The 111,176-nt window shown below is 62.8% G+C and carries 110 protein-coding genes, 3 tRNA genes and 4 pseudogenes (1 of these 117 running past the window's edge); 28 read left to right on the plus strand and 89 right to left on the minus strand.

Annotation, left to right across the window (positions count from 1 at the left end; all coding sequences use genetic code 11):
* Positions 1 to 617 precede the first annotated feature (617 nt).
* The gene (locus ACZIRK_RS29895; RefSeq protein ID WP_028164026.1) at positions 618 to 1,061 is read right to left on the minus strand and encodes a hypothetical protein; all 444 of its coding nucleotides are present in this window, start codon (positions 1,059 to 1,061) and stop codon (positions 618 to 620) included.
* A 223-nt stretch (positions 1,062 to 1,284) separates the two neighbouring features.
* On the opposite strand from ACZIRK_RS29895, the gene ACZIRK_RS29900 reads away from it, so the two are divergent.
* Positions 1,285 to 1,554 (plus strand): hypothetical protein, encoded by a 270-nt coding sequence (locus ACZIRK_RS29900; RefSeq protein WP_130230579.1) that lies wholly within the window; start codon positions 1,285 to 1,287, stop codon positions 1,552 to 1,554.
* A gap of 95 nt (positions 1,555 to 1,649) precedes the next feature.
* Positions 1,650 to 1,726: transfer RNA gene (locus ACZIRK_RS29905), tRNA-Arg, on the plus strand.
* Positions 1,727 to 2,996: 1,270 nt separating this feature from the next.
* Here the strand turns inward: ACZIRK_RS29905 and ACZIRK_RS29910 are convergent.
* From ACZIRK_RS29910 to ACZIRK_RS29920, 3 genes are all read right to left on the minus strand, one after another.
* Positions 2,997 to 3,839: a hypothetical protein gene (locus tag ACZIRK_RS29910; RefSeq protein ID WP_474418708.1), complete on the minus strand. Its 843-nt coding sequence runs from the start codon at positions 3,837 to 3,839 to the stop codon at positions 2,997 to 2,999.
* Between the two features lie 252 nt (positions 3,840 to 4,091).
* Complete coding sequence (locus ACZIRK_RS29915) at positions 4,092 to 4,319, minus strand: hypothetical protein (protein WP_130230575.1); 228 nt, start codon at positions 4,317 to 4,319, stop codon at positions 4,092 to 4,094.
* Positions 4,320 to 4,767: 448 nt separating this feature from the next.
* Positions 4,768 to 5,019 carry a hypothetical protein gene (locus ACZIRK_RS29920; RefSeq protein WP_130230573.1) on the minus strand — a complete coding sequence of 84 codons (252 nt, stop codon included), beginning with the start codon at positions 5,017 to 5,019 and terminating at the stop codon, positions 4,768 to 4,770.
* Positions 5,020 to 5,334: 315 nt separating this feature from the next.
* Here ACZIRK_RS29920 and ACZIRK_RS29925 point away from each other — a divergent pair, with 315 nt between their 5' ends.
* Together ACZIRK_RS29925 and ACZIRK_RS29930 are read left to right on the plus strand one after the other, a co-directional pair.
* Positions 5,335 to 5,895: a hypothetical protein gene (locus ACZIRK_RS29925; protein WP_130230571.1), complete on the plus strand. Its 561-nt coding sequence runs from the start codon at positions 5,335 to 5,337 to the stop codon at positions 5,893 to 5,895.
* A 655-nt stretch (positions 5,896 to 6,550) separates the two neighbouring features.
* Complete coding sequence (locus ACZIRK_RS29930; RefSeq protein ID WP_474418709.1) at positions 6,551 to 6,829, plus strand: hypothetical protein; 279 nt, start codon at positions 6,551 to 6,553, stop codon at positions 6,827 to 6,829.
* A 413-nt stretch (positions 6,830 to 7,242) separates the two neighbouring features.
* Here ACZIRK_RS29930 and ACZIRK_RS29935 read toward each other — a convergent pair whose 3' ends face one another.
* Positions 7,243 to 7,455 (minus strand): hypothetical protein, encoded by a 213-nt coding sequence (locus ACZIRK_RS29935; RefSeq protein ID WP_130230569.1) that lies wholly within the window; start codon positions 7,453 to 7,455, stop codon positions 7,243 to 7,245.
* A gap of 690 nt (positions 7,456 to 8,145) precedes the next feature.
* Between ACZIRK_RS29935 and ACZIRK_RS29940 the strand changes: the two genes are divergently transcribed.
* A complete protein-coding gene (locus ACZIRK_RS29940; protein ID WP_130230565.1) occupies positions 8,146 to 8,379 on the plus strand; it encodes a hypothetical protein in 234 nt (77 codons plus the stop codon).
* A gap of 237 nt (positions 8,380 to 8,616) precedes the next feature.
* Here the strand turns inward: ACZIRK_RS29940 and ACZIRK_RS29945 are convergent, their stop codons facing one another.
* The 3 genes from ACZIRK_RS29945 to ACZIRK_RS29955 form a co-directional block, all read right to left on the minus strand.
* Positions 8,617 to 9,435, minus strand: coding sequence for a pentapeptide repeat-containing protein (locus ACZIRK_RS29945; RefSeq protein ID WP_130230563.1), 819 nt, complete (start codon positions 9,433 to 9,435; stop codon positions 8,617 to 8,619).
* A gap of 163 nt (positions 9,436 to 9,598) precedes the next feature.
* A complete protein-coding gene (locus tag ACZIRK_RS29950; RefSeq protein ID WP_130230561.1) occupies positions 9,599 to 10,069 on the minus strand; it encodes a PaaI family thioesterase in 471 nt (156 codons plus the stop codon).
* A gap of 18 nt (positions 10,070 to 10,087) precedes the next feature.
* On the minus strand, positions 10,088 to 10,312 hold the full coding sequence (locus ACZIRK_RS29955) for a helix-turn-helix domain-containing protein (RefSeq protein WP_474418724.1): 225 nt from the start codon (positions 10,310 to 10,312) through the stop codon (positions 10,088 to 10,090).
* Between ACZIRK_RS29955 and ACZIRK_RS29960 the strand changes: the two genes are divergently transcribed.
* Positions 10,253 to 10,402, plus strand: coding sequence for a hypothetical protein (locus ACZIRK_RS29960; protein ID WP_474418726.1), 150 nt, complete (start codon positions 10,253 to 10,255; stop codon positions 10,400 to 10,402). The genes ACZIRK_RS29955 and ACZIRK_RS29960 overlap by 60 nt on opposite strands.
* A 66-nt stretch (positions 10,403 to 10,468) precedes the next feature.
* On the opposite strand, the pseudogene ACZIRK_RS29965 reads toward ACZIRK_RS29960, so the two are convergent.
* Positions 10,469 to 10,666 (minus strand): annotated as a pseudogene (locus tag ACZIRK_RS29965) (Ada metal-binding domain-containing protein); the annotation flags it as partial.
* An 81-nt stretch (positions 10,667 to 10,747) separates the two neighbouring features.
* Here ACZIRK_RS29965 and ACZIRK_RS29970 point away from each other — a divergent pair.
* A tRNA-Arg gene (locus ACZIRK_RS29970) sits at positions 10,748 to 10,819 on the plus strand.
* A gap of 68 nt (positions 10,820 to 10,887) precedes the next feature.
* On the opposite strand, the gene ACZIRK_RS29975 is transcribed toward ACZIRK_RS29970, so the two are convergent.
* Positions 10,888 to 11,277: a DUF1330 domain-containing protein gene (locus ACZIRK_RS29975; protein ID WP_130228670.1), complete on the minus strand. Its 390-nt coding sequence runs from the start codon at positions 11,275 to 11,277 to the stop codon at positions 10,888 to 10,890.
* A gap of 351 nt (positions 11,278 to 11,628) precedes the next feature.
* Between ACZIRK_RS29975 and ACZIRK_RS29980 the strand changes: the two genes are divergently transcribed.
* The 3 genes from ACZIRK_RS29980 to ACZIRK_RS29990 all read left to right on the plus strand — a co-directional run bounded on the left by ACZIRK_RS29980 (position 11,629) and on the right by ACZIRK_RS29990 (position 15,477).
* Positions 11,629 to 11,769 (plus strand): hypothetical protein, encoded by a 141-nt coding sequence (locus ACZIRK_RS29980; protein ID WP_474418710.1) that lies wholly within the window; start codon positions 11,629 to 11,631, stop codon positions 11,767 to 11,769.
* A gap of 166 nt (positions 11,770 to 11,935) precedes the next feature.
* A complete protein-coding gene (locus tag ACZIRK_RS29985) occupies positions 11,936 to 13,663 on the plus strand; it encodes a sugar nucleotide-binding protein (protein WP_474418711.1) in 1,728 nt (575 codons plus the stop codon).
* Positions 13,660 to 15,477: a glycosyltransferase family 2 protein gene (locus tag ACZIRK_RS29990; protein ID WP_130228668.1), complete on the plus strand. Its 1,818-nt coding sequence runs from the start codon at positions 13,660 to 13,662 to the stop codon at positions 15,475 to 15,477. The genes ACZIRK_RS29985 and ACZIRK_RS29990 overlap by 4 nt, the downstream gene beginning before the upstream one ends.
* Positions 15,478 to 15,486: 9 nt before the next feature.
* Here the strand turns inward: ACZIRK_RS29990 and ACZIRK_RS29995 are convergent, their stop codons facing one another.
* Both ACZIRK_RS29995 and ACZIRK_RS30000 read right to left on the minus strand, forming a co-directional pair.
* A complete protein-coding gene (locus tag ACZIRK_RS29995; protein WP_165435447.1) occupies positions 15,487 to 16,476 on the minus strand; it encodes an alpha/beta hydrolase in 990 nt (329 codons plus the stop codon).
* Positions 16,477 to 17,514: 1,038 nt separating this feature from the next.
* Positions 17,515 to 18,378, minus strand: a complete 864-nt coding sequence (locus tag ACZIRK_RS30000) for a cupin domain-containing protein (protein ID WP_474418725.1) — start codon at positions 18,376 to 18,378, stop codon at positions 17,515 to 17,517.
* Positions 18,379 to 19,102: 724 nt separating this feature from the next.
* Between ACZIRK_RS30000 and ACZIRK_RS30005 the strand changes: the two genes are divergently transcribed.
* The 4 genes from ACZIRK_RS30005 to ACZIRK_RS30020 all read left to right on the plus strand — a co-directional run bounded on the left by ACZIRK_RS30005 (position 19,103) and on the right by ACZIRK_RS30020 (position 23,604).
* Positions 19,103 to 19,618 carry a (2Fe-2S)-binding protein gene (locus tag ACZIRK_RS30005; RefSeq protein WP_474418712.1) on the plus strand — a complete coding sequence of 172 codons (516 nt, stop codon included), beginning with the start codon at positions 19,103 to 19,105 and terminating at the stop codon, positions 19,616 to 19,618.
* Entirely contained in the window at positions 19,615 to 20,631 is a 1,017-nt protein-coding gene (locus tag ACZIRK_RS30010; protein ID WP_130228666.1) for an FAD binding domain-containing protein, read from the plus strand. The genes ACZIRK_RS30005 and ACZIRK_RS30010 overlap by 4 nt, the downstream gene beginning before the upstream one ends.
* Positions 20,628 to 22,868, plus strand: coding sequence for a xanthine dehydrogenase family protein molybdopterin-binding subunit (locus tag ACZIRK_RS30015; RefSeq protein WP_245474952.1), 2,241 nt, complete (start codon positions 20,628 to 20,630; stop codon positions 22,866 to 22,868). The genes ACZIRK_RS30010 and ACZIRK_RS30015 overlap by 4 nt, the downstream gene beginning before the upstream one ends.
* Before the next feature lie 355 nt (positions 22,869 to 23,223).
* On the plus strand, positions 23,224 to 23,604 hold the full coding sequence (locus ACZIRK_RS30020) for a hypothetical protein (protein ID WP_028164047.1): 381 nt from the start codon (positions 23,224 to 23,226) through the stop codon (positions 23,602 to 23,604).
* 16 nt (positions 23,605 to 23,620) lie between these two features.
* Here ACZIRK_RS30020 and ACZIRK_RS30025 read toward each other — a convergent pair whose 3' ends face one another.
* A complete protein-coding gene (locus ACZIRK_RS30025; RefSeq protein ID WP_028164048.1) occupies positions 23,621 to 24,118 on the minus strand; it encodes a hypothetical protein in 498 nt (165 codons plus the stop codon).
* Between the two features lie 244 nt (positions 24,119 to 24,362).
* The gene (locus tag ACZIRK_RS30030; protein ID WP_245474951.1) at positions 24,363 to 24,959 is read right to left on the minus strand and encodes a hypothetical protein; all 597 of its coding nucleotides are present in this window, start codon (positions 24,957 to 24,959) and stop codon (positions 24,363 to 24,365) included.
* 339 nt (positions 24,960 to 25,298) lie between these two features.
* Here ACZIRK_RS30030 and ACZIRK_RS30035 point away from each other — a divergent pair, with 339 nt between their 5' ends.
* Positions 25,299 to 25,685 (plus strand): VOC family protein, encoded by a 387-nt coding sequence (locus ACZIRK_RS30035; RefSeq protein ID WP_130228665.1) that lies wholly within the window; start codon positions 25,299 to 25,301, stop codon positions 25,683 to 25,685.
* 150 nt (positions 25,686 to 25,835) lie between these two features.
* Here the strand turns inward: ACZIRK_RS30035 and ACZIRK_RS30040 are convergent, their stop codons facing one another.
* Positions 25,836 to 26,174, minus strand: a complete 339-nt coding sequence (locus tag ACZIRK_RS30040) for a hypothetical protein (protein WP_245474950.1) — start codon at positions 26,172 to 26,174, stop codon at positions 25,836 to 25,838.
* 365 nt (positions 26,175 to 26,539) lie between these two features.
* Between ACZIRK_RS30040 and ACZIRK_RS30045 the strand changes: the two genes are divergently transcribed.
* Complete coding sequence (locus tag ACZIRK_RS30045; RefSeq protein WP_028164051.1) at positions 26,540 to 26,890, plus strand: GrlR family regulatory protein; 351 nt, start codon at positions 26,540 to 26,542, stop codon at positions 26,888 to 26,890.
* 203 nt (positions 26,891 to 27,093) lie between these two features.
* On the opposite strand, the gene ACZIRK_RS30050 is transcribed toward ACZIRK_RS30045, so the two are convergent.
* Entirely contained in the window at positions 27,094 to 29,775 is a 2,682-nt protein-coding gene (locus tag ACZIRK_RS30050) for a PAS domain S-box protein (protein ID WP_474418713.1), read from the minus strand.
* 381 nt (positions 29,776 to 30,156) lie between these two features.
* Here ACZIRK_RS30050 and ACZIRK_RS30055 point away from each other — a divergent pair, with 381 nt between their 5' ends.
* Entirely contained in the window at positions 30,157 to 31,710 is a 1,554-nt protein-coding gene (locus ACZIRK_RS30055) for a hypothetical protein (RefSeq protein WP_474418714.1), read from the plus strand.
* A gap of 134 nt (positions 31,711 to 31,844) precedes the next feature.
* Here ACZIRK_RS30055 and ACZIRK_RS30060 read toward each other — a convergent pair whose 3' ends face one another.
* The 8 genes from ACZIRK_RS30060 to ACZIRK_RS30095 all read right to left on the minus strand — a co-directional run bounded on the left by ACZIRK_RS30060 (position 31,845) and on the right by ACZIRK_RS30095 (position 42,182).
* Complete coding sequence (locus tag ACZIRK_RS30060; RefSeq protein ID WP_130228662.1) at positions 31,845 to 32,645, minus strand: NUDIX hydrolase; 801 nt, start codon at positions 32,643 to 32,645, stop codon at positions 31,845 to 31,847.
* Between the two features lie 36 nt (positions 32,646 to 32,681).
* Positions 32,682 to 33,515 (minus strand): IS5 family transposase, encoded by an 834-nt coding sequence (locus ACZIRK_RS30065; protein ID WP_474418715.1) that lies wholly within the window; start codon positions 33,513 to 33,515, stop codon positions 32,682 to 32,684.
* A gap of 197 nt (positions 33,516 to 33,712) precedes the next feature.
* A complete protein-coding gene (locus tag ACZIRK_RS30070) occupies positions 33,713 to 34,669 on the minus strand; it encodes a dihydrodipicolinate synthase family protein (RefSeq protein WP_130228661.1) in 957 nt (318 codons plus the stop codon).
* 106 nt (positions 34,670 to 34,775) lie between these two features.
* Positions 34,776 to 35,654: an SDR family oxidoreductase gene (locus ACZIRK_RS30075; protein ID WP_130228660.1), complete on the minus strand. Its 879-nt coding sequence runs from the start codon at positions 35,652 to 35,654 to the stop codon at positions 34,776 to 34,778.
* A gap of 183 nt (positions 35,655 to 35,837) precedes the next feature.
* Entirely contained in the window at positions 35,838 to 36,698 is an 861-nt protein-coding gene (locus tag ACZIRK_RS30080; protein WP_130228659.1) for a MaoC family dehydratase, read from the minus strand.
* 200 nt (positions 36,699 to 36,898) lie between these two features.
* Positions 36,899 to 37,288, minus strand: a complete 390-nt coding sequence (locus ACZIRK_RS30085) for a Zn-ribbon domain-containing OB-fold protein (protein WP_130230348.1) — start codon at positions 37,286 to 37,288, stop codon at positions 36,899 to 36,901.
* Positions 37,288 to 38,445, minus strand: a complete 1,158-nt coding sequence (locus ACZIRK_RS30090; protein ID WP_130230346.1) for a thiolase domain-containing protein — start codon at positions 38,443 to 38,445, stop codon at positions 37,288 to 37,290. The genes ACZIRK_RS30085 and ACZIRK_RS30090 overlap by 1 nt, the downstream gene beginning before the upstream one ends.
* 245 nt (positions 38,446 to 38,690) lie before the next feature.
* Positions 38,691 to 42,182 carry an indolepyruvate ferredoxin oxidoreductase family protein gene (locus tag ACZIRK_RS30095; protein ID WP_130230344.1) on the minus strand — a complete coding sequence of 1,164 codons (3,492 nt, stop codon included), beginning with the start codon at positions 42,180 to 42,182 and terminating at the stop codon, positions 38,691 to 38,693.
* A gap of 387 nt (positions 42,183 to 42,569) precedes the next feature.
* Between ACZIRK_RS30095 and ACZIRK_RS30100 the strand changes: the two genes are divergently transcribed.
* A complete protein-coding gene (locus ACZIRK_RS30100; protein ID WP_130230342.1) occupies positions 42,570 to 42,977 on the plus strand; it encodes a hypothetical protein in 408 nt (135 codons plus the stop codon).
* A gap of 65 nt (positions 42,978 to 43,042) precedes the next feature.
* On the opposite strand, the gene ACZIRK_RS30105 is transcribed toward ACZIRK_RS30100, so the two are convergent.
* The 3 genes from ACZIRK_RS30105 to ACZIRK_RS30115 are packed head-to-tail and all read right to left on the minus strand — an operon-like array spanning position 43,043 to position 44,582.
* Positions 43,043 to 43,858 (minus strand): isocitrate lyase/PEP mutase family protein, encoded by an 816-nt coding sequence (locus ACZIRK_RS30105; protein ID WP_130230340.1) that lies wholly within the window; start codon positions 43,856 to 43,858, stop codon positions 43,043 to 43,045.
* A gap of 33 nt (positions 43,859 to 43,891) precedes the next feature.
* On the minus strand, positions 43,892 to 44,242 hold the full coding sequence (locus ACZIRK_RS30110; RefSeq protein WP_130230338.1) for an antibiotic biosynthesis monooxygenase family protein: 351 nt from the start codon (positions 44,240 to 44,242) through the stop codon (positions 43,892 to 43,894).
* Between the two features lie 31 nt (positions 44,243 to 44,273).
* Positions 44,274 to 44,582 carry an NIPSNAP family protein gene (locus ACZIRK_RS30115; RefSeq protein WP_130230336.1) on the minus strand — a complete coding sequence of 103 codons (309 nt, stop codon included), beginning with the start codon at positions 44,580 to 44,582 and terminating at the stop codon, positions 44,274 to 44,276.
* A gap of 179 nt (positions 44,583 to 44,761) precedes the next feature.
* On the opposite strand from ACZIRK_RS30115, the gene ACZIRK_RS30120 reads away from it, so the two are divergent.
* Entirely contained in the window at positions 44,762 to 45,457 is a 696-nt protein-coding gene (locus tag ACZIRK_RS30120) for an ArsR/SmtB family transcription factor (RefSeq protein ID WP_028164064.1), read from the plus strand.
* A gap of 244 nt (positions 45,458 to 45,701) precedes the next feature.
* The gene (locus tag ACZIRK_RS30125; protein ID WP_080663701.1) at positions 45,702 to 45,926 is read left to right on the plus strand and encodes a GCG_CRPN prefix-to-repeats domain-containing protein; all 225 of its coding nucleotides are present in this window, start codon (positions 45,702 to 45,704) and stop codon (positions 45,924 to 45,926) included.
* A 275-nt stretch (positions 45,927 to 46,201) separates the two neighbouring features.
* Here ACZIRK_RS30125 and ACZIRK_RS30130 read toward each other — a convergent pair whose 3' ends face one another.
* Positions 46,202 to 46,372 carry a hypothetical protein gene (locus tag ACZIRK_RS30130; RefSeq protein ID WP_474418716.1) on the minus strand — a complete coding sequence of 57 codons (171 nt, stop codon included), beginning with the start codon at positions 46,370 to 46,372 and terminating at the stop codon, positions 46,202 to 46,204.
* A gap of 421 nt (positions 46,373 to 46,793) precedes the next feature.
* On the opposite strand from ACZIRK_RS30130, the gene ACZIRK_RS30135 reads away from it, so the two are divergent.
* Positions 46,794 to 47,255: a VOC family protein gene (locus ACZIRK_RS30135; protein WP_474418717.1), complete on the plus strand. Its 462-nt coding sequence runs from the start codon at positions 46,794 to 46,796 to the stop codon at positions 47,253 to 47,255.
* Between the two features lie 14 nt (positions 47,256 to 47,269).
* Here the strand turns inward: ACZIRK_RS30135 and ACZIRK_RS30140 are convergent, their stop codons facing one another.
* Both ACZIRK_RS30140 and ACZIRK_RS30145 read right to left on the minus strand, forming a co-directional pair.
* Positions 47,270 to 47,584: a DUF4286 family protein gene (locus tag ACZIRK_RS30140; protein ID WP_130230332.1), complete on the minus strand. Its 315-nt coding sequence runs from the start codon at positions 47,582 to 47,584 to the stop codon at positions 47,270 to 47,272.
* Positions 47,585 to 47,659: 75 nt separating this feature from the next.
* Complete coding sequence (locus ACZIRK_RS30145; protein ID WP_130230330.1) at positions 47,660 to 48,007, minus strand: hypothetical protein; 348 nt, start codon at positions 48,005 to 48,007, stop codon at positions 47,660 to 47,662.
* 305 nt (positions 48,008 to 48,312) lie between these two features.
* Here ACZIRK_RS30145 and ACZIRK_RS30150 point away from each other — a divergent pair, with 305 nt between their 5' ends.
* A complete protein-coding gene (locus ACZIRK_RS30150) occupies positions 48,313 to 49,746 on the plus strand; it encodes an SIR2 family protein (protein ID WP_130231870.1) in 1,434 nt (477 codons plus the stop codon).
* Between the two features lie 4 nt (positions 49,747 to 49,750).
* Here ACZIRK_RS30150 and ACZIRK_RS30155 read toward each other — a convergent pair whose 3' ends face one another.
* Entirely contained in the window at positions 49,751 to 51,283 is a 1,533-nt protein-coding gene (locus tag ACZIRK_RS30155) for an acyl-CoA carboxylase subunit beta (RefSeq protein WP_474418718.1), read from the minus strand.
* A 146-nt stretch (positions 51,284 to 51,429) separates the two neighbouring features.
* Here ACZIRK_RS30155 and ACZIRK_RS30160 point away from each other — a divergent pair, with 146 nt between their 5' ends.
* On the plus strand, positions 51,430 to 51,840 hold the full coding sequence (locus ACZIRK_RS30160; protein ID WP_130225549.1) for a DUF4260 domain-containing protein: 411 nt from the start codon (positions 51,430 to 51,432) through the stop codon (positions 51,838 to 51,840).
* Positions 51,841 to 51,897: 57 nt separating this feature from the next.
* Here ACZIRK_RS30160 and ACZIRK_RS30165 read toward each other — a convergent pair whose 3' ends face one another.
* The 6 genes from ACZIRK_RS30165 to ACZIRK_RS30190 form a co-directional block, all read right to left on the minus strand.
* Entirely contained in the window at positions 51,898 to 52,551 is a 654-nt protein-coding gene (locus ACZIRK_RS30165; protein WP_130225550.1) for a carboxymuconolactone decarboxylase family protein, read from the minus strand.
* An 86-nt stretch (positions 52,552 to 52,637) separates the two neighbouring features.
* A complete protein-coding gene (gene blaOXA / locus ACZIRK_RS30170; RefSeq protein WP_130225574.1) occupies positions 52,638 to 53,456 on the minus strand; it encodes a class D beta-lactamase in 819 nt (272 codons plus the stop codon).
* Between the two features lie 68 nt (positions 53,457 to 53,524).
* Complete coding sequence (locus ACZIRK_RS30175; RefSeq protein ID WP_130225551.1) at positions 53,525 to 53,791, minus strand: EscU/YscU/HrcU family type III secretion system export apparatus switch protein; 267 nt, start codon at positions 53,789 to 53,791, stop codon at positions 53,525 to 53,527.
* On the minus strand, positions 53,788 to 55,326 hold the full coding sequence (gene fliK / locus ACZIRK_RS30180; protein ID WP_474418719.1) for a flagellar hook-length control protein FliK: 1,539 nt from the start codon (positions 55,324 to 55,326) through the stop codon (positions 53,788 to 53,790). Before fliK ends, ACZIRK_RS30175 begins: the two co-directional genes overlap by 4 nt.
* A gap of 90 nt (positions 55,327 to 55,416) precedes the next feature.
* Positions 55,417 to 56,190, minus strand: coding sequence for an ATP12 family chaperone protein (locus tag ACZIRK_RS30185; protein ID WP_474418720.1), 774 nt, complete (start codon positions 56,188 to 56,190; stop codon positions 55,417 to 55,419).
* Between the two features lie 440 nt (positions 56,191 to 56,630).
* A complete protein-coding gene (locus ACZIRK_RS30190) occupies positions 56,631 to 57,836 on the minus strand; it encodes an RluA family pseudouridine synthase (protein WP_028168135.1) in 1,206 nt (401 codons plus the stop codon).
* Positions 57,837 to 58,152: 316 nt separating this feature from the next.
* Here ACZIRK_RS30190 and ACZIRK_RS30195 point away from each other — a divergent pair, with 316 nt between their 5' ends.
* Positions 58,153 to 58,953 (plus strand): LON peptidase substrate-binding domain-containing protein, encoded by an 801-nt coding sequence (locus tag ACZIRK_RS30195; RefSeq protein WP_130225553.1) that lies wholly within the window; start codon positions 58,153 to 58,155, stop codon positions 58,951 to 58,953.
* Between the two features lie 22 nt (positions 58,954 to 58,975).
* On the opposite strand, the gene ACZIRK_RS30200 is transcribed toward ACZIRK_RS30195, so the two are convergent.
* The 3 genes from ACZIRK_RS30200 to ACZIRK_RS30210 all read right to left on the minus strand — a co-directional run bounded on the left by ACZIRK_RS30200 (position 58,976) and on the right by ACZIRK_RS30210 (position 62,148).
* Positions 58,976 to 60,313 carry a replication-associated recombination protein A gene (locus ACZIRK_RS30200; protein ID WP_474418721.1) on the minus strand — a complete coding sequence of 446 codons (1,338 nt, stop codon included), beginning with the start codon at positions 60,311 to 60,313 and terminating at the stop codon, positions 58,976 to 58,978.
* Positions 60,310 to 61,701 (minus strand): DegQ family serine endoprotease, encoded by a 1,392-nt coding sequence (locus ACZIRK_RS30205; RefSeq protein ID WP_130225554.1) that lies wholly within the window; start codon positions 61,699 to 61,701, stop codon positions 60,310 to 60,312. The genes ACZIRK_RS30200 and ACZIRK_RS30205 overlap by 4 nt, the downstream gene beginning before the upstream one ends.
* A 69-nt stretch (positions 61,702 to 61,770) precedes the next feature.
* On the minus strand, positions 61,771 to 62,148 hold the full coding sequence (locus ACZIRK_RS30210; protein WP_130225555.1) for a winged helix-turn-helix transcriptional regulator: 378 nt from the start codon (positions 62,146 to 62,148) through the stop codon (positions 61,771 to 61,773).
* A 110-nt stretch (positions 62,149 to 62,258) separates the two neighbouring features.
* On the opposite strand from ACZIRK_RS30210, the gene ACZIRK_RS30215 reads away from it, so the two are divergent.
* Positions 62,259 to 63,272, plus strand: coding sequence for a zinc-binding alcohol dehydrogenase family protein (locus ACZIRK_RS30215; RefSeq protein WP_130225556.1), 1,014 nt, complete (start codon positions 62,259 to 62,261; stop codon positions 63,270 to 63,272).
* A 25-nt stretch (positions 63,273 to 63,297) separates the two neighbouring features.
* On the opposite strand, the gene ACZIRK_RS30220 is transcribed toward ACZIRK_RS30215, so the two are convergent.
* From ACZIRK_RS30220 to ACZIRK_RS30385, 34 genes are all read right to left on the minus strand, one after another.
* Positions 63,298 to 64,626, minus strand: a complete 1,329-nt coding sequence (locus ACZIRK_RS30220) for a chloride channel protein (RefSeq protein ID WP_130225557.1) — start codon at positions 64,624 to 64,626, stop codon at positions 63,298 to 63,300.
* Between the two features lie 236 nt (positions 64,627 to 64,862).
* Positions 64,863 to 65,654, minus strand: coding sequence for an SDR family NAD(P)-dependent oxidoreductase (locus ACZIRK_RS30225; protein WP_130225558.1), 792 nt, complete (start codon positions 65,652 to 65,654; stop codon positions 64,863 to 64,865).
* Between the two features lie 285 nt (positions 65,655 to 65,939).
* The gene (gene rplQ / locus ACZIRK_RS30230; RefSeq protein WP_028168141.1) at positions 65,940 to 66,356 is read right to left on the minus strand and encodes a 50S ribosomal protein L17; all 417 of its coding nucleotides are present in this window, start codon (positions 66,354 to 66,356) and stop codon (positions 65,940 to 65,942) included.
* A 178-nt stretch (positions 66,357 to 66,534) separates the two neighbouring features.
* The gene (locus tag ACZIRK_RS30235; protein ID WP_035692244.1) at positions 66,535 to 67,566 is read right to left on the minus strand and encodes a DNA-directed RNA polymerase subunit alpha; all 1,032 of its coding nucleotides are present in this window, start codon (positions 67,564 to 67,566) and stop codon (positions 66,535 to 66,537) included.
* Positions 67,567 to 67,677: 111 nt separating this feature from the next.
* Positions 67,678 to 68,067, minus strand: coding sequence for a 30S ribosomal protein S11 (rpsK, locus tag ACZIRK_RS30240; protein WP_006021048.1), 390 nt, complete (start codon positions 68,065 to 68,067; stop codon positions 67,678 to 67,680).
* A gap of 114 nt (positions 68,068 to 68,181) precedes the next feature.
* Entirely contained in the window at positions 68,182 to 68,550 is a 369-nt protein-coding gene (rpsM, locus tag ACZIRK_RS30245) for a 30S ribosomal protein S13 (RefSeq protein ID WP_028168143.1), read from the minus strand.
* Positions 68,551 to 68,737: 187 nt separating this feature from the next.
* On the minus strand, positions 68,738 to 69,619 hold the full coding sequence (locus tag ACZIRK_RS30250) for an adenylate kinase (protein WP_130225559.1): 882 nt from the start codon (positions 69,617 to 69,619) through the stop codon (positions 68,738 to 68,740).
* A 79-nt stretch (positions 69,620 to 69,698) separates the two neighbouring features.
* On the minus strand, positions 69,699 to 71,030 hold the full coding sequence (gene secY, locus ACZIRK_RS30255; protein WP_028168145.1) for a preprotein translocase subunit SecY: 1,332 nt from the start codon (positions 71,028 to 71,030) through the stop codon (positions 69,699 to 69,701).
* A gap of 140 nt (positions 71,031 to 71,170) precedes the next feature.
* Complete coding sequence (rplO, locus tag ACZIRK_RS30260; RefSeq protein WP_130225560.1) at positions 71,171 to 71,659, minus strand: 50S ribosomal protein L15; 489 nt, start codon at positions 71,657 to 71,659, stop codon at positions 71,171 to 71,173.
* Positions 71,660 to 71,679: 20 nt separating this feature from the next.
* Positions 71,680 to 71,874 carry a 50S ribosomal protein L30 gene (rpmD, locus tag ACZIRK_RS30265; RefSeq protein ID WP_028168147.1) on the minus strand — a complete coding sequence of 65 codons (195 nt, stop codon included), beginning with the start codon at positions 71,872 to 71,874 and terminating at the stop codon, positions 71,680 to 71,682.
* Between the two features lie 38 nt (positions 71,875 to 71,912).
* A complete protein-coding gene (gene rpsE / locus ACZIRK_RS30270) occupies positions 71,913 to 72,485 on the minus strand; it encodes a 30S ribosomal protein S5 (RefSeq protein WP_027583269.1) in 573 nt (190 codons plus the stop codon).
* Positions 72,486 to 72,545: 60 nt separating this feature from the next.
* Positions 72,546 to 72,905: a 50S ribosomal protein L18 gene (gene rplR / locus ACZIRK_RS30275; RefSeq protein WP_028168149.1), complete on the minus strand. Its 360-nt coding sequence runs from the start codon at positions 72,903 to 72,905 to the stop codon at positions 72,546 to 72,548.
* An 11-nt stretch (positions 72,906 to 72,916) separates the two neighbouring features.
* Entirely contained in the window at positions 72,917 to 73,450 is a 534-nt protein-coding gene (gene rplF / locus ACZIRK_RS30280) for a 50S ribosomal protein L6 (RefSeq protein WP_130225561.1), read from the minus strand.
* A gap of 14 nt (positions 73,451 to 73,464) precedes the next feature.
* The gene (rpsH, locus tag ACZIRK_RS30285; RefSeq protein WP_028168151.1) at positions 73,465 to 73,863 is read right to left on the minus strand and encodes a 30S ribosomal protein S8; all 399 of its coding nucleotides are present in this window, start codon (positions 73,861 to 73,863) and stop codon (positions 73,465 to 73,467) included.
* A 13-nt stretch (positions 73,864 to 73,876) separates the two neighbouring features.
* Entirely contained in the window at positions 73,877 to 74,182 is a 306-nt protein-coding gene (rpsN, locus tag ACZIRK_RS30290) for a 30S ribosomal protein S14 (protein ID WP_028168152.1), read from the minus strand.
* 47 nt (positions 74,183 to 74,229) lie between these two features.
* Positions 74,230 to 74,787 carry a 50S ribosomal protein L5 gene (rplE, locus tag ACZIRK_RS30295; protein ID WP_028168153.1) on the minus strand — a complete coding sequence of 186 codons (558 nt, stop codon included), beginning with the start codon at positions 74,785 to 74,787 and terminating at the stop codon, positions 74,230 to 74,232.
* On the minus strand, positions 74,780 to 75,094 hold the full coding sequence (gene rplX / locus ACZIRK_RS30300) for a 50S ribosomal protein L24 (RefSeq protein WP_028168154.1): 315 nt from the start codon (positions 75,092 to 75,094) through the stop codon (positions 74,780 to 74,782). The genes rplE and rplX overlap by 8 nt, the downstream gene beginning before the upstream one ends.
* A complete protein-coding gene (gene rplN, locus ACZIRK_RS30305; protein WP_028168155.1) occupies positions 75,094 to 75,462 on the minus strand; it encodes a 50S ribosomal protein L14 in 369 nt (122 codons plus the stop codon). Before rplN ends, rplX begins: the two co-directional genes overlap by 1 nt.
* A gap of 81 nt (positions 75,463 to 75,543) precedes the next feature.
* A complete protein-coding gene (gene rpsQ, locus ACZIRK_RS30310; RefSeq protein ID WP_027583261.1) occupies positions 75,544 to 75,792 on the minus strand; it encodes a 30S ribosomal protein S17 in 249 nt (82 codons plus the stop codon).
* Between the two features lie 10 nt (positions 75,793 to 75,802).
* Positions 75,803 to 76,009, minus strand: coding sequence for a 50S ribosomal protein L29 (gene rpmC / locus ACZIRK_RS30315; RefSeq protein ID WP_028168156.1), 207 nt, complete (start codon positions 76,007 to 76,009; stop codon positions 75,803 to 75,805).
* A gap of 5 nt (positions 76,010 to 76,014) precedes the next feature.
* Positions 76,015 to 76,428 carry a 50S ribosomal protein L16 gene (gene rplP, locus ACZIRK_RS30320; protein ID WP_028168157.1) on the minus strand — a complete coding sequence of 138 codons (414 nt, stop codon included), beginning with the start codon at positions 76,426 to 76,428 and terminating at the stop codon, positions 76,015 to 76,017.
* Between the two features lie 30 nt (positions 76,429 to 76,458).
* Positions 76,459 to 77,160, minus strand: coding sequence for a 30S ribosomal protein S3 (gene rpsC / locus ACZIRK_RS30325; protein ID WP_028168158.1), 702 nt, complete (start codon positions 77,158 to 77,160; stop codon positions 76,459 to 76,461).
* Positions 77,161 to 77,180: 20 nt separating this feature from the next.
* A complete protein-coding gene (rplV, locus tag ACZIRK_RS30330) occupies positions 77,181 to 77,567 on the minus strand; it encodes a 50S ribosomal protein L22 (RefSeq protein WP_028168159.1) in 387 nt (128 codons plus the stop codon).
* 10 nt (positions 77,568 to 77,577) lie between these two features.
* Entirely contained in the window at positions 77,578 to 77,856 is a 279-nt protein-coding gene (rpsS, locus tag ACZIRK_RS30335; RefSeq protein WP_027583256.1) for a 30S ribosomal protein S19, read from the minus strand.
* Between the two features lie 12 nt (positions 77,857 to 77,868).
* Positions 77,869 to 78,702 (minus strand): 50S ribosomal protein L2, encoded by an 834-nt coding sequence (rplB, locus tag ACZIRK_RS30340; protein ID WP_028168160.1) that lies wholly within the window; start codon positions 78,700 to 78,702, stop codon positions 77,869 to 77,871.
* Between the two features lie 13 nt (positions 78,703 to 78,715).
* Positions 78,716 to 79,015, minus strand: a complete 300-nt coding sequence (locus ACZIRK_RS30345; RefSeq protein ID WP_028168161.1) for a 50S ribosomal protein L23 — start codon at positions 79,013 to 79,015, stop codon at positions 78,716 to 78,718.
* On the minus strand, positions 79,012 to 79,632 hold the full coding sequence (gene rplD / locus ACZIRK_RS30350; RefSeq protein ID WP_028168162.1) for a 50S ribosomal protein L4: 621 nt from the start codon (positions 79,630 to 79,632) through the stop codon (positions 79,012 to 79,014). Before rplD ends, ACZIRK_RS30345 begins: the two co-directional genes overlap by 4 nt.
* A 1-nt stretch (position 79,633) precedes the next feature.
* Positions 79,634 to 80,353: a 50S ribosomal protein L3 gene (rplC, locus tag ACZIRK_RS30355; protein ID WP_130225562.1), complete on the minus strand. Its 720-nt coding sequence runs from the start codon at positions 80,351 to 80,353 to the stop codon at positions 79,634 to 79,636.
* 54 nt (positions 80,354 to 80,407) lie between these two features.
* Positions 80,408 to 80,716: a 30S ribosomal protein S10 gene (gene rpsJ / locus ACZIRK_RS30360; protein ID WP_002712302.1), complete on the minus strand. Its 309-nt coding sequence runs from the start codon at positions 80,714 to 80,716 to the stop codon at positions 80,408 to 80,410.
* 83 nt (positions 80,717 to 80,799) lie between these two features.
* Positions 80,800 to 81,990 (minus strand): elongation factor Tu, encoded by a 1,191-nt coding sequence (gene tuf / locus ACZIRK_RS30365; RefSeq protein ID WP_027583251.1) that lies wholly within the window; start codon positions 81,988 to 81,990, stop codon positions 80,800 to 80,802.
* Positions 81,991 to 82,030: 40 nt separating this feature from the next.
* Positions 82,031 to 84,103, minus strand: coding sequence for an elongation factor G (gene fusA, locus ACZIRK_RS30370; protein ID WP_130225563.1), 2,073 nt, complete (start codon positions 84,101 to 84,103; stop codon positions 82,031 to 82,033).
* Positions 84,104 to 84,133: 30 nt separating this feature from the next.
* Positions 84,134 to 84,604 (minus strand): 30S ribosomal protein S7, encoded by a 471-nt coding sequence (rpsG, locus tag ACZIRK_RS30375; RefSeq protein WP_028168166.1) that lies wholly within the window; start codon positions 84,602 to 84,604, stop codon positions 84,134 to 84,136.
* A gap of 15 nt (positions 84,605 to 84,619) precedes the next feature.
* Complete coding sequence (gene rpsL / locus ACZIRK_RS30380; RefSeq protein WP_028168167.1) at positions 84,620 to 84,991, minus strand: 30S ribosomal protein S12; 372 nt, start codon at positions 84,989 to 84,991, stop codon at positions 84,620 to 84,622.
* A 935-nt stretch (positions 84,992 to 85,926) separates the two neighbouring features.
* Positions 85,927 to 86,550 carry a TetR/AcrR family transcriptional regulator gene (locus ACZIRK_RS30385; RefSeq protein WP_245474679.1) on the minus strand — a complete coding sequence of 208 codons (624 nt, stop codon included), beginning with the start codon at positions 86,548 to 86,550 and terminating at the stop codon, positions 85,927 to 85,929.
* A 96-nt stretch (positions 86,551 to 86,646) separates the two neighbouring features.
* Here ACZIRK_RS30385 and ACZIRK_RS30390 point away from each other — a divergent pair, with 96 nt between their 5' ends.
* The gene (locus tag ACZIRK_RS30390) at positions 86,647 to 87,654 is read left to right on the plus strand and encodes an NAD(P)-dependent oxidoreductase (RefSeq protein ID WP_474418722.1); all 1,008 of its coding nucleotides are present in this window, start codon (positions 86,647 to 86,649) and stop codon (positions 87,652 to 87,654) included.
* A gap of 43 nt (positions 87,655 to 87,697) precedes the next feature.
* Here ACZIRK_RS30390 and ACZIRK_RS30395 read toward each other — a convergent pair whose 3' ends face one another.
* Positions 87,698 to 88,921 carry a GNAT family N-acetyltransferase gene (locus ACZIRK_RS30395; protein ID WP_130225564.1) on the minus strand — a complete coding sequence of 408 codons (1,224 nt, stop codon included), beginning with the start codon at positions 88,919 to 88,921 and terminating at the stop codon, positions 87,698 to 87,700.
* A gap of 154 nt (positions 88,922 to 89,075) precedes the next feature.
* On the opposite strand from ACZIRK_RS30395, the pseudogene ACZIRK_RS30400 reads away from it, so the two are divergent.
* A pseudogene (locus ACZIRK_RS30400) lies at positions 89,076 to 90,337 on the plus strand (FAD-dependent oxidoreductase).
* Here the strand turns inward: ACZIRK_RS30400 and ACZIRK_RS30405 are convergent.
* From ACZIRK_RS30405 to ACZIRK_RS30460, 12 genes and pseudogenes are all read right to left on the minus strand, one after another.
* Positions 90,259 to 92,292, minus strand: a complete 2,034-nt coding sequence (locus ACZIRK_RS30405) for an ABC transporter ATP-binding protein (protein ID WP_130225566.1) — start codon at positions 92,290 to 92,292, stop codon at positions 90,259 to 90,261. The pseudogene ACZIRK_RS30400 and the gene ACZIRK_RS30405 sit on opposite strands and share 79 nt — an antisense overlap.
* A gap of 152 nt (positions 92,293 to 92,444) precedes the next feature.
* Complete coding sequence (locus ACZIRK_RS30410) at positions 92,445 to 94,499, minus strand: FAD-dependent oxidoreductase (RefSeq protein ID WP_130225567.1); 2,055 nt, start codon at positions 94,497 to 94,499, stop codon at positions 92,445 to 92,447.
* A 179-nt stretch (positions 94,500 to 94,678) separates the two neighbouring features.
* On the minus strand, positions 94,679 to 98,878 hold the full coding sequence (gene rpoC / locus ACZIRK_RS30415) for a DNA-directed RNA polymerase subunit beta' (RefSeq protein ID WP_028168544.1): 4,200 nt from the start codon (positions 98,876 to 98,878) through the stop codon (positions 94,679 to 94,681).
* 199 nt (positions 98,879 to 99,077) lie between these two features.
* A complete protein-coding gene (gene rpoB / locus ACZIRK_RS30420; RefSeq protein ID WP_130225568.1) occupies positions 99,078 to 103,196 on the minus strand; it encodes a DNA-directed RNA polymerase subunit beta in 4,119 nt (1,372 codons plus the stop codon).
* A 456-nt stretch (positions 103,197 to 103,652) separates the two neighbouring features.
* Positions 103,653 to 104,030, minus strand: a complete 378-nt coding sequence (gene rplL, locus ACZIRK_RS30425; RefSeq protein ID WP_027520973.1) for a 50S ribosomal protein L7/L12 — start codon at positions 104,028 to 104,030, stop codon at positions 103,653 to 103,655.
* Between the two features lie 54 nt (positions 104,031 to 104,084).
* Entirely contained in the window at positions 104,085 to 104,603 is a 519-nt protein-coding gene (gene rplJ, locus ACZIRK_RS30430) for a 50S ribosomal protein L10 (protein WP_028168542.1), read from the minus strand.
* Positions 104,604 to 105,140: 537 nt separating this feature from the next.
* A pseudogene (locus ACZIRK_RS30435) lies at positions 105,141 to 106,096 on the minus strand (2-hydroxyacid dehydrogenase).
* Positions 106,097 to 106,195: 99 nt separating this feature from the next.
* A complete protein-coding gene (gene rplA / locus ACZIRK_RS30440; RefSeq protein WP_028168540.1) occupies positions 106,196 to 106,888 on the minus strand; it encodes a 50S ribosomal protein L1 in 693 nt (230 codons plus the stop codon).
* A 6-nt stretch (positions 106,889 to 106,894) separates the two neighbouring features.
* A complete protein-coding gene (gene rplK / locus ACZIRK_RS30445; RefSeq protein WP_130225570.1) occupies positions 106,895 to 107,323 on the minus strand; it encodes a 50S ribosomal protein L11 in 429 nt (142 codons plus the stop codon).
* 223 nt (positions 107,324 to 107,546) lie between these two features.
* The gene (gene nusG / locus ACZIRK_RS30450; RefSeq protein WP_028168538.1) at positions 107,547 to 108,077 is read right to left on the minus strand and encodes a transcription termination/antitermination protein NusG; all 531 of its coding nucleotides are present in this window, start codon (positions 108,075 to 108,077) and stop codon (positions 107,547 to 107,549) included.
* A 20-nt stretch (positions 108,078 to 108,097) separates the two neighbouring features.
* On the minus strand, positions 108,098 to 108,289 hold the full coding sequence (gene secE, locus ACZIRK_RS30455) for a preprotein translocase subunit SecE (RefSeq protein WP_016840554.1): 192 nt from the start codon (positions 108,287 to 108,289) through the stop codon (positions 108,098 to 108,100).
* Positions 108,290 to 108,507: 218 nt separating this feature from the next.
* Positions 108,508 to 108,583 (minus strand) — tRNA-Trp (locus ACZIRK_RS30460).
* 153 nt (positions 108,584 to 108,736) lie between these two features.
* On the opposite strand from ACZIRK_RS30460, the pseudogene ACZIRK_RS30465 reads away from it, so the two are divergent.
* Positions 108,737 to 109,956: pseudogene (locus tag ACZIRK_RS30465) on the plus strand (serine hydrolase domain-containing protein).
* 107 nt (positions 109,957 to 110,063) lie between these two features.
* Here ACZIRK_RS30465 and ACZIRK_RS30470 read toward each other — a convergent pair.
* Both ACZIRK_RS30470 and ACZIRK_RS30475 read right to left on the minus strand, forming a co-directional pair.
* A complete protein-coding gene (locus ACZIRK_RS30470; RefSeq protein ID WP_474418723.1) occupies positions 110,064 to 110,831 on the minus strand; it encodes an SDR family NAD(P)-dependent oxidoreductase in 768 nt (255 codons plus the stop codon).
* A gap of 74 nt (positions 110,832 to 110,905) precedes the next feature.
* A protein-coding gene (locus tag ACZIRK_RS30475) for a histidine phosphatase family protein (RefSeq protein ID WP_130225572.1) crosses the window boundary here: on the minus strand, positions 110,906 to 111,176 show its final stretch. The gene runs 437 nt beyond the window's last position; 271 of the gene's 708 nt are visible here — the last part of the coding sequence; the start codon falls outside the window, past its right edge; it ends in the stop codon at positions 110,906 to 110,908.

Here is a 111,176-nt window from a genome sequence, read left to right on the forward strand (position 1 = left end):
GCACCCGTGGGTCCCGTGCAACAAAAAGCACGGGGGTAGGACCACAGGTTCAACCGAAGCATTCCGGCTTTCCCTGCGCGATGGTGTTACGGTTTCCTTCGCGCTCTCCCCGGTGACCGGGCTTTCTGCCACCGTCGCCCTTAGGGATGTTTCCATCCCCCAGGACTTAGCGCCAGCGTCGGGGCGCCAGGACCACACGACTTCGCCGTCCGTGATGCGCGTGCTCGTCAGTCACACGCTTCACGTCCACCGCATCTCACCGCAACGTTCGTGACGATCGCGAGCCGCCCCTCATCCGCCGTGAGACGCGCGGAGTTAAATCACTGATTTGCCCGACGGCGAAAGCGGAATGTTTTTTGTGTGGGGGCTGGACGGGGCAAATCATGTTGAAATCGCTTGCGAATTTTTCTCCGCTGTCATTCCGGGGCGCGCCTCTTGGCGCGAGCTATGATGTGCAATTGCACATCAGAGAATCCATTGCGCCACATGCGCGAGCGGACAGATGGATTCCGGGCTCGATGCTTCGCATCGCCCCGGAATGACGGAGGGCGTGGGAATTGGCCCCCCGGAATGACGACGGAAATTGCGGTGAGGCGAATGACTGAAACCGGCCCGCCCTACCACTCTTCCGGGCAGGGATCGACGATCTTCCAGAGCTCAACGCCGTTCTTGATCTTCTTCATTTCGGTGGTCAGCCCACCGTTGCGGCGGATCCAGTCCTTCACCGTCTGCGGGTAATAGGACATCAGGTCGGAGGTGCCATCGAGGCTCGTGACCTTGATGCCGAAGGTGAAGGCCTTGTCGTAATAGGCCTGGTGGAAACCGACGCTCGCCCTGGGCGTGACGCAGATCTTGTTCATCGGCACGATGCCGAACACCAGCGTGCAGGCGGAATTGCAGATGCCGTCGATGATGACGCGATCGCCGCGATCGCGGATGCGCTTGTACTTGGCCTTGTACTCATCGACGTAGCCGCCGTGGTCGCGCGTGATGTGCAGCACGGCACGCGCCGGCGCCATCGCGAGAGCAAGGAACAACAGGGCGAGAAGCGTGATGCGCATGAACAATGTGACAGTCGCCTTGGTCGCCTCAAACAAAGCCGGCTGCGGGCCCCGGACCAGACCCCAAAACTCTGGCCGGACTGTGTTGGGAAACCGTTAAGCATCCAGAATGGGCCAAAAATTGACGTGATGTGGCCGATTTCCCGCAGTTTTTCCCTCCAAACCGCGCTAAATGAAAGGCCGGATCGGCCAGAATCGCCCCGGCTGGCCCTGGAGACGCACAATGCCCAGACTGAAGTTTTTCGCCGCCGCAGCGGTTCTCGCCGCCATGGCTGCCGCCCCAAGCGTGGCCGACGCCCGCCATTACCGCCATCACCACCACCACCGGCACTACGCCGGGCACCTGCCCTATCAGATCAGCTACCTCCACAATTACGGCCCGGGGCCGACGCCCGGTACGTTCGCCTATTACGACGGCCCGGCGACGGTAAAATGCCGCCAGAGCGCCTCCGCCTATATCGGCCAAGATGGCCGCCGGCATCCCTGTTTCTGAAGCCCACCGGGCGGGACGATGTGCGCAGAGCACCCTTCCCGCTCTCCCCCCGCTGGCCGTTCCGGCCCAACTCTGATAATCGACGCAAACGGCACGCGCTCGTAGCTCAGCTGGATAGAGCATCGGATTTCGATTCCGAGGGTCGGGAGTTCGAATCTCTCCGAGCGCGCCAATTCCACACTGTCCAGCCCGGACACATAGGTAACAGAACGTACCTGAGAGATGGGTGACAACCTCGTGCCGAACGGGTTGTCGAGGGGTTTGAGGGTCGTTTACTCCAAAGTCTATCCAGGTTGACGTCGATCGGATGCGATCTTTTGCGTTCCAGCGTGACGCATGTCCGCGTGATCCACCCCATTTTCTATCCCGTTGAGCAGCATGATCGCGCCGTCCATCGGCGCAACCAAGCCAAGATGACGGAAGTCGCGCGCAAGGCATGGCACGCGTTCGTCAAGCTGCGATTTTGGTCTTCGCTCTGACGACGGTCACCCTGCCCGCGCAGGCCTGCAATGGCGGGGGAAATTGCACGGAGGCCCACGAGAACGCTCCCGGTCAGAACAAACACGTCGGCGGAGCGCCCGGGCCGATCGCTGGCGCAGGCCTTCCGATCCTTGCGGTTGGCTACGGCGTCTATTGGCTGATCAGGCGCCGCCGTAGGTAGGCCAACGGGCATCTGGCGACGATTGAAGCGCTCGCTTCTTCAAGCTCGCGATCGTGCGCGGCCGGCGGTGGATGCACGAGAGCGGAACCTATGTAAAGATCACGCCGGCTGGGGCTGAACTGTTCGCCTAAGCGTTAATTATGGACCGCAACTGCCGTGGCGGACTGATGAAGATGCCTTTAGCGGCGCTTCTACTTCAGCGGCCTTAATTGTGACGACTCCCTTTAGCCCCCGCAATGCGCGGCCGGGCTTTTTTGGCTGCGCCCCCGCCGTTCGGTGCAAAAGTGCACAGACTTCCCTGCCCAAGGGCGCTTGGATCGGCCACGTAACCTCCCGGTCGATCCGTGTCGACTCCTCGGCCCGACGGTTCGCCGAGAGGAAGCGCAGCCCCGGCGTGCTCCCCTACGCCGGTCGCGTCGGGGCAGCGTTCCAGCCTGCCATTTGCAATCCAACAGCTCCGGAACGATCGATGACGCCACGCGAGAAGCGCGACATGCCTTACATCGTCGGGCTCGCCTGTTTGGCGGCGGCCCTGATGGTCGCACTCGCTGCGTTCTGGCGATAGATCGTGGAACGGTGCTAGGCGTTGTGTGTTCGAGGGGGGATGAACGATGCAGCCCGCCGCTGACCCTGATCTCCTGCATCATACGCAAAAAACGATGCGGCCTGAGGGAAGTCACCCGGACGGCGACCACAAGGACATCATTTCAATATCGCTGGGATCCATGCGGGCGCATTGAGCGGGTCCGCCTGCTGCGAAGGAGCTGTCCGGACGAGTCTGTCAGCCGGTCAGTCGTTTGATAAGCCGCTCGTTGAGTTGGCCGTCCGCGAACAGCACGCCCCAATAGCTGACCCTCGACAGCTCGACGGCCAGCAGCTCGGCCTCGATCGGCACCCCAAAGTATTCGGCTTTGGTGACGTTTTGCCATGTCGTCTCGATCACGCGGCCATGACGATCGATGCACCACGCGTGATGGATAGGGCTGCCGCCGCTCTCGTGGTCTACGGCGTAACCCTCGACGTAGGTCAAGTTGTCGTCGATGAGCGCGAGGCCGGCCGCATTTCGGAAGCACCAGCCGAGCGCACCGCGCGCCGCACCGTACTTCTTCGGCAGCGCACGCCCTTTATAGACGGTGCCGTGTTCGAGCAGAAAGCGCTCGAACCGGCCGCCGTTCGCGGCGCCGGTTTGGAGGAAGTGCTTTAACGGCACTATTATTGGACGTCGATCGTTGTAGGCGGGGCCGTGTTCTAGCAGAAAGCGCTCCAACTGGCTGCCCTTCGCAACGCAGGTGCGAAAGAAGTGCTTCAACGGCACTATTATTGGACGTCGATCGTTGTAGGCGGGGCCGTGTTCTAGCAGAAAGCGCTCCAACTGGCCGCCCTTCGCAACGCAGGTGCGAAAGAAGTGCTTTAACGGCACTATTATTGGACGTCGATCGTTGTAAGCGGGGCCGTGTTCTAGCAGAAAGCGCTCCAACTGGCTGCCCTTCGCAACGCAGGTGCGAAAGAAGTGCTTCAACGGCACTATTATTGGACGTCGATCGTTGTAGGCGGCGCCGTGTTCTAGCAGAAAGCGCTCCAACTGGCTGCCCTTCGCAACGCAGGTGCGAAAGAAGTGCTTCAACGGCACTATCGGGCGTCGATTGAGCATCGCTATCAACGCACATGAGGGACTCTGGTTGCGGCGGTCGGTGCCACCTCATGAAGGGCCAGTACCGCAACCCTATCCGGATCGTTAGCTTCAATATCGGTGAGGGTTGATCCCGCGAGGCATTCGCAATCTCTCCCCTGATGCCTATCTCCGGTGCGGCCCCGACAAGGAAGATAAGCTCGCAAGCATGAAATACAGCGATCGGGCAAGCCAAGCGCCGATGATTCATTTCCCGGCGATGGCTTTGGACAGAACATCGCACTGCTCGTCGAAGTCCAAATGCGGGTTTTGCCTTTTCACGACCTGTTCCAGCTCAAGCGCCGCGATAGCAAGCTCAACACCTAAACGCTTAAACAGCTCGCGTTGACGTGGATCCGTCGCCGACGTGCCGAGGTCGGCAAAGTGCTTCGCGTCAGCTCGAAGTTGGTGCCACTTCCCGGTGAGGTCCTTCATGGCTCATGTCCTCGGTTTGGCGTCGTTCTTGGCGGTCGAGTGCGACGCGCACTGCAGAGCTTTCGCCCAGCGGCCGCATCCGACACCTTCTTTCGAAGGGCAAGCAGCTGAGCCCTTTCCTGTTCCAGCCTGTCCATAACGATAATCACGATTTGAAAGTCCTCTTTAGAACCACCTTCGATTGGAAAATCCATTTACGCCTCCCTCGGGAAAAAATAGCATCGCCTCACCCGAGCGGCGGTCCACTTACCTGTGTTAAGCCGAAGCGAGATTTATTCTGCTCTTGAACATAGACAGCGTATCTGAGCGAATCCGACGAGTCAGATTCCCGACAGATCAGAATGAACTTACCTGCGCTGATCTCCGCTTGAATGCTCGCAAATCGAGCCGGCGAGATTGACTAGATCGTCTTACCAGCGAAAAACTCCGGCGCTAGCGCGTGCGTTCCTCAGCCAGACAACCGGGAAAACGCGGCAACTTGCGGGGGAACGATGCCGCTCACCACGGCTTTAAGGTAGATAATGTGCCCCCGGAGGTATTTGCCGATGACGAAAGGAAATGACGCCATGGATGCCGTTGAGCGTGGTTTCCTCGCTTGCGCGCTGGTCGGATTTTTAGCCTTGGCGACAGCCATTTGGCTGATGTAGGCTCCGGCGCCCAAACAGCCGTTGCGGCCCGAAGCAAGCGCCGTCGGCTCCATCAGCGATGCGATCAGTCTGCCGCTATGCGAAAGCGTTCTTCGCCTCGTACGCGGTGACCAGCGTCCGCATGCATCGGTTCGGAAGTAGACCTGCCATACTCCAATATTCGGTCGTTCGACCTGTAGGGCACAGACGACACCTCGACTTCGCCGATCTCTGCTGGGCCGAAGTGGAAATGATCCCTCTTCTCGCTGAGGTGCTACAATTCTCGCACAAGATACTGCCCTTCTGCGGCACCTCTGAGGTTGAGAGCAACACTAAGCCGCAACGAGCGTAGTTTTCGTTAGCGCCCCCTAACGCAACCGGTAAGAATTTTGGCCGTGCCGGTAAGCGGGCCGAAAGTACCGTATCGTATCAATCAGGCATCGAACGCCGAGTTCAGGATGCGCAGGGAACGCCAGAAGCCGCCCAAAGTTCGTCCGAGCCTTATCGACAGGATACAGCTGGCGGCGTCCTATGGTCGGCAGGTTGATGGGATTTGGATCGGAAGTTACTTTGCGCCGGAGCACTTGCCGCGCGTCGAACGTGCGCTGCTTCTCGTAAAGCAGCACAGTCCCTTGCAGTATTCCCGCATTATCAGGGACCTTGAGCGTATTTGGATTTTCCTGCTGCCGGGCGGCCTTGCCGAATACAAGCATTCACTCAAGGCGTGCGTGCTCGACAAGCGATCCGTGGCCGATTCGGCTGTGAATATAGAACAGATCGCCTCAGCTATCGTGCACGAAGCCACGCACGCAAAGCTGGAGCGGTTCGGAATCGAATACGACGAAGATCAGCGCGCGAGAATCGAGGCGATCTGTTTTCGTCGAGAGTTGGCCTTTGCCGTTCGATTGCCTGACGGCGCCCAGCTCTGGGAAGACCGGCATGAGATCTAAATTGGTACCAAGCCAACCCAGACTATTTTCGTGATGCTCAATTCATCGAGCGCCACGCCGATGGTCAAGTTGAGATGCTTCGAGACATCGGGACTCCGGAGTGGCTCATCCGAGCTATGCCCGCCCTGCAGTCAATAGCCGGCTGGGCAAGGAGATTGTTCCGCGTCGCCTCGCGTCCGGGCTGAAAGTTCACAGCTACCGCAAGATCGCAGTCCATCGCAGGTTATCCGGCCAGAGCGCCCCACGGGCTGCAACACACGAAATCGCACGGTGTCGGATCACTACCGGTTGTAGCGCGCGGCAGGCAACGGCGTCATAAAGGAACTGCGAAGCAATAGTGCCTATCTTCATCGGCCGCGGCACGCCACTTCCGCACGACGTAACGCACTGGTTTATTTGCGTTTTTTCGTTTTTTCCGTTTTGACACCTCCGTGCAATCGACTGCGAGAAACGCGTAACTCAGCTCCCCGCAAAGTGCTGGCCAGGGTTCAGCTTGGATGCATTCGAATGCGCCGCAGGGTCGGCGGGCGCACACCCCTCTGCAGCTCCCCCGAGCAAAAATAGTAGCGAACTGTGCTCAACCGAACAGAGACTTAGCGTCGATTGGCTAGAGTCCCACGTCCGCGTAGCGTACAGGCCAGCGAGGACGTGAGCCATGAAGGACCTCAGCGGAAGATTGCACCAGCTTCGGGTGGATGCCAACAATTGTGCCGTCATGGCCATGTCGGCGACGGATCCGAACAAACGCGAGCTGCTTAAGCGTTTGGCGGATGAGCTTGCCATCGAAGCACTTGAGCTGGAGCAGGTCGTGAAAAGCCAAACCGGGCATGTGGGCTCCGACGAGCAGTACGACGAGCAGCAGTACGATGCCTTCTCCAAGCCAGCGTTAGATCCCCCTATGCCGGTCCGGAGAAAGCCGCTCGCCGGCTCGTGAAGTGCGTGCGTGCAGTCGAGCGAAACAGACGGACTGCATTCACATCGAGAAAATCAACTACTCGTTTCTTTTTCAGGACAAGGCCAAGCCGCCCGGATACGGCGCCGGGTTTAAGTTCGCGATCGAGCGCAGGCTTGTGGATGCACGAGAGCGGCACCTACGTGAAGATCACGCCTGAAGCTGCCGAGATGCTTATTTGAAATCGCTGATCTGGCAGGGAGCTCTGCGGAAAGAAAGGTCCCAGCATCGGGGCCAAGCTGGGACCTTTCCTCTCCGGACGCGACAGGCGGCTGTTGCACGACTGTCCACTATCGAAGTCCCTAAAGGGTTCGATACCGGGACAGCATCCTCTCCACGTCACGTGCATGCCGCATGTACGCCTCGCCGATATCATGCCGCCTTGTTTCAGAACCTCAGTCGCGCTTGCGGCGGCGCTTAATCAGCCAATAGACGCCATAGCCGATGGCGAGCACCGGAAGACCGGCGCCAGCAATCGGCCCGGGGGCTCCGCTGATGTGGTGGGGGTGGTCTCCTCTATGGCGACCGCCGGAGGCATTTGCAGGCGGGGCAATCATCGTCAGAGCGAGGACAAAAAACGCGGCGGAAATGCCAGATAAAATCTTCATTAGATTTCTCCTGCATTTTGACCAGGCGTAAATAATGGTAATAAATTCCTTATTTAAAATTTAAATAGTTTAATTATTAAGAATTTTTTCTCGCGCCCCGCCCAGCCGACGGTTCACCCCCGGCTTGGGGAAAACGGTCGTTACGTCAATAGCGCTGCATTTTTCCCAATCGGCGAAGCGATATCCTTCTGATGTGGGGCTTTCGGTGCATCATGCAATTCAGCCGCATCATCGGTCCGACGGAAGACTTCCAAGTTTGGAGCGCGATAAGCCGCGGGTTCTCGTTCGTGATCAGTAATGAGAGCCGAACCGGCCCCGGGCTTCACGGAGAGCCCGGCTTTGTTGCCTCGTGGCGTCCCATCGATCTGAACAGGCCTGCGATCAGAGTGGGCGGTTCGCCGTTCAAAACCTTCGCTGAAGCCGAGAATGCGTGTGAGGCGATGCTGAAGCACCTGACCAACGACAGGGCCGGATAGGAGCATGAGCACGCCTGCGGCTGCGGCGCGGTCGGCCCGCCCTGCAACGTCCCGGCGCCTGGTAACGCACGTTGTGGAATATCCACTGGCGTCTCCATCACCGGTACTGTCCCTGGCGACCAGACGTGGTCAGCCTTGGAACACCAAAGGTTGGGGCGAGTTTACATACGGCCGTAGTCCAGGCGGGAGGCCCGAGACAAAGAAGGGCCGAACCATGACAACGTTCCGAACCGATCAAGTTGACGACGACAGGGTGAACATCAAGCGCGCCCCGAACACGCTGGCCGGGTCGATCGCCCGGGTCGACGATCACTGGCACGTCGAGATCATGTGGGGCGGCCCTGGCGGTGCCATTATCTACGAGGCGCCATCACTGCCCCGCGCGTTGGCGTTCATGGATGGGGTCGACGCGGCATTCGAACGGGTGATCAGGCTCGGAGAGCGCTAGACCATATTCTGTTCTGATTGGCCGCCGCTTACGTGCCGGAGACGGTGTGGGTTGCCCATCGCAACGGAGCCATTGGCCCTCCGATGGCACGAATTCCAACGATGAGCTGCTGCTCGCGACACTTAAGGCGTTTTGCGAAATCTGAAATCACGGCAGCTCGCACCTTCCATTATCGTGTTGGCGGCGATACGCGGATCGCTTCAGGCCGAAATGCCAGGTTTTGGCTCACTGCGATCGCTAAGGTGGGCGCCGAGCCAGGTTGAAGTTCCGGGCCTTGTCCAGATTGCGCGCCTTTTCCAACGCGGCTGCACTGGGCAAAAGGGCCGAGGCGAGGTCTGCCTCGGTGAAATCGGCGTCGGCGAGATTGGCGTTGGACAAGTCGGCTCCCGCAAGGTCGGCGTGGTTCAGGTTACAATTCGCCAGATTGGCGTTCTGCAGCTGCGCGAATCCCAGATCGGTGCGCGAGAGATTGGCACCGCTCAGATCCGCATTCCTGAGATCGGCAGATTTGAGCACGCCACGCATCAGGCCCATCGATTGGTTGCGCATATCAGCGCTCAGATCGGCGCCCGCAAGCGTGGCTCCAATCAAGTTGGCACCTGAAAGATCTGCGGTGATGCGAGCGCCGTTCAGATCGGCGCCGCCAAGCTTGGCGCGTTGCATCTGCGTGCCGAGCAGCGATGCCCCTACGAGAGACGCGTCCGTCAAATCCGCGTCGACCAGCCAGGCCTGGTTCAGGGTGGCCCGATCGAAGCGCGCGCGTTTCAGGCGAGTCCGGTTGAGCTTGACGAGGCGAAGATTGCCGCCGGAAAAGTCGAGGCCTGAGAGATCGAGATGCGACAGCCGCTTTCCTTGCAAATCCGCAGAGCGTTGGCCGGCGCCGTCCTCAGGCGCCATCTTGAGCAGCGCCTCGACCTCGGCGCGCGTCATCTCCGATGTCGACATTTCGGGACTGTTGAGGTCGACGCTGCGCAGCAGGTCCTGCGATACGGCGTCAATGGGATCAACCAGCAGCGCCGTCATCGACGCAAGGGCAAATGCGAGACGAAACAGCATCGCTGTCGCTCCGCTCCAGTAACCCGCTATTGTCTCTTGTATTAAGGTGAAGCGTCAAGTCACGGTCCTGGTGGTTGGAGGGAGCAAACAGGCCGCTAGATCATAGGGCTACGGCGAAGCAATAGTGCCAGTCTTTATCGGCCGTAGCGCGCCATCGTCGGGTTCAACTCGGCAAGATGAGGCACGTGGTTGTGCCATGAGCGAGCAATCGGCCCTTGACGTCAGTGACACGCCCTTCGGCCGTGCCGATGCGGCGTCCACAATTCAAGACCGTTCCTTCGGCCCTGATCTGGCCTGTTTCCGGCGTGATGGGACGCACAAGAGAAATCTTGAACTCGAGCGTTGTCTGGGCCACGCCCATGTCCAGCATCGATTGGACCGCGAGCCCCATACAGCTATCAAACAGCGTCGCCGTGAGACCACCATGGACCGTGCCGGCTGGATTCAAGTGGGCGCCAGTTGGGATGAGCGTCACGACAACGCGACCGCGTGTCGCTTCGGTGACATCGTATCCCAAGGTTTGCGCCAAGGTGTTGAGAGGAATCGTGCCACTCGCAAGGCCCTGCACGAACTCCAATCCACTCATCGCTTTCTGTGTCTCGGCATCCACCGTCCCGAAGGTCTTGGTCAGCATCATATCGCTCCGTCTCGCTCAGCTCGTTTTCGTTTTTGGCGACGTGTTCTTGCGAAACGCCGATGGTGACCGGCCATAGATCCGGCTGAAAGATGCGCTCATGCGCCTTGCGCTCGAAAACCCGGCACGCTTGGCGATGAGAGGAATTGGAAGATCGCTTTCATCGAGGAGACGCTTTGCACGTTGAACACGAAGCGAAAGCGCGACTTGCAGGGGCGATGCATCGAGGTGCTCGGCAAACAGGCGCGCGAGGTGCCGGGCCCCTACTCCGAGACGATCGGCCAATGCTTCGATATTGCTCCGATCAAGCGCACCGTTTTCGATGAGGGCTAGTGCACGCTCGACAGTCGTCCTGGTCCCCTTCCAGGCCGGGCAGAATGGAGCGGCCTCCGGACGGGAGCGGAGGCAAGGTCGAAAACCCGCGTGTTCTGCGGCAGCGGCGCTGCGATAAAACCTCACATTCCGCGAGAGCGGCGTTCGCACCGGGCAGACGGGCCGGCAATACACCCCCGTCGTCTTCACCGCCACAAACACCAGCCCGTCCCACGCCGGATCGCGGCGCCGAAATGCTTCATACTGTGCGGCGAAGTCGAGCATGCGATTGCTATAATGACCATCGCCGCAGGTGGCGAGCCACTCCGCAAGATCGGGTCCGAAAACGACCGCCGCCAGGACGGTGCGCGCTCATAAGGATAGAGCATCGGATTTCGATTCCGAGGGGCGGAAGTTCGAATCTCTCCGAGCGCGCCAGTCTCGAGCGGGGTAAACCAATATCTGCGCACGCGCGCCGCAGCAGCGCGGCCTGGGATGGACCGCGACTACTTTTCGACTTCGACGACGTACCTCCGTACGACTTTGACCGCCTTATCACGCTGCGGTGCAAGGTCCGCCCAGGCTTTCGACTTGTAGAACGCTACGGCGTCATCCAAGCTATTCCATTCGACGATTCCCACCCCTTTGGGGGCTGGCCCACCGTCTATCTCAACAATCCGTCCGGCCGCGGTGCGCAAAGCGTGACCATGGGCTGCTTCTATCGCCTTCCGGGCGGCAGGCAAGTACGCGGCTTGGGCTGAAGCATCGAGGATCTCAATTTCGCCGACGGAGTAAGCTTTCGGCTTAGCTCCTTGAGCGTGGAGGCCTTGGACCGCGATAGCTCCAATTGCGACGCCCGCTAGCAATACCATTGCGAGTTTGGAACTAGATCTCATGGCGTTTCCTCCGATTTTGCAATTTCAATCGAAGACGAATGCCCCCTAGCCGTGTGTCGGAATGGCCAACTGAAGGTTCAAAGCAGAGGGGCTGCTAATGCGCAAAACGCTTGCTGTCCCTAGCGGATGTACGGAGGAGCGACGCAAGCGCTGACAACACCATTTGCAAGACGCCATCTACGATTTTGGATCTTGCACGCTGTTGTATTGCCGTCATTCTAACGACAACAGGCCGGCCGGCTTGAAGCGTAGGCTTCGGCAGTCACGCTTCCTCCCGCCAACGCGATCACGGAACCCGCGGTCTATTTTCCTCATCCGGAATGGCAGTTCGCCTACGACATGGACAACGGGGTGCCCGTCGCCAACCGGAAGAAGCTGCTCGACCGCCCCACAACCGACAGGATGAAGATGCTGGGCTTCCATTGGCCCTGTCCCGGCCTGGGCTTTGCCGAGCGGAAGGGCACGGGATATCAATATGTGCCGGCGGCCTGACGAACCGCCTTCCCGACATCGTCGGTGGCGAAATCCTCCCGAGGCAGTTCGCAAGCGGCGCCGCAATCTGCGAATTCTCCTTGAAGCTTCAGAGCGTATCCGATAAAGTTACAACTATTGGTCGATACGTTTGCTGTTGATAGATATTGCAATCTCCGAGAGTGCGATGCAGCGCTGGCTGATTTCAGGCGCATCGGGGCAGTTAGGCGGTCATATCCTCCGTGCGCTCTCGCATCGTCGTCCTGACGACTATGTGCATGCGCTTGGCCGTGCCCCGCTGCCGGGTGCCCATGTCACCGAATGGGTGGATCTCAGAAGCGGCGCGGCTTTGATGGAGTTGCTGCAACGCGCGGCGCCCACGCGCGTCCTGCACCTTGCTGCAGTGCCGCCGGTGGTCGCCGAGTCCAATCCCGCCTCCTGCCATGCGCTCCACGTTGGCGCCGCGATGAGGATGGCGGCTTACGCCGCCTCCACGAACGGCTGGATGCTGTATGCCTCGTCCGATTTCGTGTGGGACGGAAACGGCGGGTTCCACGATGAAGGCGATGTGCCGCTTCCGGCGAACGTCTATGGCCGAAGCAAGCTTGCCGGCGAGCGTGTCGTCGCAGAGCACGGCTGTGGATTGGTCGCCCGCTACTCGCTGCTGTTCGGTTTCCCGGTCAATCAGCGCCAGACATCATGGACCACGATCGCCGCACGCCTGAAGCGCAACGAACCGGTCGCCGCGATAGACAACGAATGGCGATCGGCAATCAGCCTGGCCGACGCTGCTTTGGCAACAATAGAGCTGGCAGCGCAGCGCCATCATGGACTCGTGCACATTTCAGGCTCATCCGCGATGACGCCGTACGAGATCATCAGCATGATGCGCCAGGAGATGAACTCGGTGTCTGAGATCCAGCGGGTCTCGCGGGCCTCGTTCAGCCCGAACATGATCCGGCCGCGCAACGTCACCCAGTCGAACAGCCGGCTGAGGCGCCTCCTTCCGGGATTCGAACCCATGCCTTTACGCTCTGCTCTGCGCACCCCACGGGGCGCGGTGCCGCGCTTTTCCGTGATCATTCCGGTGTATCACGGAGCCGACACCGTGGGGCGGAGCCTGGCTGCACTTGCCGATCAGCAATTCGATGACGATGACGGACTGCAAGCGAGCGATGTCGAGGTGCTGCTGGCACTGAACGACGGCCGACCAGACAGCGAGGCGGCGGCGGAGGCGCATGTCGCGAGCCTGCGTGCACGGAACTTCCACGTGCGATTGCTACGGACCCCGCCGACCCGCCGCGCCGCCATAGCCGCGGCCGAGGCGGTGGCGGCTGCCGGCAGCCATCGCCTCTATCTGGACCAGGACGCCAGATTATCTCCGCACGCGCTTTCCGCCATATTTGCAGCGCTCACGACGAGCACAGGCATTCAATTCGCCGCGCCTCGCGCGCGGTTCGATCCCTCCCCTTCCCTGGTGGTGCGCGCGTTCTGCCGCTACTGGTGCGCTTTACCCTATTGCGATGCTTCGCCCGTCACCATGGGCGCCTATGCGGTGTCAGCCGAGGGCCGGCGACGTTGGGGCGCGCTCCCGCAGCTCGCTTCGGACGACAAGTTTGTCCGGATGCTGTTCGCGCCGAAGGAGCGGCTGCTGCTGACGTCGGAGAGCTATCATGTGGTGGCGCCGCAAGGCTGGCGCGAGCTGATCCGAGCCCGGCGCCGCTACCTGCGTGGTAATCGCGAACTGGCGCGCGCGTCGCACCTTGCTCCTCCAGATCCGGTTCCACGTTACAGGGGCGTGCTCAGGCCGCTGTTGCGACCGTCGGCCTGGTTCGACTTCGCGGTCTTCGTCGCGGCCTATGGGGCGACCTGGCTGGCGGAAAGCGTCGGGGCGCGAACGATGAGACCATCGTGAACCGCGCCCTTGATGTCGTCATCCCCGCAGGTGGCGATCCTGGGCTGCTTCTGCGATGCCTGGTTGCACTTCGGTGCGACGGCAACGAGATTGACCTTAGGGTGATCGTGGTGGCAAACGGGCCTGCGTTAAGCCAAAACCAGGCGACCGCCCGGTCATTGCTGACGGCGTTCGAGAATGAACGCCAAACATTGATCGTCGTAGCGAACACCTGTCCCGGCAAGACCGCAGCGCTCAATCGGGGCGATCGCGAACGTCGCGGCGGGGCGGTCCTTTACCTTGACGCTGACACCATCATTCTCCCTGGCACCTTGGCCGCGATTGTCGCGGGCCTGGCCACCGATGAGCCGCTTCTCGTCGCGCCTCCCATGGTGCTGGTTCGGCCGGAGGGCCGACTGGAGCGCGGGTTCGCCTCGGTGTGGCCGCGTCTCTCCGGGATGGAAAACGACGTCGTCGGGGCCGGCCTCTATGCCACGAACGCGGCGGGCCGCCGCAGGTGGCGCGAGTTTCCCCTGATCGCGGCGGACGATCTGTTCGTGCGCTCGCGCTTCGCGAGAGGCGAACGAAAACTGCTTGCGGCGGGCGGCTTCCTGTTCAACATCCCACAAGGATCGGATCTGCTCCGCGCCAAGCGCCGATGGGACCACGGCAATCGCGCCCTTGCAGGACTGCACGATGTTCAACCAGGTAACCTGCCCAAGAGGTCGTTCCGGTCCCGGTTGGGCGATGTCGGGCGGCTCTGGCGAGAAGGCCCTGGCCTCGCCTGCTTCGTACTGCTTGCGCTCTCGGCACGGCTCACACGAGGCGAGAGCGATGGTGCCGCCGCGTGGATCGGGCCAAAGCCGCGGCCGATTGCACCAATCGCACCACGCCGGCCGCACATCGGCATATGCATCGTCACGCATAACAACGCTGACGAGATCGAAGCCTGCCTCGCTTCGCTGAAATCCCGCTGGTCCGATCTTTCGATTCGAATCGAGGACAACGCGTCGGTCGACGGCACAGTCGATCTGGTTCGACGAACCGGATGCCGCACGAAGATCACAGCGAACCTCGTCAATCGCGGTTTCGCCGCTTCGGTCAACCGGCTAGCCGCCGATTTCGGTGAGGAAGTCGACCATCTTCTGCTCGTCAATCCGGACGTCGAACTGGCAGCCGACGCGATCGATCAGTTGATCGCGGCCTCGCTGGCGAGCGAGACGGAGGCGATTGTCGGCGGACGGATGATGCGGCACGACGGCAGCGTCGACCCGACCAACTGCCTTGCCGAACCGTCGCTCCGGCAATCGATCGCGTTCGCATTGGGCCTGCGGCGCTGGCCCTGTTGCGGGTGGCTCGATCCGGATGCGCTCGGCGGCTGGTGCCGCACCGGTATTCGAACAGTCCCCGTGCTCACCGGAGCGACGCTCCTGATCAACCGCGCATTGTGGGACCGCTTGGGCGGGTTCGATGAGCAGTACTTCCTCTATGGCGAAGATGTTGACCTGTGCATTCGGTCGAAAAGACTGTCGAGCGCCACGCTATTCACTGGCTTTGCGCATTATGTCCACCGAGGCGGCGCGAGTTCGGCAGGCGACTCGCAGCGATGGGTCGCCATCCTGCGCGGCAAGGTGAGCCTCTACCGCCAGCACTTGCCCTCGCTCGCAAGCAGATTAGCTCGAGGGCTGCTGCTGTGCGGCGTAGCACTGCGCGCAATGGCTGAAACATCAGGGCTCGCTCGTACAAAAATATGGCGAGACCTGTGGCGGAACCGCGACCTGTGGCGGCGTGGGTGGCCGCCAAATAGCAGCGTGGCTGGCGCCGCAGCTACGTGACAGCCGCGTTCATGCCGCCGAGGTGTCGATCTGGCGCCGGATCACCCGCCGCACCTCCGCATTCGACAGGAACAGATCGTGGTTGATGATGCCCCAGCCCGAGTCGGACGCATCGACCACGCGCACGCCGAGCTTCTCGATGACGGCCTTCTCGGCGGCGCCGACGCGTGTCATGCCGCCGGCGAGCGACCCCGAGAGTGCGAGCGCGCGGTCGTTCGTTGCGGTGATCACCGTGATCTTGCGGGCGAGCGGCCCGATGCGGTTGATGGCCGACGAGAACACGTCCATGTCGATGTCGGGCGAAGCGAACACCACCGCCCCGATCCTGCCGTCAACGGTGTCACCATATCGATCATGGAGCTGGCGCAGGCTTTCGAGCGCCAGCATCGTTCCCATGCTGTGCGCGACGATGTGGACGCGGCCGACGCCCGGAGGCGTTACGATGGCCTGAAGCACGCGCTCGAAATCATCGCGGGACCACATTGCGCTGTCGCGATCGTAGGCGTAGTCGAACAACCCCGCCTTTGACGGCCAGGAGAACACCATCGTCTGGCCGCGGAACCGGATGCCATCGGAAAGGTGGGCCGCATCGAGCGCCGCCGTCTCGAACGTCTGTTTGAAGCCGTGCACATAGATCAGGACGTCTGATCCGCCGCCGCCGACCTGCCCGAGAAGATCGCTGACGTCGCCTGAAACCGGCTCGACCTGATCAATACGCCAATCGCCGAGCCCTGCTGCCGCCAGGGAGAAACGACTTTCGTCCGGTGGCACCAGCTTCGCCCGTGCGACGGTCATCGCAGAGGCCCGATCCGGCCCGAACCAAGGCTTCGCGCGCCCGCCTTTTACGGGCTTGCGCGTGGTTGCGACAAGCAGCGTGGGGTCCACCGACAGCGACGATGCATCGTAGCGCGCGCCGGTCGCGCCCAGGCTGGCGCAGCCGCCGAGCGCGAGTGCGCCCGCAGAGGATGCAAGCCCGCCCAGCAGAGCACGGCGGGACATCATGACTTCGTTTTGCAGTAAATGTCGGACGATCACGCGGGACTTCAGAAGCCGCCTCCGTAAGACCCGCCCCTCACGAATTTCCTGAATGATGATGGCGGCGAGAAAAGGGCGGCAGCTTCAGGCCGGGACGTCGCGCAAGACCGCCGAACGGCGTAGATGTGTCGATTGCGGCGCGGAACCGGTCGGAACCCGGCGAAGCAAAGTTCCCTTGTGGCCATTCCAGTGAAGCCTTCGACCGCCTCACGCAGCGAGCCTTCGACGAAGGCGCCCGTCGTCCTGCTTATCAATGAGAGCAATCTGCCTAAAGCATCACGAGCTGGACCACACCATCTTCGAGCTCGCCGCGAGCAAGTCTCGCGCGAGCGATATGCTCGAACTCGGTTCGATGCCTGTGCAAGTAGCTGAGAGCTTGGTTCTGGGTCCGAAAAGTCGTCCGAAGACGGCATGCTTGCCTGGCCGGCCCGACCGCCAGCGAGAATGTAATGGTTTGCCCTGACTCGGTGGTGGATACCGTCCCCATGCTCTTCGCCATGTGTCCGCCTACTCCATAGGAAATGAGCGTCAGATGGTTTTCGCACTGCGCCGCTGGGCGCCGGAAGTCAATGGAGTTTGCCTTAATCGAAGCGGCTCGTCTCGGTGCCCATCGGCGATGAGAGTAGCTTAGGCGGTCGATAGTCCATTTCGACTCAATACCCGGCCAAAGTATGTTCCGTGCCGTTTTGCCGAAGCGCCCTAAGCCTCCCGCTCGCGAGCGCAAACCCGCACGTGTTGCGATCCTCAATGCGAGCTGGTGGCCAGTCCTGCGCAGTCGCGCTCGATCGAGTTCCGGGGGTGCTCACGGCGGGGAGCACCCAGACGGAAGGCGTTCACAGTGGGGCCACCGTGATTTCACGGAATCCAAATCAGACTGCAATACCGCTAAGGTTGCTTTGCCGGGGCCAATTTCATCCCGAACAGATTTATTAACCGGCAAGGGCCGCTGAGAAATCAGCGGCCCTTTCGTTTCAGTGCCTCGGCGCGACCGGAATGCGGCGTTCAACCGGATCTGCCGAGCCGCAGTTTGCTGGGCCTGACGCCATAGCGCCGGAGCAAGGCTCTGCTCAGCGCTCCCTCCGACTGGTAGCCGACATCGGCGGCAATCACGCAAATGGGGTCGTTCGTGGTCATGAGCCGCTGTCGCGCGAAGCCGAGACGCAGTTCGGTGAGGAAGGCGAGCGGCGCCAGTCCGGCCAGCTTGCGGAACGACCTGACGAGCGTTGCCCGGGATGCCGCGGACGCCTTCGCCAGAAGATCAAGCGTCCAGTCGCGGGCGGGCTCCCGCAGCATCGCAAGCACCGCATGCGACGTCGAGCGATGGGTCAGAAGCGCGAGAAGACCGCTAGCCGGCGGCGCCTCCTTGAGATGTTCGCGCAGCATCATCACGAAGAGCGCCGTTGCCAGATTGGTCGCGATGATCGCGGAGCCGGTCTCGTTCGAATCCAATTCGTCGCTGATGCAGATCGCAAGCATGTGCAATCGCTCGGCCAGCGGAAGCCGGGTCGAGCGCAGCACGACAAAGTTCGCAAGCGCGGCGATAAGGGCTTGCTCGGACGCAGCTTCGCCCCGCAATACGCCGCACACGAGCTCGGTGTCGTAGGCGACGCCCGGGGTCGATTTCGTGCGAATGGCGTTGCGGAATTCGGTCACGATGCTGCGGATGGTGCCATCGGTCGAAACCGAGCGGACCACATGAGCGTCACCGTGCGGGAGCAGCAATGTATCGCCAGCGCCAAGCTTCACCGGACCGTGACCGGTCACCTCGAACACGCAATGGCCGCGGGTCACGATATGAAACTGCGCCCCGCCGGACGCCTCGTGGGCGAGACCCAGGTGCCGCCGAACCTGCAGAAATCCTGTAATTCGGGTTTGACACGCAAGAACGGCGTCAGGCTGCTTAACGGATCATCGCTTTCGTTTCTCGCCATGGTCGCTTGCATCGCTGCCAGATGTTGATCCGGGCGCCCATGCGAATGCGTCGCGCGGGCATCCAATTTTCCACCGGCCTCTGCTTAGGTTCTTCCCAGACCGCACGAAACAACGCTGCCCGCTTCCGGGGCAAAGCCGTCAGAGATTTTCCAATCCCGAGAGCATTCATGCTCACCCTGCCCCAACTCGTGATGTCGCGGCGCGGAACGATGGCTGCTCTTGCTGATTATATCGGATAACAGTCCTCACGGTTACCGATCATGATCTATGCACTCAGCATCATCCTGATTCTAATGGCGGCAGCCGCCAGCGCTGGCGTCCTGATTGTTGCCGGGCTCGACGCTGATATGGGGTCGCACAGAAGCAACGATTGACCAGCGTTGCCTCAATGTGAACCAGGACACTCCCGAACAGGCTGTCACGACAAAGACCCGCGACTTCACGGAATACATTCACAGCAAGCGCGACGCTCACGAATTTGCAGCGGGATGTCCTGCGGCATCGTGGCAAATGCACTCATGGAATCCGGCGTGCAATTTGGAAAGAACCGGAACAGCCGCTTCGACATGCTGGCGCTCGCTTTGGAACCAATCTAAACGGCCAGTATTCTCCGCTGTAATGGCGGATGGCAGTCACCCGCAAGACGGAGTTGCTGACGATGCAAGATCGAGCCGTGCAATCGGACGCCAAGCTTCAACCGCTGCCGGAAAAAGTGTCGGTGACATTGACCGTCAACGGAACAGAGAGGCGCTTTTCGGTCCTGCCCTGGGTCTCGCTTCTGGATGCGCTCAGGGATCACCTCGATCTCACCGGCACCAAGAAGGGGTGCGACCACGGCCAATGCGGCGCATGCACCGTGCTTGTCGACGGTCGCCGCATCAATTCGTGCCTGACTCTCGCAGTGATGCGGGACGGCGCACTCGTCACCACCATCGAGGGACTGGCAGCCAATGGCGCGCTGGACCCGTTGCAGCAGGCTTTCATCGACCATGACGCTTTCCAGTGCGGCTATTGCACGCCCGGGCAGATCTGCTCCGGCGTCGGGTTGATCGCCGAGGGACGGGCCAAGACCCCTGACGAGATCAGGGAATTCATGAGCGGCAACATCTGCCGCTGCGGCGCCTATCCCAACATCGTCGCCGCGATCCAGCAGGCGATGGGGACCAGGCCATGATCCCATTCCAATATACGAAAGCAAATAACGTCGCCGACGCCGTGCGGCTGATTGCGGCCACTAGCGGCGCAAAGTTCATCGCCGGCGGCACCAATCTGCTCGATCTCGTGAAAGACAATGTCGAGCGGCCGACGACGCTGATCGACATCTCCCGCCTGCCGCTCAGCTCGGTCGAAGAGACAGCATCGGGAGGCTTGCGGATCGGCGCGCTGGTGCCGAACTCCGACCTTGCCTGGCATCCGCTGATCGAAAAGCGCTATCCGCTGGTGGCAAGCGCAATTCTTGCCGGCGCCTCGCAGCAATTGCGCAACATGGCTTCCACCGGCGGCAACCTGGTGCAGCGGACGCGATGCGCCTATTTCTATGACACGGCCACGGCCTGCAACAAGCGGCAGCCGGGCTCGGGCTGCTCGGCCGTCAATGGCATCAATCGCGGGCACGCCATCCTCGGAGCGAGCACCTCCTGCATCGCGACGCATCCGTCCGACATGTGCGTAGCGCTCGCCGCACTCGATGCCACCGTGCACGTGACGGGCCCCAACGGCGCGCGCGCCATTCCGTTCGCGGACTTCCACCGCTTGCCCGGCGATACCCCGCATATCGACACCAATCTCGGGCCGGACGAGATCATCACCGCGGTCGAGGTGCCGGCAAAGGGCTTTGCGACCAACTACTCCTACCTGAAGATCCGTGACCGGATGTCCTACGCCTTCGCGCTGGTCTCGGTCGCGGCCGCGCTAGAGCTCAAGGACGGCACGATCCAGGAGGCGCGGCTCGCGCTTGGCGGTGTCGCCCACAAGCCATGGCGCGATTCGGCGGCCGAGGCGGCGCTACGCGGACAGGCCGCTGAGGAAGCGAGCTTTGCCCGCGCCGCTGATCTGCTGCTTCGTGACGCCAGGCCGCAGGCGCATAACGGCTTCAAGATCGATCTCGCCCGGCGGGCGATCATCCGCACACTGACGCAGGCTGCGCAGGGCACGCCGCAATCGCAATCGAACAAGACGATCCAATGAGCATGGTCAACAACACCGCGAAAACCTATACCGGCACCGCCACTTCGCGCGTCGACGGCCGCGCCAAGGTCACCGGCGCCGCCAAATATGCCGGCGATTTCAACGAAGGCGGCCTCGCCTATGGCGCGGTCGTGGAGGCGACCATCGCCAGGGGCCGGATTGCACGGATCGACGCCAGCGAGGCGCGGAGCGTACCCGGTGTGATCGACGTCGTCACCCACGAGAACAGGCCGCGGGTCGCCGACAGCGATAAAGCCTGGAAGGACGACGTCGCGCCGGAGGAAGGTTCGCCGTTCCGCCCGCTCTATGACGACGCGATCAAGTTCAACCAGCAGCCGATCGCGCTGGTCGTGGCGGAAGAATGGGAAATCGCACGGTATGCGGCATCGCTCGTCCGCGTCGACTATGAGAAGCAGGCGTTCGTCACTGACGTCTATCGCAAGCGCGACGATGCCATCGTCGTCGAGAAGCCCGACAAGCCGCGCGGCGACGCCGCAAAGGCATTTGCGGCGGCCGATGTCCGCCACGACGCGGATTATTTCATCCCGACCGAGCATCACAACCCGATGGAATTGTTTGCGACCACGGCGATGTGGGAAGCCGGCGGCCCGCTGACGGTCTACGACAAGACCCAGGGCGTGCAGAACGTGCAGCAGTATCTCTGCAGCGTGTTTGAGAAGAAGCCGGAAGAGATCCGCGTGGTCTCGCCCTATGTCGGTGGTGCCTTCGGTTCGGGCTTGCGGCCGCAATATCAGGTGGTGCTGGCGGTGATGGCGGCGCTGAAGCTTCAGCGCTCGGTGCGGCTGGTGCTGACGCGCCAGCAGATGTATGGACTGGGCTATCGTCCGGCCACCATCGAGCGGCTTGCGCTCGGCGCGCGGCGTGATGGCACGCTCGATGCGATCACGCATGAGGCTGTTGGCACGACCTCGCAGTTCGAGGAATTTTCGCGCAACGACACCGGCTGGTCGGCCCTGCTCTACACCTCGCCGAACGCGCGATATGAACATCGCGTGGCGCCGCTGGACGTGCCGACGTCCTGCGACATGCGCGCCCCTGGTGCTGCGACCGGTGTCTACGCGCTGGAGAGCGCGATGGACGAACTCGCGGTCGCGCTGAAGATGGATCCGGTGGAGTTGCGGCTGCGCTGCTATTCGGACCGCGACCAGAACGAGGACCTGCCCTACACCAGCAAACGCCTGCGCGAATGCTATCGCGAGGGCGCCGCGGCCTTTGGCTGGGACAAGCGCAAGGCGGAACCGCGCTCGATGCGCGATGGCAAGACTCTCGTGGGCTGGGGGATGGCCTCCGGCGTTTGGGAGGCGCTGCAGATGCCGACCGCGGTGCGTATCGTAATGACCGCCAACGGCCACGCTGAAGTCTCCTGCGCGGCCTCCGATATCGGTACCGGCACCTATACGATCATGGCCCAGGTCGCGGCCGACAGCCTCGGTCTTCCGATTGAAAATATCAGCGTCAAGCTCGCCGATTCCACGCTGCCCAAGGCACCGGTCGAGGGCGGGTCATGGATAGCGGCCTCCGCCTGCCACGCCGTGATCGCGACCGCGAGCGAGGTTCGGAGCGAGCTGTTGCGGCTGGCTAAGCTGATGAAGGGCTCACCCCTCGCCGACACGGTCGAGGAAGACGTCGCCCTTTCCGACGGCAAGCTCGTCAGTCGGACGCAGACCGATCGCGGGGTTTCGATCTCCGACATCATGCGGCATGGCGCGCTGGAGCGGATCGAGAAGGAAAAGACCAACCAGTTCGCCGACGACAAGGCGCACGCCAGGAACACGCATTCGGCCGTATTCGCCGAGGTCAAGGTCGATGAACAGCTTGGCGTCATCAGGGTCACCCGCGTCGTCAGCGCAGTCGCGGCTGGCCGCATATTGAACCTGAAGACCGGACGCAGCCAGGTGATGGGCGCCGTCGTCGGCGGCATCGGCATGGCGCTGCATGAGGAGACGGTCTACGACCACGGCCTCGGCCGTATCGTCAACCATGACATCGCCGAGTACCATGTGCCCGTCAACGCCGATATCCACGACATCGAGGTGATCTTCGTCGACGAGCCGGACAGCCTGATCAACCCGCTCGGGATCAAAGGGCTCGGCGAGATCGGCATCGTCGGCGTCGCGGCAGCCGTCGCCAATGCCGTCTACCACGCGACCGGCGTGCGGGTGCGTGACCTACCGATCACCCTCGACAAGGTGCTGGAGCGCCGAAAGGCGGCTTAGAGCGTTTTCGAGCGAGGCATGCCCTCGGACTTGATCCGAGGGTGGACACCGGTTCGCGTGAAGAAAACGCGTCAAAACAAGAATCCAGAGCTTCGGTTCTGATTCCATCAGAACCGAAAATGCTCTCGGCCCTCCTTTTGGGGGGCTGGGGGCCGGGGGGCCGGCCGGAGGCTCCGTCCCGCTGGACAGGAACCGGAAAATCCGTAAAGAAACATGGCCTGTCGGAGCGGCGTTGCGCCCGCTTGGACGGGCGCACAAGCGCGAGTAAACAACGTTGGGTTTTGGGGCGATTCCAGCGGTCCGGTTCGATCCGTTCGGGCGCCCTCTCCGGTCCCGCCATTTCGGACAATTCGATATGAGAAAGATCATCCTGGCGCTGGCGCTTCTGTATCCGGCCGCCGCGCTCGCCCAAGGTACGACCCCGCCGGCCGCCCCCGCCAGTCCGCCCATGGTCGGCGACAAGCCCCTGATGCAAGTCGGCGCCAAGAAGACGGCGGCGAAGAAAGGCGAGAAGGGCAAGCAGCCATCCGTCGCGCAGAAGCTCCAGGCATGCCAGGAGATCGATGACGGCACCAAGGAGCGGCTGACCTGCTATGACGAGGTCTTCGCGCCGCAACCCAAGCCGAAGCCGGCCGCGGCCAAGGCCGTCAGCGAGTGCCGGTTCGTGAAGGAAGAGGACGAGCGGCTGACCTGCTACAACGGCTTTGCCGACAAGATCCCGAAGCTGCCGCAGTAATCCGGCCGCAATCCGGTTACCAGGTGCCCCAGCCGCCGAAGAAGCCGAAGCGCGACTGCTGCGCCACCCGCATCGGCCGCTGGCCCATGAACATCGGCTGCTGACCCATATACATCGGCTGACCCGCGTACATCGGCTGGTAGGCCCGCGCCCTGGCGACCTTATGCCTCTTCGGCGCCTGCGGCTCGTGCTTCTTGGCGTCGGCCGGGACGTATTGGGCGAAGGTCTCGCGCTCGCGAGCCTGGGCAACCGAGGACTCGGCACCGGGCGCTGGCGGAAGCGGCGCGGCAGCCATCTGGGTGGCGGGAGCCGGCGGCACGATGGTCGGGAGGCTGGTGTCGAAAACCACCCGTTCCGGCAGCTTCTGGGCAGACTGGATGCGGACGGTGGACTTGTCGATGCCAGGCGCGCTGTGGCTTGCCGTGGCGGCGTCCTGCGGCACCAGAGCGTCGACTGCGTATAAGGCCGCGAGCAAGGCTCCGCCGACATAAAGGAAATAACGCGTCACCAACATCACAAACAGCTCCCCCGCGCGATGACGCGGTTTAATCGCCTAATGGCGATATAGGGAGTTAGTTCCTGGCCACACGCTACGGGTTCAACCGAAACGTTCACTTTTTCGGGACGCTTGAGCTAGAGCAATTTCGAGCGAGGCGTGCCCTCGGACTTGATCCGAGGGTGGACACCGGTTCGCGTCAAGAAAACCCGTCAAAACGAGAATCTAGCGCTTCGGTTCTGATCCAATCAGAACCGAAGCTCTAGGCTCGGCTTGCCGTGACCAGGGAACACTTTGCCTTATTTGCATTGATGTTCACGAACCCGACCAGAATGCCGGCGTAAGTCTTGCGGCTCTTCATGTTGATGGTGTCGCTGATCACGCGCCGGCGGTCGGTGAGATGCGTGCCGTCGGCGCGGGCAAAGGCGCAGGCGATCTCGATATCCTTGACCGGATAGTGGTTGGCATTGCGCAGCGTCAGCCAGACCAGCGCTTTCGAGCCGAGGCCGCCGCGGCGCCAGAACTGGCGAGAGATCTTCAGCCCATCGATCGGCGCCCGCTCGACCGTGACGGGCTCGTTGGTGGTGGCAGCCGGCGCCTCATCGTCGACGACATCCTCCGCCGGTGCGATCGCTTGCTCGACTGGCGCAGCCGCCTGCTCGGTCGGCGCAGTCGCCTTATCGAGCCAAACGACCTCCTGCTGAGAAGTCGAGGGCGGCGACGCCACGGCAACTGATTTGTTATTGGCATCGCTGGGATCGGGGAGCATCAGCCATCCGGCAGATCCGACGATGGCGAGGACGGTGAGCAGAACCAGCTTGGCGCCAAAGCCTCGAAACGACCACCTGCCGATGCCCATGGCCATGTCCTCACCCGCGTGACAGCGCTTCCTGCCTGCACGCAAAGCCGCTCCGGCGGATCACCGCACGGCTTGAAAGGGACGCGCTGCTGTACGGAAACCACCGCCAGTCAATTAACCATCCGCCGAAACTACGGTTCCAAGCTCTCCCGGCAAAATTGCGGCAGTACCTGCGACAGGATGGCCTTGTGGATTCCGAGCCGGTAGATTGCCGCACCAGCGGATCGCGCGGTTAGAGCATGATCCGAATGTGGAAACCGGTTTTCCTCGCGACAAACGCGCAGCATTTGCGTGGGAAGATCATGCTCAAACAAATCATCGAGCAAGATGGGAGATGAAATGCCGATAGAGGTTACCTGGGACCATATCCACCTGCGCACCCCCGATCCCGAAGCAACCGCGGCATGGCTCCGGGACGTGCTGGGCGGCGAGATCATCCGCAATCCCGGTCGCATCGACGTGCAGCTCGGCGGCGCCAAGGTGTTCATCGCGCCGGTCAAACCGGGCGACGGCGTCAATGCGCCGCCGGTGACGCCCTATCAGGGCCTCGACCATTTCGGACTGGCGGTGAAGGACATCGACGCGGTCGCCGCCGAGATCAAGGCAAAGGGCGTCGAGTTCACGACGGAGCCGACCACGATCCGTCCCGGCGTGCGCATCTGCTTCATCCGCGGCCCGCAGGGCATCTCGATCGAGCTCCTGGAGCGCGACAAGAAATATGCCTGACCGTGCGACGTGCGCGTCGAGCATTTTCGGTTCTGATGGAATCAGAACCGAAGCTCCAGATTCTTGTTTTGACGCGTTTTCTTCACGCGAACCGGTGTCCACCCTCGGATCAAGTCCGAGGGCATGTCTCGCTCGAAAACGCTCTAGCGGTCAGGTCATGCTGCCGGGCATGAAGCAGCGGATCTGCAGTCCGAGATAGCCGCGGATCGGCCACACCATCGTGCGCCCGTAGCGGTTCGGCTCGGTGATCACGGCATCATCGGGCACGTCGATCCATTCGCCGTCGATGCGCACGCGATAATGTCCGTCCTTGGATTCCCAATCGACGTCGCTCACCGCGGTGCCGTCAGCGTCGGAGCAGCACGGCCCCTTCCCGCTCCTCAAACTGTCGAACCATTGCTTGAGCGGCGAATTGGCGTAACGGCCATCGGGATCGCGCGCATGCACAAGACTTACGGCGGCGACCGACAACAACGCGACCAGACTCAATGTGAGTGGGACTCTGAGGCGGACCGTTCGACGATGGTCCGTAATTTCACGGATGGAACCTGTGAGCTCTGCGCGTAGGCGCGCGAAAATGCGGCCGGAATCGATCCAGTTCGTCACCTGTCTCTCGCTCCTGCACCCACCGGCCGGTGCCGACAAATGTTATGCATTTCGCGGGCCAAGTTGATTCGCCAAGCGCTGTCAGCGACAACGTCGTCATCGAGACGTCGTTCACCAATGGAATCATTTCGGGTTCGCACGGCATCGAGCGACGCATGGGCAACCTGCCACGTTGCGCCGGCCATGCCGCTTTGGCATAAATTCTGAACCGGCAGCCCTTGGGCGAAGGGGGCCGGCCGCGGGGCACTATGAGAAACGGCCTGTATTCTATTCACGTCACCCTGCTCGACGGACGCGTCGGCAAGGGCAGCGGGGTGATCGTGTTCCGCGACGGCCAGATTGTCGGCGGCGATGCCTATCTCTATTACACCGGCACCTACACCGTGAAAGGCAACACCTTCAAAGGCGAAGTGCTGGTGCAGCGACACACCACGCCGCGCGACAGCGACAACCCGCTATTCGGCGGACCTGCGCCGGTCGGCATCGGCGTCACCGGAACTTTCACCGCCACGCAGGCGACGATGAGCGGAACCGCGCTGGTCGGCAAAGCCAGCCAGATCTTCGGCGCCACGCTGCGCAAGCTCGTGGATATCGATTAGCGCATCACGCCATCAGATTGAGACGATCTGACTGCGGGTTCACTTCACCTCTCCCACTTGGGGGGAGGTCGGCGCGAAGCGCCGGATGGGGGCTCTCTCCCCACGATCGAACAGCGCGATTCGTGGAGACACCCCCCACCCCAGTCCCCCCGCAAGCGGGAGAGGGAGCACAAGCTGCGCGTTCGCCTCCATTGCAAAGCTGATTACTCTGCGGCCTGCTCCACGGGCGCGACGCGCGGCAGGATGATCTGAATGCGGGTGCCGCCGCCGGGCTCGGAGTCGAGATCGAGACGGCCCCCTAAGCGCGTGGTGACGATGCTGTAGACGATGTGGAGCCCGAGGCCGGTGCCGCCCTGGTCACGGCGCGTCGTGAAGAACGGATCGAAGGCGCGGCGGCGCACGTCGAGCGACATGCCGCAGCCATTGTCGGAGAAGATGACCTCGACATTGTCCCTGCCGGAAGCGCGAACCTGGATGTCGACGATACCCGGCTTGCCGTCGGGAAAGGCGTGCGCGACCGAATTGAGGAAGAGATTGGTGAGCACCTGGCCATAAGGGCCGGGATAGGAATTCATGATCAGGTTCGGCTGGCAATCGACATTCAGCGTCAGATTGTGCTTGCGCAGGCCCGGCCTCAGACTCATCACCACCTGCTCGGTGAGGTCGCCGAGGTCGAAGTTGCGCTGATCGGAATAATTGCGGTCGGCGGCGACCTGCTTGAACGACTGGATCAGCTCCGCGGCACGGTTGAGATTGGCGACGAGCTGCGAGGACGCATCGCTCGTCGTGGCAAGGAAATCGTTCAGGCTCGAACGCCGCAACTCGCCGCGCTCGACCTGCGCGGCAAAGGTCGCCGCCTTGCGCTCGAGCGCGGAGGCGACGGTGAGGCTGATACCGACGGGATTGTTGACCTCATGCGCGACGCCCGCGACCAGCCGCCCGAGAGCCGCGAGCTTTTCCGCCTCGATCAGCGAGTTCTGCGTCTCGCGCAAATTGTGTAGCGCCGCCTCCGCAGCGTCGCGCGCTTTCCGCATCTCATGCTCGCTGCGCTTACGCTCGCCGATGTCGAGCGCCACCGTAACGATGTTCTCGATCTCGCCGTTGATGTCGAGGATCGGCAATTTGTTGACCAGCCATTGCCGCATGTTGCCGGCGACGTCCTTGTACTCCTCCTCGTAGAAGCCGAGCTCCGTTCGCCCCGACAACACCCGTTTGTCGTTCTCGTCGGTCTTTGCAGCACCATAGCGTGCCATCAGCTCACCGGTGGTATGGCCGAGCGCCTCGTGCGCCTCGATGCCGAAAATGCCGGCCATGTAGCGGTTCATCAGGACGTAGCGCAGATTGCGATCCTTGACGTTGATCACGGCCGGAACGGTGTCGATCACCATCTGCAGCAACTGCCGGCCTTCGGCGATCGCGTCTTCGGCCCGCTTCTGGTCGGTGATGTCGCGCACCGTGCCTTCGTAGCGGATCACCTCGCCTTTCTCGTCGCGCACCGCGCTCGCGCTGTCGGACAGCCACAGCACCGCGCCGCTGCGGGAACGGACCTGATATTCGTAGTCGCGCACCATGCCGTCGCGGTCCATCAGCCGCTGGTATTCGGTGCGCGCGGCCGGATCGACATAGACATTGGAGGCGACGTCGTCGATGCCGTTGATCAGGTCCTGCGGCGTGGCGTAGCCCATCATCCACGCCAGCGCCGGATTGGCATTGAGCAGCGCGCCGCCCGGCGTCGTCACATAAATTCCGTCGATGGAAGATTCGAACAGCTTGCGATAGCTCTCTTCTGCAAGCCGCTGCTCGGCGAGCGCGCGCACCGCTGCTTCGCGCGCGGTATCCGCATCGACCAGCGTCTTCCGGAATACCTCGGCGGCGCGGGCGATCTCGCCGATCTCGTTGTCGACGTCGGTTGCCGGGATCGACGCGCTCTTCTCGCCGGCTGCGACCGCGCGGATCGACTTGGTGATTGAGGCGAGCGGCCGCACGGTGCGGCGGACCACGAGCAGCGCGGCGAAGATCCCGATCAGCACGCCGGCCGAGCCAAGCACGATGCTCTGCCATTTCGCCTCGGTAAGCGTGCGCGCGAAATCCCGCGACAGGACGTGACCGCGGCGCGAACTGAGTTCGCGCAACAGCTCGGTCACGCGCTGGATCAGCCGTCCCTCGGTGCCCAGCACCTCACGGTCGATATCGGCGATCTGGCGTTCCCGGATCGATATTGCGACGACCGCGTCGGCGTAATTGTTCACGGCCGTGCGCAGCGCCGGCTCAGTGATGGTCATCGACCGCATGCTCTGCGCCGCCTGCTCGGCCGCGGACGGGTTGTGGGCAAGCAGCGCGGTGGCGATGCGGCCCTGGGCCTGCAGCAGGGTGGACGCAGTCGCGGAATCGGACGTTTCGGCTACCGCCTTTTCGAAGGCCTCGCGCAATGGCGGCAGACCGATGATCAGCTCGGCGCGGCGGTTGATCAGCGCCGAGATGCGCTCGATACCGCCGCGGTAGGTGGCGAGGCGCTCGGTCACGCCGTCGATCATGTCCTGCTGCTCGGGGGCAAGCTCGATCCTGGTCTTCTTCAGCGCCTCGCCGAGCGCGCTGGCGGCCTCGCCGACCTGGATCGTCTGCGTCCCGGGATCAGTGACGAAGTCGCGTGCCGCAAGCCGCAGCTCGTTCATCCTGCGATCGATATCCTCGGCCAGGTCGCCGACGCTCTGCAGCCGCTGCAGCTCGCCGAACGTGGCGTCGATGTGACGGATCGCGATCACGCTGGCGGTCGAGGTGATGATGATCACCGCCAGCACCAGGAGGAAGCTGCCGAAAGTAAGCTGACCGATCGACAGCGCGAACGGTCGCTTCTGGGGCGGATTCGGCGGCAATTCGGAGGTCATGCGAAGGGGGGCCAGGCTGAAATCGACCCCAATATACGACGTAATTCGGCTCCGTGGAAACCGGGCCCGAACCCCAAAGCGGGCTTTGCGCCCCTCCAGTGGCCTCGCGGGGGCCCATCGATAGGCACGTTGAGAAAGCTGGCCACAGGATACCGCCCTTCAACGGCGCAGCCTGGAAGGCGGAGGCCTTGTGCCGGGGAGACGGGCCGCCGCGAAAGCGAACACAGCGCCTCCATCGGCGCACGACACAACCTTACATTGCCATCCAGACCACGCATAGACCAAACGACAGAACAGACGAAACGATCGTTGGTCAGGGCGGCAGCTTGCATCCAACTATTGCGCCTGCTAGTCGTGCAATCTTTGATAGTGGGGGATTTTATGGGGCATCGTTTTGCGAAGTTGCTATCGTTCTTGAGTTTTCTTACCGTCGCCACGCCTGTCAGTGCCGCTTGGGAAGATCAAGTTGATTGGACCAGGCCTCCATCGAGAAATTCGAAGGTTCAAAGTCTCGGCCTTTACGCCGTCGAGGTCCGATGCACTCCACGCGGGGGATCGCTTGAGGGCGTGACGAACGCATGGACCGGCAAGACACGCAGCCTTCTCGTGTTGATTACAAAATCTGTCGGCACAGGCACTCCCGCCGTGGACAAGCTCCCGAGCGATGTGATCGGAGCTGTTCAGGCCTATAGCGCGAGCAGCAAGGACTGGACGTCGTACGATTATCGGGACTGCAAGAAAGATTTCCTCGTCCCAGGCTCGAAACTCGCTTTGGTCGCAGTGAAGAACGAAAGCGACGATCCAGCCAGCGGCCCGATTGGCCAGTTTGTATCTGGTCTGCTCGGCATCGTATCGCCGCTGTTCTCGTTCTTCACAGGGCAAGCCTTGCCGACTGCGGTCGCCTCGAAGATCACCAACTTGCAGTCCGCGGCCGACCCTTTCAGCAAGTTGCTCGGCGCGCTGAAATCGGGAAGTACCCAGACGAGACCGGTCGATGTCTTGCGGACCGGGACCTACCGCTACGTCACCGACTATGCTGCCATTAACGTGACGATCCGATCAATCGAATCGATCGTGCTGGACAGAAATCCAAGCTTCCGCGACGATCTTCGCGCTCAGGTGAAGGCTGCGCCAGACAAGATTGACGCAACCAAGCTCGAGCAAAGCTGCCGAGCTGCCCGTCTTGGGATCTCGGACCTCGGTTTCCGCTCCACCCTCGATATTGCCTATGGAATGATTGCGCTTGCCGGCAAGGCCGGCATCGACAATGATCAGACGGTGCAATGCCTTTCGCGCGATTACGCGACAGCGATTACGAGCCGCAGAGATCAGGACGGTCTAATCTGGAAGGATTTTCAGGCCGAGCAAAAATTCACCCAACATGACGTTGACGGAATTCTTCCAGTCATCGATCGAAGCAGCATTCAGCCAAAATTCAGGGTGATCGCTTCCAAGGTCGACGATCTCGTCACTTCTCTCGCCCAATACGCACGCAACAATCCGCACCCTAAGCAAGCGACCGACCATCTCACCACTCTTCTTGCCGAAGATATTGCAGTCGTCGACAAGACCTCGGATCTGGTCGCCGGTGGCAACGGTTCTTACAAACGTTTCGATTTTATCAATAAGCTCACCGACGAAAATACTCAGCCTCCTCCCGAGCGACGATACATCCGTTTCGGCTGTTACGAAGAAGCGAAAGACACGACAGGACTGTTCATCGACGGAGCGTCATCTATTTTTCTTGTCTTCAAGGCCAAGAATGATGACACCACCGTATCGTTTGAAAACGTGCTCGCAATGAAGCCCATGTTCGGCACGGACTCGAAAAACATCACTGGATTGATCGTTTCTTCGGACCGGGCATGGATCAACAAGGTGCTGACGAACTGGAATTACGTCTGCGGAGACTTCTCCATTAAGAGGCCCACATAGTCCGTCCGGGCTGAGCAGGCGCGCCGCTGGCGATTAGATCATGATCCGATTAGACGAAATCGGTTCATGATCTAATCTCTTTGTTGAGCATGATCTTTTTCGGAAAACCGGTTTCCACTTTTCCGGATCATGCTCTAGCCGGCGGAGCCGACCTCGAAGACCTCCCCGTCATAGCCGGCCTCGAGCGGGATACGGAGCTGGCGGCCGGTGGCGGTCTTGGTCATGATAGGCATCACCGTGACGATGGATTTGCCGCGGCTGTCCTGCAGCGCCTCTCCGACGCTGGCCTGCTTGCCGAGCCTGATCAGGTTGCGGGTGGTCGGGAACGGCAGCTTGAAGCGGCCACTCTCCCCGCCCTCCAGCGCCTCCCGAGGGGAAACCCAGATCGAATCTGTGGATTCCCTGCCGTCATGGGCGCCGAGCTGCTCCGGGGGCGCTGCGGCAAGGAAGAACCAGGTGTCGAACCGCTTGGACATGCCTTCCGGCGTGATCCAGTGCGCGTAAGGCACGAGTTCGTCCAGCGCCAGCACCATGCCGGTCTCGGCCAGCACGTTCAGGAAGCTGGTCTTGCCTTCGCAGAGCCGGCTCCGATGCGCGAGCTCGATCTCGTGGGCCCGTCCGGCATCCACCAGCTCGCTCGATCCCTTCGGCCGCGCCAGCAGGATGCCGCTCTCCTCGAACGTCTCGCGGATCGCGCCGATGCGGAAGCTGAGCGCGCTCTCGTCGAGCCCCTCGCCCGCGGAATAGAGCGCGTGGTTGGCGATGATCTCCTTGTCGCCCTTGTCGACACTGCCGCCGGGAAACACCAGCGCGCCGGAGGAGAAATCGATCTCGTAATGGCGCACCATCATGAAGATTTCGATTTCGCGCCGCGCGGCGGCATCCCGCAGCAGCAGGATGGTGGAGGCAGGGCGCGGCGTGACGATCTCGGCCATGGCGGCTCTCTCCTCAGAGTCTGACTCAAAAAGCGGTCAGCATTTGGAGGGCGTGGCGAGGCGTCGGGTGAGGAGCCTGACGTGGGCAATGAGAAGCCAGGCGACTTCGGTGGCGGCGGAGCCCTCGAAGTCTCTGGCGAGGCGTCGGCATCTTCCGAACCAGGCGAAGGTGCGTTCGACGACCCAGCGTCGAGGCAAGAGCTGGAAGCCTTTGACCCCGGGCGGGCGCTGAACGATTTCGATGGTCCACGGCCCGCAATGGGAGAGCGCTTCCACGAGCTGTTTTCCGCGATAAACCCGGTCCGCAAAGACGTGACGCAGCTTGGGAAAGCGATCTCGCACGCGCTCCAGCAGGGGGACCGCACCATGGACATCCTGAACATTGGCGGGATGAACGTGGACGGCCAGCAGAAGACCGTTGGTATCGGTGACGATGTGCCGTTTGCGTCCATGAACCCGTTTGCCCGGATCGAAGCCACGCGGTCCGCCGGCTTGTGTCGTCGAAGCACTTTGGCTGTCGATGGCGGCTGCCGTCGGTGTCAGCTTGCGGCCGAGTTTTCGCCGCGCCTGTCGCACCAGAGCCCTGACGATCCTGTGCCACCTGCCGGTATCGCGCCAAGCATAAAAATAGCTCTGGACCGTCGAGTACGGCGGGAACTCGCTTGGCAAAGCCCGCCACTGGCAGCCGGTGGACAAAATGTAGAAGATCGCCTGCACCACCTCGCGCAAATCGACCTGCCGCGGTCGCCCGAGCCGCCGTCGCCGCGGCATCTTCCGGGCAATCAGCGCCCACTCCGCATCGGTCAGATCGCTTGCGTAACGCAGTCCACTACGCTGATACTGAACACGAGTGATTTTGGTCCACGGCATCGTGCCCTCCCTCGAATCTTCGCAAATCCGAAGGAATCACAGCCGACCGAAATCACTCACTCCTTTTTTCAGTCAGGCTCTCAGGACCTCATCCTGAGGAGCGGCCATCGGCCGCGTCTCGAAGGATGATGCGGAAACATCCGGGCCTCATGGTTCGAGACGGCGCTGTGCGCCTCCTCACCATGAGGTGTAAGAATTCAGCCTGCGGCGCTGGACTGCGGCTGCAGGTTGGCGCGGCGGTCGACGCGGGCCACGCGCGACAGGAGGTAATCGACCTCCGCCCTCGCCTGCGGCGTGATCACGGCGCCCGGCTTGCGCTGCGCGCTGGAGGCGATGATGCCGCGCTTCTGCAGCACATATTTGCGCACGGTGAGCCCGACGCCCGGCTGCTGCTCGTAGCGGATCAGCGGCAGATGGGCGTCGAACAGATCATGCGCGGCGTCGCGTTTGCCGGCCTTTGAGAGCTTGACCACGTCGATCAGGAGCTCGGGGAATGCGTAGCCGGTCATCGCGCCGTCGGCGCCGCGCTCCATCTCGAAATCCAGGAACAGGCCGCCATTGCCGACCAGGATGGACAGCGGCCGCAGCGAGCCGTCCTTCTGGAAATTGCGCAGCGTGGTGATCTTCTCCAGGCCGGGCCAATCCTCATGCTTGAGCATCACGCACGATGGGCTGTCCGTCACGATCTTGCGGATCACCGCCGGCGTGAACACCACCGTGAGCGTCAGCGGGTAATCCTGCAGCACCCAGGGAATGTCGTCGCCGATCGCTTCCTGTGCCTGCTTGAAGTAACCGATGATCTGGTCGTCGGTGCGCAGGTGCGGCGGCGGCGCGATCATGACGCCGGCGGCGCCGGCATCCATCGATGCCTTGGCCAGCGATCGCATCGAGGCGAAGCCCGGCGCGGAGACGCCGACGATCACCTGCAGATCCTTGGCGCGCTTGATGAAGCGAAGTGCGACCTGCTCGGCCTCGGCTGCATCCAGCTTCGGCGCCTCGCCCAGGATGCCGAGCACGGTGACGCCGTCGCAGCCGACCTCGGTGTAGAAGTCGCTGAGCCGGTCGATCGAACGCTCGTCGATGCGGCCGCCATCATGGAACGGCGTCGGCGCGATGGCGAAGGTGCCGGCGGCCTGGGCGGTGAGCTTTGTCATTCGTGCCTCTATCCTCTTTCGTCATTCCGGGATCGTCCGAAGGACCAGACCCGGAATCTCGAGGTTCCGGGTTCGCGCTGCGCGCGCCCCGGAACGACTGTGTAACTCAAAACCGCCGCGCACCCATCTTGATCTGCTCCTCGGAGAAGAAGATCTCGTTGGCATGGGCGACGATATCCTCGGCTTTCCAGCCTGTGAACGGCGGCTTCCAGCCTTCCATTTCCATCATCCGCATCTCCCGCACCCCACGCGGGCCGGAGACGCCGAGCACCTTGCCGGTCTGGTCGCCTGACAAATCGCTGACCATGTATAGCACGGCCGGCGCGATGCCGTCCGGGCCAAGCGCGGCACCCGGGTTTTCTTTATAGCGGGGCAGGTCTGCTGTCATGCGGGTCAGCGCGCCCGGGGCCAGCGTCCAGACCCGGATGTTGTATTTGCGGCCCTCGATCGCGAGCACGTTGGAGAAGCCCCAGATGCCGCCCTTGGCCGCGCCATAATTGCTCTGGCCGAAATTGCCGATCAGCCCCGAGGTCGAGGAGGTGTTGACGATGACGCCGCCGCCGTTCTCGCGCATCCAGCGGAAAACCGGCAGCGTGCAGCAGAAGGTGCCTTTGAGATGCACCTTGATCACCCTGTCCCAGTCGGCCTCGCTCGATTTGGCGAAGGTCTGGTCGCGCAGGATACCCGCATTGTTGACGAGGATGTCGGCGCGGCCGAAATTCTTGATGGCATCGTCGAACACCGACTGGCCGCCTTCCAGCGTCGAGATGTCGGCCCCATTGGCGACCGCGCGGCCGCCCTCGGCCTTGATCGCATCCACCACCTGCTGCGCCATCGACTTGTCGGCGCCCGAGCCATCGCGCGGGCCGCCGAGATCGTTGACCACCACCGCCGCGCCCTCGCGTGCGAATAGTCTTGCGTAGGCCTCACCGAGCCCGCCGCCCGCGCCGGTGATCACCGCCACCTTGCCGTCGAGTAATCCCATGGTTGCTTCTCCCGTTTTGTTTTTTCTTCCTCTCCGTCATGGCCGGGCTCGTCCCGGCCATCCACGACTTAGGCGCCATTTGCAACAAAGAACGTGGATGCCCGGGACATCTAGCGCGAAGACGCGCTTCGCGCTTTTGCCCGGGCATGACGAGATAACTCAGAGCGCCTCAACCACGGCCGACTAGCCCAGCACCGTCTTGCCGTTGCGGATCACGGTGACGCCGCGCGATTTCACCTTGGCCTCGAACGAGATCACGTTGCCGTCCTTCCAGAGATCGATCGTCACGGTCTCGCCGGGATAGACCGGCGAAGAGAAGCGCGCGACGTGCTGCTTGAAGGCGGACGGATCGTAATCGGCGTAGGTTTGCAGCACGCCGCGGCAGGTGATGCCGTAGGTGCACATGCCGTGCAGGATCGGCCGCGGGAAGCCCGCTTTCTTCGCGAACTCCGGATCGGAATGCAGCGGGTTGCGGTCGCCGCAGAGGCGGTAGATCAGCGCCTGGTCCGGGCGCGTTGCGATGTCGACGGTCCGGTCGGGCGCGCGCTCGGGCACCTTGTGCGGCTCGGGCTGGCCCTCGGACGGTCCGCCAAAGCCGCCGTCGCCGCGGGCGAAGCGCGAGGCGACCAGCGTGACGAGCTTCTCGCCCTTCTCATCCCTCAGGATGGTCTGGTGGCGGATCACCGCGCCCTTGTCCTTGCCCTTGTCGAACACGTCGAGCACGCTGGAATCAGCGGTGATGTTTGCGGCCGTTGCGAGCGGGTTGTGGAAGCTGATGTCGCGCTCGCCATCGACCACCAGCACGCGGTTGAGGTTCATCTCACCGGGGCCGGCGCCCCAGGCCGCCACTGATGCGAAGGTCGGCACGACCTTCAGCGGACGCGGCGTCAGCGTCGCTTCATTGACGAAAGCGAGTTCGCGCTCGTCCATGGGATCGGCGCCCATGCCGATGCCATAGGCGTAGAGCATCACCTCGCGATCGCCGTAGCTGTACTTCTGGCCGAGATTTTTCAGGGCCATCAGTTGCTCGTAGTTGATCGGCATTTCTCTCGTTCCTCCCGATTCCTTTTCCATCGGCGCTAGTTGCTGCGCCCCCTCCCCTTGTGGGAGAGGGCCGCTCCGCCGCCAGCAACAAGCTCGTTCGGGCGAGGGGTTGCCTCCATGAGCACCTGTGCCTGTGGAGAGAACCCCTCATCCGGCAGCCTGCGGCTGCCACCTTCCCCCACAAGGGGAGAAGGTACTTCTCAGGCCGCCGTGAAGAACGGCAGTGGCGCGCCATCGGTCGGCTTCCACACCACCTTCACCTTCTGGCCGATCCTGATCTTGTCCAGGTCGCAGTCGACGATATTTGTCTGCAGCGACGGGCCTTCCTTCAGCGTGACATAGGCGATCGCGTACGCGCCGGTCGGCGACTTCCGCATCAGGCTGTAGGTATAGACGGTCGCCTCGCCCGAGCTCTCTTCCCACACCGTCTTGTCGGAGAAGCAGAACGGGCAGATCGACCGCGGAAAGTAATGCGGCTCGCCGCAGGCGGTGCAGCGCTTGATCAGGAACTTGCCCTGCTTGGCCGCTTCCCAGAACGGCGCGGTTTCCGGGTTGGTCACCGGCGCATTGTATTTCTTCGCTTCAGTCATCACACGCGCTCCAGAATGCAGGTCGAGGCGGCGTGGCGGACGCCGAGCAGGCCGCCGGTGCCATGCGCGATCGCCAGATCGCAATTCGGCACCTGCACCTTCGGATGCGCTTCGCCGCGGAGTTGCCGGACGGCCTCGAGGATCTTGGTCATGCCGCCGCGGTTGACGGGATGGTTGCTGCAGAGCCCGCCGCCGTCGGTGTTGAACGGCAGTTTGCCGACGCCCGAAATCAGGTTGCCGTCGGCGACGAACTTGCCGCCCTCGCCTTTCTTGCAGAAGCCGAGGTCTTCGAGCTGCATCAGCACGGTGATGGTGAAGCTGTCGTAGATCGAGGCGTATTTGATATCCTTCGGCGTCACGCCCGCTTCCTCGAAGGCGCGCGGACCGGACCACACGCCGGCGGAATACGTCAGATCGAGATCCTTGCCGCCACGCGGGCCCTTCATCGCTTCGCCATGGCCGATCAGGCGCACCAGCGGCTTCTTCAGGCTCTTCGCGATTTCCTCCGTGGTGACGATCATCGCGCCGCCGCCGTCGGTGACGACGCAGCAGTCCATGCGGTGCAGCGGATCTGAAATCATCGGTGAGTTCAGGACGTCCTCGACTGTGACGACCTCCTTCAGCATCGCGTGCGGGTTGTATTGCGCGTGATGGGATGCGGCGACCTTGATCCAGGCGAGTTGCTCGCTGGTGGTGCCGTAATCGTGCATATGGCGCATGGCACACATGCCGTAGGCGTTATGCGTGGTAGCTCCGTAGGCGGATTCGAAATCGGCCTCGGCGCCGGCGGCGCGCGGCGGCATCACGCCGGTGCGCGGCTTGCCGGCGAGCGTCACCAGCGCGATCGAGCATTTGCCGGCAGCAATCGCTTCGGCTGCGTGACCCAGGTGGATCAGGTAGGAACAGCCGCCGGTCTCGGTGGAATCGACGTGCCGCAACTTCTTGGTGTTGAAGCCGAGATAATCGACCATCGGCCAGAGCCCGCCGGGCGCATCGCCGGCGAGGAAATAGCCGTCGATATCGTCCTTGGTGAGCCCCGCATCCTCGATCGCGCCCTTGGCGACCTCGGCATGGAGCTGCGCGGTGGATTTGTCGGGAGCATGCCGGGTGGGATGCTCATAGATGCCGGCAATGTAAGCCTTGCCTTTGATGGTCAACTCGTTCTCCGCTGGCGTTTCTGGTGCGAGCGTTTTTCTGGACCGTCAGGCAGGCCTTGGCAAGCGCGGAAATATTCCGTGCGGCGAGAGGGAGGGCGTAGCCGCCACACGCATCAGACCTCATCCTGAGGAGCCGCGTAGCGGCGTCTCGAAGGATGGCCCTGGGCGACAGCCGGGCCTCATGGTTCGAGACGCGCTACGCGCTCCTCACCATGAGGAGTAAGCAGCGGCGCCGTGGCCCGACGCTACTCCGCTGCCATTTGCCTCGGGGCCGGCGGCGGGTTGGCGAGGTCGGCGGCGAGTTGGGCGTAGCGAGCTTTTGCGTCCTGCACCGCCTTTTCCTTCACCGGGCCGTAGCCGCGGATGCGATCGGGCAGCGAGAGCAACTCGACAGCGGTGTCGACCGTGACCGGCGACAACAGGCCGAGCACGGTCGCGACGTCCTTCTCGTAGCCTGCGATCAAATCGCGCTCGAGCTTGCGGTCGGCGCTATAGCCGAAGAGGTCGAGCGGCGTGCCGCGCAGGAAGCGCAGCCTGGCCAGCACGCGGAAGGCATTCAGCATCCACGGACCGAAGGCGCGCTTCTTCGGGCGGCCCTGGGCGTCGACGCCGCGCGCCAGGATCGGCGGCGCGAGATTAAAGTTGAACTTGAAATCGCCTTCGAACTGCTCGCGGAGCTGGTGCTCGAACCGGCCGTCGGTGTAGAGCCGCGCCACCTCGTACTCGTCCTTGTAGGCGAGCAGCTTGGCATAGTTGATCGCAACCGCCCGCGTCAGCGCTTCGCCATAGCCGCCCTTGGTGGCGGCATCGCGCACCTGATCGACCAGCTTGCGATAGCGTTTTGCCAACCTGCTACTCTGATACGCCGTGAGATGGGCGCTGCGGTGGGCGATGATCTCGTCCAGCGTCATGGCATCCAGCGTCTTCGGCGCGACCGGCTCGTCCTGGTCCTTCATCATCGCGGCCAGCCGCACCGGATCGGCGGCGGCAAGACGGCCGAGCTGGAAGGCCTCCTTGTTCATCTTGATCGAGACGCCGTTGACCTCGATCGCCTGCTCGATCGACGCCGCCGACAGCGGCAACAGGCCCTTCTGATAGGCGTAGCCCATCATCATGATGTTGGTGGCGATGCTGTCGCCAAGCAGGGCTTCGGCCGGCCTGGTGAAATCGAAGAAGGCGGAGTCCTGGCGCAGTGCGTTCTCCAGCACCGAGTTGACCTTGCGAACCTGGAAGTTGAAGTCGCGGTTGAGGATGAAGTCCGCGGTCGGGATCACATGGCTGTTGATGATGCCGGCGGTGCGGCCGGATTCGCACAGCGTGATCGTCTCCTTGGACGCCGCGACCACCTCGTCCGCGGCCAGCACGAGATCGGCGGTGCCGGTGACGATGCGCGAACAGGTAACGTCGGCCGGGTGATCTGATAGCCGGACGTGGCTCAGCACCGCGCCGCCCTTCTGCGCGAGGCCCGACATGTCCAGGATCATGCTGGCCTTGCCTTCGATATGAGCGGCCATGCCGAGCAGCGCGCCGATCGTCAGCACGCCGGTGCCGCCGACGCCGCCGACCGCGATGTTATAGGGCCGATCGAGTGACGGCCGCACGGTGGGCTCCGGCAGGTCACCAATGGCGCCGAGATCCGGCGGCGCGCGGCGGCGCAGCTTGCCGCCATCGACGGTAACGAAGGACGGGCAGAAGCCCTTCACGCACGAATAGTCCTTGTTGCAGGTCGACTGGTTGATGGTGCGCTTGCGGCCGAACTCGGTCTCCAGCGGCTCGACCGAGATGCAGTTCGACTGCACCGAGCAGTCGCCGCAGCCCTCGCAGACGGCGGGGTTGATCAGCACGCGGCGCTGCGGGTCCTCCATCAGGCCGCGCTTGCGGCGGCGGCGTTTTTCAGCGGCACAAGTCTGCACGAACACGATCGCGGACGTGCCCTTGAACTCGCGGCACGCCTTCATGACGTTCTCAAGCTCGTCGCGATGGGCGAGCTTCACGCCGGGCGCGATGGTGCCGGCCGGATAGGCGTCGGGATTCTCGGAGACGAGGTAGATCTCGCGAATGCCTTCGGCGTGGAGCTGGAAGGTGATCTGCTGCGGCGACAGATCGCCGTCGTGACGCTGGCCGCCGGTCATCGCGACCGCGTCGTTGTAGAGGATCTTGTAGGTGATGTTGGCCTTGGAAGCGACGGCCTGCCGGATCGCCAGAATGCCGGAATGGAAATAGGTGCCGTCGCCGAGATTGGCGAAGATGTGGTTCTCGTTGGTGAACGGCGCGATGCCGACCCACGGCACGCCCTCCCCGCCCATATGCGTGAAGGTCTCGGTGTTGCGGTTCATCCACAGCGCCATGAAGTGGCAGCCGATGCCGGCCATCGCGCGGCTGCCTTCCGGCACCTTGGTCGAGGTGTTGTGCGGGCAGCCCGAGCAGAAATACGGGACGCGGGCGATCGGGGATGTCGCCTGCATTTGCGTCGCCTGGCGGCCGTTGAACCAATCGGCCTTGGCGCGCAGCATCTCGGCGATCTCAGGGTTGAGATTGAGCCGAAGCAGGCGCTCGGTCAGCGAGCTCGCGAGCGAGGCGACGCTGAGCTCGGCAGCGAAAGTAAGGAAGCGCTTCTCGTGCTCGTCCATCTTGCCGACGATGCGCGGGCGGACGTCGTCGCGCCAGTTGAAGAGTTCCTGCTTGACCTGGTTCTCGACGATCTCGCGCCGTTCCTCGACGATGAAGATCTCCTCCAGGCCGACGGCAAAGTTGCGCACGCCTTCCGGCTCCAGCGGCCAGGGCATGCCGATCTTGTAGAGGCGGATGCCGATCTTGGCGGCGATCTCCTCCGTGATGCCGAGTTCGCGCAGCGCCTGGCGGATATCCTCGTAGCTCTTGCCTGAGGCCATGATGCCGTAGCGCGCGTTCGGCGAATCCATGGTGATGCGGTTGACCTTGTTGGCGCGGGCAAAAGCGATCGCCGCATAGCCCTTGTAGTCCTGCAGGCGCCGGTCCTGCTCGAAGCGGTCGTCGGGCCAGCGGATGTTCAGGCCATCAGGCGGCAGTTCGAAATCGGTCGGGATCACGAATGGCGTCATCTCGTCGCTGAGGTCGATCTCGGCCGTGGTCTCAACCGTCTCCGTGATCACCTTCATGCCGACCCAGCAGCCGGAGTAACGCGACATCGCGATGCCGAGCAGACCCATCTCGATCATCTCGTGGATGCTGGACGGATAGAGATAGGGCATCAGCGCCGAGATGAAGGCGTGGTCGGACTGGTGCGGCACAGTGGAGGATTTGGCGCCATGGTCGTCGCCGGCCAGACACAGCACGCCGCCATGCTTGGCGGAGCCCGCCGCATTGCCGTGGCGGAACACGTCGCCGCAACGGTCGACGCCTGGGCCCTTGCCGTACCAGATGCCAACCACGCCGTCGTAGTTGGCGCCGGGCGAGAGGTGGAGCTGCTGCGAGCCCCAGACCGCCGTGGCAGCCAAGTCCTCGTTCACGCCAGGCTGGAACTTGATGTTGTACTGCTCAAGATGGTGCTTCGCCGCAAAGAGCTGCTGGTCGTAACCGCCAAGCGGCGAGCCGCGATAGCCGGAGATGAAGCCCGCGGTGTTGAGGCCGGCTGCACGGTCGCGGCGGATCTGCGCCATCGGCAGACGGACCAGGGCCTGGATGCCGGTCAGAAAGATATGGCCGGTGCCCTGAGTATACTTCTGGTCGAGACTGATCGGACCTTGGTTGATTCCCATCTAAGCCCTCGTAATCCTTGGTCGCAGCGACTGATTTTAGCTAGTCATCCAAGCGCCTTAGAACCAGTCTATGTCGGTTTTCAAAGGCCGCGCAGCACAATTCTGTGCTGAAACAGCTCGCTTTCGAAGTTCGCAATTTCGTGCCTGGAATGACCGGGTTTGTTTTCGCTTCGTGCGCCGGAGGGGTGTTGCGCGAAACGCCGTAAGGTACCCGGAAGGCCGACAGCAGGTGGGCGGATGCAGGCATGGCGTCAAACGGCCGGCGCGATTCTCGCTCAAGTGTTTTTGTGCAGTGCATTCTTCTTCGACGAAGACGTGCAGCACGCAGGGACCGGGAACGTCAGGGAGCGCTCGCGAGTTGTAACTTAGGCTAACGGAGGAACCCCAATGGCATACCAACCGAATGACCCTGACCGCAGCAATATGACCGAGGACGAGATCCGCCATCAGGCGCGTCTCAACAATCTGGACAATGAGTTGCAGCCGGATCCGGAGCTTGCCGAGGGCCCGGCCAGTGGTGCGAAGATCGCGATGTTCGCGATTGCGATCGCGGTGGTGCTTGGCGCAGTGTTCTATGGCCTGAACAACACGTCCGTTAACAATGCCGGCACGACGCCGCCATCGCAGAGCGCGCAGAACCAGCCGGCCAACCCCGCATCTCCATCGACCACGCCGAAGGCCAACACCGAACCCGGCACGACGACGGGCGCGGCGACTAACCGCCCGACACCACCGCAGTCGAATCCGACCGGCCAGGAGATCGACCGTTCGGCCAAGCCGGACAGCAATAAGTAAGAGGTATCGACACTCTCGAGGCACGGCGGGCATCGATCCGCCCGCCGTGTTTCTTGTGAGAACTGCTACTTGAACATCTTGTTGAGCTCGCCGCCGGGATAGCCGTGGGCGAGTTCGGTGAAGGTCCCCTGCTCCGCCATCTCGCGTGCGGCTTTCATGAAGCCGGCCCAGGCGTTGCGCGCCAGCGATCCGCCGACGCTGATGCGGCGCACGCCGAGATCGGTCGCTTCCTGCAGCGACAGGCCGGAGGCGCCGATCAGGAGATTGACGGGCTTGGGATGCACCGCCTTCACGACCGCCGCGATCTCGTCCCTCGTCTTGATGCCGGGCGCATAGAGGCAATCGGCGCCGGCGGCGGAATAGGCTTGCAGCCGCTCAATGACGAGATTGAGATCGTTCCGTCCCCACAGGAAGGCCTCGCAGCGGCCGGTGAGCAGGACGCCGCTATCCTCGGCGTCGATCGCCTTGCGCGCGGCCTTGATGCGTTCGACCGCCAGGCTGGAGTCGTACAGCGGCTTTGCCGCATCGCCGGTCGAGTCCTCGATCGAGAGTCCCGCAACCCCTGTCCTGACGCCGCGGGCAACGTTGGTTGCAACGTTGTCCGGCTCTACGGCAAAGCCGCCTTCGAAATCGGCGTTGACGGGCAGATCGACGGCGGCGCAAAGCGCCGTCAGATGGCCCACGACATCATCGACCGTGACGCGGTTGTCTGCCTTGCCGATGGTCCAGGCAAAGCCGGCGCTGGTGGAGGCGAGCGCCTTGAAACCGAGTTGCTGCAGTGCGCGGGCGCTGCCGACGTCAAAGGGATTGGGCAGGATGAAGCAGCCGCTCTCATGCAGCTTCCTGAACGCAGCGCGCTTCTCGGCAATCGTGACCGGCATGTTTGCTCTCCTTTCGATGATTGGTATTGCGAGCTAGTGCGGCTCATGAACGGCACGGCTGTCCCTGGGCGCCTGCGCGCGATCGTTCATGCCGTAGTCGCGGATCACACTGGCGATCCGGATCCGGTAGTCCTCAAATATGACCGCGCGGCCCTTCGCCTGAGACCTGCGATGTTCCACCACATTGCGCCAGGCCTCGACGGCGGCTTCATTGCGGAAGAACGATATCGACAGGAACTTTCCCTTCTCGGTCAGGCTCTCGAAGCGCTCCACGGAAATGAAGCCGTCAATGCTCTCCAGGATCGGCCGCAACTCGGCGGCAAGATCGAAATATTGCTGCCGAAGTTCGGGCTTCGGCCAGACCTCGAAGATCACGGCAATCATCGGCACCTCCCTCGTTCCGGAAGGCGACAGTCTACAACGTAACCGGCCGCAAAAAAGTCCGCTCTTCGGCCAGGATGAATTTCTGTTCCTCGGCGAAGTTGAAATTGGCCATGCCTTCGGCGTCCTCGCGCAGCCGTGCGCGATAGGCCTCGTAGGCGGCAAGGCTTTCGAACGAGATCAGCGCAAAGGCGATGTTGTTGGTGCCCTCATGCGGCATGAAGTAGCCGATCAGATCGCCCCCGCATTTGGGAATGATGGTGAGCCAGCGCCTGGAATATTCCTCGAACTGCGCGCGTTTGAAGGGATCGAGCTCGTAGCGGATGAACGCGGTGATGGTCATGGGTTGCTCCCACAGCTTGCGTCGTTGCGGGCGAAGGCGGAAGCATCCGTCCGCGCACGCGGAATGATGGACCGCCTCGTCGCCACCGGTGCGACACCTCGCACCGGTGCGACACTTCGATCAGGTTGCGCGAATGATAACGCCTTGCTCGACGCTAATGCTTCGGCTAAGATCGAAGTATGAAAGCTGGTCCTGACATCGCCATGGTCGCGTCGCTGGTCGGCGACCCTGCGCGCGCCAACATGCTCACCGCGCTGTTGAGCGGCCGGGCACTTACCGCGAGCGAGCTTGCGCAGGAAGCTGGCATTACGCCGCAGACCGCGAGCTCGCATCTGTCCAAGCTCGAAACTGGCGGGCTGATCGAGCCGGAAAAGCAGGGCCGCCACCGCTATTACCGCCTCACCGGCACCGACGTCGCAGGCGTGCTGGAGGGGCTTGCGGGGCTTGCCGCGCGCGCCGGCCACATGCGCGTGCGCACCGGGCCGAAGGACCCCGCGCTCCGCCGCGCGCGGATCTGCTACGATCACCTCGCGGGCGACCTCGGCGTTCAGATGCTCGACAGCATGAAGAAGCAGCGGCTGATCCGGCAGAGCAAGGACGCGATGGAGCTGACCGGCGAAGGCAAGCGCTTCATCGCGAAGGCGCTGCAGATCGACGCCGACGCGCTACTCCATCCTCGCCGCCCCGTATGCAAGGCGTGCCTCGATTGGAGCGAGCGGCGGCATCATCTGGCGGGCACGCTGGGCGCTGCGATCATGGAGCGCTTCACCGAGTTGAAATGGGCGGCGCGCGACACGACGCCGGGCAGCCGCGTGGTGAATTTTTCGCGGAACGGCGAAAAGCGATTTGCTGCGCTATTCGGGACTGGCGAATAGCGGCACGCGAGCGCAGCGAAGAACTGGCGCCGTCATTGCTTCGTCATTTGCACCGGCAAATGCTGCAGAACGCTAACTTGGTAGCAGGTTTCTTTGCTCCACGGTAAGAAGTAACCGCTCCGTTCACATCGCATTCAGCCCTGGAAACTATGCTCCGCGACAAGTGATGCGGCGTCTGCGACACTCCAGCGCGGCGAATCACTGTCGCATTCGAGTGCGGCGAGAACTCAATGGGAGAAAAAGAATGAAGTATGTTCTGGCGGCGGCTGTCGTTGCGGCTGGCATGGTCGCGAGCTTCAGCTCCGCAAACGCGGCGGGCGGTTGCGGCCCCGGCTTTCACCGTGGTCCGTATGGCGGTTGCCGACCCAACCGCGCCGTCTACGTGCGGCCTGCACCGAGAATGGTGGTGGCGCCTCGCGTCTGCCCCCGCGGCTTCATTTGGCGCCATGGCCGTTGCCGGCCTTTCTAAACTTGTCGTTAAAGCGTAGAGCGTTTTCGAGCGAAGTGGACTCCGGTTCGCATAGCAATCAAGTTTACGCAGATTGCGTAGACTTATCTGCGCAGAAAACGCGTCAAAACTAGAATCTAGAGCTTCGGATCTGATTCCATCAGAGCCGAAGCTCTAGTCGAACAAAGCTCGGCCAATCAGATGGCCGAGCAGAGCGCGCTAAACTTTAGTGGCCAAACGATAGTGGGCAGGGACTGCGGCTCGCGGTCCCTGCCCTTTTTCGATTAGTGGGCCTGCTAGACTAGATTGGCCTCACCAGCGACGCCCGTGCCGACGGTGCCAGTGGCGATGGCGATGGCGCCAGCCCCGGTGAGGATGCCAGTGGCGACGATGTCCATGACCTCCATGCCCATGACCGCGATGCCCGTGACCGCGATGCCCGTGACCGCGATGCCCGTGACTGCCATGCCATTGCACCTGTTCGGGCTTGAGCTTTTCAACTTCATCGCCGGTGGAAACCGCAGGATGGGCATCCGGGCTGGAAGGCCGCCGCGCGTCTTCGCTTAGTGGCATCATCGCCGCGGCTTGCGCGGTTGCAGCAAAGGTTGCCACACCTGCGGCAGCGCCCAATGCAATCTTCAAAAAGTGGCGGCGTTCCATGAACATTGTCCTTTTCTTGCTCAGCATGTGATGCTCGAACAGTGTCGCCGCCGTGAGATGAATGCCCGCTGAACTTTGCGCGTGCGCTGGGCGCGACAAAAAGCGCCGCGGCAATCGCGCGCGCCTCTGCATCCGCGGACTCGCCACGATCTTTTTTTGCCGGCACGATGCGACCAAAATGGACGCTCGGCGTTAACCGGGTCAGCTCCAATTCCGAAGGAGAACGCCATGGCGGCAAAGGCGCGACCGACTCCAGACGGGTTTCACACCGTGACGCCTTATCTTATCGTGGAGGGTGCCGAGAAGATCATCAGCTTCCTGGAGCAGGCGCTGGGTGCCCGAAAGCACCACGAGCCGACCCCGCGGCCCGATGGCACGATCATGCACGCGACGCTCAGGATCGGCGATTCCATGGTGATGATTGCCGATGCCTGCGAGCACGCCAAGGCCATGCCCGCCATGCTCTATCTCTACGTGCCCGACGTCGACACCGCCTACCGCTGCGCCATCGAGGCCGGCGCGACCTCGATCATGGAGCCGGCGGACCAATTCTACGGCGACCGCACCGGCGGGGTGAAGGATGTCGCCGGCAATAGCTGGTTCTTCGGCACACACATCGAGGACGTCGCACCCGACGAACTGAAGAAGCGCGCGACGGAGATGTTCAAGAACCAGGGCAAGGCGGCGTAGGCGCGACGCGGCGATCAGGCCGCAATCTCCTCCGCCAACACCAGCACCTCACGCGTGCGCGTGACGTCAGGCCAATCGCGATTGAAGTCGGCAATCAGCCGTTTCATCTCCTCGCCGTTGACCGCGCGCTCGAGTGAGGTCTGATCGGCAAACTGATAGGTCGCCAAATGCTGCGACGGATCCGTCGCGCTCCAATACCGCCACGCCTTCTGCGCCTGGAACGATTTCAGCGCATCCGGCAAATGCTCGCGCGAATACCAGGCATCGAACGCGGCACGTTTCGCGGGGTCGGTGACGGTGGCACGGACGATGAAGAGAGTGGTGGGCATGTGATCCTCCGGCGGGTATTCGCTCCAAGGATAGCTCGTTATTGTGCCGACGACACCTGTTCACAAGTCAGCGCATCACATCAGTTTCTTGGGCGCATCACCGACCGGCCGAAGATGGATCCTGCCGATCAGTTGCAAGCGGCGCGCCTCGGCGGCGGAGATGGCGCTGTCGGTCTGTCGCAATGTGCTGACATTCGATCCCAACGACACGATCCCGCCCAGCACCATGGCGATCGATCCAAGTGCTGCGACCTGACCTAATCCAAACAGGCCGACGAGTGCGATAAGCAGCAATGTGATACCGCCGGCAATCGCTGCCTTGGAAGCCCGAATGAACTTCCGACATCGTTCGGCGCTCTCGGCAAGCTCCTCGATCCGCGCTTCGATCTCTGAAATCTCGTCTTCTGGATCGACTTCGGTCATGGGTTCAAGATCGAGGGGGTTGGTCGCGAACCGACTATAACCCTAGGGCAGACCAACCACTGCCCAATCCACCGAAGTTCTCTTCAAGAAAGACGGCGTGTTGCGCTTCGCTCAGCTGTCTTACCTTGTCTATGGCCGCCGCACCGTTGCCCCTAGCCCGTTATCCTCATACAGTCCGATTTTCAACCCAAAAACTGCCCCCTTCGATTGCCGCCGAGCTCGATTCCGAGCAAACTGCCTCGCCACGCGCTCAAGTAGACGAATTCACAGCGTCCTCTCACCTAATCTCGTGCAACGATCAAGCGATGAAGACTTGGCCTCGAAAACGGCAGACGTTAACTTTCTCGGCTGAAATCAACGGCGACAACTGCCAATGCGAATTCTGCAAGAGAAACAAATCATTTGAAGCGCCATCCGAACTTCTGGATGCATTCTTAGATGGATCAGTACTTCTGTTCGCTGGCGCTGGCATCAGCACCGAAGCGCCGGGCGTGATGCCGAACACCCTATATAGCGAAATTAACTACATCCTTGGCGGCACCACACATGACCGTGCCTTTCCTGATTTGATGGAGGACTTTTGCTCATCACCATCAGGAAAAATTGGACTGATCCAGAAGATCAAGGAGCATTTTGATTACGCCTATTCACACGGTCAAATCTATCGCAACGCGACACGGTTTCATCGAGAGTTAGCTACATTCTTTCCACTAGACACTGTGGTAACCACCAATTGGGATGACTACTTCGAACAACATTGCGCGGCCACCCCATTTATCGAGGACCGCGATCTTGGACTTTGGGCAGCAGCCGAACGGAAGGTAATCAAGATTCACGGATCCATATCGAATTTCGGATCAATCGTTGCCACGCGCTCGGACTATAAAGCCTGTGAGACCCGTTTACAGATCGGATTGTTGGGAGCTCACCTTAAGTCGCTACTGGCCACACGCAACGTAGTCTTCATCGGCTATTCGCTAAGAGATGATGATTTCCTCCAAATTTACGGAGGTGTTCTCGACGCGCTACGCGATTTTCGCAGACAGGCGTACTTTGTTGCCCCCAACATCTCAGCTTCCGATCGGCAGAGATTGAGCGAGCTAAACTTAAACCTCATCGAAACAGACGGGACATTTTTCGTTGAGCAGATCAAGGCACACGCCACAACGAAGATTTGTCTCTGTTCGGACGTTATGTATGAAGAGGTCGAGGGCATCCTCGCACTAACGAGAAGAGCACATAGCTGGCTTCATGACACTTATAATGCAATCAAGTACCCTCAGATACTATTTTGCTCCTGGTACCAGGATGGCATGCTCCATGCCTTAGAGAGAATTCTGCGCCTTCGTAAGACTGGAATCTATTCAGACCGCCATCGCCTCATTGGCTCGTTCCGTTCGTACCATGCATATGCGGAGCAGTATCGCAAAATTCGCAACTACTCCGATTCAGCATACTGTTACGGCTATGCAAATGCATACCTATACGCATCGCTGGATGACAAGGAGCGAAGCGAACTTACTCCACCAATTTTCTTTTACTTTGATTGCGAGATTGAAACGGCGGCAAAATACAAGCGGGCATTGAAACGCCTGCCTGAACTTCACAAGTCAGCGTTCAAATACGCGCAGCGAATCGCGGCTAGGCATCCCCATCTCGAAACTCATGTTCTCGACCATAAAGACCAACTTGATCTAAGCCAGATATATCCATTCAATAAGCTCGACAGCGCCGATTGAAGCCTCATAACGGCAGATTGTCGTGCTTCTTCACGGGGATCTCGACCTTCTTGTCCTTGAGCATCGCGAGCGCCCGTGCGATCCGGCGCCGCGTCGAATGCGGCATGATGACATCGTCGATGTAGCCGCGCTCGGCGGCGATGAAGGGGGAGAGGAAGCGGTCTTCGTATTCCTTGGTGCGCGCGGCGATCTTGTCGGGGTCGCCGATGTCGGAGCGGAAGATGATCTCGACCGCGCCCTTGGCCCCCATCACCGCGATCTGCGCCGTCGGCCAGGCATAGTTCATGTCGGCGCCGATCTCCTTCGAGGCCATGACGTCGAAGGCGCCGCCATAGGCCTTGCGGGTGATGATGGTGACGAGCGGCACCGTGCATTGCGAGTAGGCGAACAGCAGTTTTGCGCCGTGCTTGATCAGGCCGCCATATTCCTGCGCGGTGCCGGGCAGGAAGCCGGGCACGTCGACGAAGGTGACGATCGGGATGTTGAAGGCATCACAGAAGCGGACGAAGCGCGCGGCCTTGCGCGAGGCGTCGCTGTCGAGCACGCCGGCGAGCACCATCGGCTGGTTGGCGACGAAGCCCACGGTGCGGCCGGCGATGCGGCCGAAGCCGGTGACGATGTTCTTGGCGAAGGTCTCGGAGATCTCGAAGAAGTCGCCCTCGTCCACGACCTTCAGGATCAATTCCTTGATGTCATAGGGCTTGTTCGGATTGTCGGGGATCAGCGTATCCAGGGACAGGTCGACCCGGCCGATATCGTCGAAGCTTGGCCATTCGGGCACGCCGTCGGTGTTGTTCGACGGCAGGAAGTCGATCAGCCGGCGCATCTGCAATAGCGCGTCGACGTCGTTCTCGAACGCGCCGTCGGCGATCGAGGAGCGCGTCGCGTGCACCGAGGCGCCGCCGAGTTCCTCCGCCGTCACCACCTCGTTGGTCACGGTCTTCACCACGTCGGGGCCGGTCACGAACATGTAGCTGGTGTTCTTCACCATGAAGATGAAATCGGTCATCGCCGGCGAATAGACGTCGCCGCCGGCGCACGGGCCCATGATGACGGAGATCTGCGGGATCACGCCGGAGGCGACGACGTTGCGGCGGAACACGTAGGAATAGCCGGCCAGCGCGGCGACGCCTTCCTGGATGCGGGCGCCGCCGGCGTCATAGAGGCCGATGATCGGCGCCCTCGCCTTCATCGCCATGTCCTGGAGTTTTGTAATTTTCAGCGCGTGTGTCTCCGACAGCGAGCCGCCGAACACGGTGAAATCCTTGGCGAAGACGAAGGTCCTGCGGCCGTTGACGGTGCCCCAGCCGGTGACGACGCCGTCGCCGGGAACCTTGGTCTTCTCCATGCCGAACTCGATCGAGCGGTGCTCGACGAACATGTCGAATTCCTCGAACGATCCCTTGTCGAGCAGCAGCTCGATGCGCTCCCGTGCGGTCAGCTTGCCGCGGGCATGCTGCGCCTCGATGCGCTTCTCCCCGCCGCCCAGCTTTGCGCCGGCGCGCCGCTCTTCGAGGGTGTCGAGGATATCTTTCATTTGCTTCCGCCCGCATTAGCTAGTGATTGGGTGCTGGAACCCGCGCGGGGTTCTAACACGGCATTTTCTGAACCGGAAACCACCTTCTTGCCCCGAATCCCGGGCACCGGCGGTATCTGATCAGCGCAAATTGGGGGAGAAAGACCATGGATAACACGACAGCTGAGGCCGGCTCGGTCACGGGCGGCGTTCGCCTATTGCTCAGGCTGGAAGGCCTGACGCTGTTTGTGGGCATGACGGTGCTGTACGGGGTCTGGGGCGGCTCGTGGTGGGTCTACGCGATCCTGTTCCTGGCACCCGATTTGAGCTTCGCCGGCTATGCATTCGGCCCCAAGGAGGGCGCGGTCATCTACAATGCCGCCCACAGCTACATGGCGCCCGTGGCCCTGATGACCGTTGGCTTTGCCACCGCCGAGCCGCTGGTGCTCTCGATCGCAATGATCTGGCTCGCCCATATCGGCATCGACCGCGCGCTCGGCTACGGACTGAAATATCAGGCGGGATTCGGCTTCACTCACATGGGACGGATCGGAAAGGCGAAGTCACCTCAGACCTGATCATTTGGCGGCCGGGACGATCCCGGTTGTTCACCGCCCTCGTTCGCCGCCGCTCCATCACTCCCCCACCTTGAAAGGCTCCTCCTTGCCAGGCGGCACGGTCTCCTCCGCCATGGCAAGCATCATCGCGACCATGACATAGTTGCCGGCGACCGCGGTCAAATCCACGATCTGCTGATCGTTGAACACCTTCTTCGTCCGCGCATAGGTTTCGTCGGATACCTTCTTGGTGGTGGTGAGCTCAGTGACGAAGTCATAGACCGCGGCCTCATCCTCGGCCATGTGCGACGGTCGCTTGTTGGCTTTCAGCTCGGCAATGATATCGGGTGACAGGCCGGCCTTGGCCGCGAGCGGTGCATGCGCGAACCATTCGACCTGCGAGCGCCATTGCCGGCCGATGATCAGGATTGCAAATTCATTGAGCTTGGTCGGGACCGAGGTCTGCCAGCGCAAATAATAGAACAGGTCGAACAGCCGCTGGCCGAGCACGGGGCTGCGGATCATCGGGTTGTAGGGGCCGCCGATGCCGACGCTCGAGACCTTCATAATCTGCTCGCCGAGCGGACGCTGCTTTTCGTCAAGCTGGTCCATGGTGAGCTGCGGAAAGCGCGGCTCCTTGCTGGTCGCCGGCGCGGCAAACATCGTGGCCGCGAACCAGCCGCCGGCGGCGGCAAGTGTGAGCGACGAGAGCCAGACTGAAGCAGAATGCATGGTTTCCTCCGTACGATTTTTCGTTGTACGGAGATGCTAGTCTGGCATTGATTTGCGCACCAGCCGGTGCGGGCGCGCATCAGCCATCAATACGCCACGATATCTGCAAGGCATTGCTGCGTCACGGTCATGCGGGCGGCGATGTGGCTCTCGTTCTTGCAGTCCATGTTCATCGCGAACACGGTGACGGAGGACCCCTTCTCGACCCAGCCGACCAGCCAGCCGAGCGAAGGCTTGCCGACCTCGGCGCCGACGAGGCCGCTCTTGGCGCGGATGGTGGCATCTCCCACCTTCGTCACCGGCAGGATGTCGCGCGTCAATTCCTGGGCGCGCTTGGAGACCGGCAACGTGCCGCGCCGCAGCCGGTCCACGAAATCGATCTGCTGCACCGGATCGATGCGCAGGTTTCCCGTCAGCCAGAACTGGTCGATGCCGCCGCCGATGTCTTGGTTGCCGTATTCGAGCAGATCGAGATATTTCTTCATCCGCTCTTCGCCGATGCGCCGCGCGATCTCCTGATAGACCGGCACGGCGGAAACGGCGATCGCCGAGCGCAGCGTATGGTCCTTGTTCCAGGCCTCGATGCTGCGCGTCACGCCATCCCACTTGAACACGTCCTTGTCGGGATCCTCGACCACGCCGGTGTCCAGCGCGATGATCGAGTTCGGGATCTTGAAGGTCGAGGCCGGCAATTTGCCCTCGCTCGACCTCCGCTTGTCGCTGGCGATGATCAGGTAGTCGTCGACCTTGTAGGCGACGAAGGTCCCCTCGGTGCCGAGCTCGAAGAAGCGCCGCGCCAGGCTGTCGCGAAACTCGTTGCGCTGGTAGGACACGTTGGCAAAGCTGCGGGTCGGCAAAACGGACGCGGCGGTGAGGAGACCGAGCGCTTGGCGGCGATTGATCACGGCTGAACCTGATGGCTTGAGGAGCAGGCCATGATGGATGCCATCGTGATGAAACGATGGCAAGAACCTTACCGGCCGCGGCCCGAGAGGCGCAGCACGAACACCAGCACTTCAGCTACCGCCTTGTAGAGCTCGACGGGGATCTCGTCGCCGAGCTCGACATTGGAAAGTGCGCCCGCCAGGACCTCGTTCTCCTCGATCGGGATGTCGTGTGCTTTCGCAAGCTCGATGATCTTGGCGCCAATCGCCCCCCTGCCCTTGGCAACCACCGTCGGCGCACCGCCGTGGTCGTAATGCAGGGCGACCGCGAGCTGGCTCTTGGTCTCGACGGTCATAGCGCGCGGTCCAGGAAATGGCCGGCGCGAGCCGGTGCTGCCTGCGGCGGCGCGCCGTCCTGGATCACGATGTCGCCAGGCAGAAGCTCGGCCCGGCCCAGCGCCTGGCTCAACTGCGGCGCGCTGGCGCGAAGCTGCGCGGCGGTCGCCGGGCGTTCCGCCCACATCCGCACCGAAGTCTTGTCGCCGATCAGCGAGATCAGCGCGTGGATCGGGCCCGCCGGTTCGACATCGAGCGAGAAACGCGCCCGCCAGATGCGCTTGGCGGCCTCGGCCTCAACACCGCCGCCGCCGTCGCGGGAAATCTCGAACTGGGCCATCGCCGTGCCCTGTGGCGTCGCAAACGGGATTTCGAACTGCCAGCGCGGCGACGAGGTATCGATCTGCTGATGCGCGGGATCGATGCGGTCCGGCAGGGACGCCACCTGCAGCAGCGTCTGCCGCGCCAACGCGGCATCAGTGTCGCCAAGCAGATGATGAGCGACGGCGGCGAGCGGCATATCCGGCGCCACGGATGGCGAGGCGACGGGCTGGGCGGTCGGCAGCGCGCCGCGGAACGGCGGTGGCGGCGTGTTGGTGTGAACGGTGACATCGGTCGCGATGTCAGTGAGACGCGCGGAATTGCCGAGTTCCTGCAGCAGATTCAGCGTCGCACCGGCGGAGGGGCCCGCATTCGATGGGCCTCGGCCGAGGCTGCCCGGCATCACCAGGTCCTCAGCGACCGGAAGGCGCGCCTGCGGCAGCAGGATTTCCTCGACCTCGATATCGGGTGGCACGAGATTTTGGGTGAGTACGGGATGAGCCGCGGCCTGTCCCTGGGCGGTGGCGGCCGATGGCGCCGGATTCGCCGTGCCGAGCGACGACTGCAGGGTCTGCCGCAGCACGATCAGCGCGGCCTTCAGATCGGGGGCGCCCGCGGCCGACGACGCGGTGCCGGCGGCCAGCGACGCCTCGAAGAACAGGCCGGAGCGCTCGAACGCATTCTTGATATCGCCGCCGCCAAGGTTCTGGTCGAGCCGGGTCTGCTGCGTCAGCGCCTGCGCAATCGCCTGCTGCAGCCTTGGCGGAAGGTTACCCGCGGCGGCCAGTGCACCGAGATTGGCAAACAGCGGCGCCAGGCTCTGCTGCACCGTCGCTGCATTTTGCGCGGCGTTGGCGACGGCCGCGCGCTCTACCGGCGTGAGCACGTTCCTGGACTGGGTCGTGGTCGAGGGATTGGCGGCGGCGAGCTGCGCGTCGGGCGATAGCGTCACCGCATCGTCGGCGACGGCATCGCCCTGCCCGAGCATCGCAAGACGGATCCCGTCTTTGGTCTGGGACACTGCGAGCTGCAGCGCCTGACCTTCCTTCAAGGGAACTTCCGAGAGCACGTCGATCGACAGGCTCGAGATCGCGATCCGCACCAGGTCGGCGGAGAGCACTTTCAGCACCTGCGCATTGATCACGCTTCCCGGCTGCAGAACGAGATCGGGCGCGACGCTGCCCACCTCCTTGGCGGAAAGCACCGGCAGCACGGGATTGATGGTCAACGCCATGTCGGAGGGTCTCGGCTGGAAAGGCTAGAGCCTACCGACGCGCCGTAAACCTCCCGTTAACTTAGCAGGTGGCGGTTGCGGTAAAGGACCTCAGTTCAGCGTCTTCAGGATGCTGGCGGCCGCATTGAAATCGACCAGCCGTGCGGCGCGGCGCGCGGCGACCTCCTCGTCCACGCCCCATTGCTCGGTGTTCCAGTCCTCGTCGACATGGGCGGCGGCCCAGATCTGGGCGGGGCCCCTAAAACCATGGGTGAGGGCCAGCGCAAGCAATGCCGATCCGGTGAGCGTCGTCACCACATGCAACGCCGCCACCGACCATGGATCGCTCGGAAACGCCTCGCGCGCGGCTTTGATCGCGCTTTCCGGCTGGGCGACGTGCACGATGCCCTCCGCGAGGATGAAATGCGCGCCGAGCGTATCTGCGGCCCAGAACAGGATCGGGTCCCAATGCTCGGCCTCACGGGCGACCAGCGCCTCCGGATGGCCGGCGCGATAGAACAACAGATCCGACCCGAGATATTTTGCGACGTCGTCCGCGACCACGTCGACGCGATCGACCACGCCTTCGATGACGCTGTTGGCAAAGCGCGTCAGCGGCATGGTCAGCGGATCGATCGTCTCTCCTTGCGCGTTCCACTCGGCAGCGACGGCGTCCGCGATTGCGCGCGCGGGCGCCGTCACCTTCTTTCCCGATGGCGTACGGATCGGCCGGCCGTCGAGCGTCACGGCAAAGCCGCCCTCGTCTTCTGCGACATCGGCGCCTTTATAGAAGCGCTTGCGCTGCGGCGCGCGCACGTTGCGGCGCGCTGCCTCCTGCGGATCCAGCGGGGATTGTCCCGCCTCTTCATCGAACAATTCGCGCATGCAAGCTTCCGTTGGGCTTCGTCTGCTAGCAGGATAAGGCAGGCGCCGCTGCAAATAAAGCTGGCCAGATCAGCCGTCAGTCACGGGCGGCGCAACTGCGCGAATAGGTGGCGCGATCAGCAGGATTCAGGCCAGCAGCCGCGCCCTCGTCGAGGCAGCCTCTGACACGGTCGCTGAACGATCTGCGGGCCGACGCGCGGGGACCTGGCAGTGGCTGCAACTGAGCTTCTGGTTCGCCGCGCATCATCGGCGTCGTCGGCGCCACAATCTTTGGGGGCGGCGGCGGCGAGGGAGGCGGCGGAAGCAGGTTCGGGTTACTGCCAGGCGCAATGAACTGTGCTGACGCAGGGGGCGCTGCGAGCAGCAAGGCAAGCGCGAGCAAGAGCGCAGAATGCTTCATACAGCATATGTTGGAACGCCACGGCGAAACCGCAAATAAATTATTCTTCCGGCGCGTTCTCGATCGGGTCGAACCGGCTGGTGTCAAGCCCCAGCAGGTTCCAGGATTGCTGCATATGCGGCGGCAGCGGCGCGCTAACGTCGATGACTCCGCCGCGCGGATGCGGAATCACGATGCGCCGCGCAAGCAGATGCAGCCTGTTCTGCAACCCGCCCGGAAGTTCCCAATTCTCACGATTGAAATATTTGGGATCGCCCACGATGGCGTGACCAATATGCGCCATATGCGCGCGCAACTGGTGGGTGCGTCCCGTGACCGGCTTCAGCGATACCCACCCCAGCTTCTGCGCAGCGGTTTCGACCACCGCGTAATAGGTCACGGCGTGGCTCGCGCCCTCGTCGCCATGGGCGGCGATCCGCATGATCGTGTCGTCCTCGCCCTCCTCTTTCGCAAGATAGGTCGAGATGCGCCCCTGCTTCGGCTTCGGCACGCCGGCCACCAGCGCCCAATAGATTTTGCGCGCCGAGCGCGAACGAAACGCGCCGGTCAGATGCGTGGCGGCAAAGCGCGTTTTCGCAACCAGGAGACAGCCCGAGGTCTCCTTGTCGATCCGGTGCACCAGGCGCGGCTTCTGGCCCTTGGCGTCGCGCATCACTTCCAGCATCTGGTCGATATGGCGCGTGGTGCCGGAGCCGCCCTGCACGGCAAGCCCGGCGGGCTTGTTCAGGACCAGCACGTCGGCGTCCTCGAACAGCGTCATCTCCTTCAGCGCGGCAAGCGTCTTCGTCGCGGCCTCGGAGAGCTGACCAACCACCTTCGGGGCATCGAGCTTCAACGGCGGGATGCGTACGCTCTGTCCCTCCTCCAACCGGTCCTTGCTGTCGGCGCGCTTGCCATTGACGCGCAGCTCGCCCTTTCGAACGATGCGCTGGATATGGGAGAACGACAGCCCGGGAAACCGCGCCTCGAGAAACCGGTCGACGCGCATGTTGTTCTCGTCAGCGGTCACGGTGACGGTCTGGACTTTTGTCGGCAACGGCAGCTCGGCGGCAGCTTTCGCGGGCTCTGCTGCAACGGGCGGGGCCGATTTCTCCCGCCGCGGCTGGGCAAAGCGCGGCGGCTTTGCGCCCGCGCGATGCATCGGCGGCCGATCGCCCTCGTGACGATTGCGAAAGGGCCGCGCGCCCTTCGGGCGATCACCACGATCGCCCGATTTTGACAATGGTCTCTTGACGCGGCGGCTCATGCTGTTCGGCTCCAGAGGTCGAGTGTTGCGTAGCGCAAATGCGGCTGGCCGTCACGGCGAAATCACCGCAAATCCCGCGCAAAACCTCCAAAAGGTGACGTCGGTTTGACGAGACGCGTGCAACGAGCCACCTATACTCGTTGACAGTGTCGGGAACGCCATGCATATTTTCCGCGGGTGGATACGACCCGCTGCTTGCGCCCGAACAGGGTATGGTGAACGTATCGAGCCGCTTCCGGCTTCCTTTGCCCCGGCGAACGAGTCAGCAACGCAAGCACCTGACGATTTCTCGTTCGCTTACAGCAGAGGACGATCCATGCGCGATTTCCGCGATGCCAAGGCCATGGCGCAGACGCTGCGCGATGCGCTCAAGACCAAATCTATTTCCGTCAGCCACAGCGAGAGCCTTGAACTGGTCGCCAAGACCCTGGGCTTTCATGACTGGAACGTGCTGTCGGCGGCCATCCAGTCAAGCCAGCCGGTTGCGGTCCCACCGAAAAAATCATCTGTGCCTTCCGTCAGCGGCAACGCAGCCTTCCCGGTCGCGCCGATGCGCGACGTCGTGTTTTTTCCGCAATTGATCTCGTGGATATTTGTCGGACGCGACAAGACGCGGCGGGCGCTCGATCGCGCGGTGGCCAATGATGGGCGCATCGTCGTGGTGACCCAGAAACGGGCCGAAGATGACAATCCCGATTTCGAAGCGCTCTATTCGGTTGGAGTGATAGCGGACATCATTCATCGCGTACAACTTCCGAACGGAGACTTCCGGGTGAAAGTCTCTTGTGCAGAACGTGTCGCCATTGTGAGGCCAGTCGAGGATGATTTCCTGGCGGCTGAAGTGGCCCCAATCGGAGAGCTACGCGCGGTCGATACCGAAGCCTTCGCGCTCACGCGCGAAATCTTCGAGGCGTATCAAGGCTTCACTAACACCGTGCTGCCGCCGTCGCTCTACCGCTACGCCCGAGAGCCGGGCGTGCTCGCCGACGTCCTCGCCCAGGTCCTGGAGGTCGGCATCGAAAAGATGCAACAGATCCTGGAGATCCCGGATGTGGTCGCGCGTCTCGAAACCATCCTCGGCTGGATGCGTGCCGGCGCACCCGCCAAGGCAAGCTAGCGATTTGAGAGTCGGGGCGGTCTTACGTCCCGCCCCGCTCTTTCCTCAGCCTTGCCCAATAGTCCAGCCGCTTGCGGATTTCGCGCTCGAAGCCGCGGTCGGGCGGATCGTAAAAGGTCTGACGGCCCAGGGCTTCCGGAAAGTAGTCCTGGCCGGAGAAGGCGTCGGGCGCATCGTGGTCGTACTGGTAGCCGGCGCCGTAGCCTTCCGACTTCATCAATTTGGTCGGGGAGTTCAGGATGTGCTTGGGCGGAAGCAGGGAGCCCCCCTCCTTCGCGACCTGCTTCGCCGCACCGAATGCGGTGTAGACGGCATTCGATTTCGGCGCGGTCGCGACATAGACCACGGCCTGCGCGATCGCGAGTTCGCCCTCGGGCGAGCCGAGAAAATCATAGGCGTCCTTGGCGGCATTGGCGATCACCAGCGCCTGCGGATCGGCAAGGCCGATGTCCTCGACCGCCATGCGTACCACGCGCCGCGCCAGGAACAGCGGATCCTCGCCGGCATCAAGCATGCGCGCGAAATAATACAACGCCGCGTCCGGATCGGAGCCGCGCACAGATTTATGCAGCGCCGAGATCAGGTTGTAATGGCCGTCGGCGGATTTATCGTAGATCGGCGCGCGGCGCTGCAGGATGTCCTGCAACTGGGCGGGGTTGAAGACCTCGTCCTTCCGCGCAGAGCGCCAGACCTCTTCGGCCAGTGTCAGCGCGGCGCGGCCGTCGCCGTCGGCCATCCGCACCAGCACGGCGCGCGCCTCCGCATCCAGCGGCAGCTTCCTGCCTTCGACCTCTTCGGCATGGGCGTAGAGCTTTTCGATCGCTTCGGCGTCGAGCGAATGGAACACCAGCACGCGTGCCCGCGACAGGAGCGCGGCGTTGAGTTCGAACGACGGATTTTCGGTGGTCGCGCCGACCAGCACCACCGTGCCGTCTTCCATCACGGGCAGGAAGGAATCCTGCTGGGCGCGGTTGAAGCGATGGACCTCGTCGACGAACAACAGCGTGCCCTTGCCGGTCTCGCGCCGCGCGCGCGCCGCGTCGAACGCTTTCTTCAGATCGGCAACCCCGGAAAACACCGCGGAAATCTGCTCGAAATGCAGTTCGGTCGCATCGGCCAAAAGCCGCGCCACCGTGGTCTTGCCAGTGCCCGGCGGGCCCCAGAAGATCAGCGAGCCCAGCGTGCGCGTCTCCAGCATGCGCGTCAGCGCGCCATCGGGGCCGAGGATGTGATCCTGGCCGACGACGTCGGAAAGCTGGTGCGGACGGAGCCGATCGGGGAGCGGACGCGGCGCATCCTGCTCCATCCCTGCCGCGGCAAAGAGATTGGTGCTGGGTTCGCGCTGACGCTTCGCGTTCATCCGCCGAGAGTCACGTTGATCTGCTGGCCGCCTCGCACCAGCGTGATGCGCCAGATCCGCGACGTCGCTTTCGAGGCCTTCTCGAGATCGCCGGTGCGCGCGATCTTCTGGTTGTTGACGGCGAGGATGATGTCTCCCTTCTGGAAGCCGACATTGGCAGCCGTGCCGTCATCGGCGAGGTCGGTAACCACCACGCCTTCGACCCCGGCATCGAGATGCAGCTCGTCCGCAAGCGCCGGCGAGATGTTTGCGACCTTGGCGCCCTGGAACGGCGAGCGCGCGGTCAGCACGATCTCGTCGCGCCCCGTATCGGGTGCGGTCTCCAGCGGCACGGTGAGCTTGATGGTCTTGCCGCCGCGCTGCACGTCGATCTGGGCGGTGCCGCCGAGCGGACGCGTTGCAAAACGGTAGTCGAAGGCGTTGGGATCATCGATGGTCTGGCCATCGATCGCAACGATCAGGTCCGACGGCTTCAGCCCCGCATGCGATGCCGGGCTGTTTGGCGCGACGTTCGCGACCAGTGCGCCGTTTGGCAGCTTCAGCCCGAGCGTCTCGGCGATGTCAGGCGTCACCGCCTGCAGCCGCGCGCCAAGCCATGGCCGCTTCACCGCCTTGCCGCCGCTCTTGGCGGAGGCCACCACAACACGCACCATGTTCGCGGGAATCGCAAAGCCGATGCCCTGCGAACCGCCAGAGCGCGAGAAGATCGCGGTGTTGATGCCGGCGAGCCGCCCGGTCATGTCGACCAGCGCGCCGCCGGAATTGCCGGGATTAATGGCCGCATCGGTCTGGATGAAGAACTGGTAGTCGGTGATGCCGACTTGCGTACGCGCGAGCGCCGAAATGATGCCATGCGTCACGGTCTGGCCGACGCCGAAGGGATTGCCGATCGCAAGCACGACGTCGCCGACCAAGAGTTCGTCGGAATTGGCGAAATCAAGCGTCGCGAATTTCTCTTTCGAGTCCTTCACGCGCAGCACCGCGAGGTCGGTGCGGCTGTCCTTGAGCACGATCTCGGCCTCGAACTCGCGCTTGTCGGCGAGCGAGATCTTCACCTGATCGGCGCCCTCGATGACGTGGTTGTTGGTGACGACGAGGCCGGAGGGATCGACCATCACGCCGGAGCCAAGCGAGCGCTGCATCTGCTCGGGCTGGCCGGGCACGCCGAAGAAGCGGCGGAAGATCGGGTCATCCAGGAACGGATTGCGGGTCTGCACCGTCTTGGCGGCGTAGACGTTGACGACCGCCGGCTGCACGCGCTGCACGATCGGCGCGTAGGACATTTTCAGCTCGGCCGGCGAAGACGGCACGCGGCGGTCCTGCGCCAGCGCCGGTGTCGCGGCGACAGCAGACATCAACAACAGGGCGGCTAGGCGAATGAGCATCATGCAAGAATCCCGGGAATTGATCGTCGTGATATAGGCGTGAGCCAGTGGCGAGAGAAGCGATTGCTGCGTTCAGGCGGCGGTCTGCGCCGCTTCGATGGGATCGGGCGCGGGAGCACAGGACAGCTGCGCCCGGTGAGTCTCGCCCCATTGCTTCAGGATCTCGATCACCGGCCGCAGGCTCTCGCCGATGTCGGACACGGTGTATTCGACCCGCGGCGGCACCTCGGCATAAACCTTGCGGATGATGAGCTTGTCCTCTTCGAGCGCACGGAGTTGCTTGGTCAGCATGCGCTGGGTGATGCCGGGCATCCGCCGCCGCAACTCGCCAAACCGCTGGGTCCCGGACAACAGATGGAACAGGATGACCCCCTTCCATTTGCCATCGATCAGGTCGAGCGTCGCCTCGACCGCGCAGCCCGGCCGATGGGCAAAATTCCGCCGTTTCATGGGCTTTCTTCCAATAGTATCCAAACAGGGACTAGTTCCCTGAATTTACCGTACTTGCCAACTGAGCGCCAGCGCGAGAGTTAGATCGCAGCCAGACAAGGGAGAAGGCAATGAAGGCCGTCGGATACAAGAAATCCCTGCCGATCGAGGACGCAGAATCGCTGTTCGATTTCGATGCCGCCAAACCGGAGCCCAAAGGGCGCGACATCCGGGTCGCGGTGAAGGCGATATCCGCCAATCCCGTCGACTACAAGGTGCGCAAGCGCGCCGCCCCGCCCGAGGGCGAGGTCAAGATTCTGGGCTTCGACGCGGCCGGCGTAGTCGACGCTGTCGGCCCCGACGTCAGCCTGTTCAAGCGAGGGGACGAGGTCTTCTATGCGGGCTCGATCCTGCGCCAGGGCACCAATTCGGAATTCCATCTTGTCGATGAGCTGATCGTCGGCGCGAAGCCGAAGACGCTGTCGTTCGCTCAGGCCGCCGCCCTGCCCCTGACCTCGATCACGGCCTGGGAACTGCTGTTTGACCGGCTGGGCGCCGTGCCCGGCAAGAGCCTCGATCCGCGATCGCTGCTGATCGTCGGCGGCGCCGGCGGCGTCGGCTCGATCCTGATCCAGCTTGCGCGGCGGCTGACCGGCCTGACGGTGGTCGCGACCGCGACGCGGCCGGAGTCGCAGAAATGGTGCCTCGAGCTCGGCGCGCATGCGGTGGTCGATCATGGCAAACCGATGAAGGAGCAGCTCGAGAAATTGAAGCTGCCGCCGGTCGGCCTCGTCGCCAGTCTCACCTATACCGACCAGCACTACAAGGCGATCGCCGACTTCATGGCGCCGCAGGGCAAGTACGGCCTGATCGACGACCCGCCGGAATTCAATGTCAGTGCGTTCAAGGGCAAGGCGATCTCGGTGCACTGGGAATCGATGTTCACGCGCTCCTCGTTCCAGACGCCGGACATGATCGCGCAGCACCATCTGCTGAACGATGTCGCCGACCTCATCGACAAGGGCGTATTGCGCACCACGCTCGCCGAGACGTTCGGCACCATCAACGCGGCCAATCTGAAGCGCGCGCATGCGCTGCTCGAAAGCGGCAAGTCGCGCGGCAAGATCGTGCTGGAGGGGTGGTAGCCTTGCGCCTGGGCGTCCGCTCATCTCATGGCTGAACCGGCGGACGCGCCGCGTCCGCAGCCGGCGTTGAGCGCTCGATGAAGCCTTTGGCGAGCGCGTGGTAGATTCCTTCCTCGCAGACCAATCGCGAGGTGCCGTAGGCAATCAACGCCGCGGTCATCAGCGGCACCACCATGGTGTGATCGCCGGTCATCTCGGTGACGATGACGAACGCCGTGATGGGGGCTTGCACGACACCGGCGAAATACGAGACCATGCCGAGCAGCATGATCGCCGCCAGTGGCGTTTCGTGAAAGAAGGACGCCACGTTCGAGCCCAGTCCGGCGCCCACCGCCAACGAGGGCGAAAAGATGCCGCCCGGAATGCCGCTGACGGCTGCCAAGGCGGTGGCCAGGAACTTCAATAATCCGAAGTCGTCAGGCAATGGCGCGCTGCTCTCAAGTGCAGCCTTCACCTCCGAGTAGCCCGTGCCATAGATGGTGTCGCCGGAAACAAGTCCACACAGCGCGACCGCGAGGCCGCACAGCACCGCAAATGGCACCGGACGGCGTCGTATCGCCTGTCCGACAGAGCCGGGAAGGCCGCGCGCCATGATAATGACGATGCGACTAAACAGTCCGCCCATCAATCCGCCGACGACTCCGCAAACGGGAACGACGAGCCAGTCGATGCCCCGGTTCAACGTCACCGCGGTCGTACCAAAATAGTCATAACTGCCCACCAGGGCGAGCGACGTCAGGCCTGCAGCAATCACCGCGGCGATGATCAGGCTGCTGGTACGCGTTTCGAAAGCGCGGCTCATCTCCTCGATGCCAAACACGATGCCCGCGAGCGGCGTGTTGAAGGCGGCCGCAACACCGGCCGCGGCACCGGCCAGGATCAATCCCGGCTGCCGCCGCGGCGACACGCGTCCGACTGCGAACATGATGGACGCACCGACCTGGACCGTTGGCCCTTCACGGCCGATCGAAGCCCCGCATAGCAGGCCAAAGAGGGTCAGGATGATCTTTCCGACCGCGATCCGGATGGATACGAGCCGCTCCCTCGCCTGCTGGTTGGTGAGATGACGCGCGGCGATCGCCTGCGGAATGCCGCTGCCCTGGGCGTTCGGAAACAGCCTCGCCGTCAGCAACGCCGACAGCCCAAAGCCGATCGGCGTGACCAGAAGCGATGCATAACGCGACTTGGACAGCAGCATCGCGAAAGCCTGCTGCGCCAGATCGGCGAGCTGTGCCAGCAGCACCGCAGCCGCGCCAACAACGATGCCACCGAGCAGAAAGATCGCACGTCGCTGCCAGCGCGCCGAGGTGATCTTAACCAGCCGCTGGTGGCGGGTGGACAGGGTCAACTTCATGGAACGGTTTTACGCAATCCGGGCCTCCGGCAAAAGTGCGGATCCGTAAAGCGTGCCCTCCTTCTATCGCCGTGCTCGTCATGGTGGGGCACGCTACGCTTTGCCCACCCTATAACTGAGCCCGCGCCCTCTCCCTCGTCATTGCGAGGAGCGACAGCGACGAAGCAATCCATGCCTCAGTAAGCGGTACTATGGATTGCTTCGCTTACGCCCGCAATGACGGAGCGCGAGCCCCCTCAGATGGTGTTGATGATACCGCCTTCGACGCGAAGCGCGGCGCCGTTGGTGGCGGAGGCTTCCTTCGAAGCAACATAGACCACCATGTTGGCGATCTCGTCGACGCTGGCGAAGCGCTGCAGGAGCGAGGTCGGGCGGTGCTGCTTGACGAAGTTCGCAATCGCCTCGTCCTCCGGCTCACCATTCTGCCTGGCGAGATCCTTGACGAAGGTGTCCACGCCTTCCGATAAGGTCGGCCCGGGCATCACCGAATTGACGGTCACCGCCGTGCCGCGGGTCAGCTCAGCGAGCCCGCGCGAGATCGAAAGCTGCGCGGTCTTGGTCATGCCGTACTGGATCATCTCCTTCGGAATGCTGAGCGCAGATTCGGAGGCGATGAAGACGATGCGGCCCCAGTTGCGCTTCAGCATGCCCTGCATATAGCCACGGGACAGGCGCACGCCTGACATCACGTTGACCTCGAAGAAGCGGGTCCAGTCCTCGTCTGGAATCTCGAAGAAGTTCTTCGGTTCGAAGATGCCGGCATTGTTGATGAGGATATCGACATCGGGCTGTGCCGATAGCAATGCTTTGCATCCCGCGGCTGTGGAAACGTCGGCGGCGATGCCGCGCACCTTGGCGCCTGCGACCGCCTTCTGAATCGCGGCGACGGCGGCATCGATCTTGGGCTGGTTGCGGCCGTTGACGATCACCTCCGCGCCGGTTGCCGCCAGGCCGCGGGCAATGGCCAGTCCAATGCCGGCAGTCGAGCCCGTGACGAGCGCGGTCTTTCCCGAAAGATCGATCTTCATGCTGTATCTCCGTAAATTCGATCACCGAGATATCGGGAGCCCGAGATACGGACGCAATTGCCTGATGCAGCATGGCTGACGTCGGGCCAACGTATCCGTGCAAAAATGAAAAGCGTCGCCGAGCGGAATTGTAGAATCGCAGGATGGGTAGAGCGCAGCGAAACCCATCGCGACGAAACAAGCCGAGCGAATGATGGGTTTCTCTGCACTCTACCCATCCTACGGACCGAAATGAAAAAGCGGCGCTCGGTGGCGCCGCTTTCTGAAAACCAGGCCGGAGAAGGCTTACGCCGCCTCGGCTTCCTTTTCCTGCACCGGGCCGGAATCCTTGCCCTTGGCGTCGACATCGCGGTCGACGAACTCGATCACGGCCATCGCGGCGTTGTCGCCGTAGCGGAAGCCGGCCTTGATGATGCGGGTGTAGCCGCCTTGACGATCCTTGTAGCGGGGCGCCAGCGTGTCGAACAGCTTCTTGACCATGTCGACGTCGCGCAGCTCCGAGATCGCCTGGCGGCGCAGCGCCAGCCCGCCCTTCTTGCCGAGCGTGACCAGCTTCTCGACGATCGGGCGCAGCTCCTTGGCCTTCGGCAGCGTGGTGACGATCTGCTCGTGCTTGATCAGGGCCGCAGCCATGTTGGCGAACATCGCGCGCCGATGCTCGGCCGTGCGATTGAGCTTCCGATGAACCCTTCCGTGACGCATGATCTATTCCTTAACTCTCTGTGCCACGACGGTTCGTCGGACATGTTTCCAGGTGGGCTTCCTGTGTTCGCCCCAAGTCATTCCGGACGTCGCGAAGCGGCGATCCGGAATCTCGAGGTTCCGGGTTAGATGCTCCCGCATCGCCTCGGAACGACGAAAACTCAGTAATGATCCCGGATCAGTAATGATCCTCGAAGCGCTTGGCGAGTTCGTCGATGTTCTCCGGCGGCCAGCCCGGCACTTCCATGCCGAGATGCAGCCCCATCTGGGCCAGCACTTCCTTGATCTCGTTCAGCGACTTGCGGCCGAAGTTCGGGGTGCGGAGCATTTCCGCTTCCGACTTCTGCACGAGGTCGCCGATATAGACGATGTTGTCGTTCTTCAGGCAGTTGGCCGAACGCACCGACAGTTCGAGCTCGTCGACCTTCTTGAGGAACGCCGGGTTGAAGGCGAGATCGGGGATGATCTCCTGCGCGACTTCCTTGCGCGGTTCCTCGAAGTTGACGAACACGTTGAGCTGATCCTGCAGGATGCGCGCGGCATAGGCCACGGCATCATCCGGCGTGATCGCGCCGTTGGTCTCGATCGTCATCGTCAGCTTGTCGTAGTCGAGGATCTGGCCCTCGCGGGTGTTCTCGACCTTGTAGGAGACCTTGCGGACCGGCGAGAACAGGCTGTCGACCGGAATCAGGCCGATCGGCGCGTCCTCGGGACGGTTGCGCTCGGCGGGCACATAACCCTTGCCGGTCGAGACCGTGAACTCCATGCGGATCTCCGCGCCATCATCCAGCGTGCAGAGCACGAGATCCGGATTGAGCACCACGACGTCGCCGACGGTCTGGATGTCGCCGGCGGTCACAACGCCCGGACCCTGCTTCTTCACGACCATCCGCTTGGGGCCTTCGCCCTGCATCTTGATCGAGATGTCCTTGATGTTGAGGACGATGTCGGTGACGTCCTCACGGACGCCCGCGATCGAGGAGAACTCGTGCAGCACTCCATCGATGTGCACTGACTGCACGGCAGCGCCCTGCAGCGAGGACAACAGGATGCGGCGCAGCGCGTTGCCGAGCGTCTGGCCGAAGCCGCGCTCAAGCGGCTCGGCGACAATGGTCGCAAATCGCGCGGCATCGGAGCCGGCCGTCACCTGCAGCTTGTTTGGTCGGATAAGTTCCTGCCAATTCTTCTGGATCGTCACTGTGTCACCCATTGGTGAGTCGATTTGGGCCAGTCGACATCAACTTACTGGCGTCGCGGATTAGTCCGCGCGGTCAATTCCAAAAACAATCGCGAGACGGCAAAGCCGCCCCGCGACCAACAATCAGACGCGCCGGCGCTTGCGCGGACGGCAACCATTGTGCGGGATCGTCGTCACGTCGCGGATCGAGGTGACGGTGAAGCCCGCGGCCTGCAGCGCGCGGAGCGCCGACTCGCGGCCCGAACCGGGACCGGCGACTTCGACTTCCAGTGTGCGCATACCGTGTTCCTGCGCCTTCTTGGAAACGTCCTCCGCCGCGACCTGTGCGGCATACGGAGTCGACTTGCGCGACCCTTTGAAACCCATCGTGCCCGCGGAAGACCAGGCAATGGTGTTGCCCTGCGCGTCGGTGATGGTGATCGTGGTGTTGTTGAACGACGAATTCACATGCGCGATGCCGGAGGCGATGTTCTTGCGTTCGCGGCGGCGTACGCGGGTGGCTTCCTTGCCCATTCCAAACCTTTCCTATGATCTCAACGCCGCCGTAATGCCAGCGGCTACACCTCAAAACGCGAATGGCGCATGGCGAATGATTCTCTTCGCCAACGCCAATCGCTATTCGCAAACTTACTTCTTCTTGCCGGCGATCGCCTTGGCCGGCCCCTTGCGCGTACGCGCATTGGTGTGGGTGCGCTGGCCGCGCACCGGCAGGCCACGGCGATGGCGCAGGCCGCGATAGCAGCCGAGGTCCATCAGCCGCTTGATGTTGATGCCGGTCTCGCGGCGAAGGTCGCCTTCCACAACGTAGTCGCGGTCGATCACTTCGCGGATCTGCAGCACTTCCTGGTCGGTGAGCTGGCTGACGCGACGGTCCAGCGGGATCTTGACCTTCTCCACGATGTCGGCCGCGTTCTTCTGGCCGATGCCATGGATGTACTGAAGCGCGATCAGCACGCGCTTGTTGGTTGGGATATTCACGCCGGCAATACGGGCCACGGCCTTCTCTCCTGTCGCCGATCCCCTGGGATCGGTGCTTCCTAGATCTCTGCTATCTCGGGCAGGTGTCCACAAACGCGAACACGACGCCCTCCCCTCGTTCCTTCGGGGCCCGGCATCGTCATAAAACTATCCGACTTGGATGCGAGGCTTATTAAAGGATTCATGTCGGTTTCGTCAACCGCTCCTAGCGCTTAGCTCGCTTTTTCGTGAGCTTTTTTGCGGGCCGTTTGGCGGCCTGCCTTACCGTCTTCTTGGCCTTGCCGACGCCCCTCGCCTTGGCGGCCTTTGAGACCGTTTTGCGGGCCTTCCGGGCCGAGGTGGCGGCCTTTTTGGTTCCCTTGCCGGCCCCCTCCTTGACCTTGCCAGTCCCCTTGGTCTTGGCGGCCGCCTTCTTGGCAGGCGCCTTGGTTCCCTTCCGGGCGGTTCCAGACCCAGAACGCTTCGCTGGAGCGGCACGCCGTCCAGCCTTGGGTTCCGTGGCGCCGAGCGCTTCCAGGATCCGGTTGATCTCGCTCGTAACGTGCTCGATGGTCATCATACCATCTACGGTAAGCAGCTTGCGGCGCTCGGAATAATAGTGAATCAGGGGTTCGGTCTGGACGCGGTAGCTCGCCAGCCGCTTGGTCAGCACTTCCGGCGTATCGTCGGCGCGGACTTCCTCGCCGCGCGCCCGCGTCTCGGCGGCGCGCTTCTCTACCCGCTCGAGTAGCGCACTCTCATTGACGCGAAGCTCGACCACAGCATCGAGCTTGAGGCGCTTCTTCTTCAAGAGGTCATCCAGCGCCTCGGCCTGCGGAACCGTGCGCGGAAAACCGTCGAGGATGAAGCCGTTCTTAGCATCGGCCTGATCGATTCGATCGGAGATGATGCCGACCACGATCTCGTCGGGCACAAGCCCGCCCGCGGCCATGATGTCCTTGGCCTGCAGCCCGATCGGCGTGCCGGCGGCAACCGCGGCGCGCAACATCTCGCCGGTCGAGAGCTGGACAATACCGTGCTTCTGAACCAGCCGCTGGGCCTGGGTCCCCTTGCCCGAGCCCGGCGGCCCCAAAAGGATCAATCTCATGAGTTTTCGCCCCCCGGCTTGGTGAGCGCGATCCGCACACCCTTGGTTTTGACTTTTGCGCCGCCCGCGTTCCGCTCTATCAGCGGCGACGGCCCCTGAGCTTGGACTTTCTGATCAGCCCTTCATACTGATGGGCGAGCAGATAGCCCTGAACCTGTGCCACCGTATCCATGGTCACGCTGACCACGATCAGAAGCGAGGTACCGCCAAAGTAGAACGGCACGGAGGCGTAGGAAATCAGAATCTCCGGGATGAGACATACGATCGCAAGATAGATCGCGCCAACCACAGTGATGCGCGACAGCACATAGTCGATATATTCTGCGGTGCGCTCGCCGGGCCGGATGCCGGGGATGAAGCCGCCATGCTTCTTCAGATTGTCCGCGGTCTCGGTCGGGTTGAACACGATCGCCGTGTAGAAGAAGGCGAAGAACACGATCAGCGCCAGATAGAGGATCAGGAACAGCGGCCGGCCATGGCTGAGCTGGGTGGTGATCCACTGCATCCATTCCGGGCCCGAGCCGGCGTTGAAGTTCGCTACCGTGGTCGGCAGCAACAGCAGCGAGGACGCGAAGATCGGCGGAATCACGCCCGAGGTGTTGAGCTTGAGCGGCAGATGCGAGGACTGGCCCTCGAACATCTTGTTGCCGACCTGGCGCTTCGGATACTGGATCAGGAGCCGGCGCTGGGCGCGCTCCATGAACACGATGAAGGCGATCACGGCGACCGCCATCACGATCACGACCAGGATCAGCCCGGTCGACATTGCGCCCTGGCGGCCGAGTTCGAGCATGTTGGCCAGCGCCGACGGCAGTTCCGCGACGATACCGGACAGAATGATCAGCGAAATGCCGTTGCCGATGCCGCGCGAGGTGATCTGCTCGCCGAGCCACATCAAGAACATGGTGCCGCCGGTCAGCGTGATCGCGGTCGAAAGGCGGAAGAACATGCCGGGGTCGGTGACGACGTTGCCGGCGCCCTCGAGCCCCACCGCGATGCCGTAGGACTGGAACGCGGCCAGGATCACGGTGAGATAGCGCGTGTACTGGTTCAGGATCTTGCGGCCGGCCTCGCCTTCCTTCTTCAGGGCCTCGAGCTGCGGCGAGACGGTGGTCAGGAGCTGGATGATGATCGATGCCGAGATGTACGGCATGATGTTCAGCGCGAAGATCGCCATGCGGTGGATGCCGCCGCCGGCGAACATGTTGAACATGCCGAGGATGCCGCCGGCCTGGGAGCGGAACACCTGCTCCCACACGTTGGGGTCGATGCCGGGTAGCGGGATGTAGGTGCCGAGCCGATAAACAAGCAGCGCACCCAGCGTGAACCAGATGCGCTTCTTCAGCTCTTCGGCCTTGCCGAGCGCTGCGAAATTGAGGTTGGACGCGAGTTGTTCCGCTGCTGAGACCATGTTTCGGCTTTCTCCCGGAGGCCCCGCCGACGTCCCCGTGGGATCATCGGCGGACACCGGACATTATTTGGTGCTCGGCTTCGATAAGTCCAACGTTCTCTGCCGTCCCTGCCTGCGCGAGCCAGGCAATGACGCAGATGTTACGCCGCCTCGCCGTCTTCCTTCTTGGCGGGCGCCAGGATCTTCACCGTACCGCCGGCCTTCTCCACCGCCGCAATCGCGGACTTGGAAGCGCCATGCACCTCGATGTTGAGCTTGGCCGTGAGCTCGCCGCGGCCGAGCAGCCGCACGCCGTCCTTGGCGCGGCGCAGCACGCCCGACTTCACCAGCGCTTCCGCGTTCACGACCGCACCAGTGTCGATCTGCTTGGCGTCGACCGCCTGCTGCAGTCGATCGAGATTGATCTCGGCGAAATCGAGCCTGAAGATGTTGTTGAACCCGCGCTTCGGCAGGCGGCGATGCAGCGGCATCTGGCCGCCTTCAAAGCCCTTGATGCGCACACCGGTACGCGCGGTCTGGCCCTTGCCGCCACGGCCGCCGGTCTTGCCCTTGCCCGAACCGATACCGCGGCCGATGCGCATGCGCTTCTTGCGCGAACCGGGATTGTCGGCGATCTCGCTGAGCTTCATCGCCCTTCTCCTTGTCTGTCTTAACCCTCGCCGACGACGCGGACGAGGTGTTGAACCTTGCTGATCATGCCGCGAACCTCAGGGGTGTCCTGATGCTCGGCAACCCGGCCGATCTTGTTGAGCTTGAGGCCGATCAGCGTCGAACGCTGCGAATGATGGCGGCGAATCGGGCTGCCGATCTGCTCGACCTTGATCGTCTTTGCGGCCTGGGCCATCTCTTAAAACTCCAGATAGCGCGCTGGTTTAGCGCGAGTTATTCAGCCACCACTTCGGCATCGCCACCGACGCGGCGGGCCTGCAGCGTGGACACCTTGATGTTGCGGCGCGCAGCGACCGAGCGCGGCGAATCCTGGTTCTTCAGCGCGTCGAAGGTGGCGCGGACCATGTTGTACGGATTCGACGAACCGATCGACTTCGCGACCACGTCCTGGATGCCGAGCGTCTCGAACACCGCACGCATCGGGCCGCCGGCGATGATGCCGGTACCGGCCGGCGCGGCACGCAGGTAGACGCGGCCGGCGCCGTGACGGCCGGCGATGTCGTGATGCAGCGTGCGGCCTTCGCGCAGCGCCACGCGGGTCAGGTTGCGCTTGGCGGATTCGGTCGCCTTGCGGATCGCTTCCGGCACTTCGCGCGCCTTGCCGTGGCCGAAACCGACCCGGCCCTTCTGGTCGCCGATCACGACCAGCGCCGCAAAGCCGAAGCGCTTGCCGCCCTTCACGACCTTTGCCACGCGATTGATGTGCACGAGCTTGTCGACGAACTCGCTGTCGCGCTCCTCGCGCTCCCTGCTCCGTTCGCGTCCGCCGCGTTCGCGTTCTGCCATGGTGTTTTCCAATCTCTAGAAAGGCTTATGCCTCAGTCCTAATATCCGCTCGAAACCTGCTCAGAAGCTCAGTCCGCCTTCGCGGGCTGCATCGGCAAGCGCCTTGACGCGCCCGTGATAGAGATAGGCGCCACGGTCGAACACGACTTCCTTGACGCCCTTCTGCGTGGCACGCTCGGCAAGCAGCTTGCCGACGGCCTTGGCTGCGTCGATATTCGCACCCGTGTTGCCGCCATCGCGCATCGCCTTCTCCAGCGAAGAGGCCGACGCCAGCGTCTCGCCCTTCTGATCGTCGATCACCTGGGCGTAGATGTGCTTGGACGAGCGGAACACCGACAGACGCGGACGCCCGCCCCCGGAACGGCGCAGCGCCAAGCGCACGCGTTGCTTGCGCCGGGCATTGGTAACCTTCAGTGACATGACCGGCTCCGTTACTTCTTCTTGCCTTCCTTGCGGAAGATGAATTCGTTGGCGTACTTCACGCCCTTGCCCTTGTAGGGCTCCGGCGGACGATAGGCGCGGATCTCGGCCGCGACCTGCCCCACGCGCTGCGGATCGATGCCCGAGACCGTGATTTCGGTCGGCTTCGGCACCGCGATCGAGATGCCCTCCGGGATCGGGTAGACGACGTCGTGGCTGTAACCGAGCGCGAGCTGCAGGTTCTTGCCCTGCATCGCGGCGCGGTAGCCGACGCCGGTGATCTCGAGCTTCTTCTCAAAGCCCTTGGTGACGCCTTCGACCAGGTTGGCGACCTGGGCACGCGCGGTGCCGTACATCGCCTGCGCGCGATTGGTCTTCACACGCGGAGCGACCTTGACCTGGCCGTTCTCGAACTTCACCTCGACGTCGTCATGCACGACGAACTGAAGCTGGCCCTTCGGCCCCTTCACCTTCACCGTCTGCCCGTCGACAGTCGCCGTCACACCCGACGGGATCGCCACAGGCCTCTTGCCAATACGTGACATGGCTCAATCCTTCCTCAGAACACCGTGAAGAGAACTTCGCCGCCCACATTCGCGTCGCGCGCTTCGTGGTCAGCCATAATTCCCTTCGGCGTCGACAAAACGGAGATGCCGAGACCGTTGTTCACGCGCGGCAGGTTCTTCACCGACGTGTAGACCCGGCGGCCCGGCTTCGACACGCGCTCGATCTCGCGGATGACCGGCTCGCCGTCGAAATACTTCAATTCGATCTCGAGCTCGCTGCGGCCGGACGAATGCTCGACGCTGGCGTAGCCGCGGATATAGCCTTCCGCCTTCAGCACCTCGAGCACGTTCTGGCGCATCTTCGAGCCCGGGGTCGTGACCTTGGACTTCGAGCGCATCTGCGCGTTGCGGATGCGGGTGATGAGATCTGAGATCGGATCGTGCGTTGACATCTTCCGACCCTCCTTACCAGCTCGACTTCACGAGGCCCGGGATCAGGCCCTTGGAGCCGAGCTCGCGCAGCGCGATGCGGGACAGCTTGTTCTTGCGATAGTTCGAGCGCGGACGGCCCGTGAGCTCGCAACGGTTCCGGATCCGGGTCGGCGACGAGTTGCGCGGCATTTCCGCAAGCTTCAGGGTCGCCGCGAAACGCTCTTCCATCGGCTTGGTCTTGTCGGCGATGATCGCCTTCAACCGGGCGCGGCTGGCGGCGGCGTTCTTGGCCATCCGCTTGCGCCGGTTGTTCTTCTCGACTGCACTCTTCTTTGCCATGCGTGGCTCCTTACGTTTCCGCGTTTGAGAGGCTGTTCGTCAGCGTCTCACTGCCGGAACGGGAAATTGAAAGCGGTCAACAAGGCGCGAGCCTCGTCGTCGGTCTTGGCCGTGGTACACACGGTGATGTCCATGCCCCGCGCTTCCGAGACCTTGTCGAAGTCGATCTCGGGGAAAATGATGTGCTCCTTGATGCCGAGCGAATAGTTGCCGCGGCCATCGAAGCTCTTCGGGTTCAGCCCGCGGAAGTCGCGCACGCGCGGCAGCGCGACGGTGACCAGGCGATCGATGAACTCGTACATGCGGGCCTTGCGCAGCGTGACCTTGCAGCCGATCGGCTGGTTCTCGCGCAGCTTGAAGGTCGCGATGGCAACCCGCGAATAAGTCACGATCGCCTTCTGGCCGGCGATCTGCGTCAGCTCGGCGGCAGCGGTCTCGGCCTTCTTGCGGTCGTTGACGGAATCGCCGACGCCCATGTTGAGCACGACCTTGTCCAGCCGCGGCACCTGCATCGCGTTCTCGTAGCCGAACTTCTCGGTCAGCAGGCCGCGAATGTTCCTGTCGTATTCCGTGCGCAAGCGCGGCACATAAGCGGTCTCAGCCATCGATCTCTGCTCCCGAGCTCTTGGCAATGCGAACCTTCTTGCCATCAGCCTGAATCTTGAACCCGATGCGGGTCGGCTTTCCGTCCTTGCCGACATACGCGACGTTGGAGAGGTGGACCGGCGCCTCCTTGGAGATGATGCCGCCCTCCTGGTTCTGGGTCTGCTTCTGGTGACGCTTCACCATGTTGACGCCGCGCACCAGCGCGGTGTTTTCCGCCGGACGCACCTCGAACACTTCGCCGGTGCGTCCCTTGTCGCGGCCGGTCAGCACGATGACCCTGTCACCCTTGCGGATCTTGGCAGCCATCACAGCACCTCCGGCGCAAGCGAGATGATCTTCATGTGGTTCTTGGCGCGCAGCTCGCGCGGCACCGGCCCGAAGATACGGGTGCCGACCGGCTCGGACTGGTTGTTGACCAGCACGGCGGCATTGCGGTCGAAGCGGATGACGGAGCCGTCGGGGCGGCGGATGTCCTTGCGGACCCGCACCACGACCGCCTTCATGACGTCGCCCTTCTTCACCTTGCCACGCGGAATGGCTTCCTTGATCGACACAACGATAATGTCGCCCACAGTGGCATAGCGGCGCTTGGAGCCTCCAAGCACCTTGATGCACATGACACGGCGTGCGCCTGAATTATCGGCCACGTCGAGGTTGGTCTGCATCTGAATCATTGATGCACCTCGTCCTCTTTCTGCGCTTCACTCGCGCTCAAAATTTTCCTGACATTCTCCGGCTTCGAAGCCGGATGTGCGTCAGGCCGTTTGCTTCTGCTCGCCCCGGATCACGATCCAGCGCTTCAACTTCGAGATTGGCTTGCTTTCCTCGATCCACACCGTGTCGCCCGGCTTGAACTGGTCGCTCTCGTCGTGCGCGTGATAGTTCTTCGAACGGCGGATCGTCTTCTTGTAGATCGGATGGGTGAAGCGGCGATCGACGCGCACCACCACCGTCTTGGCTTGCTTGTCGCTGACGACCACGCCCTGCAGCGTACGTTTCGGCATGTCCGGCCTCTTACTTCTTCTTCGCGCGCTGCTGCGCGGCGATGGTCTTGATACGGGCGATGTCGCGGCGCGCTTCCTTCAGCCGCGAGGTGTTCTCGAGCTGGCCGGTGGCGCGCTGGAAGCGCAGGTTGAAGCGCTCCTTCTTCAGATTGAGGATCGCGTCCTCCCTCTGGTCCTCGCTCATCGCGCGGATATCCTCGACTTTCATCTGGGCCATCTCGGTTACTCCGCGATGCGCGCGACGAAGCGCGTCTTGATCGGCAGCTTGGCGGCGGCCAAGGTCAGCGCCTCGCGCGCGACCTGGTTGGTGACGCCGTCGATCTCGAACAGCACACGACCGGGCTTGACGCGGGCCACCCACAATTCCGGCGCGCCCTTGCCCGAGCCCATGCGCACTTCGGCGGGCTTCTTCGACACCGGCAAATCAGGGAACACGCGGATCCAGACGCGGCCGGCGCGCTTCATGTGGCGGGTCAGCGCGCGGCGGGCGGCCTCGATCTGGCGCGCAGTGACGCGCTCCGGCTCGAGCGCCTTCAGGCCGAACTGGCCGAAGGACAACGTCGCGCCCGAAGTCGCAACGCCGTGGATCCGGCCCTTATGCGCCTTCCGGAACTTCGTTTTCTTTGGTTGCATCATGGCGTTAAGCCCTCAAATTCTCATTTGCCGTTAGGCGGCGTCGCGGCGCGACCGCGGGCTGCTGTCGCCCTCGGCCATCCGCTTGTCCTGGGCCATCGGATCGTGCTCGAGGATCTCGCCCTTGAAGATCCAGACCTTGACGCCGCAGGTGCCGAAGGTGGTGAATGCGGTGGCAACGCCGTAGTCGACGTCGGCGCGCAGCGTGTGCAGCGGCACCCGGCCCTCGCGGTACCATTCCATGCGCGCGATTTCAGCGCCGCCGAGCCGACCCGAGCAGTTGATGCGGATGCCTTCGGCGCCGAGGCGCATCGCCGACTGCACCGCGCGCTTCATGGCGCGCCGGAACGCAACGCGGCGCTCGAGCTGCTGCGCGATCGATTCGGCGACCAGCGTCGCATCGAGCTCCGGCTTGCGGATCTCGACGATGTTGATGACGACGTCGGAAGCCGTGATGTCGGCGACCTTCTTGCGCAGCTTGTCGATGTCCGCGCCCTTCTTGCCGATCACGACGCCCGGACGCGCCGAGTGGATCGTCACCCGGCACTTCTTGTGCGGGCGCTCGATCACGATGCGCGCCACCGCCGCCTGCTTGAGCTCCTTGTGCAGGATCTCGCGGATCTTGACGTCCTCGTGCAGCAGCTTGCCGTATTCGGCCTTGCCGGCGAACCAACGCGAATCCCAAGTCCGGTTGATGCCGAGACGCAGCCCGATCGGATTGATCTTTTGACCCATCTTGTTCTCCCGCGCTTCTCTTAAGCGCTCGCCTCGGCCTCGACCTCACGAACCACGATCGTGAGATGCGAGAACGGTTTGTAGACACGGCCCGAACGGCCACGGCCGCGCGGGGCAAAACGCTTCATGACGAGGCCGTTGCCGACATGCGCCTCGGCGACGACGAGATCGTCGACCTCGAGGTCATGGTTGTTCTCGGCATTGGCAATCGCCGATTCCAGGCACTTCTTGACGTCGACCGCGATCCGCTTGCGCGAGAACTGCAGGTCGGCAAGTGCGGCCGATGCCTTGCGGCCACGGATCATCTGCGCCACCAGGTTGAGCTTCTGCGGGCTGACGCGCAGCATCCGGGCGACGGCCTTGGCCTCATTGTCCGCGAGGACACGTTCGCGCTTTGGTTTGCTCATCGCTTAATCCTCAAGCCCTCTTGGCTTTCTTGTCGCCAGAGTGGCCGTGGAAGGTACGGGTCGGCGAGAACTCGCCGAACTTGTGACCCACCATTTCCTCGTTCACCGAAACCGGCACGTGCTTCTGACCGTTGTAGACGCCGAAGGTCAGGCCCACGAACTGCGGCAGGATGGTCGAGCGGCGACTCCAGATCTTGATGACGTCGTGACGGCCGGACGCGCGCGCAGCATCTGCCTTCTTGAGCAGCGATGCCTCGACGAACGGGCCTTTCCAGACTGAACGAACCATGTCCGGCGTTCCTTACTTCTTCCGCTTGTGGCGGCTTAGGAGAATGAATTTGTTGGTCGACTTGTTCGACCGCGTCTTCTTGCCCTTGGTCGGCTTGCCCCACGGGGTCACCGGGTGGCGGCCGCCCGAGGTGCGGCCTTCACCGCCGCCATGCGGGTGGTCGATCGGGTTCATGACGACACCGCGGTTGTGCGGGCGCCAGCCGAGCCAGCGGGTACGACCGGCCTTGCCGATCGAGATGTTCATGTGATCCGGATTCGACACCGCGCCAATGGCGCCGCGGCAACGGCCGTGCACCAGGCGCTGTTCGCCCGAGTTCAGGCGGATGATGACGTAGTCCTGGTCACGGCCGACGATCTGGGCATAGGTGCCGGCGGAGCGCGCAAGCTGACCGCCCTTGCCGATCTTCAGCTCGATGTTGTGGACGATGGTGCCGACCGGCATGTTGCCGAGCGGCATCACATTGCCCGGCTTGACGTCGACATAGCTGCCGGCCACGACCGTGTCACCCGCGGCGAGCCGCTGCGGCGCCAGGATGTAGGCCTGCTCGCCGTCCTGATACTTGATCAGCGCGATGAAGGCGGTGCGGTTCGGGTCGTATTCCAGCCGCTCGACGATCGCCGGCACGTCCACCTTGTCGCGGCGGAAGTCGACGTTGCGATAGGCCTTCTTGTGGCCACCGCCACGGAAGCGCACGGTGATGCGCCCGGTGTTGTTGCGGCCACCGTTCGACTGCTTGCCCTCGGTGAGCGCCTTGACCGGCTTGCCCTTGTAGAGCGCCGAACGATCGACCATGACCAGCTGGCGCTGGCCCGGCGTCGTTGGATTATAAGTTTTCAATGCCATCGTCGTTACGCCCTTATAGTCCGGTAGTCACGTCGATGCGGTGGCCCTCTTCCAGGGTCACGATCGCGCGCTTGGTGTCCGACTGCGAGCCGAAATTGCCGCGGAACACCTTGGTCTTGCCCTTGCGCACCAGCGTGTTCACGCTCTTGACCTTGACGTCGAAGAGCTTCTCGACCGCTTCCTTGATCTGCGGCTTGGTGGCCTTGGAAGCGACCTTGAACAGCACCTTGTTGTGCTCCGAGGCGAGCGTCGCCTTTTCGGTCACAACGGGCGCGACGATGACGTCGTAGTGGCGCGGATCGATATTCTTCATTTGAAGCGCGCCTCCAGCGCATCGACGGCCGCCTTGGTCAGGACCAGCTTCTGGCGCCGCAGGATGTCGTAGACGTTGATGCCCTGGATCGGCAGCACGTCGATATTCGGAATGTTGCGGGCCGCGGCCGCGAAACCGTTGTTGAGCTCGGCGCCGTCGATGATCAGCGCATTGGTCAGCCCGAGGCCGGAGAAGTGACCGACCAGCGCCTTGGTCTTGGCTTCCTTGATATCAGCGCTGTCGAGCACGACCAGGCCGCCGTCCTTGGCCTTGGCCGACAGAGCATGCTTGAGCGCCAGCGCACGCACCTTCTTCGGCAGGTCGGTCGCATGCGAGCGAACCACCGGACCGAAGGCGCGGCCGCCGCCACGGAACTGCGGCACGCGCGCCGAGCCGTGACGGGCACCGCCAGTGCCCTTCTGCTTGTACATCTTCTTGCCGGTGCGCCAGATCTCGGCGCGCCCCTTGGCCTTGTGCGTGCCCGCCTGGCGCTTGTTGAGCTGCCACTGCACGCAGCGCTGAATGATGTCCGCGCGCGGCTCGAGGCCGAAAATGGCGTCGGAAAGCTGGACCGAGCCAGCTTCCTTGCCCTCCAGGGTGGTGACTTTCAGTTCCATCTCACGCACCCTCCTGCTCGGCCGGCGCTTCGGCAGCCTGCTCGCCCGCAACCTTGAACTTGCCGGGCTTCGGAGCTTCCTTCGGCAGCGGCTTCTTGATGGCGTCGCGCACCCTGATCCAGCCGCCCTTGGAGCCGGGAACGGCGCCTTCGACCAGGATCAGGCCACGCTCGACATCGGTCTGGACGACGCGAAGGTTGAGCGTGGTGATGCGATCGACACCCATGTGGCCGGGCATCTTCTTGTTCTTCCAGGTCTTGCCGGGATCCTGACGGCCACCGGTCGAACCGATCGAACGGTGCGAGATCGACACGCCGTGGGTGGCGCGCAGACCGCCGAAATTCCAGCGCTTCATGCCGCCGGCAAAGCCCTTACCGATCGAGGTGCCGGTCACGTCGACGAACTGACCGACCACGAAGTGATCGGCTTGGATCTCGGCGCCGACCGGGATCAGCGCATCCTCAGAAACGCGGAATTCCGCGACCTTGCGCTTCGGCTCGACCTTGGCGACGGCGAACTGGCCGCGCTCGGCCTTCGGCATGTAGACGGTCTTGCGCGAGCCCGAGCCGAGCTGCAGCGCGACATAACCGTTCGTTTCAGTGGTGCGGTGGCCCAGCACCTGGCAGTTGCCGAGCTTCAGCACGGTCACGGGGATATGCTCGCCGGCCTCTGTGAAGACCCGCGTCATCCCGACCTTTTGTGCGATCACTCCGGAGCGCATCGGCGTGGTTCCTGTTCTCTTTCGTCCGCTCGCGCGGACTTCAATCCAAAAAACTTAGAGCTTGATCTCGACGTCGACACCGGCGGCCAGATCGAGCTTCATGAGAGCATCGACGGTCTGCGGGGTCGGATCGACAATGTCGAGAAGGCGCTTGTGGGTGCGCATCTCGAACTGTTCGCGGCTCTTCTTGTCGACGTGCGGCGAACGGTTGACGGTGAACTTCTCGATGCGAGTCGGCAGCGGAATGGGACCGCGAACCTGGGCACCGGTACGTTTCGCCGTGTTCACGATCTCGCGGGTCGACGTATCGAGGATACGATGGTCGAACGCCTTGAGACGGATGCGGATATTCTGGCCGTTCATTGCCGTACTTTCTTTGGTGAGTGGCGAGTAGCGAGTAGCGAATAGAAATTCCTATTCGCCACTCGCCATTCCCTGTTCGCTTCTTACTCGAGGATCGAGGCGACGACGCCGGCGCCGACGGTGCGGCCGCCTTCGCGGATCGCGAAGCGCAGCTTCTCCTCCATCGCGATCGGCACGATCAGGTGCACTTCCATCGCAATGTTGTCGCCAGGCATCACCATCTCGGTGCCCTCAGGCAGATGCACGACACCGGTCACGTCGGTGGTGCGGAAGTAGAACTGCGGGCGGTAGTTGGTGAAGAACGGGGTGTGACGGCCGCCCTCTTCCTTGGTGAGGATGTACGCCTCAGCCTTGAACTTGGTGTGCGGCTTGACCGAACCCGGCTTGCACAGCACCTGACCACGCTCCACTTCCTCACGCTTGGTACCGCGGAGCAGCGCACCGATGTTGTCGCCCGCCTGGCCCTGATCGAGCAGCTTGCGGAACATTTCGACGCCGGTGACGGTGGTCTTCTGAGTGTCGCGCAGACCGACGATCTCGATTTCGTCGCCGACCTTGACGATGCCGCGCTCGACACGGCCGGTCACCACGGTGCCGCGGCCCGAGATCGAGAACACGTCTTCGACCGGCATCAGGAACGGCTGGTCGATCGGACGCTCCGGCTGCGGAATGTACTCGTCGACATTGCGCATCAGCTCAAGAACCGCGTCATGGCCGAGCTTCTTGTCGCTGTCTTCCAGAGCGGCCAGCGCCGACCCCTTGACGATCGGGATCTTGTCGCCGGGGAAGTCGTACTTCGAGAGCAGCTCGCGCACTTCGAGCTCGACGAGCTCGAGCAGCTCCGGATCGTCGACCATGTCGCACTTGTTGAGAAACACGACGAGCGCGGGAACGCCGACCTGGCGGGCGAGCAGGATGTGCTCGCGGGTCTGCGGCATCGGGCCGTCGGCAGCCGACACGACGAGGATCGCACCGTCCATCTGGGCGGCGCCGGTGATCATGTTCTTCACGTAGTCGGCGTGGCCGGGGCAGTCGACGTGGGCGTAGTGGCGGTTCTTGGTCTCGTACTCGACGTGAGCGGTCGAGATCGTGATGCCGCGCGCCTTCTCTTCCGGGGCCTTGTCGATCTGGTCGTAGGCGGTGAACGTCGCACCGCCGGTTTCCGCCAGGATCTTGGTGATCGCGGCGGTCAGCGAGGTCTTGCCATGGTCGACGTGACCGATGGTGCCGATGTTGCAGTGCGGTTTGTTACGCTCAAATTTTGCTTTGGCCATTTGACTCTCCGTTCAATCGTTAGCTGCCAACCAACGATAATCAGGCAAACTTCTTCTGGACTTCAGCCGACACGTTCGCCGGCGCTTCGGCGTAGTGATCGAACTGCATGGTGAAGGTCGCGCGACCCTGGCTCATCGAGCGCAGGTTGTTCACGTAACCGAACATGTTCATGAGCGGCACCATCGCGTTGATGACGTTGGCGTTGCCGCGCATGTCTTGGCCCTGGATCTGGCCGCGCCGGGAGTTCAGGTCGCCGATGACGGAACCGGTGTAGTCTTCCGGCGTCACCACCTCGACCTTCATGATCGGCTCGAGCAGGACGGACTTGCCCATCTGCAGCGCCTCGCGGAAACAGGCCCGCGTTGCGATTTCGAAGGCCAGTGCCGACGAGTCGACGTCGTGATACTTGCCGTCGATGAGCTGCACCTTGACGTCGACGATCGGGAAGCCCGCGACGACGCCCGAGCCCAGCACGCTCTCGAGACCCTTCTCGACGCCGGGGATGTATTCCTTCGGCACCGCGCCACCGACGATCTTCGATTCGAACTCGTAGCCCTTGCCGGCCTCGTTCGGCTCGACGATCAGCGTCACGGCCGCGAACTGGCCGGTGCCGCCGGTCTGCTTCTTGTGGGTGTAGCTGTGCTCGACCCGCTTGGTCACGCGCTCACGGAACGCCACCTGCGGCGCACCGATGTTGGCGTCGACCTTGTAGGTGCGCTTCAGGATGTCGACCTTGATGTCGAGATGCAGTTCGCCCATGCCCTTCAGGATGGTCTGACCGGACTCGTGGTCGGTCGTCACCCGGAACGACGGATCTTCCGCCGCGAGCTTCGCGAGCGCGACACCGAGCTTTTCCTGGTCGGCCTTCGACTTCGGCTCGATCGCGATCTCGATCACCGGATCCGGGAACTCCATCTTTTCCAGGATCACCGGGTGGTTCGGATCGCACAGCGTGTCGCCGGTGCGCGCTTCCTTGAGGCCCGCCAGCGCGACGATGTCGCCGGCATAGGCTTCCTTGATGTCCTCACGGTTGTTCGCATGCATCAACAGCATGCGCCCGATCCGCTCCTTCTTCTCGCGGGTCGAGTTGATCACGCCGGTGCCGCTCTGCAGGATGCCCGAATAGATGCGGCAGAAGGTGATGGTGCCGACAAACGGGTCGTCCATGATCTTGAACGCGAGCAGCGCCAGCGGCTCCTTGTCGTCCGCCTTGCGCACGACTTCGTTGCCGTCCTCGTCGGTGCCCTTGATCGCGGGCACGTCGATCGGCGACGGCAGGTAGTCGACGACGGCGTCAAGCAGCGGCTGCACGCCCTTGTTCTTGAACGCGGAGCCGCACAGCACCGGATAGAACGCGCCGGTCAGCACCGCTTTGCGGATCAGCCGCTTCAGCGTCGCTTCGTCGGGCTCGTTGCCATCGAGGAAGGCGGCCAATGCGTCGTCGTCGAGCTCGACGGCGGCTTCCACCATCTTCTCGCGGTATTCCTTGGCCTGGTCGACGAGGTCTTCCGGAATGTCGACATAGTCGAACTTCGCACCGAGGGATTCATCGTTCCAGACGATGCCCTTCATCTTCACGAGATCGACGAGACCCTTGAAGTTGTTCTCGGCACCGATCGGAAGCTGGATCGCGATCGGCTTGGCGCCGAGGCGGTCGACGATGTCGGACAAGCACTTGAAGAAGTCGGCACCGGTCTTGTCCATCTTGTTGGCGAAGACGATGCGCGGAACCTTGTACTTGTCACCCTGGCGCCAGACGGTCTCGGTCTGCGGCTCGACGCCCTGGTTGGAGTCGAGCACGCACACAGCGCCGTCGAGCACGCGCAAGCTGCGCTCAACTTCAATGGTGAAGTCGACGTGGCCGGGGGTGTCGATGATGTTCAGCCGCTTACCGTTCCAGAACGCGGTGGTCGCGGCGGAGGTGATGGTGATGCCACGCTCCTGCTCCTGCTCCATCCAGTCCATCGTCGCGGCACCTTCGTGCACTTCGCCGATCTTGTGGCTCTTGCCGGTGTAATAGAGGATGCGCTCGGTCGTCGTGGTCTTACCGGCGTCGATATGCGCCATGATACCGAAGTTGCGATAGTCCTCGATGGCATGTTGGCGTGGCATGGGGCTGTTCCTTAAATTCCGTAATTCGCCTTACCAGCGATAGTGCGAGAAGGCGCGGTTGGCTTCCGCCATCCGGTGCACGTCTTCACGCTTCTTGACGGCGTTCCCCCGGTTGTTCGACGCATCAAGCAGCTCCGCCGAGAGCCGCTCCGTCATGGTCTTCTCGTTGCGCTCGCGCGCGGCCGAAATCAGCCAGCGGATGCCGAGCGCCTGCCGGCGCACCGAGCGGACTTCCACCGGCACCTGATAGGTCGCACCACCGACGCGACGGGAACGCACCTCGATGGTCGGCATGACGTTCTCAAGCGCCTGCTCGAACACGCCGAGCGGGTTCTGCTTGGTCTTGGCCTCGATCATGGTGAGCGCGCCATAGACGATGTTCTCGGCGACCGACTTCTTGCCGGCGTACATGACCGAGTTCATGAACTTGGTGATGATGATGTTCCCGAACTTCGGGTCCGGAAGCACTTCACGCTTTTCTGCAGAGTGACGACGCGACATCTTACCTGTTCCCGCTTACTTCGGACGCTTGGCGCCGTACTTCGAACGACGCTGCTTACGGTTCTTTACGCCCTGGGTATCCAGCACGCCGCGGAGGATGTGATAGCGCACGCCCGGCAAGTCCTTGACGCGGCCGCCGCGGATCATGACCACCGAGTGCTCCTGAAGGTTATGGCCCTCACCCGGGATGTAACCGATCACCTCGAACCCATTGGTCAGACGCACCTTGGCGACCTTACGAAGCGCCGAGTTCGGCTTCTTCGGGGTCGTCGTGTAGACGCGCGTGCACACGCCGCGCTTCTGCGGCGACTGCTGCAGCGCCGGCACCTTCTTGCGCGACTTCTGCACTTCCCGTGGTTTTGCGATCAGCTGGTTGATCGTCGGCATGTCAGCCTTCACCCTTCAAGTTCGCGCGGAACCTCACTGGCTCCGCAAATTCTTCACGGGAACGAACCGCCCGTCCGGCCGCCTCACACGAAAACCGTTCGCGCAAAACGAAATCGCGCCTACCACTCATTGCTGAGCGGAAAGCGCTTGACGCCACAGAGGACCGCGATCACGACCGATCAGCTCTCGCTGTCCGGCTGAAAACCGAGGTCATGCGTCCGAGTTCACTCTCAAGAGAACGCGCTCAAGAGAACAAAAATCGCCCTGGCATTGCCTAGCTATCATCGACAGCGTTTGAGCGGCATTCGTCGAGGTTGGTGCCCGCCTCAGTCCAGTAGGTCTGATAGGGTGTTCCGTTCCGACGCTGGCGTAGCTCACCGCCTGTCGTTAAGTTCGCGCCTTGTATAAGCGGTAGATAGTGAAGTCAAGCAAAACGACAATACGAGAAACGCCTCTGCTGCATATGGATTTGGCACTTTCGCGCGCTCAGCGCGAGTGAAAATCGCAAAGTCTACTGCCCCACTTTCCGAGCGAGTCGGCCGACTATTTTATCCGGACATAAATAGCCTGAAGCAGCTCTTAGGCGGCTCTCAACCAAAGATTCGCGCAAAATAAGCCTTGTTTGCCATTTCGGGCGCAAAGAACGCGCTTAGCCCCTGCCCTGTACCGCCTTGCGATCATCGGCAGCGAGTGGCCAACTCCACGGCAGCCGCGATGCTTGGCCGGCCGGCATTCGACCATCCCGGTCGATTTGCAGGATGTCTGTCCGCCAGATTTCCGCTTCGAGAAGCTGGCGGCGGCGCACCGATCGAGCGATTCGCGCGGACCGAGGCAGCTTGCGATCCAACCAAGGCGCGTGCGTTGATATCCACGTCGCCCAAGGTCTGTCGCTCGCGCTGCCGCGACAAGTCAAAAAAAGCTTCACCCCGATCGCGTTACGGTTGCGGCGAAGGTGCGCAAAGTCCGCCTCGAATCAGCGAGGAAAATGCTTCAGCAGCTTCCTTCTCGCTGCAATGACCACCGATCATCATGACCGAGAGCGCTTCGCCCGCCCCGACAAGGCCGACACAGCGCCGTTGTAGTTCATCGGGCGGCAACGTGCTGTACGGCTCAAGCGCCGATACGAACAGCTGGACGTACCCATCTATCAGCTCCTGGTGCACCGCGCCCATCTTCCCGCTGCCCGACAGCGCCGCGCCCACCGCGTGCCATTCGCCACTCGTATCTGCGGAACAGTGGATATAGGCGGTGGCGAGGATGTCGGCAGTATCCCCCAAGTTCCGCTGAACGCTTCTTAACGCTTCACGCAGGGCATTCGCCTGCTCCCTGTCGAGCGACTTGTAGAGTTCGATCAACAACCCCGATCGTGTGCCGAAGTGTTCGTACGGGATTGGCTTGGAGACCCCGGCACGAGCGGCCAGGTGTCCCAGTGTCAGCCGATCGGCCCCTTCCTCGCGGATAATGACGAGGGCCATATCGAGCAACTGGCGCCGTCGATCCGCCTTCGAGAGCCGACCGGAAAGCGCCTTATGCGCTTTCGGTCTCAAAGAGTGTTTCACGGTCCGGATCTCCCCCTTGCAATACCTACCATCAGTAACTTACTAATGGTAACTTACCGACGTTAGGTTATGTTCGCTAGGATGAGAGGCACCGCAATGTCGCCAGCTCCCATTCTCCTGATCGGCGGCTCCGGCATTGTCGGCCGCTGGACGGCCCGATTCCTGCGCGTCGCCCATCCCGATCAGCCGCTACTGATCGGCGGCCGCGATCTCGCTAAGGCCAAGAAAGTCGCGACCGAAATTGGCGGTGCGGAGGGTGTGGTGCTCGACCTGGCCGTTGATGGCCTTGGACTCGGTGAGCGCCCGGTCAGCGCCGTCGCCGTCTTTTTTACGGACGAAAGGATCGCCGGGCTCCGTTTCGCTCAGTCGCGCGGCGTGCCGCACATCAGCATTTCTCCAGGCATTATCGAGATGGGCCCCGAAGTAGCGGCCTACATCCACGACCCGGACGCCGCGCCGGTCATTCTGGGCACGGAATGGCTCGTCGGCGCGACGACGGTCCCCACGCTCGAATTCGCCAAGGCGTTCGGTCGGGTCCACGACATCGCTATCGGCGCGCTGCTCGATGAGCAGGATGCCTTCGGTCCGGCGGCAGCCGCCGACCTGGAGCGCCAAACGAAGACCATGCCGGCGGCGCTTGCTCGTCGGGACGGCGCCTACCTCTGGCGCGTTGGCGGCGATGCCAAGGCCAAGTTCCGCGCCGTCGACGGCACCCTGATGGAGGCCTCCGCACTCTCCCCCTATGACGTTGTCGGCCTTGCGACCGCGACCGGCGCGCCAAACGTTCAGTTCAGTCTCGCGATTGGAGTGAGCTCCACTCGCCGCCGAGGAGAGCCGATGTCGACCGAGATCGTCATCGAACTTGCCGGTGAGGATCAAGCGGGCCGACTGCTCCGCACCCGTCATGCGATTGTCCATCCTGAGGGACAGATGCCACTGACGGGGCTAGGCGTCGCCATGGTTCTCGAACGGCTCGTCGGACTCGACGGCAATCCGGCAACTCCCCCTGGCCTCTACTTTCCCTATCAGCTCCTCGAGCCCGCAGCCTATTTTGCCCGTCTCGAAAAGATCGGCGGAATGGTCATGACACTGGATGTGTTCTGACGAGTAACGATTCCGTCCTGCCAAGAAGGCTTACAGGCCCTGGTCAATGGCCAAGGCCCTCGACTTCCGCCTGGTGTCGACGGACCCCAGCCTTTGCTGGCGCGCGCAGCGCGGCGCCCGCTTCCTTTTCCGGCTTGCTCGCGGTGCCCTGCGGCGCCTTGGCGGAGGATGTCCGACGACGCTGCCGCAGGCGGTCCCGCAGACGCCGCAGAAAATGGTAGCCGAGCAGCCGGCCCGCTTCCATCCGGTAGCCCAGCGACTTCGTTCCGCTGACATCGAAGAGCAGATCGAGCATGGTGCGGCGGCCGGTCCATAGCTGGGCCATGAAGCTGTCTTCGGCGGCGCAGGAATTGATCGCCTCGATCTCGGGCTGCGCGAACAGCTGATCGGTCACCTTGTCGACGAGGAGATGCCCGGGTGAATATCGCGCGAACTGGGCATCGTATGCGGTCTTCCAAGTGTAGGCGGTCGCGCCGCCATACATCAGCACCTGCGCAGCCGCGACCTCGCCGTTGACCTGCAGCAAGGCGACGGAGCAGGCTTGGCGGTCGGCCAGATTGTGCACCAACTGCCTGGTGAAGGCGGCATCGCGGGCATCCGATAACACCGCCGTGCCCTGCTCACCCTTCCAACTTGCCTTTTCCATCGCCAGAAACGTCTCGAACGCCTGGCGGACCGCGCCAGGCGACCGGTCGTTGACGACATCGACGGCGCCAAGCGCCGACAGTCTGTTCCAGTCCTGACGCAGCTTTTTCCGCGTCGAGCCGCTACGCTTCACGCCGAATTCCTTCGTCACGAAAGGCCGGCTGCTCGTTGCAACGATCAACGGCTCGATGCCACGCGCGGCCAGCCATTTTGACATGGCCGCGTAGCTCGGGCACTCCCCGTCGAACGACGTGAGGCTGAGGACATCGGGCAGCAGCGGGTCTTGTTCGATGGCGGCGAGGAATGCGGGAATGACCTGATCGGCGAAGGCCGGATCGACGACCGGGCTGGAGAGAAAAGCATAAGTGTAGGGCAGCGCTTCCGACACCTTTGGCCACAATCGCACGGCCTGCCGCACCTGTAGCGCCCAGATGCCTACGAGCCTCCGCTGCGAAGCGCCCTGCTCCCAGGCCAGCAGCACGTGGATCCTGGCAAAGTCGGTCGCAACGGCCGCCGCAAGCGCGGCCGGATTCATGAACACGTTCGACGACGCACGCCGCACCAGATCGTCCCATTGCGGGGCGATGTCCAGGCTGGGTGAATCAATCGTTACCAAGATCATCGAAATCCGACCCTTCGACCGCGCGCCATCGTGTTTGCGGGACATTGCTTTTCAATTAAGCGGACGCGGGACTGACTGGATTGTGAAGCACCAGTTCAGGGTTCCTTTGCGATTCTCGGCCATGCATGGAGCCTTGCGATCAGAGGCAAGACGCATGCGCTACACGGATGTTGCCATCATCGGCGGCGGGCTCGCCGGTTCGACCGCCGCGGCGATGCTCGGACGCGCGGGCATCTCGGCGTGCCTGATCGACCCGCATCTGAGCTATCCACCTGAGCTGCGCTGCGAGAAGCTCGGCGGAGATCAACTCGAGCTGTTGCGCAGGACCGGCCTTGCCGAAGAGACGCTGCGCGCCACGACGCTGGACGGCCAGGTGTGGGAGGCGCGGTTCGGCTACGTCGTCGCCAAGAAGCCCAGCGATCAGCACGGCATCCTCTATGACACGCTGGTCAACACCATGCGCGCGCAGATTCCAGGCGATGTCGAGATCATCCATGCCAAGGCCTACGCTGTTTCAAACAGCGCCGACCGGCAGAAGATCGTGCTGTCGAACAATGAGGAGATCTCGGCACGGCTCATCGTGCTCGCTAACGGCCTGAACACCGGCCTGCGCCACACGCTCGGCATGCAGCGCCGCATCATCAGCGCGTGCCATTCAATCACGCTTGGCTTCGATGTCATGCCGGTCGGCCGCGCGGCGTTCGATTTTCCGGCACTGACCTATTGGCCGGGCCGGCCGAGCGCGCGCATGGCCTATCTTACATTGTTCCCGATCGGCGGAACGATGCGCGCCAACCTCATGGTCTACCGCGACATGACCGACCCGTGGCTGCAGCAGTTCAGGCAGGCGCCGGAAGCCACCATGCTCGCCACGATGCCGGGGCTTGCCCGCATGACCGGCGGCTTCATGGTCTCCGGGCCGATCAGGATCAGGCCCGCCGACCTCTACGTCACCGAAGGATATCTGCAGCCCGGTATCGTGCTGGTCGGCGACGCGTTCTCGACCTCCTGCCCAGCCGCCGGCACCGGTAGCGACAAGGTCTTCACCGACGTCGAGCGGCTGTGCAACGTCCACATCCCGGCGTGGCTTTCGAGCGACGGCATGGACGTGCCGAAGATCCAGGCGTTCTACGACGATCCGGTCAAGCAGGCCTGCGAGGCACGATCGCTTGCCAAGGCCTACCACCTTCGCTCGCTGTCGATCGACCATGGCCTGACCTGGCGCGCCGGACGCTGGGGCCGCTTCGTGGTCCGCTTCGCGCAGGGCGTCCGCTACTCCACCGCCGGCGCGTTTCGCCCCGGCCGGCAAGGCCGGATCGCGACATCAAGCTGAGGGATCACTCCTCGTCGTCGTCCTCATCATCGTCTTCATCGTCGTCGGCCTGCGCAGCGGCATTGTGTGCGACGTGGCCCTGATCGTCCCAGAGCTTGCGGTAGACGCCGTTTGCGGCGAGCAGCTCGGCATGGGTGCCGCGCTCGATCGCCTTGCCGCCGGAGATCACGATGATCTCGTCCATGTCGACCACCGACGTCAGCCGGTGCGTCGACCAGATCATGGTGCGGCCCGCGGCAACCCTGAACAGCGTGCTGTTGATCGCGGCCTCCGTGGTCTGGTCGAGGGCCGAGGTCGCTTCGTCGAGCAGCAGCACGGACGGATTGCGGATGATGGCACGCGCGATCGCGATGCGCTGGCGCTGGCCGCCTGAGAGCGTGTCGCCGCGCTCGCCGACCACGGTGTCGTATTTCTGCGGCAGGCTCATGATGAAGCGATGGATTTCGGCCTTGCGCGCGGCGTCCACGACCTCTTCGTCACTCGCGCCTTCCTTCCCGAGGCGGATGTTCTCCCGGATCGACATGTTGAACAGCATGTTCTCCTGGAACACGACCGCCATGCTTCGCCGCAGCGATTCACGCGTCACCTTGCGGATATCGACGCCGTCGATGGTGACGCGGCCCTCGTCCGGCACGTAAAGCCGCAGGATCAGATTGAGCAGCGTGCTCTTGCCGGAGCCCGAGGGGCCGACGATCGCGATGCGCTGACCAACCTTGAGCTTGAGGCTGAAATTATCGAGCACCGGCTCCTGACTGCCCTCGTACTGGAACGTCACGCGCTCAAAGGTGATGTCATTGGTGATGCGCGGCAGGTCCGGCGCGCCCGGCCGGTCGGCGCCGCGCGTCGGCTCGTCCAGGAGTTCCTGCATATGCTGCACCGCCGCCGCCGACTGGATCGATACCGGGATGAAGTGCATCAGGTGCGCGATGTTGTAGGACACCTCCCAGAATGCGCTTTCGAAGGTGACGAAGGTGCCGATGGTGATCTGGCCCTTGGTGGCGAGATAGGCGCCGATCGCGAGCACCACGAGGTGCAACAGCAGCACCGCGATGGTGACCGTGCGCTCCACCATGGTCGACAGGAACATGGCGGAAGCTGCCTTCCGCCGCACGTCGTTGTTGCGCATCGTGAACCAGCCGAGCGCGCGGCGCTGCAGGTTGAACGCCTTCACCACGGCCTGGGCCGCGACATTCTCCTGCACGGTGCCGAGCAGCGCGGCCTCGTTCAGCTTCTGCTCGTAATTGGCCTGCACCGCCTTCGGGGTCAGGATCCGCGGCCCGATCAGGGTGATCGGAAACACGAGTAGCGCGACCACGGCAAGCTGCCAGCTCAGGAACAGCATCAGGATGATGCCGGCAATGAGCTCCAGGAACGGCAGGGCGGCGCTGTTGGCGAAGCTCTTGACCGAGCCCTCGAAGGCCGAAAGGTCGATCGAGAAGCGCGACAGGATCTCGCCGCGCTTGGTGCGGGCGAAATAGGACGACGGCAGGTTCTGGACGTGCTCGAACAGTTTGGTCCGCGCGTCGGAGATAATGCAGGCGGCAAGCCGCGCGTCCCAGCGTTCGTACCAGACCGCGATGATGGAGGTGATGATCCCGGCGGCGGCAAGCACGCCGAGGATCTTGTAGAGCGCCTGGAAGTCTTCCTCGCCGAGCGCATCGTCGATCAGGAACTTCAGGCTGAGCGGCATGATGACGTTGAACAACGTCTCGACCACGAGGCCGAAGCTGACGAAGACCAGCATCCGCTTGTAGTTGGCCAGATACGGCTTGACGAAGCCGTAGATCGTGGCAAGCGCGCCGGCGGCTTCCTTGGCGGTGAAGACGACGAGGTCCTCGTCCTCATCATCGTCATCGAGCTCGATTTCGTTCTCGGCGTCGGCTTCGTCATCATCGTCGGGAAGCGGTGATGTCGACGAAGGCTTGCCGCCGGGCCTGGACGTAGCGGAATCGGCATTCGCCCCGAGCTTCTTTTTCAGCTCGAGTTCATCCGTCGCAACCGGATTGTGACCGTCAGATGATGGGGGCTTCGATGCCATGAAACCAACCGATACTGCACGGCCGGCATGACCGCAAATCGAGCGCGACAGCGCGATACGCGCTATGCCAACGATTCTATGCGATCAGCAAGGATTGGGCAAAGCAATTGAACCGGCCGGTGCACCGGTCAATCTTCAGGTCAATCCTTGGGTCAATCCTCGTCCTCGACCTTATCGAAGAACGAATAGCGCAACGCGTCGGAGTCGCCGTACCAGTGGCCGGGCCCCTTGTTGGCGGCGCGCGCCGCGGTCCACAGCGCCTCGGTGCAGTCGCGACGATGGGCGGCGAGATCAAAACCGTTGCCGAAGAACAGTTCCGACCACTCCCACCAGGTGGCGAGCTTCTTGACGCCACGCAACAGATCGTAGCGGTCGATCAGGCCGGGCGCGAGGTCCGAAGTCACCGAGCCGAACACGAGGCCGGTCTTGACCACGCGATGCAATTCGCGCGCCGCGCGCACCACCTGCTTTCCGCCGAGATGGCAGAGGCTGGTCTCGAACACGAAGTCGAATTCGTTGTCCTCGAACGGCAGGTCGACGACCGAGCCGAGCTTGTTGTACTCCTGCAGCGCCTTCGGTGTCTTGCCGTGGATGAAGCGGTTGTTCTCGACGCCCCAGGCATCGACCCCGCGCTCGCGCAGCGCGCCGACCAGTTCGCCGCTCGCCGAGCCCGCCACCAGGAGCTTGTAGCCCTTCGCCTCGCCCCAGACGATCTGGATCATCTCCATCAGCAGCGCGGGATCGGTGAAGTGGCGCCACGCCTCGCTGTAGGGGCCCTGCCCGCGATAATTCTCGAAATAACCGCGGTCGATCTTGTCCGACAGCGGCCGCTCGGCCTGGGCGCGGGCATGGCGCAGCCGGATCATCTCGGTCAGGATGATGTCGGTCGCCGCATCGGACGAATCGAGCAGGCCGTTCAGCGTGGAATCGAACAGATAATCGCCGACCACGACGATGCCGGGATGCTCCTTGGGCTCGGGACGATGGTTGGTCATGACGTCGCGCGCCGGCAGGCCGCCGGGCAGCGCGTTCACCGAGCTCAGCCAGCGGTGGATCTTGCCCTCGAGGAAATGCTCGCGCGCATTGCCGAGGGAAGCCGGCAGCGATTTCAACGCAGCATCGATCAGTTCCTGGTCGGTCAGATTGGCAAAGGCCAGCGCGTCCGAGCCCGCGATCAGCCAGTTCAGGACACCGTGCCGGCCAACATCATGGCGCGAACCTTCGTTGTAGACGCAGCAGCCGCCGAACGCTTCCGACATGAACCAGGAGCCCGGGATCTTCTCGCCCCAGAACGGCTCGTCGAACAGGATCGAGACGCGCAGGTAGTGCGCCGGGCGGTCGAAATAGGCGATGTGCTTGACCATCGACTGGCGCAACTCCTCGCCGTCCCAGCCGAGCGTGGCGAGCCAGGAATGCGGCAGGCAGACCAGCACGAGGTCGAAGTCGCGCGTCTCCGGCCCTTTCCCGTTCATCATGTTGAGGCGGTAGCGGCCGTTGCCGGCCTTGCCGACTTTCAGCACCCGGTGATTGAGCTGGATGTCGGCATCGACTTCCGAGCGCAGGCATTCGATGAGCTGCTCATTGCCGTTCTGGATCGAGTACAGGCCGATATAGCCGTCGATATCCATCACGAAATTCTTCAGCGCATTGAGCCCGTTGGTGTTGTGGCTCTCGGTCGCGATGTCGGAGCGGGCCATCACCTTGAAGAAGCGCTTGGCGGTCGGATCCTCGACCTCCTCGTCGAGGAGTTGCTCGCAGGTCTTGTGGGCCCAGGGATGCTCGTTGTCATGCGCGCCGACGCCTTCGTAGTATTCGACCGGCGAGATCATCTCGGTGCAGCGCTTGCGGAACGCTTCGATCGCCTCGGCGGTCGTCGCGCCATATTTGCGGCGCATGCCCCGCACGTCGTTCAAGAGCTCGCCGTCGAGCTGGACCTGCTCGGCATCCATCGGGATGGTCTGCAGGCCGAAATGCTGGATCAGTTCGCGCAGCGGATCCGGGCCGGTCATCGAATAATCGTAGATCTCGGCGACGCCGGCCTCGTAGGTCGCGGATGCGGTATTGAATTTGCGCGTGACGATCTTGCCGCCGAGCCGGTCCGACGCCTCGTAAATGGTGACGCGGCAGAGGTCGCCGAGCTTCCTCTTCAGGTACCAGGCGCTCATCAGCCCGCCGGGGCCGCCACCAACGATTGCGAGATCAAGCATGGGGATTCCGTTCTTCCGGGCGGGCGAAGCACCCGGCCGTAGCCGCTCTTAGCAGAAGCGCTTTTCTGTCTGAAGGAAAGATGAACAAAGCGCATTCCTGCAGCGCAGCACAAGAGGAGAGCAGCAAAAAGGCCGGCAAAAAGCCGGCCTTTTCGTGAGTACCGTAGTTTTGCGGGGTATTACTCCGCCGGCGGCAGCGCCAGCGGCTCCGCTTCGGGCGCGGACGGCACGATCGCCGCCTGCTTCTCGCGCTCGTCGAGGATCAGCTTGTCGCGCTTCATGGCGACTTCGCGGATCCGCGCCATCGAGGCGCCCGTGCCTGCCGGGATCAGCCGGCCGACAATGACGTTCTCCTTGAGGCCTTCCAGCGGGTCCACCTTGCCGTTGACCGCGGCTTCGGTGAGCACGCGAGTGGTCTCCTGGAAGGAGGCCGCCGAGAAGAACGAGCGGGTCTGCAGGCTCGCCTTCGTGATGCCGAGCAGCACCGGCGTTCCGGTCGCGGGCTTCTTGCCCTCTTCCTTGGCCTTGGTGTTGAGCGCGTCGAACTCGATCTTGTCGACCTGCTCACCCGAGATCATGTCGGTGTCGCCCTGATCGGTGACCTCAACCTTCTGCAGCATCTGACGGACAATCACCTCGATGTGCTTGTCGTTGATGAGCACGCCCTGCAGCCGGTAGACCTCCTGGATTTCGTTGACCAGATAGGCAGCGAGTTCCTCGATGCCCTTGATCGCCAGGATGTCGTGCGGTGCCGGATTGCCTTCGACGATGAAGTCGCCCTTTTCGACGATGTCGCCGTCCTGCAGGTGGATGTGCTTGCCCTTCGGGATCAGGTACTCGCGCGGCTCCTCGGTCTTGTCGGTCGGCTCGATCGAGATGCGGCGCTTGTTCTTGTAGTCGCGGCCGAAGCGGATGGTGCCCGCCACTTCCGCGATGATCGCCGCATCCTTCGGCTTGCGCGCCTCGAACAGTTCAGCAACGCGCGGCAGACCGCCGGTGATGTCGCGGGTCTTGGCGCTCTCGGTCGAGATACGCGCCAGGATGTCGCCGGGCTTCACCTGCGCACCGACGTCGACCGACAAAATCGCGTCGACCGACAGCATGTAGCGGGCATCGCCGCCACGCGCGAGCTTCATCACCTTGCCGTCCTTGCCCTTGACCACGATGGCCGGGCGCAGATCGGCGCCGCCACGCGTCGATCGCCAGTCGATGACGACGCGCTTGGCGATACCGGTGGATTCGTCCAGCGTCTCCGAGATCGACTGGCCCTCGACCAGGTCCTCGAACCCGATCGTACCCTCGACTTCGGTCAGCACCGGACGGGTGTAAGGATCCCACTCGGCGATGCGCTGCCCGCGCTTGACCATATCGCCCTCGTCGACATGCATGCGCGAGCCGTACTGGATGCGATGGGTCGCACGCTCGGTGCCGTCGGCATCGACGATCGCAACCACCATGTTGCGGACCATCGCGACCAGGTGGCCTTCGCTGTTGCGGGCGATTGCCTTGTTCCTGATCACGATCTTGCCGTCGAAGTTCGACTCCACGAACGACTGCTCGTTGATCTGCGCCGCGCCGCCGATGTGGAACGTGCGCATCGTCAACTGCGTGCCCGGCTCGCCGATCGACTGCGCCGCGATCACGCCGACCGCCTCGCCGTGGTTGACGGGGGTGCCGCGGGCGAGATCGCGTCCGTAGCACTTGGCGCAGATGCCGTTGATGAGCTCGCAGGTCAGCGCCGAACGGATCTTCACCTCCTGGATGCCGGCCTTCTGGACGGCGTCCACATGGGACTCCTCCATCAGCGTTCCGCGCGCGATCAGGACCTCGTTGGTCGCGGGATCGCGCACGTCATCGCAGGCCACGCGGCCCAGGATGCGCGAGCCGAGCGAGGCGACCACCGTGCCGGCATCGATGATGGCGCGCATCTTGATGCCGAGATGGGTGCCGCAGTCGCTGGACGTGATGATGCAGTCCTGCGCCACGTCGACCAGACGGCGGGTCAGGTACCCGGAGTTCGCGGTCTTCAACGCGGTGTCCGCGAGGCCCTTGCGGGCGCCGTGGGTCGAGTTGAAGTACTCGAGCACCGAGAGGCCTTCCTTGAAGTTGGAAATGATCGGCGTCTCGATGATCTCGCCCGACGGCTTCGCCATCAGGCCGCGCATGCCCGCGAGCTGGCGCATCTGCGCCGGCGAACCACGCGCGCCGGAATGCGCCATCATGTAGATCGAGTTGATGTCGGCATCCGCCCCGCTGGCCGTCTTCTTGGTCGAGGAGATCTCCTTCATCATCGCCTTGGCGACTTCTTCGCCAGCCTTCGACCAGGCGTCGACGACCTTGTTGTACTTCTCGCCATGGGTGATCAGGCCGTCATTGTACTGCTGCTCGAAATCCTTCGCCAGCGTACGGGTCTGGTCGACGATCTTCCACTTCGACGCCGGCACGACCATGTCGTCCTTGCCGAACGAGATGCCGGCCTTGAAGGCGTTGTAGAAGCCGAGCGCCATGATGCGGTCGCAGAAGATCACCGTCTCCTTCTGGCCGCAGTGCCGGTAGACCTGGTCGATCACGCCGGAGATCTCGCGCTTGGTCATCAGCTTGTTGATGATGTCGTACGAAGTCCTCGGGTGCTTCGGCAGCAGGTTGCCGAGCATGACGCGGCCCGCGGTGGTTTCGATCCAGCGCTTGCTCTTCTTGCCTTCCTCGTCGAGGCCCTCCCACCGGTACTTGATCTTGGTGTGGAGGTGGATGACCTTCGAGTGCAGGGCATGCTCGAGCTCGGCCATGTCGCCGAACACCTTGCCCTCGCCGGGCAGGCCTTCGCGCATGATCGAGACGTAGTAGAGGCCGAGCACGATGTCCTGCGAGGGCACGATGATCGGCTGGCCGTTCGCGGGGTGCAGGATGTTGTTGGTCGACATCATCAGGACGCGCGCTTCGAGCTGCGCTTCGAGCGAGAGCGGAACGTGCACGGCCATCTGGTCGCCGTCGAAGTCGGCGTTGAACGCGGCGCAGACCAGCGGGTGAAGCTGGATCGCCTTGCCCTCGATCAGCACCGGCTCGAACGCCTGGATGCCCAGACGATGCAGCGTCGGCGCGCGGTTCAAGAGCACCGGATGCTCGCGGATCACCTCGTCCAGGATATCCCAGACCTCGGGCCGCTCCTTCTCGACCAGCTTCTTCGCCTGCTTCACGGTCGTCGACAGGCCCTTGGCGTCAAGCCGCGAATAGATGAACGGCTTGAACAGTTCGAGCGCCATCTTCTTCGGCAGGCCGCACTGATGCAGGCGCAGCTCGGGACCGACCACGATCACCGAACGGCCCGAATAGTCGACGCGCTTGCCGAGCAGGTTCTGGCGGAAGCGGCCCTGCTTGCCCTTGAGCATGTCGGCGAGCGACTTCAGCGGGCGCTTGTTGGCGCCGGTGATGACGCGGCCGCGGCGGCCGTTGTCGAACAGCGCATCGACGGCCTCCTGCAGCATGCGCTTCTCGTTGCGGATGATGATGTCGGGCGCGCGCAGCTCCATAAGCCGCTTCAAGCGGTTGTTGCGGTTGATGACGCGGCGGTAGAGGTCGTTGAGGTCAGACGTCGCGAAGCGGCCGCCATCGAGCGGCACCAGCGGGCGCAGGTCCGGCGGGATCACCGGAATGACCGTCATGATCATCCATTCCGGCTTGTTGCCGGAGACGCGGAAGGCCTCGACGATCTTCAGCCGCTTGGCGAGCTTCTTGTGCTTGATGTCGGAGTCGGTCTCCTGCATCTCGGCACGCAGCGAGAGCTCGAGCTTCTCCAGCTCGAGGCCCTTCAGCAATTCACGGATCGCCTCGGCGCCGATCATGGCGGTGAAGCTGTCCTGGCCGTATTCGTCCTGCGCCTTCAGGTACTCATCTTCCGACAGGAGCTGACGGTCCTTGAGCGCGGTCAGACCCGGCTCGAGCACGACGTAGTATTCGAAGTACAGGATGCGCTCGAGATCCTTCAGCGTCATGTCGAGCAGAAGGCCGATGCGCGACGGCAGCGACTTCAGGAACCAGATGTGGGCGACGGGCGCCGCGAGCTCGATATGGCCCATGCGCTCGCGCCGGACGCGCGACAGCGTGACTTCGACCGAGCACTTTTCGCAGATGATGCCCTTGTACTTCATCCGCTTGTACTTGCCGCACAAGCACTCGTAGTCCTTGATCGGCCCGAAGATGCGGGCGCAGAACAGCCCGTCCCGCTCCGGCTTGAAAGTGCGGTAGTTGATGGTCTCCGGCTTCTTGATCTCGCCGTAGGACCAGGACAGAATCTTCTCCGGGGACGCGATCGAAATCCGGATCTGGTCGAAGACCTGGGCCGGCGTCGTCGGATTGAAAAGATTCATAATCTCTTGGTTCATGGTCTTCTCCGTCTGCCGACTTTCGTCGGCCCATGCATTCCTTTTCTGTCATGCCCCGCGAAGGCGGGGCATCCAGTAATCACCGCAGCCGCGGGTTACTGGATCGTCCGCCGGAGCTTGTCACCGGACCGGCGTTTGGCCGGACCCGTTGGCGGACGATGACGGCGGCGAAGGCGGCGTCACCGCCGCCTTCACGAAATTACTCGGCCGCTTCCGACGTCGGTGCCGGTCCCACCTTGGAATTGTGCAAGTCGACGTTGAGGCCGAGCGAGCGCATTTCCTTGACCAGCACGTTGAACGACTCCGGGATACCGGCCTCGAACGTGTCGTCGCCGCGCACGATCGCCTCGTACACCTTGGTACGGCCGGCGACGTCGTCCGACTTCACGGTCAGCATCTCCTGCAGCGTGTAGGCCGCGCCATAGGCTTCCAGCGCCCACACCTCCATTTCGCCGAAGCGCTGGCCGCCGAACTGCGCCTTGCCGCCCAGCGGCTGCTGGGTAACCAGCGAGTACGGGCCGATCGAGCGGGCGTGGATCTTGTCGTCCACCAGATGGTGCAGCTTCAGCATGTAGATGTAGCCCACCGTCACCTTGCGATCGAAGGGATCGCCGGTGCGGCCGTCATAGACGGTCGACTGGCCGGAGGCGTCGAAGCCGGCAAGCTTCAGCATCTCCTCGATGTCGGCCTCCTTGGCGCCATCGAACACCGGAGTCGCGATCGGCACGCCGTGACTCAGATTGCGGCCGAGCTCGATCAACTCGTTGTCGTTCAGCGAGCGGATGGTTTCATCGTCGCCATAGATCCTCTTCAGGGTCTCGCGCAGCGGCTTGAGATCCTGCTTCTGATAATAGGCGTCGATGGTCTGGCCGATGCGCCTGCCGAGGCCGGCGCAGGCCCAACCGAGATGCGTCTCGAGGATCTGGCCGACGTTCATGCGCGAGGGCACGCCGAGCGGGTTCAGCACGATGTCCGCATGCGTACCGTCCTCAAGGAACGGCATGTCCTCGATCGGAACGATCTTGGACACCACGCCCTTGTTGCCGTGGCGGCCGGCCATCTTGTCGCCGGGCTGGATCTTGCGCTTCACCGCGACGAAGACCTTGACCATCTTCATCACGCCGGGCGGCAGTTCGTCGCCGCGCTGCAGCTTTTCGACCTTGTCGAGGAAGCGCTGCTCGAGCCCCTTCTTCGACTCGTCGTACTGCTTCCGCATCGCCTCGATCTCGGCCATCAGCTTGTCGTTAGGCGAGGCGAACAGCCACCACTGCGACTTCGGATACTCATCGAGCACCGCGCGGGTGATCTTGGTGTCCTTCTTGAAGCCCTTCGGACCGGAGATGCCCTGGCGGTTCTCCAGCAGCTCGGCGAGACGGTTGTAGACGTTGCGGTCGAGGATCGCCTGCTCGTCGTCACGGTCCTTGGCGAGGCGCTCGATCTCCTCCCGCTCGATCGCCAGCGCACGCTCGTCCTTGTCGACGCCGTGGCGGTTGAACACGCGCACTTCCACGATCGTGCCCTGCACGCCCGGAGGCACGCGGAGGGAGGTGTCGCGGACGTCGGAAGCCTTTTCGCCGAAGATGGCGCGGAGCAGCTTCTCTTCCGGCGTCATCGGGCTTTCGCCCTTCGGCGTGATCTTACCGACCAGGATGTCGCCGGCGCGCACTTCCGCGCCGATATAGACGATGCCGGCTTCGTCGAGGTTCTTCAGCGCCTCTTCCGAAACGTTCGGAATGTCGCGCGTGATTTCCTCAGGACCCAGCTTGGTGTCGCGCGCCATCACCTCGAACTCCTCGATGTGGATCGAGGTGAAGACGTCATCCTTCACGATCCGCTCGGAGAGCAGGATCGAGTCTTCGAAGTTGTAGCCGTTCCACGGCATGAACGCGACCAACACGTTGCGGCCGAGCGCGAGCTCGCCGAGATCGGTCGACGGACCGTCAGCGATGATGTCGCCCTTCTTGACGATGTCACCGACCTTCACCAGCGGACGCTGGTTGATGCAGGTCGACTGGTTGGAGCGCTGGTACTTCATCAGACGGTAGATATCGACGCCCGACTTGGTCGGATCGAGATCTTCCGTAGCGCGGATGACGACGCGGGTGGCGTCGATCTGGTCGATCACGCCCGAGCGGCGGGCCGCGATCGCGGCGCCGGAGTCGCGGGCAACCACACCTTCCATGCCGGTGCCGACGAACGGCGCCTCGGCGCGAACCAGCGGCACCGCCTGGCGCTGCATGTTCGAGCCCATCAGCGCGCGGTTGGCGTCGTCGTTCTCGAGGAACGGAATCAGCGCGGCGGCCACCGAAACGAGCTGCTTCGGCGACACGTCCATGTAGTCGACCTTGTCAGGGGTCACGGGCAACACTTCGCCGGCGTGACGGCAGACCACGAGGTCCTCGGTGAAGCGGCCCTTCGGATCCAGCGGCACGTTGGCTTGCGCGACGCGGTAGCGCCCCTCCTCCATCGCCGACAGGTACACCACCTCGTCGGTGACGCGACCCTCCTTGATCTTCCGGTAAGGCGTCTCGACGAAGCCGTACTTGTTGACGCGCGCAAACGTCGCGAGCGAGTTGATCAGGCCGATGTTCGGACCTTCCGGCGTCTCGATCGGGCAGATACGACCGTAATGCGTCGGGTGCACGTCGCGCACCTCGAAGCCGGCGCGCTCGCGGGTCAGACCGCCCGGGCCAAGCGCCGACAGGCGCCGCTTGTGGGTGATCTCCGAGAGCGGGTTGGTCTGGTCCATGAACTGCGAGAGCTGCGAGGAGCCGAAGAATTCGCGCACCGCGGCCGCCGCCGGTTTCGCGTTGATCAGGTCCTGCGGCATGACGGTGTCGATATCGACGCTCGACATGCGCTCCTTGATCGCGCGCTCCATGCGGAGCAGGCCGATGCGGTACTGGTTCTCCATGAGTTCGCCGACCGAGCGCACACGACGGTTGCCGAGATGGTCGATGTCGTCGATCTCGCCCTTGCCGTCGCGCAGGTCGACGAGCGTCTTGATGACGGCAAGGATGTCTTCCTTGCGCAGCGTGCGATGGGTGTCGGGCGCATCGAGCTCGAGGCGCATGTTCATCTTGACGCGGCCGACCGCGGAGAGGTCGTAGCGCTCGGAGTCGAAGAACAGCGACTGGAACATGGCCTGCGCCGAATCCAGCGTCGGCGGCTCGCCCGGACGCATCACGCGGTAGATGTCGAACAGCGCGTCCTCGCGCGTCATGTTCTTGTCAGCCGACAGGGTGTTGCGGATATAGGCGCCGACGTTGACGTGGTCGATGTCGAGCAGCGGCAGGTCCTTGTAGCCCTGCTCGTTGAGCGACTTCAGGAGCTTCTCGGTGATCTCCTCGCCGGCTTCGGCGTAGATCTCGCCGGTCTTCGGATTGACGAGGTCCTCGGCGAGGTAATTGCCGACCAACTCCTCATCCGACAGACGCAACGCCTTGAGGCCCTTCTCCTGCAGCAGGCGGGCCTGGCGAACGGTGAGCTTCTTGCCGGCCTCGAGCACGACCTTGCCGGTATCGGCGTCGATCAGGTCGTTGACCGTGGAATAGCCGCGGAAACGGTTGGCGTCGAACGGCACGCGCCAACCTTCCTTGGTACGCTTGTAGCTGATCTTCTTGTAGAAGGTCGAAAGGATCTGTTCCCCGTCGAGACCGAGCGCGTACATCAGCGAGGTCACGGGAATCTTGCGGCGGCGATCGATGCGCGCGAACACGATGTCCTTGGCGTCGAACTCGATGTCGAGCCAGGAGCCGCGATAGGGGATCACGCGCGCCGCGAACAGGAGCTTGCCCGAGGAGTGGGTCTTGCCCTTGTCGTGGTCGAAGAACACGCCCGGCGAACGGTGCATCTGGGAGACGATGACGCGCTCGGTGCCGTTGACGACGAAGGTGCCGTTCATGGTCATGAGCGGGATGTCGCCCATGTAGACGTCCTGCTCCTTGATGTCCTTGACCGACTTGGCACCGGTCTCCTCATCGATATCGAACACGATGAGGCGCAGCGTCACCTTGAGCGGCGCAGCGAAGGTCATGCCGCGCTGGCGGCACTCGTCGACGTCATATTTCGGCGGCTCGAACTCGTAGCGCACGAACTCCAGCATCGAGGTGCCGGAGAAGTCCGAGATCGGGAACACCGAACGGAACACGGCCTGCAGGCCTTCGTCCGGCCGCCCGCCCTGGGGCTCATCGACCATCAGAAACTGATCATAGGACGCCTTCTGAACCTCAATGAGGTTCGGCATCTCCGCGACTTCCTTGATGTGACCAAAGAACTTGCGTACGCGTTTGCGACCGGTGAATGTCTGCTGCGCCATCGGGGCCTCTCATTTTCGCCGCCCTTTTGGGGCGTACCTTCCGGACCGCGATTGCCACCGCACCCGGGTTGAATTTCGATTCGCCTGGAAGGAACAAGGGCCAAATTCAGGAACCAAATCCTCAATTCGTTCTTGTGACCTTACAAAACGCAAAAGAACGCGCGGGGCGCTTGACGCACCCGCCCGTCAAAACTCGTCGCTTCACGGACTGAAAAAGCCCGAAATCTGCCTGTCTCCCAACGGTTCCCGTGGAAGCCCTGCCGCCCCCGCCGCCAACCGTGTTTCCGCTGCCACCCCGATATGGGACGGCGATCATGGAGATTCGAGGGTTAAACCCACGAATCCCCACACTTTTTTGTGTACCACGCATAACGCGACAACCCGTCGCACATCTTTTGCATGGCCTGTCCCGGATTGCGCGCGGCCGCCCGGGATTTTCGCTCAGTAACCCTCGGGTTACTTGAGCTCGACCTTCGCGCCAGCCTTCTCCAGCTGGGCCTTGATCTTGTCGGCTTCTTCCTTGTTGACGCCTTCCTTGACCGGCTTCGGAGCGCCTTCGACGAGGTCCTTGGCTTCCTTCAGGCCCAGGCCAGTAATGGCGCGGACTTCCTTGATGACCTCGATCTTCTTGTCACCGGAGGCAGCGAGCACGACCGTGAACTCGGTCTTCTCTTCAGCCGGAGCCGCGGCAGCGCCACCAGCGGCGGGACCGGCCACCGCAACGGCGGCAGCGGCGGACACGCCCCACTTCTCTTCCAGGAGCTTTGCGAGTTCGGCCGCTTCGAGCACGGTGAGGCTCGAGAGGTCGTCGACGATTTTCTGCAAGTCAGCCATTGATCTGTTTCCTTAAACGTTTGGTTCGAACCAGGGTTTGAGTTTTGCGAAGGGTCAGGCCGCTTCGCCCTTTGAGGCATGAGCCTGAATGACGCGCGCGAGCTTGGCCGCGGGCGCATTGGAGAGCTGGGCGAGCTTGGTCGCCGGGGCCACGATGAGGCCGACGATCTTGCCGCGCAGTTCGTCCAGCGACGGCAGCGAGGCAAGCGCCTTGACGCCATCGACATTCAGGACGGTTTTACCCATCGAGCCGCCAAGAATGACGAACTTCTCGTTCGCCTTGGCGAAATCGATGGCAACCTTTGGCGCCGCAACCGGATCGTTGGAGGTAGCGATCACGGTCGGCCCCTTGAGGAGGGTGCCGATGGCAGCGACGTCAGTGCCTTCAAGAGCAATTTTGGCGAGACGGTTCTTCGAGACCTTCACCGACGCGCCCGCCTGCTTCATCTGCTTGCGCAGGGTCTGCATCTGGGCGACGGTGAGGCCGGAATAGTGAGCAACGATCGCAACGCTCGTGGTCTTGAAGACCTCGTTGAGCTGTTCGACCGCCTCTTTCTTTGCCGCTCGTTCCACAGCAAGCTCTCTCCGGTTGGCGGCCTTCGCTTGCGCGGGACCGCCGGGTTGCACCCATCGTCCCACCCAAACCTTATGCCTCGGGACCGAAGTCCGAGGGACACGCCGGGCAAGACGACATTCTTAGAAGCCTGCCCTCCCGTCGGCCTTTCGACCGCGGGCTGTCGAGGTTCGAACCAAACCAGCTTCCGCAAGGCCCGCTTAAGGCTCTGCGCGAAGCAAAATCCAGTTTTCACCCGTCTATGCAGGCCATACGATTAAGCCGTTGAAAAACCGAAGTTTGTCGCGGGCGCCTGCAGTCTCGGACAGGATCAAGGCTAAGGCTCAAGCCAAAGCCCCTGCCCTCATCCCAACCGGGCCGACGGGTTCGCTTCCTTTCGAGCAATCCAAGTGGACGCCTGGAAGGAAAACTCTCCTATTGAGCCAAGTTTTCGGAATGCGAGCACAGGCACGCCAGCAACCGCCAGCACGCCCGGAAACAGTTTCTTAGCGGCTCCGCCCTCACTTGCCAAGAGCAAAATTCGGGCCGCGGACAGATCAGGCGAGCTGAACCTGATAAGGCAGCGGTTTGCCGGCGAAAATGCCTCGAGATTGGCCAGCACGCAGTCCCGCATCGCCACATGCGATTCCAGGGTGTGGCCGCCGATATGTGGGGTCAGCACGATGTTCGGTAGCGCAGTGAGCGCGTCCGGCGCATGCGGCTCGATCGCGTAGACGTCGAGGCCGGCGCCGGCGATGATCTGGTCCGACAGTGCCGCAACCAGCGCGGCCTCGTCGATCACGGAGCCGCGCGAGATGTTGACGACCAGACCGTCGCTGCCGAGCCGACGCAGGATGTCGGCATTGACGGCGTGGTTGTTGTCCGCCCCGGCTCGCACCGCAATCATCAGGACGCTGCACCAGTCGGCCAGCGCCTCGAGGCTCGAAAAATACCGATACGGCACGTCGTGCCGGCTTCGGCTGAAATAGCCGACCTCGGTCTCGAAGGCGGCGACGCGCGCGGCAATCTTGCGGCCGATCTCGCCCATGCCGTAGACGCCGACCTTGCGGCCGCGCATGCCCGCCTGCGGCCGCATCATCGGCGATGGTTTTGCCTCCGCCCAGTCGCCGCTCCGCACGTAATTGTCGGCGACCGGCAGCCGGCGGACCGCCGCCAGCATCAGCGTCATCGCGATGTCGGCCACCGAGGCCGCATTCGCGCCGGGGCTGTTGCCGACCGCGATGTTGCGCTTCGCCGCGGCAGCAAGATCGATGCCGTCATAACCGGTGCCGTAGCAGATGATCGCGCCCAGCTTCGGCATCATGTCCATGGCGTCGGCCCCGAGCCGCCCGCTGCCGCCCGCGGTGATTAGCGCCCGGATGTCGGCGAGTTCCGCGGCCGAGAACGCCTCGTTCGGCCGCTTGCCGGCCGCGTTCAGCAGTTCATAGCGCTCACCGAAGCGCTGGAGCTGGGCTTTGGGAAAGCGCGAATAGATCAGGACTTTATCCGGCATTGTTGTTCTTCCCTGGAAAGCTGCGCCACGCCGCATAAGCAAAAGGCGGAACCGGCTGCCCGATCCCGCCCTCTCTATATTAGTAGGCCTTGCCGGTGGTTAGCCGAGCAGCGTGCCCGGCTCGACCTTCACGCCCGGGCCCATGGTGGAGGATACCGCCACGCGCTGGACGTAAGTGCCCTTGGCGCCGGCCGGCTTGGCCTTGACCACGGCGTCCGCGAGCGCCTTGATGTTCTCGACCAGCTTGTCCTCGGCGAACGAGGCCTTGCCGACGCCGGCCTGGATGATACCGGCCTTCTCGACGCGGAACTCGACCGAGCCGCCCTTGGCGCCCTTCACGGCGCCGGTGACGTCCATGGTCACGGTGCCGATCTTCGGGTTCGGCATCATGCCGCGCGGACCGAGCACCTTACCGAGACGGCCGACCAGCGGCATCATGTCGGGGGTGGCGATGCAGCGGTCGAAGTCGATATTGCCGGCCTGCACCTTCTCGACCAGGTCCTCGGCGCCGACGACGTCGGCACCCGCCGCCTTGGCCTCATCCGCCTTGGCGCCGCGAGCGAACACGCCGACGCGGAGCGTACGGCCGGTGCCGTTCGGCAGGGTCACCACGCCGCGCACCATCTGGTCGGCGTGACGCGGATCGACGCCGAGATTGATCGCGACCTCGATGGTTTCGTCGAACTTCGACTTGGCCCGCTCCTTGACCAGCTTGATGGCGTCCGCGAGCGGGTAAAGCTTTTCGCGGTCAATACCTTCGCGGGCCTTCTTCAAACGCTTTCCGATTGCCATGGCGCCTTACCCCGCAACTTCCAGGCCCATCGAACGGGCGGAGCCCTCGACCATCTTCATGGCCGCTTCGACAGTGCCGCAATTGAGATCCTTCATCTTCTTCTCGGCGATCTCGCGCACCTGCGCTTTGGTCACCTGGCCGGCCTTGTCGCGGCCCGGCGCCTTCGAGCCGGACTGGATCTTGGCAGCCTGCTTCAAGAAGTAAGACATCGGCGGCGTCTTCATCTCGAAGGTGAAGGAACGATCCGCATAGATGGTGATGACCACCGGGATCGGGGTGTTCTTTTCTTCCTTCTGCGTCTGGGCGTTGAAGGCCTTGCAGAATTCCATGATGTTGAGACCGCGCTGACCAAGCGCGGGACCGATCGGTGGCGACGGGTTCGCCGCACCGGCCGGGACCTGAAGCTTCAGGTATCCGGTCACTTTCTTTGCCATGTATCACTCCTGTTGTGCCGGACATTGTCCGGCGGGTTCAGGTTCCGTGGTTCGGACCCGGTGCGGCTGGCGACCGCGCCCGTCCTCCCACGTCCTTTCGGAAGCGTCTCCGCCTCCATTCTTGTCGTGCCCGGGCTCGACCCGGGCATCCATCCATCTTCGCAAGAAGCCTTCCTTCAAAGGCAGATGGATTGCCGGGTCAAGCCCGGCAATGACGACACAATCAGACCTTCTCGACCTGACCGAATTCCAGTTCGACCGGGGTGGCGCGGCCGAAGATCGAGACCGCGACCTTCACGCGCGAGCGCGCCTCGTCGATTTCTTCCACCACGCCCGAGAACGAGGCGAACGGCCCGTCGGCCACCCGCACATTCTCGCCGATCTCGAACGACACCGACGCCTTCGGCCGTTCCACGCCCTCCTGCACCTGGTGCAGGATCCGCATGGCCTCGGATTCCGAGATCGGCATCGGCTTGTTTTCGGCGCCCAGGAAGCCCGTCACCTTCGGCGTGTTCTTGATCAGGTGGAAGGCTTCGTCGGTAAGCTTCATCTTCACCAGCACGTAGCCGGGGAAGAACTTGCGCTCGGCGTCGATCTTGCGGCCGCGGCGAACCTCGGTGACCTTCTCGGTCGGCACCAGCACCTGCTCGAACAGTTCCTCCAGCCCACGTTGCTTAGCCTGTTCGCGGATCGATTCCGCCACCTTCTTCTCGAAGTTCGAGTAGGCGTGGACGATGTACCAGCGCTTGTCCATGGATTGCGTTAACGTGCTCATCAGTGGATACCCAGGATGAGGGTAATAAGATAGCGGATGATCTGGTCCGCGGCGAAGAAGAAGATCGACGCCAGCGCGACCATCACGAACACCATGATCGTGGTGATCGTCGTCTCACGACGGGTCGGCCAGGTGACCTTGGCGGTCTCCGAGCGCACTTCCTGCAGGAATTTGAACGGGCTGAAAGCCATTCTTTAAAGTCCGCGTCCGTCGTCAGACGATTCAAGTGTTTCAGGAATCCGAACAGTCCTTGAGTGCCCAGCCCTCTCGCGAAGGATGAGCCGGTTAACAGGCTCGGTTGTTCGGGGGATATCAAAGCCGCGCCGGATATCCGCCTTTTAATCGCGGGCCGGCTGCAGGTGGCGGGTATGTACTGCGGCAGTGGTGAAAGGTCAAGATATGCGCACGCTGGCAGGAGTGGCAGGGCTCGAACCTGCGACCCCCGGTTTTGGAGACCGGTGCTCTACCAATTGAGCTACACTCCTAAGGAACCGAAGCGTCGCCGCCGGTTCGCGCCGTTTGAAGCACAGGGCATGCCCCGAATGCAAGGGTGAAGCGGTAAACGCCCTGTTCAAGATTGCACTTCTCGGCCAGACTTCGCCCCGTCGCCGCGACAACAAGAAGCAACGGGAGAGACCATGACCGCGCAAACCGCCACCAGGCCGACATCCGCCCCGCAGACGCCACCCCTGCCCTCCGCCAAGCCCGAGCAGCTCGGCCTCTCCAGCGTCCGGCTGCAGCGGATGTCCGACACCTTCAAGCGCGAGGTCGACAAGGGAACCATCCCCGGCGCCACCGTGCTGGTGGCCCGCCGCGGCCAGATCGGCTGGTTCGACACCATCGGCCAGCAGGCCCCCGAGGGGCGCCGATGGCGCATGACACCCTCTTCCGCATCTTCTCGATGACCAAGCCGATCGTCTCGGTCGGCATCATGATGCTGCTGGAGGACGGCCACTTCCTGCTCAGCGATCCCGTCTCGAAATTCATCCCGGAATTCGCCGAGACCAAGGTCGGCGTCGAGAGTGGCGGCAAGCTCGAGCTGGTGCCGGCGAGCCGCCAGATGACGATCCAGGACCTGCTCCGCCACACCTCCGGTCTCACTTACGACCACACCGGCAACGGCCTGGTGCAGCAGCTCTACCAGCAGTCGCGGCTGCGCAGCCGCAAGATCACCAACGCCGAGCACGCGACCTTGCTCGCCAGCATGCCGCTGATCTGCCAGCCCGGCGCCGAGTTCAACTACAGCCGCTCCACCGACATCCTCGGCCGCATCATCGAAGTCGTCAGCGGCAAGACGCTGGGCTCCTTCCTGACCGAGCGCATCCTGGCGCCGCTGCAGATGACCGAGACCGGCTTCTACACCGGCGAGGAGAATGCAACCCGGCTTGCCGAGGCGTTCCCGAGCGATCCCTGGAGCGGCGAGAAGGTGCAGCTCTTCAACATGCTGGAGCAGCCGGCGATGGAATCCGGCGGCGGCGGGCTGGTGTCGACCACGATGGACTATGCCCGCTTCTCGCAGATGCTGCTGAGCGGCGGCTCGCTCGACGGCAACAGGATCATCGGCCGCAAGACGTTGCAGCTGATGGCGTCGGACCACCTCGGTCCGCACGTGAAGATCCAGGGCACGCTGGTGCCGCCCGGGCACGGCTTCGGTCTCGGCTTTGCGGTGCGCACCCATCAGGGCATCGCGCCATTTCCGGGCTCGGTCGGGCAGTTCTTTTGGAGCGGCGTCGCCGGCACCTTCTTCTGGATCGATCCGGTCGAGGAGCTGTTTGCGGTGTTCATGTCGCAGGGCCCAGGCCAGCGCGACTATACCCGCACGCTGGTCAGGAACGGCGTGTACGCGGCGCTGGATTGACGCCGTCATTCCGGGGCAGCCCGCGAGGGCTGAACCCGGAATCTCGATCCGCAACTTCTGGATTCCGGGTTCGCGCTTGCGCGCGCCCCAGAATGACGAAGAAGGCCTCAACTGATCGTCGCGCCGCCGTCGATCACGACCGTCTGGCCGGTCATGAAGTCACCGGCCTTCGATCCCATCAGCACCGCGCAGCCGGCGATCTCGTCGGGGATACCGATGCGCTGCAGCGGCGAGCGCGCGGTCGAGGCCTTCAGGTTCTCCGGATTGTCCCACAACGCTTTCGCAAAGTCGGTCTTGATCAGGCCGGGAGCGATGCAGTTCACGCGGATATTGTGCTTGCCGTATTCGCAGGCGAGATTGCGCGCGAGCTGCATGTCGGCCGCCTTCGAGATCGCGTAGGCGCCAAGGATGGTCGAGCCCTTCAGGCCGCCGATCGAGGACACGATGATGATCGAGCCGTCCTTGCGCTCGATCATCTGCGGCACCACCATCGAGATCAGCCAGTTGTTGGCGACGATGTTGTTCTCGAGGATCTTGCGGAACTGGTCGTCGGAGATGCCGGCCAGCGGACCGTAATAGGGATTCGACGCCGCGTTGCAGACCAGCACATCGATCTTGCCGAAGGCGCGGTTGCTTTCGTCGACAAGGTTCTGAAGGTTCTCCTTGCTCGAGATGTTCGCCGCGACCGCGACTGCGGTGCCCTTGCCGAACTTGCCGTTGATCTCCTTCGCCACGTCGTCGCAGACATCGGCCTTGCGCGAGGAGATCACCACCTTGGCGCCATGCTCGGCCATGCGCTCGGCAATGGCGCGGCCGATACCGCGCGTCGAGCCGGTGATGACGGCGACTTTTCCCTTCATGTCGAACAAGCTCATGTTTCTCTCCCAGATGTGAAGTCTTGATATTGGTCTCGAGCTAAGCAGCGTTCACCGTCACCGATATCATCGGGTCAGGCGAGCTTGTTCTCCGGCACGACTTCCGGGCCGGCCGGCTGATGCATCGCGGCATGCTTTGCGTCCGCGATCCACGGCTGCTGGTTCACCATCGGCAACCGCCAGAGGCTGGTGTCCGCGCTTGCGATATGATCGAGCCGCGTCACCGAACAATTGTCGATGTCGAAGGCAAGCCCCCTCTCCGGCTGGCCGCCGAGTGCCAGACCGACGGCGGCCTTGATCGTGCCACCATGACCGACCGCGATCACGTCCTTGCCGGCTTCCGCG

It is taken from the genome of Bradyrhizobium sp. Leo114 (genome assembly GCF_055229415.2).

Bases quoted from the DNA above. Each gene is read 5' to 3' on its own strand.
- ACZIRK_RS29950 (WP_130230561.1), bottom strand. From the start codon at position 10,069: ATGCTGACCAAGACCTTCGGGACGGTGGATGCCGAGACACAGAAAGCG.
- rpsH (WP_028168151.1), bottom strand. From the start codon at position 73,863: ATGTCAACGCACGATCCGATCTCAGATCTCATCACCCGCATCCGCAAC.
- ACZIRK_RS29940 (WP_130230565.1), top strand. From the start codon at position 8,146: ATGACAACGTTCCGAACCGATCAAGTTGACGACGACAGGGTGAACATC.
- ACZIRK_RS29920 (WP_130230573.1), bottom strand. From the start codon at position 5,019: ATGGAGCCGACGGCGCTTGCTTCGGGCCGCAACGGCTGTTTGGGCGCC.
- ACZIRK_RS29935 (WP_130230569.1), bottom strand. From the start codon at position 7,455: ATGAAGATTTTATCTGGCATTTCCGCCGCGTTTTTTGTCCTCGCTCTG.
- ACZIRK_RS30155 (WP_474418718.1), bottom strand. From the start codon at position 51,283: ATGAAAGATATCCTCGACACCCTCGAAGAGCGGCGCGCCGGCGCAAAG.
- rpsC (WP_028168158.1), bottom strand. From the start codon at position 77,160: ATGGGTCAAAAGATCAATCCGATCGGGCTGCGTCTCGGCATCAACCGG.
- ACZIRK_RS30215 (WP_130225556.1), top strand. From the start codon at position 62,259: ATGAAGGCCGTCGGATACAAGAAATCCCTGCCGATCGAGGACGCAGAA.
- ACZIRK_RS30190 (WP_028168135.1), bottom strand. From the start codon at position 57,836: ATGAGCCGCCGCGTCAAGAGACCATTGTCAAAATCGGGCGATCGTGGT.
- ACZIRK_RS29995 (WP_165435447.1), bottom strand. From the start codon at position 16,476: ATGTCCCGCCGTGCTCTGCTGGGCGGGCTTGCATCCTCTGCGGGCGCA.
- rpsJ (WP_002712302.1), bottom strand. From the start codon at position 80,716: ATGAACGGCCAGAATATCCGCATCCGTCTCAAGGCGTTCGACCATCGT.
- ACZIRK_RS30015 (WP_245474952.1), top strand. From the start codon at position 20,628: ATGAGCATGGTCAACAACACCGCGAAAACCTATACCGGCACCGCCACT.
- ACZIRK_RS30195 (WP_130225553.1), top strand. From the start codon at position 58,153: ATGCGCGATTTCCGCGATGCCAAGGCCATGGCGCAGACGCTGCGCGAT.
- ACZIRK_RS30100 (WP_130230342.1), top strand. From the start codon at position 42,570: ATGGCATACCAACCGAATGACCCTGACCGCAGCAATATGACCGAGGAC.
- tuf (WP_027583251.1), bottom strand. From the start codon at position 81,990: ATGGCCAAAGCAAAATTTGAGCGTAACAAACCGCACTGCAACATCGGC.
- ACZIRK_RS30075 (WP_130228660.1), bottom strand. From the start codon at position 35,654: ATGGGATTACTCGACGGCAAGGTGGCGGTGATCACCGGCGCGGGCGGC.
- secY (WP_028168145.1), bottom strand. From the start codon at position 71,030: ATGGTCTCAGCAGCGGAACAACTCGCGTCCAACCTCAATTTCGCAGCG.
- rplF (WP_130225561.1), bottom strand. From the start codon at position 73,450: ATGTCACGTATTGGCAAGAGGCCTGTGGCGATCCCGTCGGGTGTGACG.
- ACZIRK_RS30235 (WP_035692244.1), bottom strand. From the start codon at position 67,566: ATGGGTGACACAGTGACGATCCAGAAGAATTGGCAGGAACTTATCCGA.
- rpoC (WP_028168544.1), bottom strand. From the start codon at position 98,878: ATGAACCAAGAGATTATGAATCTTTTCAATCCGACGACGCCGGCCCAG.
- ACZIRK_RS30210 (WP_130225555.1), bottom strand. From the start codon at position 62,148: ATGAAACGGCGGAATTTTGCCCATCGGCCGGGCTGCGCGGTCGAGGCG.
- rplL (WP_027520973.1), bottom strand. From the start codon at position 104,030: ATGGCTGACTTGCAGAAAATCGTCGACGACCTCTCGAGCCTCACCGTG.
- ACZIRK_RS30120 (WP_028164064.1), top strand. From the start codon at position 44,762: ATGAAAGCTGGTCCTGACATCGCCATGGTCGCGTCGCTGGTCGGCGAC.
- ACZIRK_RS30125 (WP_080663701.1), top strand. From the start codon at position 45,702: ATGAAGTATGTTCTGGCGGCGGCTGTCGTTGCGGCTGGCATGGTCGCG.
- rplD (WP_028168162.1), bottom strand. From the start codon at position 79,632: ATGGAACTGAAAGTCACCACCCTGGAGGGCAAGGAAGCTGGCTCGGTC.
- ACZIRK_RS29900 (WP_130230579.1), top strand. From the start codon at position 1,285: ATGCCCAGACTGAAGTTTTTCGCCGCCGCAGCGGTTCTCGCCGCCATG.
- rplB (WP_028168160.1), bottom strand. From the start codon at position 78,702: ATGGCATTGAAAACTTATAATCCAACGACGCCGGGCCAGCGCCAGCTG.
- rplN (WP_028168155.1), bottom strand. From the start codon at position 75,462: ATGATTCAGATGCAGACCAACCTCGACGTGGCCGATAATTCAGGCGCA.
- ACZIRK_RS30025 (WP_028164048.1), bottom strand. From the start codon at position 24,118: ATGTTGGTGACGCGTTATTTCCTTTATGTCGGCGGAGCCTTGCTCGCG.
- rplV (WP_028168159.1), bottom strand. From the start codon at position 77,567: ATGAGCAAACCAAAGCGCGAACGTGTCCTCGCGGACAATGAGGCCAAG.
- ACZIRK_RS30225 (WP_130225558.1), bottom strand. From the start codon at position 65,654: ATGAAGATCGATCTTTCGGGAAAGACCGCGCTCGTCACGGGCTCGACT.
- ACZIRK_RS30070 (WP_130228661.1), bottom strand. From the start codon at position 34,669: ATGACAAAGCTCACCGCCCAGGCCGCCGGCACCTTCGCCATCGCGCCG.
- ACZIRK_RS29930 (WP_474418709.1), top strand. From the start codon at position 6,551: ATGAAGGACCTCAGCGGAAGATTGCACCAGCTTCGGGTGGATGCCAAC.
- rpsK (WP_006021048.1), bottom strand. From the start codon at position 68,067: ATGGGCAAGGAAGCCACCCGCGTACGCCGCCGCGAACGCAAGAACATC.
- ACZIRK_RS30115 (WP_130230336.1), bottom strand. From the start codon at position 44,582: ATGACCATCACCGCGTTCATCCGCTACGAGCTCGATCCCTTCAAACGC.
- rpmD (WP_028168147.1), bottom strand. From the start codon at position 71,874: ATGGCCCAGGCCGCAAAGACGATCAAGGTCGAGCAGATCGGCAGCCCG.
- ACZIRK_RS30250 (WP_130225559.1), bottom strand. From the start codon at position 69,619: ATGAGATTGATCCTTTTGGGGCCGCCGGGCTCGGGCAAGGGGACCCAG.
- ACZIRK_RS30030 (WP_245474951.1), bottom strand. From the start codon at position 24,959: ATGGGCATCGGCAGGTGGTCGTTTCGAGGCTTTGGCGCCAAGCTGGTT.
- rplR (WP_028168149.1), bottom strand. From the start codon at position 72,905: ATGTCACTGAAGGTTACCAATGCCCGGCGCAAGCAACGCGTGCGCTTG.
- ACZIRK_RS30085 (WP_130230348.1), bottom strand. From the start codon at position 37,288: ATGACTGAAGCGAAGAAATACAATGCGCCGGTGACCAACCCGGAAACC.
- rplK (WP_130225570.1), bottom strand. From the start codon at position 107,323: ATGGCAAAGAAAGTGACCGGATACCTGAAGCTTCAGGTCCCGGCCGGT.
- ACZIRK_RS30140 (WP_130230332.1), bottom strand. From the start codon at position 47,584: ATGCCCACCACTCTCTTCATCGTCCGTGCCACCGTCACCGACCCCGCG.
- ACZIRK_RS30470 (WP_474418723.1), bottom strand. From the start codon at position 110,831: ATGAGCTTGTTCGACATGAAGGGAAAAGTCGCCGTCATCACCGGCTCG.
- ACZIRK_RS30020 (WP_028164047.1), top strand. From the start codon at position 23,224: ATGAGAAAGATCATCCTGGCGCTGGCGCTTCTGTATCCGGCCGCCGCG.
- ACZIRK_RS30050 (WP_474418713.1), bottom strand. From the start codon at position 29,775: ATGACCTCCGAATTGCCGCCGAATCCGCCCCAGAAGCGACCGTTCGCG.
- rplX (WP_028168154.1), bottom strand. From the start codon at position 75,094: ATGGCTGCCAAGATCCGCAAGGGTGACAGGGTCATCGTGCTGACCGGC.
- ACZIRK_RS30060 (WP_130228662.1), bottom strand. From the start codon at position 32,645: ATGGCCGAGATCGTCACGCCGCGCCCTGCCTCCACCATCCTGCTGCTG.
- ACZIRK_RS30410 (WP_130225567.1), bottom strand. From the start codon at position 94,499: ATGCTTGATCTCGCAATCGTTGGTGGCGGCCCCGGCGGGCTGATGAGC.
- rpsS (WP_027583256.1), bottom strand. From the start codon at position 77,856: ATGGTTCGTTCAGTCTGGAAAGGCCCGTTCGTCGAGGCATCGCTGCTC.
- nusG (WP_028168538.1), bottom strand. From the start codon at position 108,077: ATGGACAAGCGCTGGTACATCGTCCACGCCTACTCGAACTTCGAGAAG.
- ACZIRK_RS29975 (WP_130228670.1), bottom strand. From the start codon at position 11,277: ATGAGATCTAGTTCCAAACTCGCAATGGTATTGCTAGCGGGCGTCGCA.
- rplP (WP_028168157.1), bottom strand. From the start codon at position 76,428: ATGATGCAACCAAAGAAAACGAAGTTCCGGAAGGCGCATAAGGGCCGG.
- ACZIRK_RS30160 (WP_130225549.1), top strand. From the start codon at position 51,430: ATGGATAACACGACAGCTGAGGCCGGCTCGGTCACGGGCGGCGTTCGC.
- fusA (WP_130225563.1), bottom strand. From the start codon at position 84,103: ATGCCACGCCAACATGCCATCGAGGACTATCGCAACTTCGGTATCATG.
- rplE (WP_028168153.1), bottom strand. From the start codon at position 74,787: ATGGCTGAGACCGCTTATGTGCCGCGCTTGCGCACGGAATACGACAGG.
- ACZIRK_RS30035 (WP_130228665.1), top strand. From the start codon at position 25,299: ATGCCGATAGAGGTTACCTGGGACCATATCCACCTGCGCACCCCCGAT.
- ACZIRK_RS30390 (WP_474418722.1), top strand. From the start codon at position 86,647: ATGTCGCCAGCTCCCATTCTCCTGATCGGCGGCTCCGGCATTGTCGGC.
- rpsN (WP_028168152.1), bottom strand. From the start codon at position 74,182: ATGGCAAAGAAGAGTGCAGTCGAGAAGAACAACCGGCGCAAGCGGATG.
- rpmC (WP_028168156.1), bottom strand. From the start codon at position 76,009: ATGGCCCAGATGAAAGTCGAGGATATCCGCGCGATGAGCGAGGACCAG.
- ACZIRK_RS30185 (WP_474418720.1), bottom strand. From the start codon at position 56,190: ATGCGCGAATTGTTCGATGAAGAGGCGGGACAATCCCCGCTGGATCCG.
- ACZIRK_RS30150 (WP_130231870.1), top strand. From the start codon at position 48,313: ATGAAGACTTGGCCTCGAAAACGGCAGACGTTAACTTTCTCGGCTGAA.
- rpsL (WP_028168167.1), bottom strand. From the start codon at position 84,991: ATGCCGACGATCAACCAGCTGATCGCAAAACCACGGGAAGTGCAGAAG.
- secE (WP_016840554.1), bottom strand. From the start codon at position 108,289: ATGGCTTTCAGCCCGTTCAAATTCCTGCAGGAAGTGCGCTCGGAGACC.
- ACZIRK_RS30105 (WP_130230340.1), bottom strand. From the start codon at position 43,858: ATGCCGGTCACGATTGCCGAGAAGCGCGCTGCGTTCAGGAAGCTGCAT.
- ACZIRK_RS30110 (WP_130230338.1), bottom strand. From the start codon at position 44,242: ATGATTGCCGTGATCTTCGAGGTCTGGCCGAAGCCCGAACTTCGGCAG.
- rpsQ (WP_027583261.1), bottom strand. From the start codon at position 75,792: ATGCCGAAACGTACGCTGCAGGGCGTGGTCGTCAGCGACAAGCAAGCC.
- rplO (WP_130225560.1), bottom strand. From the start codon at position 71,659: ATGAAGCTCAGCGAGATCGCCGACAATCCCGGTTCGCGCAAGAAGCGC.
- ACZIRK_RS30065 (WP_474418715.1), bottom strand. From the start codon at position 33,515: ATGCCGTGGACCAAAATCACTCGTGTTCAGTATCAGCGTAGTGGACTG.
- ACZIRK_RS30010 (WP_130228666.1), top strand. From the start codon at position 19,615: ATGATCCCATTCCAATATACGAAAGCAAATAACGTCGCCGACGCCGTG.
- ACZIRK_RS30145 (WP_130230330.1), bottom strand. From the start codon at position 48,007: ATGACCGAAGTCGATCCAGAAGACGAGATTTCAGAGATCGAAGCGCGG.
- ACZIRK_RS30080 (WP_130228659.1), bottom strand. From the start codon at position 36,698: ATGCCGATCAACTACGAGCAACTGATGGCCCTGAAAAATCTCGGCCAG.
- ACZIRK_RS30205 (WP_130225554.1), bottom strand. From the start codon at position 61,701: ATGATGCTCATTCGCCTAGCCGCCCTGTTGTTGATGTCTGCTGTCGCC.
- ACZIRK_RS29915 (WP_130230575.1), bottom strand. From the start codon at position 4,319: ATGAAGGACCTCACCGGGAAGTGGCACCAACTTCGAGCTGACGCGAAG.
- ACZIRK_RS30165 (WP_130225550.1), bottom strand. From the start codon at position 52,551: ATGCATTCTGCTTCAGTCTGGCTCTCGTCGCTCACACTTGCCGCCGCC.
- ACZIRK_RS30175 (WP_130225551.1), bottom strand. From the start codon at position 53,791: ATGACCGTCGAGACCAAGAGCCAGCTCGCGGTCGCCCTGCATTACGAC.
- fliK (WP_474418719.1), bottom strand. From the start codon at position 55,326: ATGGCGTTGACCATCAATCCCGTGCTGCCGGTGCTTTCCGCCAAGGAG.
- ACZIRK_RS30135 (WP_474418717.1), top strand. From the start codon at position 46,794: ATGGCGGCAAAGGCGCGACCGACTCCAGACGGGTTTCACACCGTGACG.
- ACZIRK_RS30095 (WP_130230344.1), bottom strand. From the start codon at position 42,182: ATGGGAATCAACCAAGGTCCGATCAGTCTCGACCAGAAGTATACTCAG.
- ACZIRK_RS29945 (WP_130230563.1), bottom strand. From the start codon at position 9,435: ATGCTGTTTCGTCTCGCATTTGCCCTTGCGTCGATGACGGCGCTGCTG.
- ACZIRK_RS30345 (WP_028168161.1), bottom strand. From the start codon at position 79,015: ATGAAGAATATCGATCCGCGCCACTACGACGTCATCGTCGCGCCCGTT.
- rplA (WP_028168540.1), bottom strand. From the start codon at position 106,888: ATGGCAATCGGAAAGCGTTTGAAGAAGGCCCGCGAAGGTATTGACCGC.
- ACZIRK_RS30130 (WP_474418716.1), bottom strand. From the start codon at position 46,372: ATGGCAGTCACGGGCATCGCGGTCACGGGCATCGCGGTCACGGGCATC.
- ACZIRK_RS29895 (WP_028164026.1), bottom strand. From the start codon at position 1,061: ATGCGCATCACGCTTCTCGCCCTGTTGTTCCTTGCTCTCGCGATGGCG.
- ACZIRK_RS30045 (WP_028164051.1), top strand. From the start codon at position 26,540: ATGAGAAACGGCCTGTATTCTATTCACGTCACCCTGCTCGACGGACGC.
- rpoB (WP_130225568.1), bottom strand. From the start codon at position 103,196: ATGGCGCAGCAGACATTCACCGGTCGCAAACGCGTACGCAAGTTCTTT.
- ACZIRK_RS30405 (WP_130225566.1), bottom strand. From the start codon at position 92,292: ATGGCATCGAAGCCCCCATCATCTGACGGTCACAATCCGGTTGCGACG.
- ACZIRK_RS30005 (WP_474418712.1), top strand. From the start codon at position 19,103: ATGCAAGATCGAGCCGTGCAATCGGACGCCAAGCTTCAACCGCTGCCG.
- ACZIRK_RS29985 (WP_474418711.1), top strand. From the start codon at position 11,936: ATGCAGCGCTGGCTGATTTCAGGCGCATCGGGGCAGTTAGGCGGTCAT.
- rplC (WP_130225562.1), bottom strand. From the start codon at position 80,353: ATGCGCTCCGGAGTGATCGCACAAAAGGTCGGGATGACGCGGGTCTTC.
- ACZIRK_RS30055 (WP_474418714.1), top strand. From the start codon at position 30,157: ATGGGGCATCGTTTTGCGAAGTTGCTATCGTTCTTGAGTTTTCTTACC.
- rplQ (WP_028168141.1), bottom strand. From the start codon at position 66,356: ATGCGTCACGGAAGGGTTCATCGGAAGCTCAATCGCACGGCCGAGCAT.
- ACZIRK_RS30200 (WP_474418721.1), bottom strand. From the start codon at position 60,313: ATGAACGCGAAGCGTCAGCGCGAACCCAGCACCAATCTCTTTGCCGCG.
- rpsE (WP_027583269.1), bottom strand. From the start codon at position 72,485: ATGGCAGAACGCGAACGCGGCGGACGCGAACGGAGCAGGGAGCGCGAG.
- rpsG (WP_028168166.1), bottom strand. From the start codon at position 84,604: ATGTCGCGTCGTCACTCTGCAGAAAAGCGTGAAGTGCTTCCGGACCCG.
- ACZIRK_RS30395 (WP_130225564.1), bottom strand. From the start codon at position 88,921: ATGATCTTGGTAACGATTGATTCACCCAGCCTGGACATCGCCCCGCAA.
- ACZIRK_RS30220 (WP_130225557.1), bottom strand. From the start codon at position 64,626: ATGAAGTTGACCCTGTCCACCCGCCACCAGCGGCTGGTTAAGATCACC.